This is a genomic window from Deinococcus sp. (assembly GCF_018260405.1).
In the GTDB taxonomy this organism is placed as follows: Bacteria; Deinococcota; Deinococci; order Deinococcales; family Deinococcaceae; genus Deinococcus.
The window spans coordinates 1-85193 of sequence record NZ_JAGLBG010000003.1; the positions used below are offsets into that span (position 1 = coordinate 1).

73 protein-coding genes, 1 pseudogene and 1 riboswitch are annotated in these 85193 nt (G+C 62.5%); of the genes and pseudogenes, 53 read left to right on the top strand and 21 right to left on the bottom strand.

Annotated elements, in window-relative coordinates; all coding sequences use genetic code 11:
* Positions 1 to 73 precede the first annotated feature (73 nt).
* On the bottom strand, positions 74 to 1291 hold the full coding sequence (locus QZ269_RS00825) for a hypothetical protein (RefSeq protein WP_291423275.1): 1218 nt from the start codon (positions 1289 to 1291) through the stop codon (positions 74 to 76).
* Between the two features lie 231 nt (positions 1292 to 1522).
* Positions 1523 to 1597, bottom strand: a riboswitch (cyclic di-GMP riboswitch).
* 370 nt (positions 1598 to 1967) lie between these two features.
* Between QZ269_RS00825 and QZ269_RS00830 the strand changes: the two genes are divergently transcribed.
* Genes QZ269_RS00830 through QZ269_RS00840 form a run of 3 tightly spaced genes read left to right on the top strand, consistent with a single transcriptional unit; the run spans position 1968 to position 3755 of the window.
* Entirely contained in the window at positions 1968 to 2753 is a 786-nt protein-coding gene (locus tag QZ269_RS00830; RefSeq protein WP_291423277.1) for an amino acid ABC transporter ATP-binding protein, read from the top strand.
* Between the two features lies 1 nt (position 2754).
* A complete protein-coding gene (locus QZ269_RS00835) occupies positions 2755 to 3444 on the top strand; it encodes an AzlC family ABC transporter permease (protein WP_291423278.1) in 690 nt (229 codons plus the stop codon).
* Entirely contained in the window at positions 3441 to 3755 is a 315-nt protein-coding gene (locus QZ269_RS00840) for an AzlD domain-containing protein (RefSeq protein WP_291423280.1), read from the top strand. Before QZ269_RS00835 ends, QZ269_RS00840 begins: the two co-directional genes overlap by 4 nt.
* Positions 3756 to 3904: 149 nt before the next feature.
* Here the strand turns inward: QZ269_RS00840 and QZ269_RS00845 are convergent, their stop codons facing one another.
* A complete protein-coding gene (locus tag QZ269_RS00845; RefSeq protein WP_291423282.1) occupies positions 3905 to 4717 on the bottom strand; it encodes an IS5 family transposase in 813 nt (270 codons plus the stop codon).
* Between the two features lie 313 nt (positions 4718 to 5030).
* Between QZ269_RS00845 and QZ269_RS00850 the strand changes: the two genes are divergently transcribed.
* The 9 genes from QZ269_RS00850 to QZ269_RS00890 all read left to right on the top strand — a co-directional run bounded on the left by QZ269_RS00850 (position 5031) and on the right by QZ269_RS00890 (position 16396).
* Positions 5031 to 5204 carry a hypothetical protein gene (locus QZ269_RS00850; protein WP_291423284.1) on the top strand — a complete coding sequence of 58 codons (174 nt, stop codon included), beginning with the start codon at positions 5031 to 5033 and terminating at the stop codon, positions 5202 to 5204.
* Between the two features lie 4 nt (positions 5205 to 5208).
* A complete protein-coding gene (locus QZ269_RS00855) occupies positions 5209 to 5751 on the top strand; it encodes a helix-turn-helix domain-containing protein (RefSeq protein WP_291423286.1) in 543 nt (180 codons plus the stop codon).
* A 309-nt stretch (positions 5752 to 6060) separates the two neighbouring features.
* Entirely contained in the window at positions 6061 to 6837 is a 777-nt protein-coding gene (locus tag QZ269_RS00860) for a glycosyltransferase (protein WP_291423288.1), read from the top strand.
* The gene (locus QZ269_RS00865) at positions 6834 to 7970 is read left to right on the top strand and encodes a glycosyltransferase family 4 protein (protein ID WP_291423290.1); all 1137 of its coding nucleotides are present in this window, start codon (positions 6834 to 6836) and stop codon (positions 7968 to 7970) included. Before QZ269_RS00860 ends, QZ269_RS00865 begins: the two co-directional genes overlap by 4 nt.
* Positions 7960 to 9387 carry an oligosaccharide flippase family protein gene (locus tag QZ269_RS00870; RefSeq protein ID WP_291423292.1) on the top strand — a complete coding sequence of 476 codons (1428 nt, stop codon included), beginning with the start codon at positions 7960 to 7962 and terminating at the stop codon, positions 9385 to 9387. Before QZ269_RS00865 ends, QZ269_RS00870 begins: the two co-directional genes overlap by 11 nt.
* Before the next feature lie 37 nt (positions 9388 to 9424).
* A complete protein-coding gene (locus QZ269_RS00875; RefSeq protein ID WP_291423294.1) occupies positions 9425 to 10549 on the top strand; it encodes a glycosyltransferase family 4 protein in 1125 nt (374 codons plus the stop codon).
* Positions 10546 to 13788, top strand: a complete 3243-nt coding sequence (locus tag QZ269_RS00880) for a glycosyltransferase family 39 protein (RefSeq protein ID WP_291423296.1) — start codon at positions 10546 to 10548, stop codon at positions 13786 to 13788. Before QZ269_RS00875 ends, QZ269_RS00880 begins: the two co-directional genes overlap by 4 nt.
* 291 nt (positions 13789 to 14079) lie before the next feature.
* Entirely contained in the window at positions 14080 to 16077 is a 1998-nt protein-coding gene (locus QZ269_RS00885) for an acetoacetate--CoA ligase (RefSeq protein WP_291423298.1), read from the top strand.
* 16 nt (positions 16078 to 16093) lie between these two features.
* Entirely contained in the window at positions 16094 to 16396 is a 303-nt protein-coding gene (locus tag QZ269_RS00890; RefSeq protein WP_291423301.1) for a GNAT family N-acetyltransferase, read from the top strand.
* A gap of 141 nt (positions 16397 to 16537) precedes the next feature.
* Here QZ269_RS00890 and QZ269_RS00895 read toward each other — a convergent pair whose 3' ends face one another.
* Positions 16538 to 17326: an integrase gene (locus tag QZ269_RS00895; protein WP_291423303.1), complete on the bottom strand. Its 789-nt coding sequence runs from the start codon at positions 17324 to 17326 to the stop codon at positions 16538 to 16540.
* 244 nt (positions 17327 to 17570) lie between these two features.
* On the opposite strand from QZ269_RS00895, the pseudogene QZ269_RS00900 reads away from it, so the two are divergent.
* The 22 genes and pseudogenes from QZ269_RS00900 (at position 17571) to QZ269_RS01005 (ending at position 44319) form a co-directional block, all read left to right on the top strand.
* A pseudogene (locus tag QZ269_RS00900) lies at positions 17571 to 18459 on the top strand (IS5 family transposase).
* A gap of 209 nt (positions 18460 to 18668) precedes the next feature.
* Complete coding sequence (locus tag QZ269_RS00905; RefSeq protein WP_291423305.1) at positions 18669 to 18842, top strand: hypothetical protein; 174 nt, start codon at positions 18669 to 18671, stop codon at positions 18840 to 18842.
* The gene (locus tag QZ269_RS00910; protein ID WP_291423307.1) at positions 18835 to 19998 is read left to right on the top strand and encodes a lamin tail domain-containing protein; all 1164 of its coding nucleotides are present in this window, start codon (positions 18835 to 18837) and stop codon (positions 19996 to 19998) included. Before QZ269_RS00905 ends, QZ269_RS00910 begins: the two co-directional genes overlap by 8 nt.
* A gap of 90 nt (positions 19999 to 20088) precedes the next feature.
* On the top strand, positions 20089 to 23427 hold the full coding sequence (locus QZ269_RS00915) for an ExeM/NucH family extracellular endonuclease (protein ID WP_291423309.1): 3339 nt from the start codon (positions 20089 to 20091) through the stop codon (positions 23425 to 23427).
* Positions 23428 to 23988: 561 nt separating this feature from the next.
* On the top strand, positions 23989 to 26394 hold the full coding sequence (locus tag QZ269_RS00920; protein ID WP_291423311.1) for a bifunctional salicylyl-CoA 5-hydroxylase/oxidoreductase: 2406 nt from the start codon (positions 23989 to 23991) through the stop codon (positions 26392 to 26394).
* The gene (locus QZ269_RS00925; RefSeq protein ID WP_291423313.1) at positions 26391 to 27155 is read left to right on the top strand and encodes an SDR family NAD(P)-dependent oxidoreductase; all 765 of its coding nucleotides are present in this window, start codon (positions 26391 to 26393) and stop codon (positions 27153 to 27155) included. The genes QZ269_RS00920 and QZ269_RS00925 overlap by 4 nt, the downstream gene beginning before the upstream one ends.
* Before the next feature lie 8 nt (positions 27156 to 27163).
* Complete coding sequence (locus tag QZ269_RS00930) at positions 27164 to 27631, top strand: MarR family transcriptional regulator (RefSeq protein ID WP_291423315.1); 468 nt, start codon at positions 27164 to 27166, stop codon at positions 27629 to 27631.
* Between the two features lie 3 nt (positions 27632 to 27634).
* Positions 27635 to 28492 carry an enoyl-CoA hydratase family protein gene (locus QZ269_RS00935; RefSeq protein WP_291423317.1) on the top strand — a complete coding sequence of 286 codons (858 nt, stop codon included), beginning with the start codon at positions 27635 to 27637 and terminating at the stop codon, positions 28490 to 28492.
* A 1-nt stretch (position 28493) separates the two neighbouring features.
* Positions 28494 to 29672: an acyl-CoA dehydrogenase family protein gene (locus QZ269_RS00940; protein ID WP_291423319.1), complete on the top strand. Its 1179-nt coding sequence runs from the start codon at positions 28494 to 28496 to the stop codon at positions 29670 to 29672.
* Entirely contained in the window at positions 29669 to 31285 is a 1617-nt protein-coding gene (locus QZ269_RS00945) for an AMP-binding protein (protein WP_291423320.1), read from the top strand. Before QZ269_RS00940 ends, QZ269_RS00945 begins: the two co-directional genes overlap by 4 nt.
* 200 nt (positions 31286 to 31485) lie before the next feature.
* Complete coding sequence (locus QZ269_RS00950; protein ID WP_291423322.1) at positions 31486 to 32760, top strand: styrene monooxygenase/indole monooxygenase family protein; 1275 nt, start codon at positions 31486 to 31488, stop codon at positions 32758 to 32760.
* An 86-nt stretch (positions 32761 to 32846) separates the two neighbouring features.
* Positions 32847 to 33302, top strand: coding sequence for a cupin domain-containing protein (locus tag QZ269_RS00955; RefSeq protein ID WP_291423324.1), 456 nt, complete (start codon positions 32847 to 32849; stop codon positions 33300 to 33302).
* A gap of 140 nt (positions 33303 to 33442) precedes the next feature.
* Complete coding sequence (locus QZ269_RS00960) at positions 33443 to 33853, top strand: RidA family protein (RefSeq protein WP_291423326.1); 411 nt, start codon at positions 33443 to 33445, stop codon at positions 33851 to 33853.
* Positions 33854 to 33892: 39 nt separating this feature from the next.
* The gene (locus tag QZ269_RS00965; protein WP_291423328.1) at positions 33893 to 35056 is read left to right on the top strand and encodes an ABC transporter substrate-binding protein; all 1164 of its coding nucleotides are present in this window, start codon (positions 33893 to 33895) and stop codon (positions 35054 to 35056) included.
* Positions 35057 to 35276: 220 nt separating this feature from the next.
* A complete protein-coding gene (locus QZ269_RS00970) occupies positions 35277 to 36197 on the top strand; it encodes a branched-chain amino acid ABC transporter permease (RefSeq protein WP_291423330.1) in 921 nt (306 codons plus the stop codon).
* Positions 36198 to 36321: 124 nt separating this feature from the next.
* Complete coding sequence (locus QZ269_RS00975; RefSeq protein WP_291423332.1) at positions 36322 to 37263, top strand: branched-chain amino acid ABC transporter permease; 942 nt, start codon at positions 36322 to 36324, stop codon at positions 37261 to 37263.
* A 153-nt stretch (positions 37264 to 37416) separates the two neighbouring features.
* Entirely contained in the window at positions 37417 to 38154 is a 738-nt protein-coding gene (locus tag QZ269_RS00980) for an ABC transporter ATP-binding protein (RefSeq protein ID WP_291423334.1), read from the top strand.
* Positions 38144 to 38839: an ABC transporter ATP-binding protein gene (locus QZ269_RS00985; protein ID WP_291423336.1), complete on the top strand. Its 696-nt coding sequence runs from the start codon at positions 38144 to 38146 to the stop codon at positions 38837 to 38839. Before QZ269_RS00980 ends, QZ269_RS00985 begins: the two co-directional genes overlap by 11 nt.
* Entirely contained in the window at positions 38836 to 39624 is a 789-nt protein-coding gene (locus tag QZ269_RS00990) for an alpha/beta hydrolase (protein WP_291423338.1), read from the top strand. The genes QZ269_RS00985 and QZ269_RS00990 overlap by 4 nt, the downstream gene beginning before the upstream one ends.
* An 87-nt stretch (positions 39625 to 39711) precedes the next feature.
* Positions 39712 to 40953 carry a kynureninase gene (kynU, locus tag QZ269_RS00995; RefSeq protein ID WP_291423340.1) on the top strand — a complete coding sequence of 414 codons (1242 nt, stop codon included), beginning with the start codon at positions 39712 to 39714 and terminating at the stop codon, positions 40951 to 40953.
* Positions 40931 to 41782, top strand: a complete 852-nt coding sequence (locus QZ269_RS01000) for a tryptophan 2,3-dioxygenase family protein (protein WP_291423342.1) — start codon at positions 40931 to 40933, stop codon at positions 41780 to 41782. The genes kynU and QZ269_RS01000 overlap by 23 nt, the downstream gene beginning before the upstream one ends.
* A 104-nt stretch (positions 41783 to 41886) precedes the next feature.
* On the top strand, positions 41887 to 44319 hold the full coding sequence (locus QZ269_RS01005) for a phosphoketolase (protein WP_291423344.1): 2433 nt from the start codon (positions 41887 to 41889) through the stop codon (positions 44317 to 44319).
* Positions 44320 to 44420: 101 nt separating this feature from the next.
* Here QZ269_RS01005 and QZ269_RS01010 read toward each other — a convergent pair whose 3' ends face one another.
* Positions 44421 to 46079 carry an FAD-binding dehydrogenase gene (locus QZ269_RS01010; RefSeq protein ID WP_291423346.1) on the bottom strand — a complete coding sequence of 553 codons (1659 nt, stop codon included), beginning with the start codon at positions 46077 to 46079 and terminating at the stop codon, positions 44421 to 44423.
* Positions 46060 to 46290: an alpha-amylase family glycosyl hydrolase gene (locus tag QZ269_RS01015; RefSeq protein ID WP_367272178.1), complete on the bottom strand. Its 231-nt coding sequence runs from the start codon at positions 46288 to 46290 to the stop codon at positions 46060 to 46062. The genes QZ269_RS01010 and QZ269_RS01015 overlap by 20 nt, the downstream gene beginning before the upstream one ends.
* A gap of 444 nt (positions 46291 to 46734) precedes the next feature.
* Between QZ269_RS01015 and QZ269_RS01020 the strand changes: the two genes are divergently transcribed.
* Positions 46735 to 48348: a GMC family oxidoreductase gene (locus tag QZ269_RS01020; RefSeq protein WP_291423348.1), complete on the top strand. Its 1614-nt coding sequence runs from the start codon at positions 46735 to 46737 to the stop codon at positions 48346 to 48348.
* A gap of 205 nt (positions 48349 to 48553) precedes the next feature.
* Here QZ269_RS01020 and QZ269_RS01025 read toward each other — a convergent pair whose 3' ends face one another.
* The gene (locus tag QZ269_RS01025; protein ID WP_291423350.1) at positions 48554 to 50746 is read right to left on the bottom strand and encodes an APC family permease; all 2193 of its coding nucleotides are present in this window, start codon (positions 50744 to 50746) and stop codon (positions 48554 to 48556) included.
* 133 nt (positions 50747 to 50879) lie between these two features.
* Here QZ269_RS01025 and QZ269_RS01030 point away from each other — a divergent pair, with 133 nt between their 5' ends.
* The 6 genes from QZ269_RS01030 (at position 50880) to QZ269_RS01055 (ending at position 57278) form a co-directional block, all read left to right on the top strand.
* Positions 50880 to 51830, top strand: coding sequence for a site-specific integrase (locus tag QZ269_RS01030; RefSeq protein WP_291423352.1), 951 nt, complete (start codon positions 50880 to 50882; stop codon positions 51828 to 51830).
* A 186-nt stretch (positions 51831 to 52016) separates the two neighbouring features.
* Positions 52017 to 53183, top strand: a complete 1167-nt coding sequence (locus tag QZ269_RS01035) for an acetyl-CoA acetyltransferase (RefSeq protein ID WP_291423354.1) — start codon at positions 52017 to 52019, stop codon at positions 53181 to 53183.
* Between the two features lie 139 nt (positions 53184 to 53322).
* Positions 53323 to 54117, top strand: a complete 795-nt coding sequence (locus QZ269_RS01040; protein ID WP_291423356.1) for a 3-hydroxybutyrate dehydrogenase — start codon at positions 53323 to 53325, stop codon at positions 54115 to 54117.
* Positions 54118 to 54317: 200 nt separating this feature from the next.
* Positions 54318 to 54767: an Ohr family peroxiredoxin gene (locus tag QZ269_RS01045; RefSeq protein ID WP_291423358.1), complete on the top strand. Its 450-nt coding sequence runs from the start codon at positions 54318 to 54320 to the stop codon at positions 54765 to 54767.
* A gap of 91 nt (positions 54768 to 54858) precedes the next feature.
* Positions 54859 to 56463, top strand: coding sequence for a carboxylesterase/lipase family protein (locus QZ269_RS01050; protein ID WP_291423360.1), 1605 nt, complete (start codon positions 54859 to 54861; stop codon positions 56461 to 56463).
* The gene (locus QZ269_RS01055) at positions 56460 to 57278 is read left to right on the top strand and encodes an MBL fold metallo-hydrolase (protein WP_291423362.1); all 819 of its coding nucleotides are present in this window, start codon (positions 56460 to 56462) and stop codon (positions 57276 to 57278) included. Before QZ269_RS01050 ends, QZ269_RS01055 begins: the two co-directional genes overlap by 4 nt.
* Positions 57279 to 57329: 51 nt before the next feature.
* Here the strand turns inward: QZ269_RS01055 and QZ269_RS01060 are convergent, their stop codons facing one another.
* From QZ269_RS01060 to QZ269_RS01100, 9 genes are all read right to left on the bottom strand, one after another.
* Positions 57330 to 58418 (bottom strand): glycosyltransferase, encoded by a 1089-nt coding sequence (locus tag QZ269_RS01060; protein WP_291423364.1) that lies wholly within the window; start codon positions 58416 to 58418, stop codon positions 57330 to 57332.
* A gap of 112 nt (positions 58419 to 58530) precedes the next feature.
* Positions 58531 to 58893: a hypothetical protein gene (locus QZ269_RS01065; RefSeq protein ID WP_291423366.1), complete on the bottom strand. Its 363-nt coding sequence runs from the start codon at positions 58891 to 58893 to the stop codon at positions 58531 to 58533.
* Between the two features lie 26 nt (positions 58894 to 58919).
* Positions 58920 to 59600: a 1-acyl-sn-glycerol-3-phosphate acyltransferase gene (locus QZ269_RS01070; protein WP_291423368.1), complete on the bottom strand. Its 681-nt coding sequence runs from the start codon at positions 59598 to 59600 to the stop codon at positions 58920 to 58922.
* On the bottom strand, positions 59597 to 61069 hold the full coding sequence (locus QZ269_RS01075; RefSeq protein WP_291423370.1) for a carotenoid biosynthesis protein: 1473 nt from the start codon (positions 61067 to 61069) through the stop codon (positions 59597 to 59599). The genes QZ269_RS01070 and QZ269_RS01075 overlap by 4 nt, the downstream gene beginning before the upstream one ends.
* 7 nt (positions 61070 to 61076) lie before the next feature.
* Entirely contained in the window at positions 61077 to 62642 is a 1566-nt protein-coding gene (locus tag QZ269_RS01080; RefSeq protein ID WP_291423372.1) for an NAD(P)/FAD-dependent oxidoreductase, read from the bottom strand.
* A 160-nt stretch (positions 62643 to 62802) separates the two neighbouring features.
* Positions 62803 to 63927 carry a cytochrome P450 gene (locus QZ269_RS01085; RefSeq protein WP_291423374.1) on the bottom strand — a complete coding sequence of 375 codons (1125 nt, stop codon included), beginning with the start codon at positions 63925 to 63927 and terminating at the stop codon, positions 62803 to 62805.
* Positions 63924 to 64421, bottom strand: a complete 498-nt coding sequence (locus QZ269_RS01090) for a DUF4385 domain-containing protein (protein ID WP_291423376.1) — start codon at positions 64419 to 64421, stop codon at positions 63924 to 63926. The genes QZ269_RS01085 and QZ269_RS01090 overlap by 4 nt, the downstream gene beginning before the upstream one ends.
* Entirely contained in the window at positions 64402 to 65037 is a 636-nt protein-coding gene (locus tag QZ269_RS01095) for a class I SAM-dependent methyltransferase (RefSeq protein WP_291423378.1), read from the bottom strand. Before QZ269_RS01095 ends, QZ269_RS01090 begins: the two co-directional genes overlap by 20 nt.
* Positions 65034 to 65597, bottom strand: coding sequence for a PadR family transcriptional regulator (locus QZ269_RS01100; protein ID WP_291423380.1), 564 nt, complete (start codon positions 65595 to 65597; stop codon positions 65034 to 65036). Before QZ269_RS01100 ends, QZ269_RS01095 begins: the two co-directional genes overlap by 4 nt.
* 61 nt (positions 65598 to 65658) lie before the next feature.
* Here QZ269_RS01100 and QZ269_RS01105 point away from each other — a divergent pair, with 61 nt between their 5' ends.
* Entirely contained in the window at positions 65659 to 66618 is a 960-nt protein-coding gene (locus QZ269_RS01105; protein ID WP_291423381.1) for an alpha/beta hydrolase, read from the top strand.
* A 55-nt stretch (positions 66619 to 66673) separates the two neighbouring features.
* On the top strand, positions 66674 to 67627 hold the full coding sequence (locus tag QZ269_RS01110; RefSeq protein WP_291423383.1) for a phytoene/squalene synthase family protein: 954 nt from the start codon (positions 66674 to 66676) through the stop codon (positions 67625 to 67627).
* Positions 67628 to 67745: 118 nt separating this feature from the next.
* On the opposite strand, the gene QZ269_RS01115 is transcribed toward QZ269_RS01110, so the two are convergent.
* Both QZ269_RS01115 and QZ269_RS01120 read right to left on the bottom strand, forming a co-directional pair.
* Complete coding sequence (locus tag QZ269_RS01115; RefSeq protein ID WP_291423385.1) at positions 67746 to 67904, bottom strand: hypothetical protein; 159 nt, start codon at positions 67902 to 67904, stop codon at positions 67746 to 67748.
* Between the two features lie 43 nt (positions 67905 to 67947).
* A complete protein-coding gene (locus QZ269_RS01120; RefSeq protein ID WP_291423386.1) occupies positions 67948 to 71364 on the bottom strand; it encodes a DUF3616 domain-containing protein in 3417 nt (1138 codons plus the stop codon).
* A gap of 225 nt (positions 71365 to 71589) precedes the next feature.
* Here QZ269_RS01120 and QZ269_RS01125 point away from each other — a divergent pair, with 225 nt between their 5' ends.
* Positions 71590 to 72924, top strand: a complete 1335-nt coding sequence (locus QZ269_RS01125; protein ID WP_291423388.1) for a lasso peptide biosynthesis B2 protein — start codon at positions 71590 to 71592, stop codon at positions 72922 to 72924.
* Positions 72925 to 73213: 289 nt separating this feature from the next.
* On the opposite strand, the gene QZ269_RS01130 is transcribed toward QZ269_RS01125, so the two are convergent.
* Positions 73214 to 74122 (bottom strand): hypothetical protein, encoded by a 909-nt coding sequence (locus QZ269_RS01130; RefSeq protein WP_291423390.1) that lies wholly within the window; start codon positions 74120 to 74122, stop codon positions 73214 to 73216.
* A complete protein-coding gene (locus QZ269_RS01135) occupies positions 74119 to 74370 on the bottom strand; it encodes a PqqD family protein (protein ID WP_291423392.1) in 252 nt (83 codons plus the stop codon). The genes QZ269_RS01130 and QZ269_RS01135 overlap by 4 nt, the downstream gene beginning before the upstream one ends.
* A gap of 547 nt (positions 74371 to 74917) precedes the next feature.
* On the opposite strand from QZ269_RS01135, the gene QZ269_RS01140 reads away from it, so the two are divergent.
* From QZ269_RS01140 to QZ269_RS01180, 9 genes are all read left to right on the top strand, one after another.
* Positions 74918 to 75688, top strand: coding sequence for an ABC transporter ATP-binding protein (locus tag QZ269_RS01140; protein WP_291423395.1), 771 nt, complete (start codon positions 74918 to 74920; stop codon positions 75686 to 75688).
* Complete coding sequence (locus QZ269_RS01145; RefSeq protein ID WP_291423397.1) at positions 75685 to 76404, top strand: ABC transporter ATP-binding protein; 720 nt, start codon at positions 75685 to 75687, stop codon at positions 76402 to 76404. Before QZ269_RS01140 ends, QZ269_RS01145 begins: the two co-directional genes overlap by 4 nt.
* A 64-nt stretch (positions 76405 to 76468) precedes the next feature.
* Positions 76469 to 77683 (top strand): ABC transporter substrate-binding protein, encoded by a 1215-nt coding sequence (locus QZ269_RS01150; RefSeq protein WP_291423399.1) that lies wholly within the window; start codon positions 76469 to 76471, stop codon positions 77681 to 77683.
* Between the two features lie 58 nt (positions 77684 to 77741).
* Complete coding sequence (locus QZ269_RS01155) at positions 77742 to 78632, top strand: branched-chain amino acid ABC transporter permease (protein WP_291423401.1); 891 nt, start codon at positions 77742 to 77744, stop codon at positions 78630 to 78632.
* On the top strand, positions 78629 to 79585 hold the full coding sequence (locus QZ269_RS01160) for a branched-chain amino acid ABC transporter permease (RefSeq protein ID WP_291423403.1): 957 nt from the start codon (positions 78629 to 78631) through the stop codon (positions 79583 to 79585). The genes QZ269_RS01155 and QZ269_RS01160 overlap by 4 nt, the downstream gene beginning before the upstream one ends.
* 266 nt (positions 79586 to 79851) lie before the next feature.
* Positions 79852 to 80763 carry a glycine betaine ABC transporter substrate-binding protein gene (locus QZ269_RS01165; protein ID WP_291423405.1) on the top strand — a complete coding sequence of 304 codons (912 nt, stop codon included), beginning with the start codon at positions 79852 to 79854 and terminating at the stop codon, positions 80761 to 80763.
* Positions 80764 to 80844: 81 nt separating this feature from the next.
* A complete protein-coding gene (locus QZ269_RS01170; protein ID WP_291423407.1) occupies positions 80845 to 82029 on the top strand; it encodes an ABC transporter permease in 1185 nt (394 codons plus the stop codon).
* Positions 82030 to 82060: 31 nt separating this feature from the next.
* Complete coding sequence (locus QZ269_RS01175; RefSeq protein WP_291423409.1) at positions 82061 to 83005, top strand: ABC transporter ATP-binding protein; 945 nt, start codon at positions 82061 to 82063, stop codon at positions 83003 to 83005.
* A complete protein-coding gene (locus QZ269_RS01180) occupies positions 83002 to 83742 on the top strand; it encodes an ABC transporter permease (protein ID WP_291423411.1) in 741 nt (246 codons plus the stop codon). Before QZ269_RS01175 ends, QZ269_RS01180 begins: the two co-directional genes overlap by 4 nt.
* A gap of 23 nt (positions 83743 to 83765) precedes the next feature.
* Here QZ269_RS01180 and QZ269_RS01185 read toward each other — a convergent pair whose 3' ends face one another.
* Both QZ269_RS01185 and QZ269_RS01190 read right to left on the bottom strand, forming a co-directional pair.
* Entirely contained in the window at positions 83766 to 84593 is an 828-nt protein-coding gene (locus QZ269_RS01185; protein ID WP_291423413.1) for an SDR family oxidoreductase, read from the bottom strand.
* A gap of 225 nt (positions 84594 to 84818) precedes the next feature.
* Positions 84819 to 85193, bottom strand: a 375-nt coding sequence (locus tag QZ269_RS01190; protein ID WP_291423415.1) for a hypothetical protein, incomplete at its 5' end; no start/stop codon positions are given.

Sequence of the window (85193 nt, forward strand, 5' to 3'; positions counted from 1 at the left end):
TCTGCTCCAGCGATTGTGCGCCTGATGAAGAGGGCAGCATGGATACTCCGACGATATGGGCCTCAGACAGCCTCTAATATGCGACCACCTGGCTGACATCATCAATCGAGGCGTGCCGACCGTCGTACAGCTGTTCGTTGAAGGCCCAGAACATTCCGCCCAGATGGTACTGCTTGGCGCGCTGAGCGCAGCGTTCCAGATCGGCCCTACTGTTGGCTCCGGTGTTCTCGCCCCAGACCTGCAAGTTGAGGGGATGCTGGGCAGACAGGTAGGCGAGGTAATGAACCGGGCTCCACATGCTTATGTTGCTGCTGCTGTCATCGACAAAAGTGCCGTCGGCATCCAGCCAGGTGGTATACGGGCTGACTTTGGGGTCCTGAAGACGGTTGACCAGACCCGCGAAATCGAAGCCGCGCTGGAGTTCGCCGTTGATCTCGGGCGAAGTTCTGCCGCGTAGACCGTCTTGAATGGCCTGCTCGGCCTGCCCAGGACGCATCCCGAATGAGGGGTAGAGCATCAACAGTCGCCCGGCGAAATCACGGCGCACCGTCTGAATCTGCCAGTCCTGATAATTCCCCAAGGCGCCGAGATACCAGGTGGCGAGCTGCCTGGCCCGCAGCTGTTCATCCGGGGTTACCGCGCTCTCGCCAGTCACGGCCTGCCAGTTGGGGACAGGATTGGGCGTCAGGCCATGAGCCAGGCCGGGGCGTTGACCAGTCGCGACCGCGTCGAAGCCCCAGTAGCTGTTGGCTCCCGGCGCTACGGGCGGATAGCCGATTTCGCCGTAGTAGCCGAAGCCCAGGCGAACAGAGGCAAAGTTGCTGCCCAGGGCTTCAAAGACATGGTGAATGTAGGCGGCCTGCTGGTTGCGCACGGCCTGGCTGAACACAGGGTTCAGGGGATTGGTTCCAGGCTGGGTGTTGTTGTAGACCGTGCCGTGCTGGTCGACAAAGTGCGTGTCGGGCTGTGCCAGCAGCCATTGCGGCGGATACTGGATGCCCAGGTTGAGATCGACCTTGTACCCAGCCGCGATGTCGGCAGCGAGTTCAGCTTTCTTGGTCGCGAAGTACTCGGTATTCCACTGGTCGTCACCCGTCTCGGCTGCGTCCCAGGCCAGTTCGAGACTGCGAATCCGGATTCCGGCGGCGTAGTCCGTCTTGAGTCTGGAAAGTTGAGAGCCGACCACGCCATACATCTTGGTATTTTGCACGCTCACCGGCGGAGTGGTAACGGGGGTCGTCACGGGCGACGTGGGCGCGGGTGTAGAAACTGCCGGGGTCGTGGTGCTCACGTTAGGGGCTTCCGAGGCTGGGCGGGAGACGGGCTTTGCAGCCGCCGCTCCAGTGGTGCCTGTAGCCGCTAGGGTGTCTGTCTGACTACCACATCCGACGAGCAACAGCGCGGTAGACATGGTCACGGCAAGAAGTTGTAATTTACGGCTGGGTTTGGCGGAGTTCTGGTGGATGACAGCGACTCCGGAAGGAGACACGGCAGTGTTGAATTTCAGCACAGTAATTTTCCTTTCGGCTGCCCGGCGGACCCTGGGGGTTCCGTGGCTTTGCGTCACCGCCTCACGACGGTTTTGCCTTTTCGTTGGTGTATGTCCTGCTCGCTTCTGTCGAGGACGCTGTCCCCGCCTGCCTACAGAGACAGATTAGCCCGCCCGGTATGACATTCCTCTTACGCCCACGCTAAAACAGACTAAGACATGGTGTTACGCTTCCACGAGACACAAACCAGGCGTTTTTTGCTGTGTTTACCCTGCTGGGCAGTTACAGCGCCTTAAAGATGGCTGCCGGGCCAGCGAGGTATGGCTGACGCGGAATGGTGCGCCATCCTAATCTCGGCGGGAAACAAGCTGCGCTGACCGGGCGCAAAAAACGGTGTGCCAGCAGGTCTAGAGCGGACGCGACGTCTTTTTGGTGGGTGCTCTGGAGCCTGCCGCTCCCGGCGAGTATGATCTGATGATGACTGCGCCGCTTTCCTCTGCACCGCTCCAGGTCGCTCCTGTCACTTCTGATGCCTCGATCATTCAGGCACAGGGCGTCCAGAAGCACTTCGGCGCATTTCAGGCGCTTAAGGGGGTCAACCTGAGTGTGCGCCAGGGTGAGGTGGTCGTTATTATCGGGCCGTCGGGAAGTGGCAAAAGTACTTTTATCCGGACCATCAACGCCCTCGACCCGCACGACGCGGGCAGCATCATCGTGGACGGAATTCCGCTTGATGGCAAAGGCAACCTCGACGCCATCCGGCGCGAAGTAGGCATGGTGTTTCAGTCGTTCAACCTCTTTCCGCACCTGACTGTGCTGGAAAACATTACGCTGGCTCCCATTCAGGTTCGCAAGACCAGCAAGGCCGCTGCCAATCAGCGCGGCCTAGAACTGCTGCGGCGCGTGGGGATCGAGGAGCAGGCGCACAAGTACCCGGCCCAGCTGTCGGGCGGGCAACAGCAGCGGGTGGCCATTGCCCGCGCCCTGGCTATGGATCCCAAAATCATGCTGTTCGACGAGCCGACCAGTGCCCTTGACCCCGAAATGATCAAAGAAGTGCTGGACGTGATGAAGGAACTGGCCCGCAGCGGCATGACCATGCTGGTGGTCACGCACGAGATGGGCTTTGCGCGGGAAGTGGCCGACCGGATTCTGTTCTTCGATCAGGGCAACATCGTCGAGGACACCACCCCCGAGGCGTTCTACCAGAACCCCAAACACGAACGCGCTCAGCAGTTCCTCAGCAAGATTCTGGATCACTAAAGTGGGCCGCTCCCTCTCGCCCGCGTTCTGGCGCGGGTTTCGCGACTTCGCCCCCCTGATTCCGGGCGTGATTCCGTTTAGCATGGTCGCGGGCATCGCTGCCGTAAAGGTCGGGTTCACGCCGGGACAGTCCATCGCCTTTTCCCTGATCGGGTACGCGGGTTCGGCGCAGCTGGTCGCCTCGCAGATGTTCGCTAGCCACGCGCCGACGCTGCTGATCGTGCTTAGTACCTTGATCGTCAACTTGCGCTTTGCGATGTACTCGGCCTCGATTTTGCCACTGTTCGGCGGCGTTTCGCTGGCCCGGCGCTGGCCGCTGGCGTACGGTCTGACCGATCAATCCTACGCGGTCACAATGGGACGGCCTGAAAGCGAGACTGACCCCGTGAGCTACTACGCCGGGTCCTCGGCGCTGATGTGGCTGGTCTGGCAAAGTGGCACCGCAATCGGGGCGCTGCTGGGGGCCAGTATTCCGGCCAGCTGGCCGCTGGATTTTGCCGTGCCGCTCAGTTTTGTGGCGCTGCTGCTGCCCGTGCTCAGAACCCGCCCGCAACTGTTCGTAGCTGCGGTTTCGGCGCTGGTGGCGATCCTGGCGCACGGTCTCCCCTTCCGGCTCAACCTGATCGTGGGGGCGGCCTGCGGCATCGTGGCCGGGCTGCTCGTGCAGCGGCAACAGGAGAAGAAAACATGAAAATCTGGCTGGTGATCGTGGGCGTGGGCCTCGTCAGTCTGTTTTTGCGCTCGTCGTCGCTGGTGCTGCTACGTAATCGCAAGTTGCCTGAAAGCGTGACCTCCTCGCTCGGACTGGTGCCCGCCGCAGTGCTGTCGGCCCTGGTCGCCCCGGAACTGCTGTTTCATAACGGACTATTCCAGCCGTTCGGCCCGCGCCTGGTCGCCGGAATTGTGGCCGGGTTGGTCGCGTGGAAAACCAGAAACGTGTTCTGGACGCTGGTGGTAGGGCTGGGACTGCTGTTCGTGGCGCAGGCCATAGACTGGAACTGATACGGTAGCCGCAGAGTCACCCAATAGCCAGAAATTTGCTTCGTTAATGGTTTGGACGGCGAAAGGAGCTGCTGGCTACAGTTCCGCGCTCAAACACGCTGGCTGTGGTGGCTGGTGCTGCAACTGGCAGCCAACAGGGCTAGAGGCTGTCAGGCTAAAGAGCCAAGAATTGGCTTTAATTTGTTTAGGAGCGTAACGGATACAACGAGCCAGTGGAAGCCCAGGAGAGTGCTTTGCAGCCTCTCCAAATCACGTGACAGACGGCAAAAACGCGCTGTCCAGGCGAATGTCCGTTCGACCACCCATCGCAACGGAAGCAGCACAAAGCCCGTCGCTCCAGTCGGACGCTCCACTACAACAAGCTCCACATCGTTCAGGGCGGCATCAATCTGCGCTTGCTCTCCGGTATAGCCCTGGTCCGCGATAACAACGTCAATGTAGTCACCAGTGAGTTGTTGCACCTCTCGGCACAGGTCTACGACCTGTGCTCGGTCTTGCTCATTGCTAGAGGTGACGAGCAACGTGATGACATTGCCCATCGTGTCCACCGCCGCATGAATTTTGCTGCCCTTACGACGTTTTCCACCATCGTATCCGGCACGTCCGCCACTCTCGGGCGTACTTTGCAGCGTGCGGCTATCCACGATTGCCACGGTAGGAACGCCCTCTTTGAGGGCGTCCTCGCGAACCAGTGAACGCAGGTCGTGAGCGAGGTTTTCGAAGCAACCTCGTTCAAACCACCGCATCAGTTGCTGATGGACAATTTTGTATGGGGGAAAGTCGTGTGGAAGGTACTCCCACTGGCTTCCTGTACGGCCAATCCAGAGGGCGGCATTGAGAACCTCGCGTATCGGGTAGACGCGCTGGTGAGCGTCTTCTGGAGCGAGCAGAAAGTAAGGCAGGATGAAGAGGTAAGGTTCGTCGTCCAGGTCGCTCTTGTAGGGTTTTCGCTCTGACAGCATGTCCCAGTTCTACACCCATCCGTGATACCTTTACTATGCTATTTACATATTTTTCGTAAAAAGTCAGATTGCTATACTGACAGGCTCTAGGATTAAAATTGCATGTTTGACTGCCGCAGCAGCAAACAGAATCTGATTCGCGTCCTGCTGGAAGCCCTGATTCTGACCAGTTAGGCCGACGGCCCGGTGCGGCCTGTGGTCCCGGCTACCGCCTCGCTGGTGCGTCTGGTGGGGGGGATCTGAGCGCATGACTCCTCTTGCCACGGCAATCAAATCATCCCCCTAACCCCCGAGTTCCTCCCCAGGAGGCCCCATGCTCACATTGTCCCCCCTCACGGCCACCCTATGTGCGCGGCCAAGGCGAACCGAAAAAAGCTGTACCCGCCGTACTTCGTGGCCCCCGGCGGAGGTGCTGGCCAATGGAGCTATGCCCGCCGAGCGCGTGCTGGACGAGGCGGCACGGGTAGAACCGCTGGCCCCGGACTGAACTGGTGTCCCCGCTGATTCCGAATTTGCCGCAGGTGCTGATAGCCCGGCGGCTCTCCCTGGGACTGACCCAGGCGGCCCTGGCGCGGCAGGTGGGCTGTACCCGGCAATACGTGGCGCAGCTGGAACGCGGTGAGCGCACGCGGCCCTCGGCGGCGTTGAGTCTGGAGCTGGCGCACGCGCTGATGCTGCGCGGCCCCGAAAAACAGGACTTCCTGGCGCTCTGCGGACACGCGGCAGGCGAATCGTCTCCCAGTGAGCCCGGCGAAGTGGACGCTGTCGCCGTGCAATTGCTCTCTCTGCTGCCTCCCCCCGCCGTGCTGCACGATGGCACCTGGCACATGCGGGCACTGAATTCGGCAGCGGTCGCCATGTTGAGCGGACTGGGTTTTGATGCGCGGACTGGGGTTTCACTGCTCTCGCTGGTCTTTGACCCACGCCACCGCGTTCATTTTCCGGGCTGGGAGCCGTGGGCCAGGTATGTGCTGGCGCAGTTTAAGCGCGACAGCCTGCGCCGAACTGCTACGAACCCTGCGCCCTCTGCCTGACTTTACCCGGCTGTGGCAGCACGTCACCCCGGCCGACGACGCGGCCCCGCTGATGCCGATTCGCTACGTGCCCCCCGGTGCACCCGAACTGGTGTTCACGCTAGTCAGGATGCAGTTTGTGGGTACCCCGGAGTTGTGGGGCATCGTGTTTTTGCCGGTGGAATGAGGCAGAGAACTCATAAAAATGTTAAGTTTTCGGCATTATTACTGGCTATGCTGTAGGGTGGATCACGGGTGCGGAAATGCTTGCCCTCTTTTCCCTTTCTTTTTTACCCTCTTAGCCGCTGTTTGGCTTTGCGTGAGGTCGGTATGAATTTTCCACGCTACCCTTCTGCCATCGCGGCCACCTTGATCATTCCGGCCTATAATGAGGCGCAGCGCTTTTTGCCTGCGTTGGAAGCTTACACCGAGGCTTTTACGGCGCGGTACGGACGGCACTATCAGCTGCTGATCGTGTGTAATGGCTGCCGTGACAATACGGTGGAACTGGCGCAGGCGTTTGCGGCCCGGCACTCGCAGGTACAGGTGCTGGTCATCGAGGCTGCCATTGGCAAGGGTGGGGCCGTACTGGAGGGCTTTCGCCACGCCACGGGCGCACGGGTAGGCTTTGCGGACGCTGACGGAGCGACCGCGCCGCAGTCCCTCTTGTCCCTCTATGACCGCCTGCCTGGACATGACGGGGTCATCGGTTCGCGCCACCTGCGTAGCAGCGTCATTACTAACCCTCAGCCCCTAACGCGCCGTGCCTACAGCTGGGGCTTTGGCCTGCTGGTGCGCGGGCTGTTTCAGCTGCCCTACGCCGATACCCAGTGCGGGGCAAAGGTCTTTACGCAGGCGGCGGCCCGTGAGCTGGCTCAAGTGGTCGGTGAACGGCGCTGGGCCTTCGATGTCGATCTGCTTTTGCGGGCTCAGCAGCGCAGCTTCGATATTCTGGAAGCGCCGGTGGTCTGGGCCGACAAGGAAGGCTCGAAGCTCAAAGTGTTCTCGACTATACGCGAAGTCGCCGTTTCACTCGCCCGTCTCAAGCTATGTGGTCAGGAGCGCCCAGCGACCGGTGTTCAGGGTTCGCGTACTGTAGAGGCGTGAGCGGTCTACGTATCCTGGCCCTGAACTGGCGGTCGCTGGAACATCCCCAGGCGGGGGGCGGCGAAATCAACCTGTTTGAACAGGCGCAGCGCTGGGCCAGAGATGGGCATCAGGTCACAGTGCTGTGCGGAGATTCGGGCCGGACCCTGGCCCCGCGCCAGGTTTCGGTCGAACATGGTGTCATCATTCGGCGCATGGGTGGCAAGTTCAGTGTGTACGCCTGCGCCGCGCTTTTTTTGCTGCGGTATGGCCGTCAGTTCGACCGCATTCTGGACATCTCCAATGGCGTTCCCTTCTTCTCGCCGCTGTTTACCCGCACGCCCTCGGCGCTGCTGATTCACCATGTGCACGGAGAACAGTGGTTCAGTGAGTTCCCGGCTCCGGTCGCCCGATTCGGGCAACTGCTGGAAAGCAAGGTGGTGCCCAGGCTGTACCGCGACCGCCCGGTTATCACCGTCTCTCCGAGTACCGAGGAAGGGCTGCTGCGCCTGGGCTACCGCCAGCAGCAGATCAGCGTGATCTATAACGGTGTGCAATTGCCGCCGCAGACAGCATTGCGGCCCCCGGCGGCCCAGCGAGTTCTGTACCTGGGACGGGTCAAGAAATACAAGCGGGTTGACCTGCTGGTGCGGGCGGTGGCCTCCTTGCGCGGGCGGTTTCCGCAGATTTTCCTTGACATCGCCGGTGACGGAGACGCCCGGCCTGAGCTTGAAGACCTGGTGCGCGAACTCGGCTTACAGGAAAACGTCAAGATTCATGGGTTTGTCGATGACGCTCAGAAGGAAGCCTTGCTGGCGGTGGCGACTGTGTTCGCTCAGCCGTCTATGCATGAGGGCTGGGGCATTTCGGTCATCGAGGCCAATGCCTACGGGTGTCCCGCCGTGGCCTATGACGTGCCGGGGCTGCGGGTCGCCGTTCAGGACGGCGTTACGGGCATTCTGGCCCAGAACGATCAGGACTTTGCCGAAGGGATTGGCCGCCTGCTGGGAGACGCTCGGCTGCGTGCCCGTTATTCGGCGGCGGCGCTGGAGTGGGCCAGGCGTTTTGACTGGGACGCCTCGGCGCAGGCCAGTCTGGACGTGCTGAAACACGCTGGGGCCACGCCCGGTCAGCGCCCTGGGTATGGCCGGTAACTTTGGCCCGGACCAGTCGGGTGGGCGCGTGGCGATGGTGGCGGCGTTCGGAGCCAGCAGTGTGGCCAACTACGCCTTTAGCCTCCTGATGGGCCGCCTGCTGCTGCCGGGTGATTTTGGTCAGCTCGCCTTTGTGCAGACCCTGCTGCTCATCGCGGGGCTGGTGCTCGAATCTGGGGTGCCGTGGGCGCTGGCGCGGGTGCTGGTCGATGCCGGGCCAGCGCAGCGGCGGCGGCTGATCCGGGGCGCGGCGGTCAGCAACCTGGGCATAGGCCTGCTGATGGCGCTGGCGCTGGTGGGTTTATTCCTGCTGGGGCCACTGGCGCGGGGCCTGGAAAGCTGGAACGTGACCCTGCTGGCCGCGCTGTCGCTGCCACTTATTGCGGTGGTGGGCGTGCTGCGGGGGGCGGCTCAGGGCAGTGAAGCTTTTACGGCCCTGGCTCTTATCTCGGCGTCGGAGGTGGTCGGCAAGGCGGTGGTGGGAACCCTGCTGGTGGTGCTGGGTCTGGGCATCGCCGGGGCGGTGGGCGGTTTTGTGGCCGGGGCGCTGCTGTCGGTGGGTCTGGGCGCACTGACCCTCGGGCGGCGCGGGCTGCTGAGCTGGCGCGGCAAGGTCGAGCACCTGCCGCGCCGGAGCACCGCCCCCATGTTCGGTGCCCTGCTGGGCGGCGCCTTGCTGCTGAATCTCGACCTGATGCTGCTCAAGGTCTTGCCCGGCGGGGGCCGCACTGTAACGGGCCAGTATCAGGCGGCCAGTGTGCTGGCGAACGCTCCCTATTTTCTGGCCTCCTCGGTGGTGGTACCGCTCGCCTTCACGCAGTTTTCGCGGGCGGGCCGCCTGGCCAACACCCGGGAGGCACTGCGCGGCGTGATTCGGCAGGCAGCGCTGTTCGTGGTGCCGCTGCTGCTTTTGCTTATCGTGGTGGCCCGCCCGCTGCTGCGCCTGCTGTTTCCTGCTTCCTACGGCAACGCGGTAGAGCTGCTTCAGGTGCGCTCGGTGGGCATAGGGCTGCTGGTGCTGGCGACGCTCCTCTCCAGTGCGTTTCAGGCCACAGGCGCGGCGGGGCGGGCGTCTTACCTCCTGTTCTGGGCCGTGGCGACCGAGGCGGTGCTGCTGGTGCTGCTGGTGCCCCGTCTGGGGGCGTTAGGTGCGGCCCTCGCCTTCGCCGTGGCGGCCCTGACCGCGTGTGTGCTGCTTGGGCGGCAGTATGTGCGGGCCGGGGGCAGGGCGCTTCACCGGCCCGAGCTGGCATGGTGGGCGGGGTATTTCATTACCCTGCTCCTCAGCGGGGCGTTTTGTATCCTGACCCTCGATTTCGGGGTTATCGTTTCGGTGCTGGCCGCACTGACGGTCTACGCCTTTTTGTTGGTGCTGTTCGAACTGCGCCGCGCCCCAGAAGTGAGCCGGGCCGCCTAGCTTACCTGAACGTTCATTTCCAGGAGTGACTTGTCTTATGCGAATTTTGCACCTTGCCTACGAAGACCCGCGCCAGCCCGGTGCCGGGGGCGGCTCTGTCCGCACGCTTGAAATCAACCGCAGGCTGGCCCAGCGCCATCAGGTGACGGCGGTGGTTGCTGGGTATCCGGGGGCGCGGCCCCGCCTGGAAGCGGGAGTACGCTGGCTGCCGGTCGGCACTCAAGTAGGGAATAAGCTCGACCAGCTCAGCTATTTCGCGGCGCTGGCCCCGGTGATTCTCTCGACGCCGCACGACCTGCTGATCGAGGATTTCGGCGCCCCCTTCAGCGTGGGCCTCGCGCCGCTGTACACTCGCCGCCCGTTGATCGCCTCGGTGCAGTGGCTCTTTGCCTCGGAAATGCGTGAAAAATACAAGTTTCCTTTCGATCTGGTCGAGCGGCGCGGCCTCACGCTCTACGACAACTTTATTGCCGTGTCCGACTGGTTGGGCCGGGAAATCAGCGCCCGGCGGCCTGGCAGCGCGGTGCAGGTCATCCCCAACGGGATTCCCCCGGAAGCCTTCGAGGTGCCCGCGCAGCCCCCGGAACATTTTCTGTTCGTGGGCCGCCTTGACCTGCGCCACAAGGGCGGCGACCTGCTGATTGAAAGTTTTGCGCGGGTGCGCGAGCAACTGGGCCCGGCGACGCCGCCGCTGCTTATTGTCGGGGACGGGGCAGACCGGGGCGCGATGGAGCAGCTTGCGCGCCAGCGCGGTCTGGAAGAACACGTGCAGTTCCGGGGCCGGGTCGAGGGCGCGGCCAAGTTTGACCTGATGGCCCGCGCCCACGCCGTTTTGATGCCCTCACGTTTCGAGACCTTCGGTATGGTGGCTGTCGAGGCGCAGGCCGCCGGGGTGCCGCTGGTGACTTTCGATGTCGGGCCGCTGCGCGAGGTCGCCGGGCCGGGCGGCGCTCTGCTGATTGCGCCTTTTGATCCCCAGGCTTTTGCCCAGGCCGCCGCTGGAGTGGTTTGTAACCCGGCCCGGCGCGAGTGGCTGGCCGCCCAGGGCCGCCTCTGGGCACGCCACTATGACTGGGACTTGCTGGCGCAGCAACAGGAAGCGGCTTACGTGGCTGCTCTGGCCCGGCCCAGACGCACGCGCCGGATTGGAGCCTATCGGTGACCCCTCTACCGCAAGACGAATCCCCGGCAGCTTCTCGGCCATCAGACCTACAGGCAGCAGACCTACCGCCGGTCAACTTCCAGGCGCAGGCGCTTCCCGGCGCGACGGCCATGACGCCCCGTCTCTGGCTGGCGCTGCTGGGTGTCATGGGCTTGACCTTTCTCCTGCGGGCCTTTCACGTCGGCCCGAGCTGGGATATTCACGTTGACGAACTGACTTATCTCAATATCTCGCGCTATGTCGAGCAGCGTTTGCAGGTCAGGCTGTACGGTGAGCCGTTTTATCTACACCCCCCGGCCTACTTTTTTCTGGAAGCGGCCTGGCTTAAACTGTTTCACCCAACGGGTGACCTGATTCAGCAGGTCTACGCCGCACGCTACCTCAATGTCTTGCTGGGAACGCTGACTTCCGGCCTGCTCTTTTTATTGGGGCGCCGGATCGCGGGCTGGCAGGCGGGCCTGATCGCGGCGCTGCTGTTTGCCCTAGACCCCTTTATGGTCCGCAGCAACAGCCAGACTCTGCTGGAAACCTCGGCAATGTTCTGGACCCTGCTGGGCTGGACTGTTCTGTTCGGGGCCGCTGGGCGCGGCGTGTTCCGGTGGCGCGACGTTCTACTCACCGGGGTGGCCTTCGGACTGGCCCTGCTGACCAAGGAAATGCTGGTCTTCCTGACCCTGCTCCCGCTTGGCCTGCTGTTCCTGGTTAACTGGTCGGTGCCGCGCAGGGTCGCGGCGGCCCTGGTCAGCGTCAGCCTCCTGTCTTATCTGCCTTACCCGCTGATCGTTTTTCTGGTCGGTGACTGGCGGCTGTTTATGGAAGCCAAGTTCTCGGGGGTCAGCCGCTTTCTGGGGGCCACCAAAGTGACCGGCTTTAAGCGGGCGGGCGGCCCTTCGCTGGCCGACGCCGTGGTCGCCAACCTACAGACGTTTGCTACGACCTATCTGCTGGTGCTGACGGGGCTGGTGGCCCTGGCTATCTTGCTGCGGCGCGGCGACCGCCTGATGCGGATGCTGGCGGCCCTGCTGGGCAGCGCTTATCTGATGCTGGGGTTCTCGGTGGTGATCGGGACGCTCGAAGAGCAGTTCTTCTACTACCTGGTGGTGCCTTCAATGCTGGCGACGGGAGTGGCCCTCTGGCTGCTGATGGAACAGCCCTCGCGTTTGCGGCGCAGCTACGTGTCCACTGGCCGCGTGGTGGGCGGGCTGTTTGTGCTCTGGACCCTGTTCGTCTGGAATCATTTTCACGGTTCGCCCAGCAATAGTTATGAACAGCTGCGAAATTACCTCGGGCGCACTGTGCCTGCTGGCCGCCGTATTTCGACCCTGACCGAGGAGTCCATGTTCTTGCTGGGCGGCTACAATACAGCTGTCTGGAACGATGTCACAGCCTTACGTGGGGGACAGGCGCAGTACGCCGTGCTCAGTACCCAGCAGGTCGCCAAGGGCTACGGCTACGCCACACCGCAGTTCAAGGCCTGGCTGGATCAAAACGCCAGGCTGGTCGCAGCTTTTCCGTCGCGCACCTATGGGCAGCTGAACCTGTACCAGCTTCCTGCCTTTGTCGCCAGTGGCCGCCTGGGGAATCCGGTCACGATTGGCAAAGATGGGTGGCTCTTTTTACCCAGCGAATATCAGGCGGACGCCTCCGTCGCTGCAAATCCGCGGCAGGTTGGGCATGACGCTGCTGTGACCATCGAGCGTCTGTCGCGCCTGCTGCGGAGCCGGGGCCAGACGCTGGAAGTGGCGCTGGTGCCGACCAAAGCGCGGGTCTATTCCAGCTATCTGCCCAGTGGCACGGACGTTTCGGCAGCCGTGCAGGGGCGTTACGGGCGCACCATTCGCAGCCTGCAAGACGGCGGAGTGCTGGCCCCCGATCTCGCCGCAGCCTTTGCCCGCGAGGCAGCGAAGCCAGATGCGGCGCTGCTGTATTTCAAGCAAGACCACCACTGGACCCCGCAGGGAGCGCAGCTGACCGCCCAGGCGCTTGAGAAAACGCTGCGGGGCCGTGTTGATCTATCGGGACTGCCTCTATTTGAAGGTCAGGTTCAGGTATTGGCCCCCACTACGGCTCCCCTGCACTCATTGACCAATCTCCTCTCGCCGTCTCAGCGGGCCGAGTTCAAGCCAGAAATGTACCGGCCCCTGCGCGTTCAAACTAAAGCGGCAGCAGACACCGGCCTCCTTGACGAGGTGACGCCCAGCGTAACCCTGGTTGGGTCCAGCTTTTCTGCCTATTCTTCACTAGAATTTGGCCCGCTGCTCTCCACGGCGCTTGCTAGAACCGTCCTGAATGTGGCTGCTCCCAATGGTGGACCGTTTAAGTCAATGACCAAGTACCTGGCTAGTGACGCTTTTCACCAGACTCCACCCAAATTGATCGTCTGGGAACTAAGGGAGGACTTTCTCAATAACGAGGGTGCTGGCCATATCTCGATTGACTTTCTGCTTAATGCGGGCGCTAATGTTCTTAATAAATGTTCTGAGTCACGGGTTCATCTGCCTGCACCGAGCTGGAATGCGGCTGATGGAACTTACCGTTACGCGGTGAACAAAGGGGTCAATCCGCTGGGCGATTATCTGCACTTTAGCTGGAAAGCGCCGGGGCAAAACAGGGTACGTGTCGCGCTAGTGACGGCGACGGGGGAGACTCACGACCAGTGGCTCGATCTGCCGGACGACGGTCGGCCCCGTAATCTGAATGTTCCTATCTATACGCTGGCCTCAAAGGCTGTTACTCAGATCAGGGTCTATGGCAAGCCCGGTGCTCCTGCGCCGCAGCTTCAGGATTCGCGGCTGTGCCAGCTGCCCGACTATTTGATTGACGCCAGCTCTCTGTTTCCCGGCGCTACCGATTTGCTGAGTGACCGTGCTCCCAGCCGACTTTCGGTCGAGGGGCTGGGTCAAATCGAAACAACGGGCCACCGCTGGGGAGTCGGCCCCGAAACCAGCTTTTCTTTTTTCTCTCCAGACAGTCGTGTGGTCACCATGCATGTCAAGTTCCGCTCACCGATTGACGCTCAGGCGGTGGGTGTCTTTATGAATGGCCAGCGTCTGGTCAACCGTACCGGTCTGTACCGTGACGACGTGAGCGATCTGCTGCTGAAGCTACAGGTGCGTCCGGGGCTGAACACCTTGAGCTTCAAGCCGCGCCTTCTGAACATTGGGGCCACCAGGTTTGCGCCCGATGATGCCCGCGCTATCTCCGTCGAATTCACGAAATTCGAGTTGATCAACGAGTAGAGGACAACTTGCTATGTGATTTACGGGCGGAAAATGTTCCGTAGATGTTCAGTCCAGCTCGCTGTGAGGCGCAGCCCAAGATTTTGGGGTGGCCTTTCCCGCTCCAGACCCCTCCGCCCGCCCTTTCCCCTTGGAGAGGGCTTTTGTGCCGCTGTGCTTTGGCAACTCCGCTTTGGCAAATGCTGAGGCGGGGTAAATCAGGGTAAACTCTTGACACGACTCTCCACATCCTGTTTCCGGCCCCGCTGAACTGAGGCCAGCCTCTTTCATGTCAAGGTAAAAGGACGTTTCATGACCCAACCCGCGCCTAGCCCCCAGCTGCTCTGGCAACCTTCCGAAGCATTCATGGCTGGTACCAATCTGCGCCACTACATGGACTGGCTGGCCCGGATCCGTGGCCTGCATTTCAGTGATTACCACGCGCTTCAGCAGTGGTCGGCCCAGGACCTCGGGGCCTTCTGGGGGTCGCTCTGGGACTATTTCGCCGTTATGGCCCACCAGCCTTACGCAGAGGTGCTCGGGTCACGGCAGATGCCGGGGGCGCAGTGGTTTACCGGCTCTACTCTGAACTATGCTGAGCACGTCTTTCGCAATAAGACCGCCGAGTTCCCGGCGCTGCTGTATCAGTCTGAACTGGGGCCGCTCCACAGCCTGAGCTGGGCCGAACTGGAACGTCAGGTGGCCAGCGTCGCGCAGGCCCTCCGGGAACAGGGCGTTGGCGTGGGGGACCGGGTGGCGGCGTATATGCCGAACATCCCCGAAACACTGGTGGCCTTTTTGGCGGCGGCCAGCCTGGGGGCGGTGTGGTCGAGCTGCTCACCCGATTTCGGCACGCAGAGTGCCCTGGACCGCTTCCGCCAGATCGCGCCGAAAGTGTTGTTCGCGGTCGACGGCTACCGCTACGGCGGCAAGGAAATCTCACGCCTCAGCGAGGTTGCGGAACTGGTCGCCGGATTGCCTGACCTCGGCCAGCTGGTGCTGGTGCCGCAGCTCGATCCGGCAGCCTGGGTAACTGGACAGGCAGTCTGGAGCGACTGGCTTGGTCACGACGCCCCGCTGACCTTTACGCCCGTGCCCTTTGAGCATCCCCTGTGGATTCTGTATTCCAGCGGCACCACCGGGCTGCCCAAAGGAATCGTACACAGTCAGGGCGGCATTGTGCTTGAACACCTTAAGTCGCTGACCTTGCAGGCCAATGTCAAGCGGGGTGACCGCATGTTCTGGTTTACCACGACGGGCTGGATGATGTGGAACCTGCTGGCTGGTGGCTTGCTGGTCGGCGCGACCGTGGTGTTGTTTGATGGCAACCCGAACTACCCCACTCCCGCGACCCTCTGGCAGTTCGCAGAGAAGGCCAGACTGACCAGCTTTGGCACCAGCCCGGCGTTTCTGGCTGGAACGCGCAAGGCCGGAATTGAGCCTGGCGAACAGTTCGACCTCAGCACACTGCAAAATGTGGGTGTGACGGGCAGCCCTTTGCCGTCCGACACTGCCAAGTGGGTCTACGAACACGTCAAAAGAGACCTCTGGCTCACTTCTTCGAGCGGCGGCACCGATGTCTGCACTGGATTCGTTGGTGGCTCGGCTCTGCTTCCCGTCTATGCCGGAGAGATTCAGGCCCCGTACCTAGGCGTATCGGTCAAGGCCCTGAGCGACGACGGGCAACCGCTTGATCAGGAGGTCGGGGAACTGGTGGTCACGCAGCCGATGCCCTCTATGCCGATCTATTTCTGGAACGATCCCACTGGCGAGCGCTACCGCAACAGCTATTTCGGTACCTTTCCCGGTCAGTGGCGACAGGGAGATTTCATCCGCTTTACCGAGCGGGGGAGCTGCGAGATTCAGGGGCGCTCGGACTCGACCCTCAACCGCTTCGGCGTTCGCATGGGAACGGCAGAAATCTACCGCTTGGTCGAAAGCCTCCCCGAAATTCACGAGAGTCTGATGATCGGCGCGGAGCTGGGTGGGGGAGAGTATTACATGCCGCTGTTCGTTGTCCTGAATCCCGGCGCAGTCCTCAATGATGCCCTGAAGGAACGCGTCCGCGACCGCATCCGTACTGGCCTCAGTGCCCGGCAGCTGCCCGATGACATTTTTGCTGTCCATGATATTCCTCACACCCTAAATGGCAAGAAGCTCGAAGTGCCGATCAAGAAACTGTATATGGGTGTCCCCTTGGAAAAAGCGGTTAACCCCGATGCCACGGCCAACCGGGCGGCCCTGCACGATTTTGTCGCGTTGGCGCAGGCTTACCGTCGGGGGCGCGGCCCAGGGCCATCCCGGAGCTAAGCAGCTAAACTAAAGTATGTTGAATATTCGTAAAAATGAGATCCAGAGCCGCTACGAGCTTGTGCAAGATGGACAGGTGGTCGGTTTTGCCGAGTACCTTGTGCATGGTGACAGCGTGATCCTGCCCCACACCGTGGTCGATGACAGTCACGAGGGTGAGGGTCTAGGTGGGCAGCTGGCAAAATTTGCTCTGGAGGACGTGAAGGCCGAGGGCAAAGCCGTGCTTCCGGCCTGCCCTTTTATTGCCGCATATATTCGCCATCATCCCGAATACCGCGCTCTGGTACCGCAAGACCAATGGGCCAGATTCGGCCTGTAACGCTGCTAGGAGGCCGGAGAACATCAATCTGCTGGTTCTCCTCTTTCTATTTTGTCAATATATACACGTAACTGTTTGTTACCTCCTGCTTCGCCGTAAATATATACGCAACAAGAAACTCTTACCACTCCATCCCCCGACTCACTTCTCCTCAGACCTGCGTTTTTTAACCAGTCTCGTTGTAGGGTGCAGGGCCGCTCTTCCGCCTAGGCCTAGCTGACGCTCAGTGCTTCTGGCTCCTTTCTGAGACAGCATCTGTATGCCTGCGGCGTTGCGTAAGGCGTACCAGCCCCGGTAGTCTACATTCGCTTGCTGACACAGTTTCCAGATCCTGGCACGTAATTCCTGATCGTCCCTAAACTTAAACATCTTTCCTTCCAGCTTAGGCGTCAGCAGAGGCCGTTCACCCTGTTGATGTCTCCATTTTGCGAAAGTTTCTTTTAACTGCGTAGACTGCTCAATTATTCTCTGGCTGACTTGAATACTCTGGGAGTCACAATCCTCGTATTGAAGCTGAACTATTTCTGGACCGGTTAATCCCGCGTGCGCTCCGAGCAGAAGCAAGACTTGATGTTCTAAGTCGGCGTGGGCGAGGAGGCGTTCGATCTCCTCAGGTAAGTAATAAGGCCGCCGCTCATCGGCAGGGTTAATTATCCCGTGCAGATCTTCAAAGGGGTTGACTGTACTCAGTCCCAAGTGTTGGAGCAACCGGTACAGTTTTCTGTTCTGGGCTAGCCGGTTATTGATTGTGGCGGGCGCAGCATAGGTGTGCTGGAGCCACGCGGCATAAGCCTGAGCCTGAGCTGGGTCAGCTTGGAGCAATGTGCCGCCTTCTTGCTCGAGCCACTTGATGTAAAGCCGCCAGCCACTTAGGATATTGCGTTTTGAGGTTGCAGCAACGGGCAGAGAAACGATGAGCTGATCCAGCAAGGCAGGGTAATTTTCCTGATTGAGGAGGAGCTGTAGATGTGTAGAGCGGGAAGGAGGTAGCGGCATACTATATATTAACATATTCGAATAAGGGTGTTTTAAGCAGGGCAAAAGGGCAGAACCGGTGGATTCCATGGCGGTCTGTCCTCTTGCTCTGCACCGGCCTTTTTTATCCTGCCGCCTGCCGTTGTGCTCTAAGAGACTGTTTGAAGCGCCTGAGATAGAGAATTGGTAGGCTGAAGAGATGGAACGCGAGGCTTACCCCAGCGACCTCACCGACGCCCAATGGCAACTCATTGAACCACTTTTGCCACCACTTGGCGAGAGTACCTTCTGTGAAACCGTTCCCAGACGAGAAATTGTCAATGGAATCCGCTATGTAACGCGGAGCGGGTGTCAGTGGCGCATGATGCCCCATGACCTCCCGCACTGGAACACCGTGTACACCTGCCACCGTCAATGGTGCAAGGATGGTGTCTGGAAGCGCATCAACGATGCGCTTGTGGCTTTGGAGCGAGAACGGAACGGCAGGAAAGCCAAACCAAGTGCCGCTGTCGGTGACTCGCAGAGCGTCAAAACGACGCAAAAAGGGGGGAGCGCGGCTACGACGGGGCCAAGAAGGTCAAAGGCCGGAAACGCCACATCGCCACGGATACCGACGGCAACTTGCTGACTTGCGTAGTTACGCCTGCCCACGTGGGTGAACGCGAGGGCATGAAACTGGTGGTCAACATTCTGAAGAAAGACGTACCAGGGCTAAAAAAGTTGTTTCTGGACGGTGGCTATGATGGTGAGCCGTTTTCGCTGTGGGCGAAAACGACACATCAGCTTGAGATTGAGATAAAACGCCGTCCAGATGAAGGCATTACCGTGAAAGATGGCATCGCCCAGGTGCCGACGAATCATCCGAGCGAGGAACAAATCCGGCTGGCTTTCGAGATCACCCGTAACGGAAAGAAAGCTTTCGTGGTGGTGTCAAAGCGGTGGGTGGTGGAGCGTACCTTTGCCTGGCTGTTGCCTGGCTGTCTACCTTCAGGCGTCTGAAGGTGGATTACGAGGAGAAAACAGGCGTGTCAGAAGGGTTTATCTATGCGGCGAGTACTTGTATATTGCTGAACAGGCTGTGTGCCTGATGATCAGGCAGCATAGATGAAAACGGTGTTATCGGCTTCAAACAGCCTCTAACAGCGCAGTACACCCATGTCGACTTTCAGTCGTTCTCTTAACCCCACCATCCTTAAGCGGTGTTTGCTTACTGCGCTCCGGTCTGACAAAACTCTGATGGCCCCCTGACACGCACATTTTATAGTCAAGGCGGTTTTCAAGCACTAAAGGAGTTCTCATGAAGATGACCGCTGAACGTCCCCAGGCTCACCAGCCTCCCCTGACCTCTGCCCCCGCCTATCAGGCCCCCCGCGTGAATGACCTGGGCCAGTGGCAGGCTGTCACGCTAATCTACTCTGTACCCATTAATCCGGGTACAATGTTCAATCCGGGTGTGAACCCCAATGGTTAGTCGGCGCTTTTCCCTGCTGGCCCTGATGGGCACGTTGCTGCTGGGGGCCTGTGGACAGCAGGCGGTGACGGGGACGCAGGCGCAGCCCGTTGTGGCGGCTCCTGTAGGCCAGGTGGCAGCCCATGGTCTGTACAACCTGCATATCAGTCCGGTGAGTGGTCGAGTGCAGGCCAACGTGAGCGGCGACCACCTGAGCGCCCAGGAGCTCGGCGGCCTGAGCTTTAGCGCCGCTGCGGCGGCGACCACCACCGACGCGACCAGCAAGCACTACGCGGTAGCTATTACCGTAACCAACAACAGCGGCAAGGATATTAGCCAGCCGCTGTACGTGCCGGTGGCTGTCAGCGGGTACACCCAGAACAACACTTACTTCAGCAACGCCCAGAACAGCAGTGGGGGACCGACCGACCCCACGGGCGTGACTTTGGAGCAGGCCACCGGGGGCACCCCTCTGGTCAGCACCAACGTCTCGAGCAGCCTGATTAGTGCCCCCGGCCCCGCCACGGTCAGCCCCCAGGCGTGGCAGGCTCCGACCTTGCCTAGTGGCGGCACTCAGACCGTGACCTTCGGCTTCAGCATTCCTCTGAGCAATGTCACCAACAGCTTTAATGTGGTGTTCAGCGTGTTCGCTACGCCTAAAGTTGATCATCTGGTGATTAGCCAGGTTTATGGCGGCGGCGGGAATACCAGTGCCCAGTATAGGAATGACTTTATTGAGATTTTCAACCCTACTAACGGTGACGTTGAACTGTCGAGCTACACGGTTGAAGGCTTCAGCGCGACTGGATTGACCAAAGGCACGCAAGCCCTTTCCGGCAGCCTCAAGCCGGGCGGCTACTTTCTGTTAGCGGCCAACTCTAACAGCACGACTGGGTCTGCTTTGCCCACACCAGATGCGACTAACCTTCAACTCGCCCTGTCCAGCACGGACGCGTCGGTTACTCTGTCGAACGCCAGCGGCGTAGTCGATACGCTGGGGTACGGCGCCGTCAAGACAAACAAATTCGAGGGTACGCTTCTCAAAGCCCTGAGCAACACCACTGCTGCGCTGCGTAACTCTAGCGGCTGCACCGACAGTAACAACAACAGCACCGACTTCACCGTAGCCGCACCCGCTCCGCGCAACAGCGCCAGCGCCGCCAACCTCTGTCAGTGATTCTGTTTTTCTAACCCTGGTGGCCGCGCTTCCCTAACCGGGGGGTGCGGCTGCGTAGGCTCAACCCCACCTGACTTTTCTGGAGACCCCATGAACATTAAACCCACCCGTTTTGTCCTGCTGCTGGCGGGCGCCCTAGCCCTCGCCTCCTGCGGCCAGCAAAAGCCCCTGGCCACCACTACGTCCACTCCTGCTTCTAAGCCCGCGCCGGTCGTGACCAACCCCGCCAAGAGCCTGGGCCTGTTCGAGCTGAACATCAACGGCGTCGGGAGCCAGCAGCTGCAGGCCTCGGTTAGCCGCCCTGGTCTGAGTGCCCAGGCCGCCGAAGTGCAGGGCCTCAACTTTGCCCTGCTAAGCAACAGCACCGTGACCGACAACGTCAATAAGGTGTTGCACCTCACCACCTCGTTTACCGTGACCAACACCTCCGGCGCACCGATTAGCCTGCCCACCTATATTCCGGTAGACACCAGCGGCGCGTATGCCACCGACGATGAAACCCCCTTCCGCAACGTGGTCAGCCGCAAGGGCGTGCCGATGTCGGGCGTGAACATGACCCCTGAGCAGTCCAACCGCCTCAGCGGCGGCGCGGTGGGCCTTGATCCCAGCGCCACGCCTCTGGTGGGCAACCTGGACACCGGAGCGCTGCAAATCAGCCTGCCTTCTGGTACCACGGCCCCCGGCATCAGCCACACCGGCTGGCAGACCACCACGCTGGCCCCCGGCGCTTCGCAGGTGGTTAACTTTGCCGTGCGCGTGCCCCTCCAGGGTGTAGATGTGGGTGACAATGACCCCTTCCGCTTTACGCTGGTGTTTACCGTCGCCGACAACCCCGGAACCGTCAACCTGACCAGAATCGGCAGCGTCCAGGGCAGCACTCCTGCTGGCGACGTGGGCAGCCCCATGAACGCGCAGGCCGTGACGGTCGAGGGCGTGGTGACCAGCGCCCTGCCGGGCCTCATCGGTTTCTTTATGCAGGAAGCCGGAATTGACAAGGACAGCGACGGCACTACCTCCGACGGCATTTTCGTGTACTGCGTGAGCAATTGCCCCAGCACGGGTAGCCGCGTGCGAGTCGCCGGAACCGTGACGGAATACAAAGGCGCGAAGGGCACTGACACCCAGGGCGTGACCGAAATAACGTCTCCAACAGTCACGGTTCTTGCCAGCAGCGTGCCCGCTCCCGCTCCCGTATCGCTGACCCTGCCCCTTAACGATGCTCAGTTGGAGCGCTACGAAGGGATGCGCGTGACTTTTCCCGAGACGCTGACCGTCACCAACAACTACACCTACGGGCGCTACGGCGAACTGGACCTGTCGAACAATGGGCGCATGTTCGTGCCAAGCAACGGCAACGCCAAAACTGGCCAGAGCGCCATCACGCTCGACGACGGTATCAGCGCCCAGAACCCGCTGAATCTGAACTACCTCAGCAGCGAAAACACCCGCCGCACCGGCGATACCGTGACTGGACTGACCGGCATCTGGCACACCATCGCCAGCCTACCCATGCTGGAACCGGAAGGCGCCGTGAACTTCGTCTCGGCCAACAGCCGCGCCGCGAACGCCACGCCGGCCAGTGTCGGCGGCTCCTTGCGGGTGGTGGGGGCCAACATGCTCAACTTCTTCACGACCTTTACCAATGGCGCGACTTTCGACGGCAAAACCGGGCAGGGCTGCCTGGTCGGCACCAGCACCACCGCGGCCAATTGCCGTGGAGCCAACAACCTGGCCGAGTTCCAGCGCCAGCGGGCCAAGATGGTGCAAACCATCACCGCCCTGAACCCCGACGTGCTGTCGGTTATGGAAACCCAGAACGACGATAACGTGACCATGAACGAAATCGTGCGGGCGCTGAACGAGAAAGCCGGGGCCGGAACCTACGCCGCTGTGCAGACTGGCCGGGTGGGCACCGACGCCATCCGCGTGGGCCTTATCTACAAGCCCGGCAAGGTCGCGCCTATCGGTCAGCCGATGATCGATACCAACAGTATTTACTCGCGTCCGCCCGTCGCACAGACCTTCCGCGACCTGGGCACGAACGGCGTCTTTAGCGTGGTTTCTAACCACCTCAAGAGCAAGGGAAGCTGCCCCACCAGCGGCGACACCGACCAGGGCCAGGGCTGCTGGAACCAGTTGCGCGTGCAACAGGCCAGCCAGTTGCTGAACTTTGTGAGCACCATCAAGCAGACCAGCGGCGACCAGGACGTGCTGCTGCTGGGCGACTTCAACGCTTACGGCGCGGAAGACCCGGTCAAAACCATTCAGAATGGCGGTTTCGAGAGCCTTAACCTGCGGATTCCCGCCGAAGACCGCTACAGCTACCAGTTCGGCGGCCTGTTCGGTTACCTCGATCACGCTTTTTCCAGCACCAACCTGAGCACTCAGGTGACGGGCATCACCGAGTGGCACGTCAACAGCGATGAGCCGGTCATTGCCGATTACAACGCCGAGTACAAGGCTATTCCCGAATGTGGCACCGCCACCACCTGTATCGGGAAAGACCTGTACAGTGCCACCAATCCCTTCCGTGCCAGCGACCACGACCCCGTGCTGGTGGGCCTTAGCCTGACTGCCGACGCCGGAAGCACCCCTGCGCCTTCCACCCCGGCGACCAGCCTCAGCGCCAGCCCCACCGCCCTGAGCGTCACGGCTGGTGGCGCGGCGACCAGCAGCACCCTCACCACCAGCACCCAGAACTACAGCGGCGCCGACCTGAGCATCAGCACCAGCAACAGTGCGGGACTGACGGTCATGCCATCAGCCACCACTGTCAGTCCCAATGGCACCTTTAGCGTCAACATAACTGTGCCTGCCACTACCCCCAGCGGCACCTACCCCGTGACTGTGACCACCACCGGGCAAAGCGGCCTGAGTGCCAACACTACCATCAACGTGACGGTCACTGGCGGCGCTCTGCCCCCGGCGACCAGCCTGAACCACCTCGTGATCAGTCAGGTGTATGGGGGCGGCGGCAACACCGGCGCGACCTACACCAACGACTTTATCGAGATTTTCAACCCCACCAGCAGCGCCATTAACCTGGCAGGCTACTCGGTGCAGTACGCCAGCGCGACCGGCACCAGCTGGCAGGTCACCCCGCTGAGCAGCTATAGCTTGGCCCCCGGTCAGTTTTATCTGGTGCAGGAAGCCAAGGGAGCGGGCGGAACCGTTGCGCTGACGCCCAATACCACCGATACCATCGCTATGAGCGGGTCCGCCGGGCAGGTCGTGCTGGCCCAGAAGACCACCGCCGTGACCGGCACCACTGACGCTGCCGTGAACGACTACGTCGCCTACAGCGGCCTGTCTAGCACCACCAGTGCCAGCCGCACCAACGTCTGTGCCGATACCAACGCCAGCAGCGACTTTGCCAGCGGCGCGGTTAATCCTCGCAACACAGCTACCGCGCTGAACGTCTGTCCGTAAGCCTTAAGCCTGACCGCCCCGGCTACGTGTAGGCCGGGGCGGTCTACTCTACGAAAGCGCTGGGTTAGAGCCATGCACTTTAGTGCAAGCGTCGGTTAGAGCAGACTTGGCGACTCAACAAGCCGAAAACCCCCCTTTGACTCAGGCCCGGAAATTTTTGTTTAAAGCTTCCTGCGCCCCAGGTGACTGGGATGCGGAGGGCTGCGATCATTCCCACCCAATGAAAGAGGCACCGGACGTAAGGCGAGACCGACTTCAAACCGACTCCAAGTAACAGCTCTGGGCCCCAGCATAGAGGGTGCCAAAAGCCAGCGAAAATTTCCCCAAGCCAGACAGACGGGTAAAGACTACCAGGGCGCCACCGTGAAGGGACAACGTTGGGCAATCGGGCAGCATGCCCTTGCACAATCCAATCCGAGCCTGTAAACTATTTATAAGTAAACAGTTTAGGAAACTACTCAGAGCGTAAATTTCGGCATAGAGCTGGTCGGCACTAGTTTTTTGTCTTGTTTATCGTGCTGGGTAGTTAAAGTTTAGAACTCAAGCTTTCTGGGGGATGGTATGCCTGCATTAGCTCGACCCTTACGCACCCTGATTCTAGGCGGTGGTCCCGCTGGCCTTTATTTTGCCCTGCTGCTTAAGCTACGCGAGCCGGAAGCCGAAGTTATTCTGCTGGAGCGCAACCGACCTGGCGACACCTTCGGGTGGGGCGTGGTATTCAGTGACCAGACCCTGGGCAACCTGATGGACGCCGACCCGGTGAGCGCGCATACCATCAACGCGGCGTTCAACCACTGGGACGATATCGAAATCCATTTCAGAGGTAGCACCATCCGCAGCGGTGGGCACGGCTTTATCGGAATCGGGCGCAAGAAATTGCTGAATATCTTGCAAGACCGCTGCCGCGAATTGGGCGTACAGCTGGTCTTTGAAACCCAGGTGCAGGACATCGAAGCGACCATTACGCACTATCAGCCCGACCTGGTCGTCGCGGCCGACGGCCTCAACAGTCAGGTGCGCAAATTGTATGAACAGACTTACCAGCCTGATATCGATGTAAGGAACAACCGCTTCGTGTGGCTGGGCACTCAGGCCGAGTACGACGCCTTTACTTTCGACTTTCAGCAGACCGAGCACGGCTGGTTTCAGGCGCACATCTATCAGTTCGACGACCAAACCAGCACCTTTATCGTCGAGACGCCCGAGCAGGTCTGGCAGGCCGCTGGCCTAGACACCATGTCGCAAGCAGAAGGCATCGCTTACTGCGAACATCTCTTCAGGGACGTGCTGCGAGGCCATAAACTAATTTCCAACGCCGCACACCTTCGGGGCAGCGCCATCTGGATTCAGTTTCCCCGCGTGATGACCAAGCAATGGGTACACTGGGGCGAGTACGGGGGCAAACGCATTCCCGTGGTACTGATGGGCGACGCCGCGCACACCGCCCACTTTTCCATCGGCAGCGGCACCAAGCTTGCGCTGGAAGATGCTATCGCCCTTAACCGCTTTTTGCGGGAAAACGGCGACGCCTTAACTCCCGCATTAGGCGATTATACCGCCGAACGCAGCGTGGAAGTCCTGAAAATCCAGAACGCCGCCCGCAACAGCACCGAATGGTTCGAGAACGTGGCGCGGTATGCCTCCCTTCCCCCGGAGCAGTTTGCCTACAGTCTGCTGACGCGCTCGCAGCGCATTTCGCATGAGAACTTGCGCCAGCGTGACCCCGAGTATCTGGGCAGCGTGGAAAGCTGGCTGGCCAGGCAATCCGGACTGGAGGCCACACCCCTTCCACCGATGCTGACGCCCTACAGTCTGCGCGGCGTGACACTGCCCAACCGCGTCGTGATGAGTCCGATGGCGGTTTATTCCGCGCATGACGGCCTGCCCAATGACTTTCACCTCGTTCATCTGGGGGCGCGGGCGCTAGGCGGTGCGGGACTGATTTTTACCGAGATGACCTGTGTCACGCCGCAGGGCCGTATCACACCCGGTTGCCCCGGACTGTGGAACAACGAGCAGCGCGACGCCTGGAGGCGCGTCGTGGACTTTGTACACGGGCAGTCGGGGGCAAAAATCGCTATTCAGCTCGGCCACGCCGGGGCCAAAGGCAGTACCCGCCGCGCCTGGGACGGCACCGACCTGCCGCTGGAGGACCCACAGGAGCCCAACTGGCCGCTACTCTCGGCCAGCGAGCAGCAGTACCTGCCAGGAGTCAGCCAGACCTCGGGCGCCATGACCCACGAGGACATGCAGGCAGTCAAGCAGGCTTTCGTGGACGCCACGCGCCGCGCCGCCGAGGCGGGCTTCGATTGGCTGGAACTGCACTGTGCCCACGGGTACTTGCTAAGCAGCTTTATTTCGCCGCTCACCAACCGACGCACTGACGAGTACGGCGGCACACTGGAAAATCGCCTGCGCTATCCACTGGAAGTCTTTGAAGCCGTCCGGGCAGTCTGGCCCGGCGAAAAACCGCTCAGTGTGCGCATCTCGGCCCACGACTGGGTCGAGGGGGGTATCACTCCCGACGACGCCGTCGAGATCGCCCGGGCCTTCAAGGCTGCTGGGGCCGACATGATCGACACGTCCAGCGGACAGGTGAGCAAGCAGGAAAAACCCGTCTACGGGCGGATGTACCAGACGCCATTCGCCGACCGTGTCCGCAATGAGGCTGGAATACCGACCATTGCTGTGGGCAACATCTTCGAAGCCGACCACGTCAACAGCATCATCACCTCGGGCCGCGCCGACCTGTGCGCCATCGCCCGTCCGCACCTGGCCGACCCCTTCTGGACGCTGCACGAAACCGCGAAGCTGGGCTATACCGGCCTGAACTGGCCCAAGCCCTATTACGCAGGCAAGGTGCAATTTGAGCGCAACCTGGAGCGCGAAAAGCAGATGGCCGCCGCGCAGGCCAGCAGCGAGGCGAGCCTGGCCCGCATGAAAGCGGAACTGGAGGGCGGCGCATGACACTTGCAGGACAGCACGCCGTGGTGACCGGCGGCGGTTCGGGCATCGGCGCGGCCATTGCCGGGTCACTGCACAGCGCGGGCGCCACCGTGACTCTGCTGGGGCGCAACGCCGGGCGGCTGGCGGCGCAGGCCCAACGCCTGCCTGGCAGTCATTATCAAACGGTGGACGTGATCTCGGAAGAAAGCGTTCGGCGGGCGTTTGAGGCGGCCAGGGCCAGCAGCGGCCCCATCTCTGTGCTAGTCAACAATGCCGGGCAGGCGGCCAGCGCCCCGGCCCTCGCGACCGATCTGAAGCTGTGGCAACAGATGCTGGACGTGAACCTGACCGGCACGTGGCTGTGTACGCACGCCGCGCTCCCCGATCTGCTGGAGTACGGCGGACGCATCGTGAATATAGCGAGTACGGCAGGGCTGGTCGGCTACAGTTATGTCAGCGCGTACGTGGCTGCCAAGCATGGCGTGATCGGCCTAACCCGCGCCCTAGCGCTGGAACTGGCCACCAGAAACATTACCGTGAACGCCGTTTGCCCTGGCTACACCGAGACCGACCTGCTAGCGGGGGCCATCCAGAACATCACCCGGAAAACAGGGCGCAGTGAGGAAGAAGCCAGAGCAGAACTGGCAAAAAGCAATCCCCAACGCAGGCTGGTGCAGCCGCAGGAGGTCGCTGACGCCGTGCTGTGGCTGTGCAACCCGTCGGCGGGCAGCGTGACCGGGCAGGCGATTGCCATAGCAGGCGGGGAGGTGATGGTCGGGTGATAACGGACGTGCTGGATTTTGAAACGCGCCTGGCCCACGGCGACCATCAGGCCATCAAACTGTGGCTGCGCTTGCTAACCACCACAACCCTAGTCGAGTCCGAACTTCGCACCCGGCTCAGCGCGACGTCCGACATCAGCCTGCCGCGTTTCGACCTGCTCTCGCAGCTAGAACGCGAACCGGCGGGCCTGCGGATGAGCGAACTGAGCGCCCGCCTGATGGTCACCCGGGGCAATGTCACCGGGCTGGCCGACCAACTGGAAAGCGAAGGACTGGTCGAGCGAACCAGTGGCCCCGATCGGCGCAGCGTGACCCTGAAACTGACCCCGCTGGGCCACGAACGCTTCGGCGAAATTGCCGAGCAGCACGAGGGATGGGTCATCATGCTGCTCGGGGCACTGAGCCAGCCCGAGCAGGAACAACTCTCGGCGCTGCTGGGCAAACTGAAAGCACACCTGAAGGCACGGAGGGCATAGGGCATGATGAATCCCCGCGAACTGAACAGACTCGAATTACCCGCCCACGGACAGTCCTTTGCCGCCTATGCCCCGCAACATTTTCTGTGGGAGGTGCAGGGCGGGGTCGGCACCGTGACCCTGAACCGCCCCGAGCGCAAAAACCCGCTGACTTTTGAAAGTTACGCTGAGCTGCGCGACCTGTTCCGCGCCCTGACCTACGCCAGCGACGTGAAAGTGGTGGTGATGCGCGGTGCGGGCGGCAATTTCTGCTCGGGCGGCGACGTCTTCGAGATTATCGGCCCCCTGGTGCAGGCGGATATGCCCAGCCTGCTGAACTTTACCCGCATGACCGGCGACCTTGTGAAGGCCATGCGGCAATGTCCGCAGCCGATTGTCGCCGCTGTGGATGGGGTATGCGCCGGAGCAGGGGCGATTCTGGCCATGGCTGCGGACCTGCGGCTGGGCACGCCCGGCACCAGAACAGCCTTTTTGTTTAACCGCGTGGGGCTGGCGGGCTGCGACATGGGGGCCTGCGCCATCCTGCCGCGCCTCATCGGACAGGGGCGGGCCAGCGAACTGCTGTTCCGGGGACGCAGCATGACCGCCGAGGAGGGCCTGAACTGGGGATTTTTCAACAAACTGCATGCCTCCGAGCAGCTATGCCAAGAAGCCCAGGCATTGGCCGCCGAAATCGCTTCTGGCCCGACCTTCGCGCACGCCATGACCAAAAAGATGCTGTGGCAGGAGTGGAATATGAGTCTCGACGAAGCCATCGAAGCCGAAGCCCAGGCGCAGGCAATCTGCATGATGACGGGCGACTATACGCGGGCCTATGAGGCTTTCGCTGCCAAACAGCGGCCTGTTTTCGAAGGAGACTGAAATGATGACCTATCTGTCCTGGCCCTTTTTCGACGACGCTCACCGCGCCTTGGCCGCTGAGTTGCGCGGGTGGTGCGGCGCAAATCTGAACCATGTCGACCACCATGACACTGACAACGCCTGCCGCGCGCTGGTCAGGGCCATAGGCGGCGCGGGCCTGCTGCGCTACTCGGTGGGGGGCACAGCCTACGGCGGCGAGTACGATGTGATCGACACCCGCTCGATCTGTCTAGTGCGCGAGACGATGGCAGAATTCGACGGGCTGGCCGACTTCGTGTGCGCCATGCAGGGCCTTGGCAGCGGTGCGATCACCCTGGCAGGTACCCCTGCACAGCAGGAAAAGTACCTGAAGGGTGTGGCGCGGGGCGAGAAGATCGCTGCCTTTGCGCTGACTGAACCGGACAGCGGCTCGGATGTGGCCGCCATGCGGCTTGAGGCGCGGCGCGAGAGCGACGATTACGTGCTGAACGGGCAGAAGACCTGGATCAGCAACGGCGGAATCGCAGACTTCTACGTGGTGTTTGCCCGCACGGGCGAGGGGACTGGATCGCGCGGCATCAGCGCTTTTGTGGTGGACTCAGGTACCCCCGGTCTGGACGACAGCAAGCGGCTGGAAGTCATCGCGCCGCATCCGCTCGCTACGTTGACCTTTAAGGACTGCCGGATTCCGGCCTCGGCTCTGCTGGGCGACCCCGCAGAGGGGTTTAAGCTGGCGATGAGAACGCTGGACATCTTCCGCACTTCGGTGGCCGCCGCTGCCCTGGGCATGGCCCGCCGCGCCCTGCGTGAAGCCGTAGAGCGTACCCAGAGCCGCCAGATGTTCGGCACCACGCTCTCGGCGCAGCCACTGGCGCAGGCGATGCTGGCCGACATGGCGACGATGGTCGACCGCAGCGCCCTGCTAACCTACCGCGCCGCGTGGCAAAGAGATCAGGGAGAAAACGTGACCTGTGAGGCCGCCATGGCCAAAATGACGGCCACCGAGGACGCCCAACAGGTGATCGACATGGCGGTGCAGCTGTTCGGCGGGGCAGGCGTGCAGGTCGGCGGGATCACCGAGAGCCTGTACCGCGAAATCCGGGCGCTGCGAATCTATGAGGGAGCCACCGAGGTCCAGAAACTGATTATCGCCCGTGAGGTTCTTAAAGATGGAAGGCCCAGGGAAGCCTTGCCCCTATGAAGCTGCATCCGAGCGCCCACACCGACACGTTTTGCCGGGAACACCTGCCGCCCGCAGAACAGTGGCCGGAACTGATCTTCGAGTTGCCTGAACTTCAGTTTCCGCCTGTGCTGAACGCCGCCGCCGAGCTGCTGAAGCTGGCGCAGACGCACCCCGATAAACCCGCGCTGCTGGCCGACGGACAGTGCTGGACCTACCGCGAACTGGACGTGCGCTCTAACCAGCTGGCCCACGTCCTGCGCGACGAGATGGACTTGCAACCCGGCAACCGCGTGCTGCTGCATGGCCCCAATACGCCGATGCTGGCCGCGCTGTGGTTCGCCGTTCTCAAGGCGGGGGGCGTGGTGGTCTCGACTATGCCGCTGCTACGGGGACCCGAGCTGGCGAAGGTCATCAGCAAGGCCAGAATCTCACACGCCCTCAGCGACGTGAGCTGCCGCGCCGCTGTCCACGACGCGATGGACAGCACCAATACCCTGCGTCACATCTACGGCTTCAAACGTGACGGGGGCCTGCTTCTGGAACTGGCCCGCACCAGGCCGGAAACCTTCGAGTTCGTCCCCACCGCTTCCGATGACGTGGCGCTGATCGCCTTCACGTCGGGCACCACCGGGCAGCCTAAGGGGTGCCTGCACTTTCACCGCGACCTTCTGGCGATATGCGACACCTTTGCTAAATATGTCCTGAAAGCTATGCCAGACGATATTTTTATCGGCAGCCCGCCGTTCGCGTTCACCTTCGGCCTAGGGGTGTCGCTGCTGTTTCCGCTGCGTATCGGGGCAACCACTGTGCTGCTGGAAAACGGTTCACCGCCTGGGCTGGCGGCCTCCATTTCGGCTTTCGGCGCCACCGTCTGTGCCACCGCGCCCACCAGTTACCGCATGATGGCGGCCCTGGACGATCTGGAAGGTCTTAAGACCCTGCGTAAATGTATCTCGGCAGGCGAGGCATTGCCCGCGGCCACACGGGAACTCTGGCGCGAGAAGACTGGAATCGAACTGATCGACGGCATTGGCTCGACCGAGATGCTGCACGTGTTTATCAGCGCCGACGAACATGAGGCAAGGCCCGGATGCACGGGCAAGGCTGTTCCCGGTATCCGCGCCTGCGTGATGGACGAGCAGGGGAGGGCGCTGCCCCCTGGTCAGGCCGGTCGGCTCGCCGTGAAAGGGCCGGTAGGCTGCCGTTACCTAGACGATGAGCGCCAACAGGTCTATGTGCAGCACGGCTGGAATATCACGGGTGATATCTACAGCATGACCGCAGACGGCTATTTCGAGTACCAGGCCCGCGGCGACGATATGATCGTATCGAGTGGATACAACATCGCCGCGCCGGAAGTCGAGGGAGCGCTGCTGTGTCATCCCGCTGTGGCCGAGTGCGCCGTAGTGGGTCTACCAGACGAACTACGTGGGCAACTGGTGAGCGCCTTCGTAGTGCTGGCCCCCGACTATTCCCCCAGCGATCTGTTGAAAAAAGAATTGCAGTCCTTTATCAAGGACGAGATCGCGCCCTACAAGTATCCGCGCCGCATCGAATTTCTGGACGCTCTGCCCAAAACGGCGACGGGCAAATTACAAAGGTTTCAGTTGCGGCAGGAGGGGATGGAATGATGAACTGCCTTCAAATTCCACTTAGCGGCGTAAGACCTCTCAGTCAGCGAAGGTGACAGCTCCCCTTAAAAGGAAGCTATGCAGCGAACGAAACGCGAAAAACGACACCCAACAAATCTTCCCTTCTAAGGGGAGTAGCCCCGGAGAGGCGAAGGGGTCAAACGGGTAAAAGCAAGCCACTCAACAGAAAGGAGAGCGGTATGCGAAAAATAGCAATCGTTGGTGCTGGACAGGCGGGGTTACAACTCGCGCATGGGCTGTTGCAACACGGGTACGCGGTGACACTCGTATCCGACCGCTCAGCAGAGGAGTACGAAAACGGGCGCGTGATGAGTACGCAGTGCATCTTTCATGACGGGCTGGAGACCGAGCGCAAGTTGAGCCTGAATTACTGGGATGGCAAGGGCGCTTCGGTGGAGGCGTTTTATGTGAATGTGGCGCATCCCGGCATTCCGGGTGAGCGGATGATTCAGTTTTCTGCCCTGCTGGAAGCTCCGGCACACGCGGTAGACCAGCGTATGAAGTTTGCCGAGTGGCTGCGGGCCTTCACGAAAGCGGGCGGCACAGTGCTTCAGCAGTCCGCCACACTGGATACGCTAGAGGAATTAGCCGACACGCACGATTTAACGCTACTGTCCGCAGGCAAGGGCAAACTGGCCCACTTGTTCCAGAAAAACCCGGAGCGCACCCCTTATGACGCGCCGCAGCGTCAATGTAGCCTCGTTTACATCAAGGGCGCAGCCAAGCGCGACGGTCAACCGGGCGTGTCGGCCAATTTGGTGCCGGGGGCGGGCGAAATCTTCATCATTCCCGGCCTGACGCGGGACGCCAACGGTGAACCCTTGCCCTACGAGTCTGTGCTGTTTGAAGCCGTTCCTGGCGGCCCACTAGACCGTTTCCGCAACGTGAAAGACCCCGAGGAACTCAAGCAAAATTTGATGGACGCCGTGCGTGAATTCATTCCTTGGGAAGCAGACCGCCTGAAGGACGCCAAACTGGTGGACCCGCAAGCGTGGCTGCAAGGCGGCGTGACACCCGAAGTGCGCCACCCCGTCGCCACGCTCGCCAACGGACGCGAAATTATGGGGCTGGGCGACACCGTCATCCTGAATGACCCGATCACTGGTCAAGGCTCTGGTACGGCAGCGAAGGCCGCAGACCACTACCTGACGCGCATTCTGGAACGCGGCGAACAACCTTTTGACCGCGCTTGGATGGAACAAACCTTCGAGGACTTCTATCAGGATTACGCGCAATTTACCTGCATGTGGACGAATGCCATGCTCGCCCCACCGCCCGAACACGTCTTGAACTTCCTAGGTGCAGCGCAAAGCGTCCCCAGCCTTGCTGCTCTCTTCGCTAACTCGTTTAACCGCCCTAAGAACCTGTTCCCTTGGTTAGGCGATCCCAACGCCGCCAAGGAACTGATTGCCCAGCACACGGCGAAAGTGGCGGCAACGGCGCAAAAGCTGTAAGCCATGAGGAACAACCAAGCTCACGCTTATGCTTAGGCCCCCCAGACCTCATAGCCCATGTTTCATAGCCAAAAAAGGAGACCAACATGACAGATTTACCCGCAGGCATTACCAAGGCAGGCACCAGCACTACGGGCAGCGAGTGGCGCATTCTGGGCCACACCTACCACCTGAAATCCGAGTGCGACAGCAGTTTCAGCTTTGAAACCTATGACCCCGCCGGAACCTTCGTGCCGCCCCACATTCACACCACCCAAGACGAGTTTATTTATGTGCTAGAAGGCCGTTTTGACCTGTACCTAGATGGGAACTGGGCGCACGCCGAACCCGGTGATCTTGTGCGTATGCCCAGAGGATTGGCGCACGGCTACTACAACAAGACCGATAAACCTGCCCGCGCCCTGTTCTGGGTTAGCCCCGCTGGAAACCTCAAGGCCCTATTCGACCAGTTGCACGACCTGGCCGACCCTGACGAAGTAGCGAAGCGAAGCGCCGCCCACGACGTTAATTTCTTGCCTCCCGGCGCAGTAGAAGGCGCATAAGGATTTAGCTGTGAGCCATAAGAAAGGGTGAAAGTCGTGTGGCCAGCCTCGAAAGACATTCCCCCACCTCTTGCAGCCCATAGCTCACAGCCCCAAAACGAGATGAAAGTATTTCCCCCCACCACATTTAAGGAGTTGGCATGACTGCTGTTTCTTCGTTTCAGGTTCTTCATCCGCCCGACTGGGCTAGAGCTAGAGGGTTCGCTAATGGAATTGCCGCGAAGGGCACGTTGGTTTTTACGGCGGGAATGATCGGTTGGAATGCCCAACAGCAGTTTGAAACTGATGATTTTGTATTACAAACGCGCCAAGCCCTACAAAACGTGTTGGACGTGGTGAGGGAAGCGGGCGGCGACGCCAGCCACATCGTGCGCCTGACGTGGTTCATCACAGATCGGGAAGCGTATTTGAGCCACCAGAAGGAAATCGGGGCCGCTTACCGCGAGGTAATGGGACGCAATTTTCCCACCATGAGCGTGATTGCCGTGTCGGCACTGATGGAAGGCCGCGCCAAGATCGAGATTGAAGGTACCGCCGTCATCCCCGATTAAACAGCCTGACTAAGTACCCCACTCCAAAGGAGAATCCAGATGCATAATTTCATGAAATTAGCCGCCCTGACCGTCCTTCTTTCGGCTTCGGCCCTCGCGCAAAATGCCGTGAAAGTCGGCTTTGTCAGCACCCTCTCCGGCCCCGGCTCTGGCTTAGGCGTGGATGCCCGCGACGGGTTTAACCTCGCGCTTAAGCACCTTGGGAACAAACTTGGCGGCTTGCCCGTGGAAATCAGCTTCAGCGACGACAAGCAGGATGCCGACACCGCCCGCCAAGCGGTAGATAAGGCCATTAAGCGCGACAAGGTGGACTTCCTGACCGGGATCATCTTCAGTAACTTGCTGCTGGCCGTTGGAGACACAGTTTTTGACAGCAAAACGCCGTACATCAGCCTGAACGCTGGCCCCAGCCAGTACGCGGGAAGCGGGTGCAATGCGTACTTTTACAACGTAGCGTGGCAAAACGACAACTTGCACGAAGCGATGGGTAAATATGTCAACAGCCGCAAATTTAGCGACGTGTACATCCTCGCACCGAATTATCCCGCTGGGAAAGACGCCCTGACTGGCTTTAAGCGCTTCTTCAAGGGCAAAATTACGGCCGAAGTGTACACCAAAGTCAACCAACTGGACTTTGCCGCCGAAATCGCGCAGATTCGCGCCGCTCGTCCCAAGGCCGTGTACACCTTCCAACCCGGCGGGAGCGGCATCAACTTTATTAAGCAGTACGCCGAAGCGGGGCTACTCAAGGAAATCCCCCTCTTCCTACCCGGTTTCAGCGCCGACGCGGACGTGATTAAAGCCGTTGGCCCCAACATGGTCGGCATTTTCAACACGAGCCAGTGGGCTATGGAGCTGAGCAACCCCACCAACGCCAAATTTGTGGCCGACTTCAAAGCCACTTACGGGCGCAATCCCAGCCTGTACGCCGCGCAAGGCTACGACGCCGCGCTGCTCATGAGCGAAGCCGTCAAGGATGTGAAAGGCAACCTGAGCGACGGCGCGGCCCTGCGAAAAGCGCTAGAGAACACCAGTTTTATCAGCACGCACGGCGCGTTTAAGTTCAACAAAAACCACTACCCGGTTCAGGACATTTACCTGCGCCAAGTCGCCAAAGTCGGCGGCAGCATTCAAAACCGCCTCGTCGGCAAGGTGTTTAGTAACCACGAAGACGCCTACGCCAAGGACCGCAAGATGAAGTAGGCCGCTGGGGCGGCGTCTAACGGCTAGGTACCACCAAGTTTGCGTAAAGACCAACCGAGCGAAGCCAGTATGGGAAAAGGTGCGGCCCAGTGTGAGTGTAGGGCCAGTGTGAGTGTAGGGATAGGCTGGTGTTTGGGTTATCCCTACACGGTCACTTAGCCGCACTTAGAGCCGCCCATCACTCAATCCAGCCCTCTCAGCGCAGGAGAAATCATCCTTCATGCCTCTTGACCTTATTCTTGAACAACTTCTGAACGGCGTGCAGTTCAGCTTGATGCTGTTTTTGTTGGCGGCGGGCCTGACGCTCATTTTCGGCGTGATGGACTTGATTAACCTGGCGCACGGTTCGCTTTATATGATCGGCGCGTACCTGACCGCCACGTTTGCGCCGCACGTCGGGTTTTTTCCAGCGGTGGTGCTGGCCATTTTAGGCACTATGCTGATTGGCGGACTGCTGGAAGTCACGATTATTCGCCGCCTGTACGCCCGCACTCACTTAACGCAAGTGCTGTCCACCTTTGCGCTGATGCTGATTGCCAATGAGGTCGTGCGCATGATCTGGGGGGCGCAGCCCATTGCGCTGAGTGCGCCCGAAAGCCTGTCGCAGCCTGTGCAATTGCCGGGGTTTAAGTACAGTGCCTACCGCCTATTTATCATCGCGGCGGGGCTAGGCGTGGGGGCGGGCCTGTACTACTTGGTCAACAAAACCCGCGTGGGCATGTGGCTGCGCGCCGGAGCCAGCAACCGCGAGATGACCCGCGCTATGGGCGTGAAAATTGGCCCGCTGTACACCTTGATTTTTGCCCTCGGCGCTGGCCTGTGCGCCCTCGCTGGGGCTTTGCTGGGGCCGCTGCTGTCGGTACAAGTCGGCATGGGCGAAAACATCCTGATTCTGGCCTTCGTGGTGGTTGTCATCGGCGGGATCGGCAGCATCAAAGGCGCGTTTATCGGCTCGCTGCTGGTGGGCATTCTCGACACCGCTGGACGCGCTTTTCTGCCCACTTGGCTCACCGCTCTGTTTAACCCGCAACTTGCCGGAAGCTTCGGCCCAGCGCTGGCGAGCATTGCCATTTATGTGCTGATGGCCGCCGTGCTGTTCTTTAAGCCACGCGGGCTATTCCCAGCGCGGGGGACGGGATGAAAGGGGCTATGGTCTATGGTCTATGGTGTGTAAGGATAGGGAGAAATTGCGGTAAGGATGGTCACACGCTCCCTCACCCCTCAGCCGCTGGCGCGGCGCCTCCCCTCTCCCAGTGGCGCGCTCCATGAAGCGCCTTCTTCCCTTCCTTCTCCTTGCGCTCGGCCTCGCGCTGCCATTCATTCTCACCGCAATGGGGCAGGAGTATTACATCTCGTTTGCGTCGCGGGTGCTGGTGGTGGCGCTAGCAGCCAGTGCGCTGAATCTTATTTTGGGGTACGGCGGGTTGGTCAGTTTCGGCCACGCGGCGTACTTTGGGGCGGGGGCGTATACGGCGGCTTTGCTGGCCGGAAAGGGTGCGGGGCTGCCCGCGCAACTGCTGGTTGGAACAGGCGTGGCGGCGCTACTGGCCTTCGTGTTCGGCTGGGCCGCACTTCGCACGCGGGGGGTGTACTTCATCATGATTACGCTGGCGCTGGCGCAGATGTTGTACTACTTGGCGGTATCGTCCGATTCGCTAGGCGGGGAAGATGGCCTTCGCATCAGCCGCGCCGCGCTGTGGGGTGACTTGACGCTGGGCGATGACCGGGCCATGTACTACACGGCACTGACCGCGCTCACACTGGGCTTGTTCGTCATCTGGCGCGTGGTGCACAGCCGTTTTGGCGAGGTAGTACAGGCTGCCCGCGACAACGAGACGCGCACGGCGGCGCTGGGGTATCCGGTGCGGCGGTATCAACTGGTCAATTTTGTGATTGGCGGCGCACTGGCGGGCCTCGCGGGCGTGCTAATGACGCAAATCAGCGGCTTCACGAATCCCAGTTTGCTGTCGTGGCAACAGTCGGGCCAGTTCATGATGATGGTCATTCTAGGCGGCGTCGGCACCTTCTGGGCGGGCTTGCTCGGCACGGCGGTACTCCTTGGCCTAGAAGAATACTTGGGCGAAGTCACAGAACGCTGGCCGCTGTTCGTGGGCCTGATTCTGCTGGGCGTCATGCTGTTCGCACCCAAAGGATTGGGAAGTCTGGGAACCCTGTTCGGGCGCAAGAAAAAAGAGGTGGTAGAGTGAGTTACTGCGAGTTTTATAGGCCTCTGGCGCGATTTAGCTGGTCACACGCCTCTGCACCTCCCCGGCCCTGCGGGATTTTTTCCTTCTCCGCGTGGAGAGAGAGCAAAAAGGAAAGTGTTTAAGGTGGCGGGCATTCAATCTCAATCCGCACTTGTGGCTGAGAATCTCTGTAAGAACTTCGGCGCTTTGGCCGCCACCCAGAACGTGAATCTGCGCGTCGAGGGGAAGGGCGTTCACGCGCTGATCGGCCCCAACGGGGCAGGAAAGACCACCCTGGTCAACCTACTATCTGGGGCGTTGCCGCCGTCGTCTGGGCGGGTGCTATTGAGCGGGCAGGATGTGAGCCGCGTGGACATGCCGGGGCGGGTGGCGCGGGGGTTATCGCGCACTTACCAAATCACAAGTATTTACCCGGAGTGGACGGTGTGGCGCAACCTGGCCCTGAGCGTTCAAGGGCGCAGTGGAACGTCCATGCGATTCTGGCAACCTGTCACGGGTGAAAGGGCTTTATACCGTCAAGCCGCTGAAATTGCTGAGGAAGTGGGCCTGACCTCGCGCCTAAACGCGCCTGCCTCTGATTTGTCGCACGGGGAACGCAAGCAATTGGATGTGGCTTTGGCCCTTGCGAGTAACCCAAAGTTTCTGTTGATGGACGAACCGATGGCGGGGCTCGGGCACGAGGAAAGTGTCCGCATGGTAGACTTGATTCGCCGCATTGCCGGAATCCGCGCCGTGCTGCTGATCGAGCATGACATGGACGCAGTGTTCTCGCTGGCAAATGAAGTCAGTGTGCTGGTATACGGGCAAATTATCGCCAGTGGGACGCCCGAAGCCATTAAAAACGACCCCGAAGTGCAGCGGGCCTACTTGGGTGACGATCATGCTGCTTGAAGTTACTGACCTGCACGGCGGTTACGGCAGCGCCAAAGTGCTTCACGGCGTCACACTCAGCGTCGGCGCGGGGCAAACACATGCGCTCCTTGGTCGCAACGGCATGGGCAAAACCACTACTGTCCGGACGCTCATAGGCCTCAACACCGCCACAGGGGGGCGCATCCTGTTTGAAGGGCAGGACATCACCAAGCTCTCGCCCGAAGCGGTAGTGGCGCGGGGGATTGCTGTCGTCCCAGAAGGGCGGCAAGTCTTTCCAAACCTCAGTGTGGAAGAACACCTCATCGCTTTTCACCTGAAACGGCACGGCAACGCTTGGACGCCGGGGCGCGTGTACGAGCTGTTTCCGCGCCTGCTAGAGCGCCGACACCACGGCGGGCAACAACTTTCTGGCGGTGAGCAGCAGATGCTTGCCATTGGCCGGGCACTGGTCACCAACCCTAAACTCCTTATTCTGGACGAAGCCACCGAGGGCCTAGCTCCTCTCATGCGCGAGGAAGTCTGGCGCTGCCTGACTCTCCTTCGTGAAAATGGGCAGAGCATCCTTGTTATTGACAAATATGTGCGCCGCCTGATGACTTTGGCCGACGGACACACCATCTTGGAACGCGGGCGCGTCGTCTGGGAAGGAAAGAGCGGGCAACTCGAAGCCGACAAAGCAGCGTGGGAGTATCTGAGTGTATGACTGACCTCTTTGATTCCGCCATCAACACCGAATACATGCCTTCTCAGCGCGTGCCGAACGCCAGTGACTTCTTCGGCAGCTGGGGAACGCGCAGCGCCGCCGTGCGTGAGCAGTACCCGCCACAGGAGCTGGCGTACGGCCCCGGCGAACATGAGCGGCTAGACGTGTTTGAGCCGTTAGGCACGCCGCTGGGCACTGTACTCTGGATTCACGGCGGGTACTGGATGGCGTTTTACAAGGATTCGTTTTCATATCTGGCCCCGCCAGTCGTGGAGGCGGGCTACCGCGTGGCCGTCATGAGTTACGACCTCGTGCCCAGCGTGAGTCTAAAGCAGATTGTGCGCCAGGCGCGGCAGGCGGCGTCGTTTGTCTCTCAGAGGTACGGCGCCCTGGTGGTGGCCGGTCACTCGGCGGGCGGCCACCTCACGGCCATGATTCACTGCGCCGACTGGCCCGCCGAGGGCCTGCCTGCCCCTGAAATCGTGCGCGGCATCGGCATCAGCGGCCTGTACGACCTGCGGCCCCTGCGGCTGACCGAACTGCAACCCAACCTGCGCCTCACCGAAAGCCAGGCCCTGGAGCTGAGTCCGGTGGGGCACCAGCCGACGACCTCCGCGCCCTTTGTGGTGGCGGTCGGGGCGCTGGAATCCGACGCTTTTCATACCCAGAGTGCTCACCTTACGCAGGTCTGGGCGGGTGTGGCGACCAGCATTCAGCCGTTGCTGGAGCGTCACCATTTCGATGGCCCCGACGAGTTGCTCTGGCTGACTCAGCTGTCTCTATGATTAGGCTACTCGTATAATTGAAAGGCGCTTTCCCCAGTGACTTTTGCCTCCAGTGCTCAGCCCTCTAACCCCCCCCGAGGTATTCCCATGACCATTCCCGATTTAAGCCAACTTGATGCCGCCGACCCTCTGGCGCACAAGCGTGAAGCTTTTGAACTGCCCGCCGATACCATCTATCTGGATGGCAACAGCCTGGGCGCGATGCCTAAAGCGGTCCCCGCTCGCCTGCACGAAGTGGTGACCGGAGAGTGGGCGCAGCACCTGATTCGTTCGTGGACGCGCAATGCTGAGGCCGCGCAGGACTGGATGGCCCTGCCTGACCGCGTGTCCGTCAAAATTGCCCGCCTGATTGGAGCGCGGCCCGATGAGGTAGCGGTAGGCGACAGCACCAGCGTCAACACTTTCAAGGTGCTGGCGGCGGCGGTCAGGATGAACGCCCAGCGCCCTGTTTTGCTGACCGACGCCGAAAACTTCCCCACCGACCTGTACGTGACCCAGGGTCTTAATGCCCTGCTGGGCGGCACGCTAGAGATTCGCCGCGTCCCAGCCGACGAAATTGCGGCCCATCCCGAACAACACCTGACACCCGAAGTGGGGGTGCTGCTGCTCACTGAGGTGGACTACCGCACCGGGCGCAAGCTGGATATGGGCCAAATAACGGCGCAGGCGCAGGCGCAGGGCATCCTGACAGTCTGGGATCTGGCACACTCGGCGGGAGCTTTCGCGGTTGACCTGAACGGCTGTCACGCCGACTTTGCCATTGGCTGCGGCTATAAGTTCCTGAACGGTGGCCCCGGTGCGCCCGCTTTTTTGTTTGTGGCGCAGCGGCATCATGACGCGGCCCCCTCCTTTTTGAGCGGCTGGATGGGCCACGCCGACCCCTTTGAAATGGCCCGCGAGTATGTCCCGGCCCCCGGTGCGCGGCGCTATGTGGTAGGCACGCCGCAAGTGGTGGGCCTCAGTGCGCTGGATACGGCGCTCGACGTGTTCGCCGATGTGGATATGGGGCAACTCCGCGCCAAATCGCTGTCGTTGACCGACACTTTTATCGCTCTGATGGAACCACTGACCGGCCAGTATCCGCTTGAACTGGTGACGCCCCGGGAGCCCGAGCAGCGCGGCTCACAGGTCAGCTACCGCCACCCGCAGGCGCAAGAGGTGATGAAAACCCTTATCGAACGCGGCATTGTCGGAGATTTCCGCACACCGGACATCCTGCGCTTCGGATTTACGCCGCTGTACCACTCGCACGCCGACGTAGGCCGGGCCGTAGAGGGCATCCGCGCCGTACTGGAGGCGGGGCCACATGAGCAGACAACCCGGGCCTGAAAAGCGGGCCGATTCTGCGCAGGAGGCTTACGGCGACTTTCGTCAGAGCCTCAGCTACGGCGACTACCTGCATCTGGATGAACTCAAAGGGGCCCACCAGCCTCTGACCGAGGCCCACGATGAACATCTGTTTATTGCCGTCCACCACGTCTCGGAGGTGTGGCTGGGGCTGATTGTGCGTGAGTTGCAGGCGGCCATGTCGCTGCTGGAGCAGGGCATCACTGACGCGCCCCTCAAGCTGCTGACGCGGGTGGTGCGGGCGCAAGAACAGATGACCGACGCCTGGGAAGTCTTAAAAACCATGACTCCCACCGACTATCTTCAGTTCCGCTGGGCTTTCGGGCACGCCTCGGGGTTTCAGTCACAGGGCTACCGGATGGTGGAGTTTTTGCTCGGCAACCGTAACCCTGTGCTGTTACACCCCCATGAGCACCGGCCCGACTTGCACGGCCCGCTCGACGACGCCATGCACGCCCCCAGTGTCTACGACCTGACGCTGCGCCTCCTTGCGGCGCGTGGCCTGGCTGTGCCGCCTGAAGTGCTTAACCGTGACTTCTCACACAACTATGAGGTGAACGAGGCGGTTTTGGCGGCCTGGCTACAGGTTTACGGCGACCCGGCGACCTACTGGGACCTGTACGAACTGGCCGAGAAACTGGTGGATGTGGAAGATAATTTTCGGCGCTGGCGCTTCAATCACCTGACCACTGTGGAGCGCGTCATCGGGTTCAAGCGTGGCTCGGGGGGCACCAGTGGGGCGAACTATCTGCGCCAGGTGCTGAGCACCGTACTGTTTCCCGAACTGTGGGAGGTGCGCACGCGCCTATAGAGACTACGGCAGCTCGGGCCTCTGGGCAGGTCGGGCCTTTGGGGCGGGCTGACCATACGGAGCTGACTATCGCCTTTTACAGTCGGGGCCAGAGGTGAGACCCAGTGACCCAGACTCCGGTGACCCACAGCCCAGCACCCCAGACTCCAGTAAGCCAGACTCCAGCCAGAGCACTTTCGCCCATCTCCTTCCCGCCCGAGGAGCAACGCCTGCTGGACGCCTACTGGCGTGCGGCAAACTACCTGTCGGTAGGTCAGATTTACCTGCTGGACAACCCCCTGCTGCGCCGCCCGCTGACGCTGAGTGACGTCAAACCGCGCCTGCTAGGGCACTGGGGCACCACACCGGGGCTGAATTTCATCTACGCTCACCTGAACCGGCTGATCAGGGGGCACGACCTGAGCGCCCTGTTTATCACGGGGCCAGGACACGGCGGCCCCGGTATCGTGGCGAACACCTACCTGGAAGGCACCTACTCGGAACTGTACCCCGAGGTCAGCCAGGACGAAACCGGGATGCAGCGGCTCTTTAAGCAGTTTAGCTTTCCCGGCGGGATTCCCAGCCACGTGGCCCCCGAGGTGCCCGGCTCCATTCACGAGGGCGGCGAACTGGGCTACAGCCTCGCGCACGCGTTCGGGGCGGCGTTTGATCATCCTGAGTTGCTGGTGGCCTGTGTCATCGGTGACGGTGAGGCCGAAACCGGCACCCTGGCGGCCAGCTGGCACAGCAACAAGTTCCTGAACCCGCGGCGCGACGGCGCGGTGCTGCCGATTTTGCATCTCAACGGGTACAAGATTGCCAATCCAGCAGTCCTGGCGCGGCTGCCGCACGCTGAATTAGAAAGCCTGCTGCGCGGCTACGGGTATCAGCCGTACTTCGTGGAGGGCGACGATCCCGCGCAGCTTCACCCGCTGATGGCGCAGACGTTAGAGCAGGTGCTGGCCGACATCCAGGCGATTCAGAAAGCGGCGCGGGAAGACGGCCAGACCACCCGCCCAGTGTGGCCCATGATTGTGCTGCGAACCCCCAAAGGCTGGACAGGGCCGAAAGTGGTGGACGGCAAGCCTGTCGAGAACACCTGGCGGGCGCATCAGGTTCCGCTGGACGGGCTGCGTGACCACCCCGAGCACCTGAAGATGCTGGAAGACTGGCTGCGCGGCTATCATCCCGAGGAACTGTTCGACACATCGGGCCGCCTGAAGCCCGAGTTGGCGGCCCTGGCGCCGCAAGGCACAAAGCGGATGTCGGCCAATCCAGTCGCCAACGGCGGGGCCGTGCTGCAAGACCTTAACCTGCCTGACTTTCGCAGCTACGCGGTCGACGTGGCGGCCCCCGGCGAGAAGATGGCTGAGGCCACCCGGGTGCTGGGGCAGTTTCTGCGCGACATCATCAAAGACAACCCCGAGAACTTCCGGCTGTTTGGCCCCGATGAAACCGAATCCAACCGGCTGGGGGCGGTGTACGACGTAACTGGCAAGGTCTGGCTGGACGAGGAAAAACCCACCGACGAGCACCTCACGCCTGATGGCCGGGTCATGGAAGTGCTCAGCGAACAGATGCTCGAAGGCTGGCTCGAAGGCTACCTGCTGACCGGGCGGCATGGCCTGCTCTCGTGCTACGAGGCGTTTATTCACATCATCGATTCGATGTTTAACCAGCACGCCAAGTGGCTCAAGACCACCAACCGGATTGCGTGGCGTCAGCCTATCGCCTCTTTGACGTATCTGCTGACCTCGCATGTGTGGCGCCAAGATCACAACGGGTTTTCTCATCAAGATCCCGGTTTTATTGACCATGTGGTGAACAAGAAGGCCGAAGTGGTGCGAGTCTACCTGCCACCCGACGCCAACACGCTGCTCTCGGTGGTCGACCACTGCCTGCGCAGCCGCCAATACGTGAATGTGATTGTGGCGGGCAAGCAACCCGCGCCGCAGTGGCTTACGGTAGATGAGGCTGCTGAGCACTGCGCCCGAGGCGCAAGCATCTGGAAGTTTGCCAGTTGTGAAGGCGAGCCGGACGTGGTTATGGCCTGCGCCGGAGACGTGCCGACCATGGAAACCATCGCCGCCTGCGACCTGCTGCGCGGGAGCTTCCCGGAACTGAATATCCGAGTGGTGAACGTGGTTGACCTGATGACGTTGCAAAGCCCCGGCGAGCACCCCCACGCCCTGAGCGACGAGGACTACGCGGCGCTGTTTACCGCCGACAAGCCGATTATCTTTGCCTATCACGGCTACCCGTGGCTGATTCACCGCCTGGCCTACCGCCGCCCGAACCACGACAATCTGCATGTGCGCGGCTACAAGGAAGAAGGCACCACGACCACGCCGTTTGACATGACGGTGTGCAACGAGATTGACCGCTATCACCTGGCCCTGGACGCGGTACGCCGCCTGCCACAATTGCAGGAACGTGCAAACGACTTCACCGAGCGCCTCACCCAGAAACTGAGCGAACACCACCGCTACATCCGTGAGCACGGCGACGACCTGCCCGAGGTCAAGGACTGGGTGTGGCACACCAAGGAAATTGACTGAGGGGTAAACACGTAGGCCGTAGTGGAGGGCTATACGGACTGCCGAATTGAATCTGGTGGTTTCAGATTCAATCCGAGCGTGGCCTGTCTATGCAAAGTGCTCTAAAGCGCCGCTGCGATAGCTTGCCCCACCGTGCGCCCCCCGAACAGGCAGCCACCCAGGAAAGTGCCTTCCAGGGCGCGGTAGCCGTGGTACCCGCCGCCGCCGAAGCCCGCCACTTCTCCGGCGGCGTACAGGCCGGGGATGGGTTGCCCACTTTCACCCAGCACGCGCCCCTGAAGGTCGGTCTCCAGGCCACCCAGCGACTTGCGCGTCATGATATTCATGCGCACCGCGATGAGCGGGCCGTTTTGTGGGTCGAGGATTGGAGCGGGTTTAGCGACGCGGGTTAGGCGTTCACTAAGCAGTTGCCGTGCGCCGCGCACGATAGCCAGCTGCGGGTCCTTGCCTGCGGCGTTCGCCAGCTGTAAATCCCGGTCGCGCACCTCGCGTTCGACCACGGCGTACTCCAGGAGGTCGCTGCCCACTAGCTCATTCATCCCCCGGACCAGTTCGGCTAGCGTGCCGCGCACCACGAAGTCCTGGCCCCGGTCCATAAACGCCTGCACCGGGGCCTGCACGTTTTTGCCGCCGCGCTTGAGTGTGAGGCCGATGTCCCGCCCCGTGATATCCGGATTTTGCTCGCTTCCAGAGAGGCTGAATTCTTTTTTGATGATGGAACGGTTAAGCAAAAACCAGGTGTAGGGGTACCCGTTGGTGGTGATGTGCCCCAGCGTGTCGTAGCTGCTAGCACCCGGAATGTGCGGAAAAGGCAGCCGCCTGCCGCTCGGATCCAGCCACAGGCTGCTGGGGCCAGGCAGCACCCGAATGGCGTGGCCTGGCCAGATGGGGTTCCAGTTGTGTAGGCCCTCGGTGTAGTGCCACATGCGGTCGGGGTTGATCAGGCTCGCACCCTGCGCGACCAGTTGCTGCTGCAACAGCCCGTCGACATGTTTGGGCACTCCGCTCAGCAGATGCCTGGGCGCGGGGCCGAGGCGCTCGGTCGGCCAGTAACGCCGCACCAGTTCATGGTTGCCGCCGATTCCGCCGGAAGTCACCAGCACGGCCTGGGCGCTCAGGTCGAAGTCGCCCACGACCACCCGCGAACTGCTTTCTCCCCGCTCGACCGCCGAGGGTTCCAGCCTATCGCCGTACACACCCGTTACTGCGCCGCCCACCACTTGCAGCCCGCGTACCCGGTGGCGAAACAGTAAGCCGATTCGCCCGGCCTGCTTATGCTCGCGCACCCGCCGCACGAACGGCTCCAGGACGCCAGGCCCAGTGCCCCAGGTGAGGTGAAACCTCGGGACGCTGTTGCCCGCCAGACTGGCCCCGGCCCCGCCGCGCTCGGCCCAGCCCACCGCCGGAAACCAGCGCATCCCTTGTTGGCGCAGCCACTCGCGTTTCTCGCCCGCCGCGAATTCCAGATAGGCTTCGGCCCACTTTCGGGGCCAGTAGTCCTCGGGGCGGTCAAAGGCCGCCGCCGTCATCCAGTCACGCCAGGCCAGTTCCAGCGAGTCTGTTATCTGGAGGCGGCGCTGCTCCGGGCTATCCACAAAAAACAGTCCGCCCAGCGACCAGAAGGCTTGCCCACCCAGATTCTGTTCGCCTTCCTGGTCGAGGATCAGCACCCGTTTTCCGGCGTCGGCCAGTTCAGCGGCGGCCACCAGCCCGGCCAGTCCTGCACCCACCACGATTACGTCAGTCTGAAGCTCGGTCATAGTGTGCTCCTTGCGCTTGAAAAGAAAGTGGTTCCCGGCAATCGGGGAGTGTCCGGGGTAGTGTCCAGGATGGCCCATCCCGTCCGGAAAGTCGAGTTTTAACCAGATCGTCGCTGATGTCGTAAGTATCGTCGTTGGGCGACTGATAGACCGGGGAGAGCCGCAGCACGTCTACGCCCAGTGCGCCGAGATAATCGAACTTGGCCGTCACGACGCGCAGGGTCGCCTACACCGTTTGGCAGGTAGACTTGATAGACGACGCTCTTTTCCCACCATTCCATGTCGTTTTCTATCCTATGCCCGAGGAGCGAAAGAGTGGCATTCTTAGAGCATTTTGCAAAAAGATGGTGCTCTTTTGACCCTCTTTTTGCCGAGTGGAACGAGTGAAAAAGAAAGAGTAGGACGTAGAATGAAGGGGGCGGCGGTGTTGTTCCGACGTGCCCGTAATTTGGAGAACTGCTCTTTCTCTGCGATTTGCCTCAGCCCTTTTGGCGTCACACAGACGGTCAACCTTACCGTTACTCCGGGAGCACCTCTTTATAGTGAACCGGCACAGCATGGTGAACCGGACGCCGCCAGGTGGTCTTCGCCGGTCAACCAGTGAAAAGAAGGTAAGTACTGATGGTATCTCATCGGGTCGTTCTCTGGGGAAAATATGGATCAGCACAATTTCGACTACATCATCGCTGGCGGGGGCACAGCAGGCTGCGTCCTGGCCAACCGCCTGACGGTAGAGCGCGATGTGCGGGTGCTGCTGCTGGAAGCCGGGCCGCCGGACTCCAACCCTATGATCCATCTGCCGCCCGGCTACGGCTTTTTGCTGGGACGCTACGATTGGCGCTTTGCCACGACCCCGCAGCGGCACTGTTATGGGCGCCGGATTCCACTGGCGCAGGGGCGGGTCATCGGGGGCGGGGGATCGGTCAATGCCCAGGTATTCACGCGTGGGCAGCCCGGCGACTACGACGAGTGGGCCAGCGAATACGGCTGTGTCGGCTGGAGCTTCAAAGACGTGCAGCCGTATTTTCTTCGTTCGGAGGGCAATGCACGGCTCGGCCCGCCGTGGCATGGGCAAACTGGTCCACTCAAAGTTTCGGATCCGGCGACGCTCAATCCCCTGAGTGCCGCCTGGATCGAGGCGGCGCAGCAGCACGGCCTGCCCTACAGTGACGACTTTAACGGGGCTACGCAGTACGGGGTCGGCCCCTATCAGACGACGACTTACCGGGGCAAGCGCTGGAGTACCGCCTCGGGCTACCTGCGCCCGGCGCTTCAGCGGCCTAACCTGACGCTCAGAACGGGCCGCCGACTGACCCGGTTGCTGCTGGCGGGCGATCAGGTCTACGGGGTCGAGGTTCTGAACGCGGGCGGACAGCGCGAGCAGTTCTTTGCCAGCCGCGAGGTGCTGGTGACGGCGGGGGGCCTCGGTTCTCCCCGCCTGCTGATGCTTTCGGGCATCGGCGACCCAGCCGACCTTCGGGCGCACGGAGTCGTGCCAAAAGTAGACTTGCCGGGCGTCGGTCAGAATCTGCATGACCATTACGCGGTTCATGTGGTGTGTCAGGTGGGGCAGCGCCTGGGCATCGATCAATACAGGCGGCTCCGGCGCGACACGCTGCGGGTGGGCCTCGACTACCTGCTGCGGCATTCTGGCCCGGCGTCTTCTACCGGGGTGGAAGTCGGCGGCTTTTCCTACTCTGGGCGCCGACCCACGCAGCCTGACCTGCAACACCACTTTCTACCAGCCCTCGACGGCCAGAGCGCCGGTTCCCTGGTGCCGCCGGGCTACGGTTGCAAGTTCGACACCAACTTTTCGCGCCCGCGCAGCCGTGGACGGCTCAGCCTGATTTCTGCCGACCCGCTAGATTCGCTCCAGGTTGATCCCAACTATCTGGCCGACCCGCTGGATCTGGAAATGAATGTGCAGGCCCTCGAACAGTGTCTCGATATCGTTTCGCAGCCTGCCCTGGCGCGGTACGGCACCAGGGTGCTCAGTGAAGGGCACGACCTGAGCCTGCGCTCGGGGCGGGAAAACTATGTGCGCGGGCTGGGGCGCTCGGCCAGCCATCTGGTCGGCACCTGTGCCATGGGCGCGGGCCAGATGGCCGTGGTCGATCCGCAACTGCGGGTTCACGGCCTGCGCGGCCTGCGAATCTGCGACTCCTCGGTGATGCCCCGGCTGATCAGTTCCAACACCCAGGCCCCGACAGTCATGATTGCCGAAAAAGCCGCCGATCTGGTACTGGGAAAAGTCGCCCCTCCGGACTGATCCGGACGTTAGAAGGGTGAGCAGTTCGCAAAGAGGGGAGGGCGTGACCTGCGCGGATGGACAGCGGATGAACCTTGAGCGCCAACCCGCAGCGTCCCAGTTAAACAGGCGGGGACACTCCGTTCAAATGGAATGTCCCCGCCGTCTAGTGTCTGCATGGTTCAAGTGTCTGCGTGATTCAGTTGTCTGCTTGCGCCCCAGGAATTTAGCCGCCGACGTGAACGATAGGGCGACGGGCCCGGTCCGGCTCGGCTCGGCGCAGAATCTCGCGGGTAATCGGCGGCACGTCTCCGCGCCCGCCAATCAGGAAGTCCATCAGCAGATGAATGGGGTCTTCTTCGGTCCAGCGCATGTAGACCTGCGGGGGCACACCGTCGCCGCGCAAATTGAGCATCACGGCGGCGATGGTGTTGGGAATGCTGGAACCACGCGCCTTGAGAATACTGTACGGGCCGACCATCAAGCCGGAAACTTCGACCACGTCGGTAAATTCACTGGCGTCGTCCAGTTCGATTTCCAGGAAGATAAAGGGTTCGTCGGCGGGCAGGTGAACCATCTGGCGCACGCCCATTTCCTGCTTGCTGTACTCATCAATGGTGGTGCGGCCCGGGTGATGCGACACCAGACGAATAGGCCGCACCGGAAAATGACGCAGGAGGGTTTTGGCCGATTCGTCGAACTCTACGCTGCTGACGCGCAACTCGAACGAGCGCGAGGCCCGCGAAGTCACCCCGACGCTCAGCACCAGAGCAATAAACACCAGAGCGATATAGAGGCCCTTGGGATCGCTAAGAACCGTGACGGCGCTGGTGTAAATAAAGATGGCGCTGATGATGCCGAACATGATGGCCTCGGCCCGGTGCTTGCGCCGCAGTGAAATCAGGGTCACGGCGACAGCGGCGCTGGTCATCATGGCGAGCACGCCCGTGGCGTAGGCGGCGGCCTGCGCGTCTACATTGGCCTTAAAGACCAGCGTGACCGTAAAGGCGATCACCACATACAGCAGCACCAGCGGGCGGTGGGCGCGGCTCCAGTCGGGGGCCATGCCGTAACGCGGCAAAAAGCGCGGCACGATATTAAGCAGTCCGGCCATGGCCGAGGCCCCCGCGAACCAGAGAATCAAGATGGTCGAGATGTCATACGCCGTGCCGAACGCCCCGCCCAGCCGCTCGTGCGCCAGGTAAGCCAGGGCGCGTCCGTTGGCTTTGCCTGCCGGGGTCTCCACATAAACTTTGGTGGTCGGGCCTTGCGGCGTCACCGTGACGTTAATCGGCATCTGGCCGCCCACCGTATCCGCCTGCAAGGTGTAAGTTCCCCTCTGAGCCGCTGGAATGTGCAGGGTATAGACGTCGCGTGGGGTGTTCGGATTGTCCAGTGGCACGTTCACGGTGGCCCGGCCAGCTTGCAAGTCCGACGAATTGACCTCATGCGTCACGCTGGTTCCGGCCCAGAATTCGTGGCGGGGAATAAGCAGTGTGGTGACCAGCGACGAAGTGACCAGGAGCACGCTCATGATGCTGGCGGCCGTGGTCAGCAGTTTCTGGCCGTTGCGAATGCGCCCAGCAGGATTGGCCTCGGTATCGGTGGCGTCGCCCTGAACCAGAGGCATGACCACCACGCCCGTCTCGAAGCCCGAAAGCCCCAGGGCCAGTTTGGGAAAGACCAGCAGCGCCGCGCCGATCAGGGCCAGGGGAGAGCGAAAGCCGGTGCTCAGCATGTCGCGCCAGTGGCTGATCACCTCAGGGTGCGCGTTGATCTCGGCCAGACCTTTAAGAATAACGACCACGCTAAGGCCCAGGTAAACGCCGACCAGCACCACGGCAATCCCAACCGCTTCCTTAAAGCCTTTGAGAAAGACCGCGCCGAGCAGCGCCAGCATAACGAGCGTGACCGCCACCTGTTTACCGCTCAGTACGCCGCTCACCAGCGGGTTTTCGACCAAGTGCGCCGCCGCGTCGGCACCCGAGAGGGTGATGGTGATGATAAATCCAGTCGCCACGAAGCCGATCAGAATCAGAACCAGAATCTTGCTCGGCCAGTACGACAGCAGCCGCTCGAGCATACTGATCGAGCCGTCGCCGTGCGGGCTTTCGACGGCCACGCGGCGGTACATGGGCAGCGCCCCGAACAGCGTGACCAGCACCAGCACCAGCGTGGCGATAGGGGCTAAAATCCCCGCAGCCAGCGCCGCAATGCCGGGCTGATACCCCAGCGTCGAGAAGTAATCCACCCCCGTCAGGCACATGACCTTCCACCAGGGTTCGGTGTGAGCGTGGGCCTTGACCTCACTCTCATTTTCGTAAAATCCCTCGGGCTGTGGCGGGGTTTCTTCTTCCTGTAAAAGCCACTTACTGAGGCGGGCTTTCAGGGAACTTGGTGGGGGATACGGATCAGGCATGATGGCCAGAGTATTCCCCGGTGAGCAGGGAAAAGAAAGGGGGCCAGTTATGAATGGCGATTTAAGTCAAGGTGAACGGAGGTTTACTCTTGAGGGTTTTCATACTAATCAGACTTAGTTCTAAAATAAGCGTATGTCTGGTGAACTCGTTCCTGTCCAAACTGCCCTAAGCTTTGCCGACCTCACCGACCAGAGCTTAAGAGTTCGGGCCGTCGAGGCGGCGGCCACTTACGACACCGGAGCGCTGGTGCTGGTGCTGCTGGCTTACATGTCCACGTCGTCTCGCAAAAGCGCACGCACCAGCCGCAAGACTCTGGACGCCTATTCGCTGGCCGTGCGGGATTTCGTTCCCTGGGCTAGCGAGAACGGCATGTCGCTGCTGCGCCCAGGCAAGCGGGATGGTGGGCGCTACCTGGCTCACCTGCAACGGAGGCCTACGGCGGGCAAAGGCAAGCAGGGAGTGCTGTCGGCGGCCACTATCGCCCAGTACACGGCGGGCGTGCGGGCACTGTACCGCGCCCTCCGCTGGGCGGGGGCCACTGAAGCGCAGCCCTTTGAAGATGTGTACGTTCCCAGTGACCCCACGCCTGGCATCGTCAAGAACCCGCCTTATATGGAAGAAATAGACCCTGTGCTGCTTCAGGCCGGGCCACGTCTGGAGGCCCTGATTGTGCTGTGTTCCCACGCTGGCCTACGCGCAAGTGAAGCGCTGGCTGTCCGGCAGGGCGATGTTCAGGGCCGCACCCTGGTGGTTCAGGGCAAAGGTGGAAAGGTCAGAAGGGTGCCACTGGGAGCGCGGGTCAGGAAGGTGCTGGAAAGCCTTAGCCCAGTGGATACGGATGGTCACTATTTTGACTGGGATTACGGGCAGGCCGCCTACCGCGCCACAAAAGCCTTCAAGGCTGCTGGGTTCGAGTGGCGCGGCTTCCACGCCGCCAGAAAGCACTCAGGCACGCGGCTCTATCAGGCGACACGGGACTTTACACGGGTGGGGCTCTTTCTGGGGCATTCCTCGGTCGATACCACGCGCCGCTACGTTGCAGTGCAGGATAACGATGTCGCGGGTGAGGTCGAGGACTGGTAAGCGGCTGGCAGCCAGGGGCGCAGACAGGACGGGAGCGCGGCGGTATAGCCCTGGTACACTTATGCCCTACATCAGTACACAGGAAGCCGGGACAGCAGGCGGCCCCGAAACCCCAGCGTCCCTGAACCCACAGGCAAAATGCTCTAGAGTAAATTCACCCCAATTGCGGCGCACAGGAGGACGTTTATGAAGCCTTACATGGTTGGCTGGTCACATCTGCCTTTCGGCAAACACCCCGAACTGGACCTTGAAGCCCTGATTACGCACTCGGCACGCGGCGCACTGCAAGACGCGGGGCTGGCCGCCGGGCAGGTGGACGGCATCTGGCTGGGCCAGCTTAACGGCGGTTTTGTGCCTGACAATTTCTGTGCCTCGCTGGTGCTTCAGGCCGACGACGAATTGCGCTGGACGCCTGCTACGCGTGTCGAGAATGCCTGCGCTTCCGGGGCCGCAGCCATTGACGCCGCTTGCAACGCTATTGAGGCGGGCCGCGCAAAGGTCGCCCTGGTTGTGGGAGCGGAGAAGATGACCGGCATTTCCGGCCCCGAGGTGACGCGCGTGCTGGGCAACGCCTCTTACGTGCGCGAAGAAGCCGCCATCGGACTGACCTTTCCCGGCATCTTTGGCATGATCGCGCAGCAGTACTTTGAGCGCTACGGCGACCACTCCGCGACCATGGCCCGCATCGCCGCCAAGAACCACGCCAATGGGGTTCGCAACCCCTATGCCCAGATGCGTAAGGATCTGGGATTTGACTTTTGCAACACCGTGTCCGACAAGAACCCCATGATTGCCGCGCCGCTGCGGATGACCGACTGCTCTCTGGTTTCCGACGGAGCCGCCGCGCTGGTGCTGGTCGACGAGTCGCTGGCCGACCAGTTTCCGCGTGCGGTGGGGTTCCGGGCCAGGGCGCAGGTCAACGACTATCTGCCGATGTCGCGCCGGGACGCCGCCTCGTTCGAGGGGCCCCGCCGGGCCTGGGAGCAGGCACTGAATCAGGCGGGTTGCAACGTGCATGACCTGTCGTTCGCCGAAATCCACGACTGCTTTACCATTGCCGAACTGCTCACCTACGAGGCGATGGGGCTGGCCGGGCCGGGCCAGGGCGAGCGCCCGCTGCTTGACGGCACGGTGTACCCTGGCGGCGCACTGCCCGTGAACCCGTCGGGCGGCCTGAAAGCCAAGGGCCACCCCATCGGCGCAACCGGCGTGTCGATGCACGTGCTGTCGGCCATGCAGCTGTGCGGTGAGGCCGGAGATCTTCAGGTGCCGGGGGCCAAACTGGCCGGGGTGTTCAACATGGGCGGCTTGGCGGTCGCCAACTACGTCAGCATTCTGGAGCGCCGCCACTGAATCTGGCCCCTGCCTGCTTGACGCAGTTCGACTTTCCAGACTCGCCGCCCAGGGACAACTGCTGTGCGGTGCTCAAGGCCCGACTCCGCGCCCGTTTTCGCCCAGTATCCAGCCTCATGCTCTCCCCTACCCCTAAGAGGTGAACGAAGTGAATCTGAAAGGCAAAACCGCGCTAGTGACCGGCTCAACCCAGGGCATCGGTCTAGCGGTCGCCCAGGCCCTGGCCCGCCAGGGAGCCGACCTTGCCCTGCACGGCCTGTGTACGGTGCAAGAAGGCGAGGAGCAGGCGGCGTTGCTCAGTCAGGACTGGCAGGTACGGGTACGCTTCATGCCCGCCGACCTGAGCAACGCCGCCGAGGCGAGGGCGCTGGTCGGACAGGTGAGCGCTCACCTTGGCGGTCTGGATATTCTGGTTAACAACGCGGGCATCCAGCACACCGCGCCCGTCGAGTCGTTCCCACTGGAACAATGGGACGCGGTTCAGGCGATCAACCTGCGTGCCCCGTTCCTGCTGACCCAGGCCGCCGTGCCGGAACTGCGGCGGCGCGGCTGGGGCCGCATCGTGAACGTCGCCTCGGTACACGGACTGGTCGGCTCGGTGCACAAGGCGGCTTATGTGGCGGCCAAGCACGGGCTGGTCGGGCTGACCAAGGTGGTGGCGCTGGAAACGGCGACCGACCGCATCACCGTCAACGCCATTTGCCCGGGCTGGACCGAAACGCCACTGATCGAGCCACAGATTCAGGAACGCGCCGCCAGGCACGGCGGCGACCGCGACGCCGGAGTACGCGACCTTCTGGCGGCCAAGCAGCCGAACCTGACCCTGCTGCCCACTGCGCTGATCGGTGAAGTGGTGGCCTTTTTGTGCAGCGAGGCCGCTAGCGGCATCACAGGAGCCGCGCTGCCGGTAGACGGTGGCTGGACCGCCCAGTAGAGGCGGCTCTGTGTGGTAGAGGCAGCTCTGTGTGAGGGCGGCTGACGCGCTGGCATCGCATGTCAGGAAATCACGGTGCGGGCACAAGCCACTGCTGTACAAGTCGTGGGCTTAATTCTTTGTTGGGACATGACCCGCTTTCTCGGCGCCCTGGGTTTTGCGCCTATAATTGCAAATTGCAATCAATAAGGAGAATCCAGATGACCCAGACCGAGCAACCCCAGACCGAAATGAAGAAACTGTTCACCACGTCCTCTATTGCCACCGGTGGCCGCAACGGCGACGTGTACCTGGGTGAGCAGCGCCTGCACCTACAGACCCGCCCCGCCCACAGCGAGCGTGAAGGCACCGACCCCGAGGAGATGTTCGGAGCGGGCTACGCGGCCTGTTTCCTCTCGGCCCTGGGTGAGGTGGGCCGCCGCCAGAGCGTGAACACCAGCGCGGCGCAGGCCAAAGCGTTTGTCAGCCTGTACGCCAAAACCGAAACCCAGTACGTGCTGGGCGTGGAACTGCACGTCTATATTCCCGAGCAGACCGCAGAAAAGACCCACGAACTGCTGGAAATCGCCCATCAGGTCTGCCCGTATTCCAACGCCACTCGCGGCAACATTGAAGTCAAGCTGGTCGCCGAAACCGCGCCGCTGCTCTAAGCTGAGTCTGAACCTGGGCCCCTAACCTTGCGGGCCGTGAGCCACCAACACACTCTGGTGCTTACGGCTCTATCCCATTTCTGGAGATGTCATGGTGATTCATAAACTGACTGCCGTTTCTATTGCAGGTCTGCTGGGCAGCGCTTGTGCGCAGCTCTCGCTCACGCCGCTGCCTGCCGCTGCGCCTGACCCGGCCACCCGGATAACGGCCCCTGCTGGCCCGCTGGTGGGGTCAATGGCCAATGGTCTGAGCGTCTGGGAAGGAATTCCCTACGCTCAGCCGCCGGTCGGGGCGCTGCGCTGGCGCTCGCCTCAGGCGCTGCCTGCCTGGACTCAGGAGCGCCCGGCCCTGCAACCCGGCGCGGCCTGCCCGCAGTACCTGAGCTTGCCTGGACAGACGCAGGGCATAGTGCGCGGCGCAGAAGACTGCCTGTTCCTGAATATATACGCCCCGGCCAACGCCAAAAACCTACCCGTGATGGTCTGGATTCACGGCGGCAGCTTTACCACTGGCGCGGGCAGTGATTACAACCCCCGGACTCTGGCCCGCGAGCAGAACGTGGTCGTGGTGACGCTGAACTACCGCCTGGGAGCGCTAGGCTTTATGGCCTTGCCTGGGCTGGAAGAAAACGGGTCGGTCGGGAACTATGGCCTGCTTGACCAGCAACTGGCCCTAAAATGGGTGCGCCAGAACATCGCTGCATTCGGTGGCGACGCGGCTAACGTGACTGCTTTCGGCGAGTCGGCAGGCGGCATGAGCCTGTGCCAGCACCTGCTGATGCCGGGTGCCCGTGGCCTCTTTGACAAGGCCATTATTCAAAGCGGCCCCTGCCTGGACGCGCAACTGACCGCGCCGCGCAACGTGGCGGTGGAAAAGAGCATCAGCGCGGCTGAGGCCCTGGGCTGTACGCCTGCCGACGCCGCCTGTTTACGTGCGATCCCGCTGGAAAAAGTGGTGCAGGCTCAGCCCAAGGGATTGCCCGCCAATGTCGCTTTCCCGCCGCTGTACGGCGACCCCACGCTGCCCGCGTCGCCTAACGCTGTGTTCCGCCAGGGGGGCAGTCCAGCAGCGGTGGCTCCCGTGCCGCTGCTGATAGGCAGCAACCAGGACGAGGGCACTATCTTCGCGGCCTTCGCCAGTCAACCGGGGCGCGATCTCAACCTGGCGGAATATCTGGGCGCCAACTATGTCTTTGGGGGCATCAGCGCCGTCTTCAAGGGGCTGAAATACTACCCGCCGCATAACTACCCTACCCGTGCGCTGGCTGCCGCTACGCAGGCCACTGACAGTCTCTTTGCCTGCCCTACCAGCGATCTGGCCCGTGGCCGCAGCGCACAGGTGCCGGTCTACGCCTACGAGTTTCGTGACCCTAGCGTGCCATACAACCAGTACCTGCAACCCAGCGTCGCCGTGCCAAGCTTTGGGGCCTACCACTCGGCAGAGGTCGCGGGCATCATGGGCGCTTCGGCGGCCCTGGGCGACTATTCGCGCTTCTCGGCGGCGCAACTGGCCCTCAGCCGAACCATGCGGACCTACTGGGCCAACTTCGCCCGCACGGGAAATCCTAACGGCGCAGGTCTCACCGAGTGGCCCCGGCTGAACGCGGCAGGCAGCAACGTGATGGCTTTCCACCCCGAGAAGGTCGGCGTGGTGGGCGATTTCCGCACCTCTCATCAATGCGAGGTCTGGCAATGACCCTCTCCCCTGCGGCCTACCCCTCCCTGCTGGGCGGCACCACGTTCCTGCGGCCCGATGTGGTGCAAGTCCGCCTACCCATCGTCAATGCCTATTTCCTGGGACAGCCGGGCGGCGAGTGGGTGCTGGTGGATTCCGGCACGCCGCTGGACGCTGGCTTTATCGGGCGGGCGGCCCAGCAGATTCACGGCTCACGTCCGCCCAGCGCCATCATCCTGACCCATGGCCACGTTGACCACGTGGGAAGCGTCAAACGGCTGCGGGAGGCGTGGCCCGTGCCGGTGTACGCCCACGCCACCGAACTTCCCTTTCTGACTGGGCAGGCTAAATATCAGCTGGGTGGGCGCAGCAGCGCGGCCCCTGACCTGCGGCCCCACGTTCACGCCCTTCCTGGCGACGGCAGCGTGCCCCACCTGCCGGGCTGGCGCTGGGTGCCCACGCCGGGACACACTCCGGGGCATCTGTCGCTGTGGCGTGAGGCCGACCAGACCATCATCGTGGGCGACGCCGTCAGCACCGCGAATGCACGCAACCCGGTCAACCTGTTCACGGGCGAACCGGCCCGCATCTCGCACGCTTTTCTGTACCAGTCACGCAGCGACGGGCGTGCATCGGTAGGCCGCCTGGCCGACTTGACTCCCGAATTGCTGGCGGTTGGGCACGGCAAGGCGTTGAGCGGCCATGATCTGGGCGCGGCACTGCGGGAGCATCAGGCGCATTTTGACGACCCCGCCCCGCACTCCTCGGCGTTGCCTCTGTTGGCGCTGGCTGCGGGTACCCTGGGCCTGCTGTACTGGCTGTCCCGCGAGCGCTGAGTCGGTACGGACTGCCGAGAGCGGAATAGAGCGCAGTCCGTAGGGCCTGTCTTACACCTCATACTCACGGCCCTTCCAGCGCGTGCGTTTTCTGATGGCCGTCCAGACGACGGGCACGTAAAACAGCGGCTGTAGGGGCGTCATGCCGACCTCGGCCAGTTCGGAGGTGCGGTTGCGGCCCGTCAGCCAGCGCACCGCCAGCGATTCCAGCAGGCCCAGGGCGACCAGACCACGCTGCCGACGCAGCAGGGGCAGGGTGTAGAAAACGGCTTGCAGGACGGTATTAACGACCAGCAGTTCACGACGCCCGCCATGCAGGGGCAAGGCGCTCCGGGCCAGGCCGCGCACCGATTGCGGGTAGGACTGATACATCCGCACGCCGATAAATTCGCGGCCCAGGGCCAGACTCAGCCGTTCTCCCGCCCCCTTGACCCGCCGGGCAAAGGTCACGTCTTCGAGCAGCTCGGCCTGAACGCAGGCGTGCCCACCAAGCTTCTCGTAAGTCGCCCGCCGGAAGGCCATCACCTGCCCGTTGGCGGCGGCGGCGGCATAGGGCAACCGCAGCAGGGGCGCGGGAAACAGGCTCAGGATGGTCGTGTCCACCTGCGGCGTCAGCAGCCGCTCGCCCAGGGTGCGGTTGTCCTGCCTGGGAAAGATACTCAGCAGCCCGGCCTGGGTGCGTTCTAACTCGGCCACGACAGCCCTCAGTGCGCCCGGATGCCAGTGAACGTCCGCGTCGGTAAAAATCAGCAGCTCACCGTGCGCGGCCTGTCCCAGTTGCTGACAGGCCCAGGTTTTGCCGACCCAACCTGCCGCAAGCGGCTGCCCGCTGATGACCCGTGCTCCCAGCTCCCGCGCCACCTCAACGGTTTTGTCGGTGCTGCTGTCGTCCAGCACAATGACTTCCAGCGCTCCCTGAGCCAGCAGCGGCGGCAGGGTTTCGCGCAGGTTGTGCGCCTCATCGCGGGCCGGAATCAGAATAGAAGCGCGGCTGGGCCGGGCCGGGTCAGTGGCCGCCTTCAGCCGGGGAAAGGTAAAGGCATTGACCAGCAGCGTGCCGAGCTTGACGGCAAAAAAGCCCAGGGTCAGGCCGTTGATCAGTCTGTCGGCAAAGGGCGGCCCGTCATCACGCCGTTGCATACGGACTCCGGTTAAGCGGACGCCTAGAGCTGAGCAGGGCAAAGAGAACTGTCAGGCGTGCAGTGAGCACCCCCGTCCCTGGGAGAGTTGTTAACGAAGCCGTCTGAATCATTTAGCGGCCAGCCCGGTACACCGCCCACATCAGGAGCGGTTGCAGCGGCAGGCGGGCCCAGGTGACCCAGCGCGGCACACCAAATTTTTCGGGGTACTGCGCCATGTAGATGTTGGCCGGATAGACCGCCAGCAGCAGCGCCAGCAGGCCCCAGCGGGCCGCCGGGCGGGTGGCGGGCAAGAGCAGCCCGATTCCGCCCGCAATTTCGGCCACGCCGCTGAGGGCAGTGGCCTGACGCGGCGTCAGGGGCGTGGACGGCGGCACAATCTGGTCGAAGGCGGCGGGGCGCACAAAATGCAGCAGCCCCAGGCCGACAAACGAGGCCGCCAGGACTTTTTCACGGGGCTTGAGGTCACGGGTCATACGTTATTCTGCCCTACAGCAGACATTTACCCTCTACTTCTCGTACCGCCTAGCCACGCCAGCATTCTCGACGGCCAGTCCACCCGGTTATGACGGCTCGCCCGCCCGCGTAGCAGGCACAGATAGCCGGGCGGCGGCTGGTCGGCAGGGACTGTTTTCAAATCCTCTTCAAGTTGCGCCAGCACAGCCGCCAGGGCGCTTTCCAGCTCGTTGGGGGCGCACGGCTCACCCAGGCGCAGAAACGCTTCCGGCCACTGCGACCCGCGCAGCACTACCCGCACCGCGACGGGAAACAGCGCGACATGCTCACGCCCGGCCAGCCACGCGGCGCCCGGGTGCAGCGGCAACAGGGCCGCCGGGTGCCGGATTTCGCCCGCCGGAAACACCACCGCCCACTCACCAGCACGTAAGCCACGCCGCAGCGAACGAACTTCACGCTGCCCGCGCGCGCCAATCAGGCGCAGGAAGGGAAAGCGGGCCAGTTGCGCGTCGGTCATCATGATTTGAAAGGGGTGAAGGCAAGCCCAGCCCAGTTCGGCCAGCAGGTAACCGTCCCACCAGGAAGCGTGATTGGGGGCCAGCAGCGCCGCGCCGCGTGGCACCCTACCGTACAGCCACACCCCCGCGAGGCTCCTGCGCAGGTTTTGCCGGATAGAGCGGCGCACCAGCAGAGTGATCCACCAGTGATTCAGTCGGCCCCAGTTCATGCCCGCCACCGTGCCAGCGCCAGCACCAGCCCTAGCGCCCCCAGCATCACCAGCAGCGTGACTGCTGCCGCGCCCGGCATCCCCAGCAGCCACAGGCCAGCAGGCAAAAACAGCGCCTCTACTGGCAGATAATGCCCGAAATCCAGCCCCGAAACAGGTCGCCGCAAGGCCGGGGCCAGCCGGACAAAAGCCCAGCTGAGGGCGCTGCCGACCACCCACCAGCCCAGAAAATTCTGGAGCGGTGCCCCGGCCCACAGCGGGCGCGGGTCATGCCACGTCCAGAAGTGCTGGGAGGTCATCAGCGGTTCCAGGCCCACATCCCAGGCGACCAGCAGCAGGCCCGCCAGCAGGGGCCGCCCGCCCGCGAACCGGGTCGCCAGGAGGCTCAGCGCGAACCAGCCTAGCAGCACCAGCAGCGGCACGCCCAGCAGCGTGGGGCCGGGTGCGCCCGCGTAACTGTAGCGGCCAAACGGAACTCCGGTCTGAGACCCCAGGTATTCCACCGCCCAGCCAGCGCCCAGGCCCAGAGCGGCCATTCCCAGTGCCCTTGTCCAGCCCGCCCGCGCTTCCCCGCTCAGGCCAGCGGCGTAACTTAGGGCCGCGCCGCACAGGGCCAGCATACTCGCCGTCGCCAGCAGCGGAAATCCGGCGGGCCACAGGGGAACCGGCACTTTCAGCAGCAGCGAGAGGGCGCTCAGGATCAGCCAGGGCTTGAGAAGGGGAAGTGAGCGCTCCAGCCGCCGCCTAGATTCGGGGTGCAAGAAGAGCAGCAGCCCGGTCGACACCAGCAGGTTGGTCGTCAGAAAAAACAGGGCTTCTTCAAAAGGCAGCGGCCCGGCGTACAGCCCAAGCGTATACCGCTGCGCGATGTGCCAGATGCCTTCGTGAATGGCGAAAGCGTCGGTCAGCCACAGGTAAAGCGTGGGCAGCAGCGTGGCTGTCCAGAACAGGCGCGGACGGCTGAAGACCAAATCCCCGCTGAAAGCCCATTGCCCCGCCAGCACCGGGTAAGCCCAGCCCAGAATGAGGCCCAGGTAAAAGGACTGGGGCTGGCGCAGACAAAACGCCCCTAGCAGCGCCAGCCCCAGCAGCAGCGCCGCGCCACCCCAGCGCACCCAGGGGGCAGCGGGCGGCGCACTCTCGCGCTCACGCCGCAGCAGCCACAGGGTAAACAGGCCCGTCATAAGCGTCTGGAGAACGAAGAAGGCATATTCTTCGTAAGGCACGTACCCGATGCGCCCCAGCACCCGCTCCGGCGGATAGCTCCAGACACGCTTGAACACCAGGTAGTTGTCCCAGGGCGTGGTGTACACGAATGCCACCGCCACCAGCCCCAGCAGCCAGCCGCGCGTCCAACGGTCATCCGCGTTCAGAAGGCCCGCTAGCGGCCCGGCCCGGCGCCGCGTGAGGTACAGCAGCAGCGCTAGCACGGGAACGATAAAGGTGAGGTGGTACTGGAGGTAGGTCATACTACACTCACTTCCACCCCCGCCGCGTGAGGTCGCTGATAATCACCCGCGCCGCCGTGCGCCCGCTCGCGCCCATGATGCCGCCGCCGGGGTGGGTGCTCGCGCCGGTCAGGTATAAACCCCTAACTCCCGGCCAGCGGTACTGACTGGCCTCCAGCCAGGGCCGGAAGGCAAACATCTGGTCAATGGTCATTTCCAGGTGCATCACGTTGCCCCGGTGCAGGCCCAGATTCTGCTCTAGCCACAGCGGGGTCTGCACCAGTTCGCCCACGATGTTCTCGCGGGTGCCGGGCGCGTAGTGCTCGAAGGCACTCAGCACGTTCTCGCGGGCCTCGGCGGTGCGCGTCTCCCAGTTGCCGGACGCCAGTTCATAGGGGTAATACTGCGCCCAGAGCCACAGCACCTCGCCACCAGGCGGCGCTAGCGAGTCGTCCACGGCGCTGAAAGTCATGGCAATCAGCGGCGGGTCGGTGGTCGGCTCACCAGCCAGATATTCGCCGTAGCCTTTCATCAACTGGCGCTCGTTTTTGATGAGCAGGCCCAGCCCGACGCGACTGTTCTTATGAAAATGAGCGGGTTCATGCTCCGCGCGGTACTTGACCTGCTGACTCAGGGCGAGACGCAGAATCAGGCCGAAGCCGTTGCCCACGCGTACCTCACGCGCCGCCGCTGGCACATATTCGTCTGGCAGTGCCGCCGCCGTGGTCAGAATGTGTGTGCCAGACACCACGGCGCGGGCGGTATAGAGTTCACCGCTCTCCAGCCGGATGCCCTGCGCCCGGCCACCCGTAACCAGAATGTCCTTCACGGGGGCACTGGTAAAAATCTGCCCGCCGTGTGCCTCAATAGCCCGCGCCAGCGCCCGTGTTAGTCCGCCGCTGCCGCCTTTGGGCCGGGCCACGCCACCTTTGTGGTACAGCGAATGCCACAGCAAAAAGGGCGCACTGATGGGGTCTGTGGGCGGGGGACCACTCTGGGCCGCCATCCAGTTGAGCGGCGCACGCACGCGCTCCTCGCTGAAATACTCCTTCGCCACCTCGCCGTAAGGCCGCAGAATACGGCGCAGGCGTGCGCCCGCGTCGCCGCCTTTACCGCTGCTGACGGCCATTTTCCCCATTTCCAGCGGCCCCGGTGCCGACATGAACAGCTCGGCCACCGACTCGGCAAAGGGTGTCCAGTCGTTCAGAAAGCGGGTGTAGGCCGCGCCCTGACCCGGAAAGAGATTGTCCAGTTCGTCGGCGGTGCGGCCCGCGTCGCGCCACATGAACCAGGGCGTTTCGCCGCCGGAAGCGTGAAACATCGGGTCAAGTTCCAGGTAATGGAGGCCGTAGCGCGTCAGCTCCAGCTCCTGCACCACCGGGGTCAGCCGAATCAGGATGTGGGCGCTGCCGCCGTAGTCAAAGCGGTAGCCGGGCACCAGTTCCTCGGTGCTGACCGCGCCGCCGACGATGTGCCGCCGCTCGAAGACCGCGACTTTCAGGCCCGCTTTGGCAGCGTAGGCGGCGGTAATCAGCGCGTTGTGGCCCGCGCCCACCACGATGAGGTCAAAATCTGGTCGGAAAGCGGCAGGCATAAGCCCAGCATACAGAGCTGTCCCAGACTGCGGCGGTGTGCCGTTGCATTCTGCTGTTCGTGCTGGCCGGACTTGCCAAGAGTGGTGGGCGGCTCCCTGGCGCGGCTGTGGCTGCTTCAAGCGCGGCACTGCCTGACACCGGTACTGACCCCGCGCTAGTTTAGCGGTGTTCCAGCCACAGTGGGCCACGCGGCCCCAGCGTCAGGCCCGGCTGCGGCGTGGGCCGGCCCCAGCGTACCCGCAGCGGCGGAGTCTGCGCCAGCACGGTCAGAATCAAACTTTGCGCCAGGTGCATTCCCAGGCAGGTGCGCTCGCCGCCGCCGAAGGGCAGGTAAGCCCAGGCGGGCGGCTTGGATGCCCAGCGTTCGGGCTGAAAGTCCCGTGGAGCGTCCCACAGCACCGGGTCACGCCCCGACAGATACGGCGCATACAGCGCCAGCGTGCCTTTGGGGATGTGAATGCCCTCCCACACCAAATCCCGGCTCACCCGGCGGCTGCCCATCCAGCCGGGCGGGTACAGCCGCAGCACTTCCTTGAGCAGCGCGGGATGCTGCTGGGGGGTGGGCCACCGCGCACAGCAGGCCGCGTACCACAGGCAGTAGGCCAGCGCGTGAGTCACGGTATCGTGCGCCGCCGCCAGCGAAATCCGGGCTTCCGTCAGGCCGTCTGGAACGCCCAGCAAAAAAGTCAGCAGGTCGGGACGCGGCGCACTCCGGCGCCGCTGGGCCAGTCGGCGCAACTCGGCGTCCACCCGGCAGCGGGTCAGCGGTTGCGGCAGTATCGGCACCGGAAAGGCGCGGCGCAGCGGGGCCAGAAAGGTGTGCAGCAGACCTTCGTCAAACTCGCCGCTAAAGTACGCAGCATTCAGCATTTTCAGGGCGGCGAGGTCGGCCCAGGCCAGGGCGTCATATTGCCGGGGCATGGGCGGCATGGCCACTCGCATGGCGTCCACTAGGTTTCCTACCTCTGGGCGCGAAAAACCGGGGTTCAGTTCACGCCGCCGCCCAGCATGTTCCGGCGCGTCGGTCAGGATGATACCGCCCGCCAGGTGGGGCACCAGCCGCGAGAAACTGCCCACGCTGCGGAAGGTCTCCAGGTCACCTAGCAGCTTTCTGTTCCACTCGGGCGAGAAGCCCACCACTGCACGCAGCCCTAGTTGTAGCCCGAAAAGTCCCCGGCGCCCCGCCAGCGCCGCACCTTCTTCCAGCAGTGGCAGAGGCTCCGCGCCCCAGCGTGGCAGGTGGCCCAGTCGGCCCTCGGCGCGCGGCACCGGTAATGTGTTCAACCGTAACGCCCTTTCCACTCTTTTTTCTGCGTGGCGTACTCGGGGTTGGCCTCGGCCTCGTCCCATTTCGCCTTAAAAATCCGGGCGGCCTCGGCCTTGACCGGGTCTTCGGGGGCGCGGGGTAACTCGGCGCGGCCATGCGCTCCCGACTGACCTTTCTTGTCGTCAGGGACGGGGCCATCATACTTTTTGCCGCCTTTGTGGTTGGCGTAGCGCCGGGCGCGGGTGTAGCCCATCTGGAGAAACTTGCGGGCCATGTCCGCGCCCACAAAGTCCCCGGCAGCCAGGTACTCCAGAAAGAGGCCGTAGATTTTTTCACTGCTCTCGCGGGCCTTTTCAGGGGTGGCGAACTTCCAGTAGGGCAAAATCTCGCCCTTGTAGGGTTGCACCAGCAGCACGCCCTGTTCCCCGATGCCCACGCGGTAAAGCTCCGGCTGCTGGCGCAAATTCAGTTCGGCGTAGTTGAGGGTGTAGTCAAATTTGGGGCGTGGCACGCTTCTCCTTTTGTAGCAGCGCAAATTCTACCTGCCCGAAGTGGGCCGCGTGGGTCAGCCGCAGCTCCGGCACCTGGCGCTCAATCCAGCTCAGGTCGGGGAAGGTCAGGCCGCCCAGTCTGGCCAGAATCTGCTGACCCAGGCCGCCGCCACTCGCCGCGTACATCAGCCACAGCCGCCCGCCCGGTTTGAGCAATCGCGCCGCCTCGCGCAGCAAAGCCGCCGGGTCAGCCGTCTCGTTGAGGGTCGCGCCGATGGTCAGACCGTCGTAGTTTCCCGCCTCCAGGCCAGTCTTTTCGGCATTCAGACACAGCCAGTTCACCGCGCCCCGCTCCCGCCGCCGCGCCGCTTGCAACATGGCCGGGCTGATGTCCAGCGCGTCTACTCGGCACCCGGCCCGCGCCAGTACGCCAGCGTAAAAGCCGGTGCTGGTGCCGACATCCAGCCAGTGTTCGCCCGGCAAAGGCTGCGCCAGACCCAGAAAGAGCCGCCTCTCGCGCTCCAGACTGAACTTTTCGCCGCTGAGCAGCATCAGCGAACGCGCTCGCCACCAGCGGTAGCCCCAGGCGGTAAGTGGCACAAAATTGCTGCGCTGGGCGCGGGTCAGGCGGTTCACGGGGCCACCTCCCCGCGTTCCAGTTCGCCGACCCAGCCGCGCAGCCACTCCAGGTCGGCGCGGGTCAGGGCCAGGAGGCGGGTTTTGGGCCGTTTCATGCTCTGCGGGAGGCCAGGCAGCTCCAGCAGGCGTTCTTGCATCGCCACGCGGGCTTCAAGTTGCGCCAGCCGCTCCTGCGCGGCCATCAATCGCTCGGCGGCGGGCAGGTGCTCGCAGAATATGAGGGACACGCTGCCCGGCAGAATCAGGACTTCCTCGTGTGCCAGCCGGGCCTTGAGCAGTTCGAGGAAATGCGCGTGCCCCGCCTCGGTCAGCCGGTACACCTTGCGGGTGGGCCGCGCTCCGTGCTGCGCGGGGTGGCTGGCAATCAGGGCGTGCTGCTCCAGCCGGTCCAGCAGCTGGTAGGCCGTCGCCTTTTTAAGGTCAATCACGCAGCCCAGTTGCCGACTGATAAAGTCGTTGATTTCGTAGCCGTGCCGCTCCTGCGCGCTCAGCAGCCCCAGCAGTAGCAGCACCCGCTCATCGTCAGGAAGGGCAGGAAGAGAAATGAGGTCAGCCACAGTTCCTTAACTCTAATTGGTCAATCTTGACTATTCAATACCCGACTCATAGATTGAGGGCATGAGAAAGCGTCAACTCCTGTTGCCCCTCGCCCTTATGGTTGCGGGCGGCCTCCTCTTGAGCAGCTGTGCGCCTGCTCAGACCGCCCGGCCTGGTGCCGATGGTTATCTCTTGCGCCCTGCCCTAAGTGGCGAGCGCCGCAGTCTGAATCTGCCCGGCTTCGGCAAGATCGTGTATTACGCCGACTCGCGTGGCACGGGTCGCCCACTGGTGCTGGCGCACTCCATTAACGCCGCAGGCAGCGCCTACGAGATGAAACCCCTGTGGGACACCTACGTCGGCACCCGCCCGGTCTACGCGCTGGAATTTCCCGGCTTCGGCAGCAGTGAGCGCCGCGACGTGCAGTACACCCCAGAGCTGATGACCTCGGCCCTCCGCGCCCTGGTGGCCGAACTGGGAACCGATGTGGATATGGTCAGCCTAAGCCTGGGCAGCGAGTTTGCTGCTCGCGCCGCCCTGAGTGAGCCGCGTATCAAATCGCTGGCCCTGCTCTCGCCCAGCGGCTTTAGCCAGCCAAGAGGGTCCAGCCAGAGCGCGAACAGCAGCGAGCGGTATAACCGCCTCAGCGCCATTGGCAGTCCGCTGTACGCCGCCTTGCGCACCCGGCCCAGCATCCACTATTTCCTGAGCCGCAGCTTCCGGGGGCCGGTGCCCGGCGACCTGATTGACTACGCCATGGAGACCACCCGCCAGCCCGGAGCCAAGTACGCGCCGCTGCACTTCGTGAGTGGCCGCCTGTTCACGCCCGACGCTTACGGAGACCTGTACAGCAAACTGACCACGCCAACGCTGGTGCTGTATGACCAAGACGGCTTTGTGTCCTTTGAGCGCCTGCCGCAGTTCGCGCAGCAGCCCAACGCCACGGTGGTCAGGATTCCAGATACCGACGGGCTGGCCCACTGGGAAAAGATGAGTGAGACGAAGGCCGCACTGGACGCTTTCTGGGCTAAAATCAGGTAGTTCTGGCCTCGCCCCTACTGCCCCTTTTTCCGTTCCTGCCCCCTGCGGAGACTTTATGCCCTCACAGCCGCCTGCGCCGCCCACCGTCAGCCCGCCAAATTCCGCCCTGGCCTGGTGCCGCGAGGTCACGCGCATCCACAGCCACACTTTTTACCGTGGTTCGCTGCTCTATCCGCGCGGCCAGCGTGAGGCGGTCTGGGCGGTGTACGCGGCTTGCCGGGTCGGGGACGACATCGCCGACTCCGGCAAACCTCTCAGTCAGGCGCAGACCGAGCTGGACGGCTGGTGGGCGCAGGTGCAGGCGGCTCACGCTGGCAAGCCGGGCCAGAACGACATGGAGCTGGCGCTGGCCTGGGCTTTCGCCCGCTACCCGGTGCCGCTCTCGGCCTTTGCGGAGCTGTATGCGGGCTTTTGCATGGATTTGGCTGGGCAACAGTACGCCACTCTGGCCGACCTGGAACTGTACTGCCGCCGGGTCGCGGGCGTGGTGGGCTTCATGATCGCGCCTATCGGGGGCTACCGGGGGGGCGATGACACCCTGCGCTCGGCACTGGCACTGGGCAAGGCCATGCAACTGACCAACATCCTGCGCGACGTAGGCGAGGATTTGCGACTGGGGCGGCTGTATCTGCCCGCCGAGTTACTGGCCGAATACGGAGTGAACGTGGGTGACCTGAAGGCGGGCCGCGTGACCTCGCAGTACCAGGCACTGGTGGAGCACCTGACCTTACTGGCCCATGAGTGGTACGCGCAGGGCTGGCAGGGCGTCGCGCAACTTGAAGGCCGGGCCAGGTACGGGGTGGCGGTGGCCGCCCGCCTCTACGCCGGGATTCTGGAGGAGGTGAGAGCGAACGACTACGACAACCTGACGCAGCGAGCGCATGTGTCAGGACGGCGCAAGCTGTGGCTCACGGTGCACGAACTGCACAAGCACCACCCCCGGCCTGGGCTTTGCCCACTCAACTGGGTGGCCGGGGGCTACGCCCGCCTGCGCTCGGTGCGCCCATAGAGGCACAATTGGTTGCGCCGGAATTGAGCGGAGTCGCCCAAAAACGGTCTGCGCCACTGATAAAGGGAGCCTAGGGAAAGATAACTCTTCCCGTAGGCTCCCTTTGCGCGTCAGGTCTTCAGTAGGTGATTGTAGGCGTGGGCACCAGACCCGAGGTGCCGGGGCCGATCGGCAGGCTGTAAATCAGGGTCACGGCCTGCCAGCGGCCCAGGTTCTGTACTTTGGGAGGCGTATACGTGGGCTGCGGCGTGGGCTGTGCAGTGCTGGTTTTCATCATGTCATTTACTCCAAAAAGGGTCTGTTGGGTTTAAACACAAAGCTCAGGGGGTGGGGGCCAGGGCCACGCCACGCAGGGCGGTGTTAGTCTTGGCGGTGGTTAGCACGGTGGGCGCGCCGCTGAGGCTGCCCAGGTAGCCGCTGGCGTCGGTCAGTTTGACCAGCTGAGTGCCCGCCGCGTTGGTGGCGAACAGAGTCACGCTGTTGCCCTGCTGCGCTCCGGTCAGGCCCACATACTTACCACTGGCTGCGCCGGAGGTGACCCAGCTGCCGCTTTGAAGGCTGAATTTTTCGAGGCCGTTGGCCGCCGTGCCGTCAGCGACATACAGCGTGTCCAGGCCGGGCGTGCCGTCTAGGTCAGCCAAGTAGTAGCTGTAGCTGTCAGCGCTCAGGGTATCGCTCAGACCGGGCAGGCGGGCAGCGGTCTGGCCGGGGGTGCTTGGCAGGCCGCTACCGATGCTCAGCACGCCCTTGGTGCCGGTGACCGAACTGGAGGCGTAGAGCTGGCCGCCGTAGATGTTGAGCTGGCGCAGGTTGGCCGGGGTCGCCAGGATGTTCGTGGAGGTGGTGGCCCCCAGCGGCGCGTAGTTGACGCCGCCCGCCCCGCCCGCAATATAGAAGCTGCTGCCGTTGGCGCTGGCAACGCTGCGCGGATTGTTGCCGCTCACGGCGTCGGTCAGCGAGGTCGTGGTGTCCACGTTGCCCTGCGCATCGATGCGCCCGATGGTACGTGGCACAGCACTGGACTTGGTTCCTGACAGGCTGGCGCTGTAGGGCGCCGTGGTGCCGTAGCCGGTCAGTACCAGAAAGTGACCGTCAGCCGAGCGCGAGAGCAGGCCCTCACTGGTCGCCGTGCCGCTGGCGATAAGCGGCTTGTTGCTGCCGCTGGCGGCGGTGGGGAGGGCCACGCTGCTCACCAGGCTGCCATCGTTGCCGTTGTAGGTCTCTACGAAGACGGCGTTCCCAGTGTTAGCCAGCGCCGCGCCGCCGTCGCCCACGCGGTAGACCGACACGTTGGGCAGGCTGGTCACTGGGCTGGTAGGGGCATTGACCGTCGCGGTGGTCGTGGCGCTGACCGGCGCGCCGCTGCCAGGGGTCACTCCCGCAGTGATGGTCGCGCTGCCTGCGGCGACGGCGGTGGCCTGCCCCGCACTGGTCAGACTTAGGACGCTGCTGTTGCTGCTGCTCCAGGTAACAGAGACGGTGCAGTTGCTGGGCGTGGTGGTGTAGCTGGCCGTAAAGGTCTGGGTACTGCCCACAGTAAGCGTGGGGCTGGCCGGGGTAATGGTCAGGTTACTGACCGTGCAGCTCTGGGCGGGCAAAGCGCCAACGGTCACAGTCTCGGCGCGGAACTTCTGCCAGTCCTGGGCGGGGCCTACCAGATCCTTAGCCACGATGCCGTCACCGTAGAACACGCTGTCGCCGTTGTCGGTCAGCAGTTGCAGGGTCTGCCCAGTCAGCGCCTCGCTGTCAGGGTTCACGGCGGGCATATTCACGATGCTTTCCAGGCTGCCGTCCATGCTGGTCGCCAGACTCTGGAGGTCGTTGCGGAGGTGGGGCGCGTCGCCCGCCTTGCCCGACCACGAGTACAGCGCGAAGTTGCTGCCGCTCGTGGCTGGCCCGGCCAGAATCAGGCAGCCCTGGCCGTTGCACTTGAGTTCGCGGATGGCCCGCCCACCCAGGTCGAGCTGAATGGGCGGGTCAAAAGTGGCGCTGCTGGCCGCGCCCGTCACCAGGTCGACAAAGTTGGTCACCGGCACAATCAAGGCCAGGTTGCGGCTGCTGGTCGTTTCCAGCGGCGCACGGAAGCTGATATACGCGGTAGTGGTGCCCGGCTTAAAGGCCAGCCCCTCGATGTTGTAGCCCACGCCATCCAGTTCGGGAATCACGCCCGGCGCGGCGCTGGTGTTCAGCCCCAGCGCCGCGCCGTTGGCATGGTCCCAAGCCAGCAGGTCTTCACGCAGGCGGTCATAACGGCCCACGTAGCTCAGGGTGGTGGCCGCGCCGCTGCCGCTCACGTCGGTGGCGAACACGCGGTTGCGGTTGGTACGGACCGCGCCCTTCTTGCTGTTGCTCTCGGATCCCAGCCAGAAAATCCGGTTGCCCAGGCGGGCGCTGGCTTCCAGGTCAATCTCCGGGTTGGCCGTGTCGGTCAGGTTGAGGCTGGAGGTGAAATCGAACTTCGCCAGCGGCGCACTGGAGGTCGTGGTGGGGTACAGGTTAAGGGTATTGAACTCGTCGTCGGCGACCAACATGTAGCCGCCCAAATCCTGGGCACTGGAAGCATTGCTCTCATTGCTAAAAAAGCGCGTGCTGGCTGTGGCTCCCGCTGCCTGACTGGCCGCGTATTTGACAGTGTAGCTGGCGCTGGCGCGGGTGCCGTCGGCCACCGTGACGGTGATGTCGGCGTAACCTGCTTTCTGGGGGGCAATCTTGAGGGTGCGGTTCGCGCCGCTGCCGCTGAGGCTGACCGTTGCCACGCTGGAATCACTGCTGGTCGCGGTGACATTCAGGCCCGCCGCATCGGTGTCGCTGGCAGCCACCGTGAAGTTCAGGCCCTGCACCGAGGCCGGGTCAGTAGGGTCGCCGATGGTGCCAGTCACGTAGGCGGGGCCACTGGCAGGCAGCTTCACGTTGGGGTTGGCTCCGGCCTGCGGGGCAATCGCCACGGGCACGTCTATGTTGCTCACCGCCGTAAAGACTACAGTATAGAAAAACGGGTCGGTGGTGCCGGACACGGCAGGCATCTGGGTGGCAAAAGTTACGTCGCTGCTGGCTCCGGGGGCCAGGGTGCTGCCCGTCTGCCAGCCGCTCCCCGAGAGGCCGCCCGTCCCCAGAACCAGACCCGTGGGCAGGTTGACGCCCAGGCCACTGGTGTTAATTGGCACATAGGGCGTGGCCGCGCTGTCCACTGCGCCGCTGGCGTCACGCGCCTGAATCGCAACCAGCGAAGCCGCCTGGCCAGAGGCGTCCGAGCCGTCGAAATGCTTAAGGTCCTTGAAGTAGGTTGCGCCCACGGTCGGGGTGGTGGCGGGCGTAGCACTGGGGGCAGCGTCGGTGTCCAGCGGCACGAAGCCCAGGTTGCTGATAGGCTGTCCCGAATGGTTGGTGACGTGGTAGGTCACGCGCACATACCACTGCCCGTTCATGTTCAGCGTGCCCGACGATACGTAGCTGAACGCCAGCGGCGCGTCAGTCATGCGGGTGGCCTGAGCACCAAGTTGGCCCGGCGTAATGACCGACGACACCAGTTTGCCCTGACCGTCACGCTTGAACTGGAGTTCGTAGGTGCGGCCCGCCGTGAGCACGGGTTTAGCAGGCTGGGCCGTGGTGCTGGGCGTGGTCGGCGCGTGAGCAGCCGGTGTTGGCGCGGGGGCGGCGCTGTGCTGGGCACACCCGGCCAGCAGCAGGGCAGTTAGGAGCGACCAGGTGAGCGGGGTCGTTTTCAGGCGGTTAGTCATTTTCGGCCTTCCTTGGTCAAGTGGCTGAGTTCAAGCAGTTGAGGTCAAGTGGCTGGCGTTAGGCCAGCCGGAGTCTGACTTTCCTCTTACTAGGGGTTGAAAGTAGGCTACGGGTGTCAGGGCAAGGTCTGGTCTCACCAGACATCGGCACCTGTGCGCTGGCTTGTGGTCCTCAGCCCCTTCCGGGGGACTGTGCGCCTGACAGAACTTCAATAGATTGGTGGGATGCCTACTCAGGACCGCAGTCAAACCCTCGTGCGTGTATTGACCTCACCCGGCACCCTTCAGCCCACCGACCTGAGCGCTGTCCTGGGCGCCGGACTGGGTGGAGCTGTCCGTGCCCAGTTGCCTGAAGACCACCTGCTGCGGGGGCCACTGCGCCAGCAGGCGCTGGATCTGTCGCTGCGCCACGCGCATATTCGCGCCGAACTGCGCCCGTTGCTGGCCGCGTGGGCCGCTGAGGGCATAGAAGCGCTGCTGTTCAAGGGCTTTGCCCTCGCCGAATTTGAGTACGCCACGCCGGGAGAACGTTTTTATGGTGACGTGGACCTCCTTTTGCCTGAAGACTTGGCCACTGTCATGCGGGCCGCGCACATCGCCCTGGCGCACGGCTGGCGCAGCGACGGCCAGCACGCCGACCCGGAGCTGTGGACCCACGAAACCATGCACCTGTACAGCCCAGACAGGAATGTGCGCCTCGACGTTCACCGCTGGGTCATCGCGGAAAATACCGGCGCGGGAGCCGCACGCCTGCGGGCGCTCACGCACGGCTTCCGCGCCAGGGCGCGGCGCTGTGACTGGCAGGGACTGCCCGTGTGGCTTCCCGATCCCCGCGACGCTGCCGTGCTGAATATCGCCCTGGCCCGCAGCTGGGGCGGCGACACGGGCGGCGTGAAACCCGCCGATTACCTCGATCTGCACCTGCTGGCGTGTAACCATGCCCTAAGTGCCGACACCCTGCGCCAGCACGCTGAGCAGCTGGGCGGCGCGGCCACCTGGGCAGCTTTTACGCAAATCTGCGACCCGGCCCGGCAGCGGCTGGTGCTGGATATCCAGCAGACCCGGCCCATCATTCACGCGGCCCTGGCGGCAGACGGCCTGAACGCGCGGCGGGGACTCTGGCAAAGCCGCGCCCTGGTGCTGAGGCGGGTTATTCATCATCTGCCGGGGGCGCTGCTGGACGTTGCAGCGGCCTGGTGGGCGCTTCGCCGCAGCGGCGATCCGCGCAGGCCGCTGGCCCGCTGGACCCCACTGGCCCCGCCGCACCGCCTCGACGCCCGGTCGGTCGATGACCGCGTCGTGGCGGTGTCATGGTGGACCCGGCTCTTTTATCCCAGGCAGCGCCGCCTGGGCGTCTGTGTGCCGCGTGCCTACGCCACGTACCGTTCGCTGCGCCGCGCCGGACATCCCGCTGTTTTTGTCAGTGGGGTGACGCGGGCAGGCGGCGGTATCACCGGGCACGCCTGGGTCGAGGATGACCAGGGCAATCTGGAAAAGTACAACGAACCTGAAAACCGTCAGCGCTTCAAGGCGGTCTTCACCTTTCCCCCAAGCGCCTGATACAGCCTTGAACTAAGGTAACTACTCAGCACGATGAACACGGCGAAAAACTGCCTCCAGTTAAATTTTTACCGAAATCCAGGCTAAGAATATGTCGGGAACATCGCCCTCCCAGGACACCGCCTATAAACTTACTGCGATTTACTATCTAATTCCCCCAATTTACGCGCTGAGCAGTTACGAACTAAGAGCATTTTCAAAAAGATGCTGCTCTTTTGACCATCTTTTTGCCGAGTGGAAGACGCCGTTTCTTTCCTGCTCGCTCTGGGGCGCAACCCAGCCGCTCCGATCAGCTCTCTAGCAGCTCCTGAACGGCGCCAAGTACAGTCTGGCGGGTAACAGTCTGCGCCCGCAGCAGCGGCAACAAACGGCCCACACCGTGTTGCGCCGCGTCGCGGGCTGGGCGGGTCAGGGGATAGCCCGTGGTTTCCCACAGCAGTTTGACCCGCCCGGCGTTGTTCATCACGTTGCCGTCACCTAGGGCCAGAATCTCTATCAGTTGGGCGGCCCCGGCGTCCGGCGTCAAGGGCACAAGCAGTTTCCCCTTGATATCGCGCTGCGCCAGTGCCTGAGCGCGCAGCTGTGGCGCGAAGGTGTCCACGCTGTCATCGAAGGCACGCAGCCAGCGGTCCAGACCCCGCACCTCGCCACTGGCGGCGTGCCAGAAAGCCCGGTCCTCGCAGATGACCCGCAAGCCCAGCCCGAGCAGACGCAGGGTCGCTGTACTCTTGCCTGCGCCGCTGACCCCGGTAATAGCCACGGCCTTTTCCCCACGAGCGACCACGGCGGCGTGCAGGGGCAGCCAGCCCCCAGCCCGCTGAACCTCGGTCAGCGCGAGCGCCCACGCCGCCGCTGAGGCCCCGCCTTTGCCCACAAGCAGCCGCGAACTGTGCTGGCCCACCTCGGTATAAAGGTCATCAAGCCATAGCCGCGACTCGTTCCAGGCCGCCTCTACACGAGAGTCCATCAGGGTCAGCGAAGCGCAAGAGGCTCCGGCAGGCAGCGGCGGGACGCCTCCGCGCAACTCGATAGAGCGTCTGCCTGAGTGGAGGCCAACTGCCGCCTGTGCTGAAGGCGCTAGCGACTCTGAACCTTGCGAGTGCAACACCGGATTTTCCCACAGCGCACGCAGCTCACTGTCTTGCGCTGGCGTCAATTCGCTCTGAACCTGCGCGTCGAGGCTATTCCAGCTGTTCAAACGCAGTTCACCAGATCGCGGGTTCTGAGCTGCTCTAGCACGACTTCGGCGTCACTCCGGGCCTGGGAAGGCGTCAGGCCATAAGTGTGCTCCAGGCTGTGGCTCAGGCTGTCCAGCGTGGCAGGCAGCTGCTGCCAGATGAGTTTACCGGCGGCGTTGAGGCTGAACATTTCACTGCGTTCGGGATGCATCAGCACTAGTTCGTCGCCCAGGTCGGTGATGAGAACGGCGGAGTTGGCTTGCCACATACCCTTAAGGCTATCAGGCACAGGGAGGCGGGGACGGGGCAAACTTCATGAGCTTTTAAGCCATGCACGTCTGTAATGAGCGGGGGAAGCTAAACAAGTTCCCAGAACTGCTATTTGACGTTCTGGCGACAAGATAGCTGGGGCGAGTCGAAGACAGTAGTTCGGAACCTTTTCACCGCTACAAAACTGTGAAGCTAAATTAACTCGTCTGGGACGCCATTCGCGTTATCCCCCCCCGCTCCGCGCCTTGCGAGTCCTAACCTCTCGCGGTGCGAGCTGTACCAGTCCCCTGCAAGGGTAGACGGGCTGAAACCTCGTGTGTATAGGCACTGTCTTGGTTTATGGGCACTGTCTTGGCAGAAACACAGAAGGTTCCGGACTACTGCTGCAAAAGGCGTGTCTAAAGGTGGTGGCTTCAAGCCTGCGTTCAGAGGGTGAAGGGAAGACCCTGTGCCAAGTAGTTGCAAGACGCACTGCCTTTGTGCTTAAAATCGGACATCGAAAATCTTAACAGGAGAAAGATGCATCTGGCATTCCTCATTAGCCTATGACCATAGCGACCACCCGAACAACGGCGCTCCAGACGGTCAAGCTCGTCAAGGAGTTTCACGGCTTTCGCGCCACCAACGATGTCACGCTCGACATCATGGAGGGCGAGATTCACGCCATCATCGGCCCCAACGGAGCGGGCAAGACTACCCTCTTCAACTTGCTCTCGGGCTTTCTCAAACCCACCAGCGGCGAGGTGCGCCTCTTCGGAGAGCGCATCGAGACACTGCAACCCTTTCAGATTGTGCGGCGCGGGCTGTCGCGCTCCTTCCAGATCAGCAGCGTCTTTCCAACCATGACCGTCCGCGAGAACGTGTTGGTGGCGCTGCAAAGTCCCTCCGGGCTGCCCTTTCAGTTCTGGACGCCGCTGCACAAACTCGAAGCCCTCGGGCCGCAGGCCGACGCGATTCTGGCCGATGTGGGGCTGGCCGACTCGTACTCGCGCCTGGCCGCCGACCTTTCGCACGGCGAAAAGCGCCAGCTAGAAATCGGCATTTCGCTGACCCAGAACCCCAAGGTGCTGCTGCTCGATGAACCGACTTCCGGCATGGGTTCCGAAGGGATCGCCCGCGTGATTGAACTGGTGCGGCAGGTCGCCCGGGGACGCACGGTCGTCCTGGTCGAACATAATATGAGCGTGGTGTCGGAACTGACCGACCGGATCACGGTCTTGCAGTACGGCGCCGTGATCGCCAGCGGCAAGTACGACGACGTGCGGCGCGACCCACAGGTCATCGAAGCCTACCTGGGCGACGAGGCCCACGCATGACCGCCGTGTCTCCCCCTGTCCAGCCGCTGCTTGAAGTGCGCGATCTCAATGCCTTTTATGGGCAGAGTCATGTGCTGCACGGCATCAACCTGCACGTCAACCCCGGCGAAATCGTTAGCCTGATCGGGCGCAACGGCGCAGGCAAGTCGACCACCCTCAAGAGCATCATGGGCGTGCTGCGCAGCCGCACCGGAAGCCTCAAATTTAACGGCCAGGACATCCTGAAGATGCCTAGCAACCGCATCGCGGCGCGGGGCCTGGCCTGGGTGCCTGAGGAACGTGCCATCATGAGTACCCTCAGCGTCAAGGAAAATCTGGAATTGCCCCCGGCCCGGCCCGGCGGCTGGACCATGGAGCGCGTCTACGAGGCGTTCCCCATTTTAAAGGCGCGGGGGCACCACCCCGGCAGCAAGCTCTCGGGCGGCGAGCAGCAGATGCTGGCGATGGTCCGGGTACTGCGCAGCGGTCCCAAACTGCTGCTGCTCGACGAACCCAGCGAGGGCCTCGCGCCGGTCATCGTGCAGCATATCGGTCAGATTATCGCCGAGCTGCAAAAGGAAGGTCTGGCCGTGCTGCTCGTCGAACAGAACCTCAAATTTGCCACCCGCCTCGCCGACCGGCATTACGTCTATGTCGACGGCCAGATCGTCGAAGAAGTCCAGCGCCATGAGGTCGAGGCCCGGCGTGAAGACCTCCTGAAGTATCTCAGCGTGTGAGGCGCCGCTCCGCACTCCCAATTTCACTGCCATTCCACTGCTGTTTCCTATGGAGGAACTGAACATGAAAAAAGTCAACCTGCTGCTCGCTACCCTTTCGCTTTGTGGCGCTACCCTCGCCGGAGCACAGTCCCTGAGCCTCGCCGACGACGGCGTCAAGCTCGGTGTGCTGACCGACATGTCGGGCGTGTACTCGGAAATGACCGGCCCCGGCAGCGTCAAGGCCGCCCAGATGGCCGCCGACGACTTCATGAAGTCCCACAAGGAATTTACAGGCAAGGTCAGCGTGGTCGGTGTGGACCACAACAACAAGGCCGACGTGGCCTCTAACAAGGCCGCCGAGATGATCGACCGCCAGCACGTTGATGTGCTGCTTGACATTCCGACCAGCAGCGCGGCGCTGGCGGCCTCTGAGGTCGGCAAGAATAAAAAGATTCCGGTCATCATCGTCAGTGGGGGCACCACCGCTCTGACCAACGAGAAGTGCAACAAATACACCTTTCACTACGCCTACGACAACTACATGCTTGCCAACGGCACCGGCACCACCGTGACCAAAAAGGGCGGCAACAGCTGGTATATCATCTATCCCAACTACGCCTTCGGTCAGGATCTTAACCGGCAGATGACGGCGGCCATCACCGAGAACGGCGGCAAGATCGTGGGCAGTGACGCCACTCCCTTTCCCAACACGGACTTTTCCTCTTACCTGCTGAAGGTGCAGGCAGCCAAGCCCAAAATCTTCGGAACTATGCAGGCCGGAAACGACCTCGTGAACGTGGTCAAGCAGTACAACGAATTTGGTCTGAAAAAGCAGGGCATCGGCCTGAGCACCGGTCTGCTGGGTGAGCAAGAAATCTCCTCGCTAGGTCAGGACGCCTTTGCCGGAGCCATCGCTACGGTGCCGTGGTTCTGGAACCTGGATGCCCGCAGCCGCGTCTGGGCGCTGCAGTACAAGAAGCTGTACGGCAAGCTCCCCACCTACATGCAGGCCGGGGTCTACAGCGCTTCCATGACCTACCTGAACGCCGTATCACGCGCCAGGAGCGACAGCGGCGAAGCGGTGGTCAAGGCGCTTGAAGGCTACAAGTTTAGCGACTTCTTTGCCCGCAACGCCATGGTCCGCCCACAGGACCACCGCGTGATCCTCGACGTGTACACCGTGCAGGTCAAGCCCAAGTCGGCGGCCAAAGAAGAGCAGGACTACTTCCAGCGCCTCCAGACTATCCCAGCCGCCAAGGCTTTCACGCCTCTGACCGAGAGCAAGTGCAAGATGTAAAAAGGGCCTTGGTGGCCTGGCCTCGCCGTATAGACCGGGCAGCTCCTTTTAAACTGATATGACGATCCAATTCCTGCTTATTCAAGTCTTCAACGGACTGGTAAACGGCGCGTTCTATGCGCTGCTCAGCCTGGGACTCGCCGTGATCTTTGGGATGCTAAGGATCGTCAATTTCGCGCACGGGGCGCTGTACATGCTGGGAGCCTTCACGGCCTTCGCGCTGGGGCAGCTGCTGCACCTGGGGTTCTGGCCTTCGCTGATTATCGCCCCGGTCATCGTAGGTGTGGTCGGCATGCTTATCGAGCGCGGGCTGCTCAAGCGCCTTTACGGGCTGGACGCCAGCTACAACCTGCTGCTGACCTTCGGGCTGACGTTGCTCACCCAGGACCTCGTGAAGCAGGTCATGCTGAGCAAGTTCGCCGTGTCAAGTGCGCCCTACACGCCGCCCGACTCGCTAAGCGGGGTGGTTAACCTGGGCTTCACCATGTTTCCCAAGTACCGCCTTTTCGTGATTGGGCTGGCGCTGGTCATCTGCCTGATCACCTGGTTCGTGATCGAAAAGACCCGTGTGGGAGCCATTATCCGCGCCAGTACCGAAAATCCGGGAGTCACCCGCGCTTTCGGCATCGACGTGAGCAAGTGGGTCACGGGCGTGTTCGGGGTCGGGGTGGGGCTGGCTGGGTTGGCCGGGGTCATGGCGGCCCCGATCTACTCGGTTGATCCCTACATGGGCGCCGAACTGATTATTACGACCTTCGCCGTGGTGGTTATCGGCGGGCTGGGCAGCATCATGGGCAGCATCATCACCGGGTTTGCTGTAGGTGTGCTGGCCGCTATCGGGGCGGCGCTCTATCCGCCCATCGCCAACACGCTGGTCTTTATTCTCATGGCAATTGTGCTGCTGGTGCGTCCGTCGGGCCTGTTCGGGCTGCCGGAGGGGACACGGTGACGGCCCCTACCGATGCCCTGAGCCAGAGCCGGGCGGCCCGCCACAACCGCGCAGCGTGGCTGGTCGGCCTGGGCCTGCTGCTGCTGATTTTGCCGCGCCTGATCTACCCGGTGCTGGCGCTCGATGTCCTGGCCTGGGGGCTGTTCGCAGTTGCTTTTGACCTGCTGTTCGGCTTCGCGGGGCTGCTCAGCTTCGGCCACGCGGCCTTCTGGGGCACCTCCGCATACGTGACCGGCTACCTGCTGGGCCACGGCCAGAGCGTGCCGGTGGCGATGCTGGCCGGGACACTCTCGGCGGGGCTGCTGGCAGTGCCCATCGCCTTTCTGTCGGTTCGCAGCGCAGGCATCTATTTTTCGATGATCACGCTGGCTTTCGGGCAGATGCTCTCGTTCCTGGCCCTGCAATGGACCGACTTTACTGGTGGGGAAAACGGCCTCCAGGGCTTCGCGCGGCCCAATTTTATGGGACTGGATTTCTCGAACGCGACGGTAAGGTACTACTTCTGCCTGGCTCTGTTTGGCGTGGGATTTTACATCGCTTACCGCGCTATCCGCAGTCCTTTCGGCGAAACGCTCAAGGCTGTGCGCGACAACGAGCAGCGGGCCCAGAGCATCGGTTACAACCCTAACCGCTTCAAGTTCACCGCCTTTGTCATCAGCGCTACGCTGGCGGGGCTGGCCGGAAGCATGAACGTTTTCGGACACGGCGTGGTCAGTCTCGACGCCGTGAACTGGAAGACCTCTGGTGAAGTCGTGATGATGACGCTGCTGGGCGGAACCACCACACTGTTCGGGCCAGTCGTGGGCGCGGGGATTGTCTCGCTGCTTCAAGACCGGGTCACGTCGTCCAACCTGCCCACCGGAATCGTGACCGGGCTGGTCTTTGTGCTTGTGGTTCTCTTCTTCCGGCGCGGCGTGGTCGGAACCTTGCAGCACTGGATGCGGCGCAAGTAAATAAAGTTCAGGTAGTACCGATTCCGGTTGAATCCCCAATTTGGGAGATGAAATCCGTATAAAGCGGGGCGGGGTCTGGTCATCAGGGATCAGGCCCCACCTCTTTTGTGCCGGACTCTATAGATGAATGAAGCCATAAGTGGATGCTGGCCCAACTCGCAGTTAGGCCGGGTCTATCTTGTTTACTTTGAGGCCAGACGCGCCGGGTCAATGACCGTTCTCTGGCAGCGCTCCCTTTTTACCCTGGCTCACTTGGAGGAACATCCATGAAACGCATCATCCGTACTGGCCTGATTCTCAGCCTCGCCCTGGCTCCGGTGGCCTCGGCCAAGAACATCGTGGTGGGCAGCAAGCTGGATCCCGAAGCGCAGATTCTGGGGCAGATGATCCTGCTGACCCTTAAAAACGCTGGCCTGAGCGTGACCGACAAGACCTCGCTGGGCGACACCGGCGTGCTTCGTAAAGCCATTACATCGGGCGAGGTGGACGTGTATCCCGAGTACACCGGAAACGCGGTCTACCTTTTTCCTGCGGCCAAAATCACCCCCAAGCAGGCGGGCAACCCCGGCACGATCTACGGCCTGGCCCGGCAACTGGACAGCAAAAACGGGATCACCTGGCTCAAGCCCGCTCACGTTAACAACACCTGGGTCATCGCGGTGCCTGAAGCGTTAGCCAAAGCCAACAAGCTGAGCAGTGTCGCCAACCTTGCCACGTTCCTGAAGGGCGGCGGCAAGTTCAAGATTGCGGGAAGCCCGGAGTTCTTTAATCGCCCCGACACTATGCCCGCCTTCGAGAGCGTTTACGGCTTCAAACTCAGCGGCGACCAGAAGCTGGTGCTAGCGGGCGCGACCCCGACCCTGACCCAGCAGGCGGCTTCGGCAGGCACCAACGGTGTGAACGCTGCTATGGCCTACGGCACCGACGCCACCCTGGACGCGCTGAAGCTGGTTGCGCTAGCCGACCCCAAAGGCGCACAGGCGGTCTATCAGCCCGCGCCGATTATCCGCAGCGCGACCCTCAAGGACAATCCGCAGGTGGCCGGGTTGCTCAATACTGTTTTTGGCACGCTGGACGCCAAGACGCTGCAAAAGCTGAACGGTCAGGTGGCGCTGGAGGGCAAGACTCCGGCAGATGTGGCGGCGACCTACCTCAAGAGTAGAAAGCTGATCAAGTAAGCTAGGCACGCCAGGTGGTGAGTGAGCCGACCTGTTCCACTCACCACTTTTTTTATCTCGCCGTCTCAAGGAGGTTCCTGTTTGTCCGCCCTCTCCTCTGCCCCAGCAGCACGCGACCGGAAAATCGCGGTGGCGGGCGATCTTCAGGCGGTGTTCTGGCTAGGTGCTCTGCCCATGCTGGCGGCCTGTTTTTTGCCCTGGGTGCTGCTGCGCCCCAACCGAATCGCGCAGGGGGAGTATTTGCATCTGCCCGCCTCATATCTGGCGCTGGGTCTCGTGCTGGCGCTGGCTGTGCCCGTATCGGCGCGGGTGTGGCCCAGGCTGACGGGCGTGCTGGCGAGCGTGGCCCTGGCGCTGGGGTTCTGGTGGTTGGGCACACGCACCGGGGCCGCGCTCCAGGGTCAGAGTGACCTAGCGCGGGCCAGTGCCAGCAGCGGCGTGTGGTTGTGGCTGCTGGGAGCAGGAATAGCGGTGTACGGCGCGGGCGTACTGGCCGCCAGATTGGGCGCAGTACAGAAATGGCTGCCCTGGCTCTGGCTGCCGCTGCTGCTAGCCACCGTGCTCAGCGGCCAGCTGAGCCACTGGTCGGTGATCCGTGAACTGGGCGTTCAGCAAAGCCGCTTCGTGCAGGAGCTGGCGCAACATCTGCGGCTGGTGCTCTCGGCGCTGGGGCTGGCGGTGGTTATCGGTGCGCCGCTGGCGGTCTGGGCTTCACGCCGTGAACGCGTGGCGGGCACTGTGCTGGGCCTGGCAAACGGCATTCAGACCGTGCCAAGTCTGGCATTGCTGGGCCTATTGATTGCGCCGCTGGCGGCACTGTCCAGCGCTTTTCCGGCGCTGCGGGCCATGGGGATCAGCGGTATCGGCACGGCTCCGGCGCTTACCGCCATGACGTTGTACGCCCTGCTCCCCATTCTCAGAAACGGGGTGGTTGCGCTGCGCGGCGTGTCGCCCGGCGTGCTGGACGCGGCGCGGGGTATGGGCATGACCGACAACCAGCGCTTTTGGCGCGTGCAGTTGCCGCTGGCCCTCCCGGTGTGGCTTAGTGGCCTCCGGCAGGCCGCCGCCGTGCTGGTGGGCGTGGCGAGCGTGGCCCAGCTGATCGGGGCGGGCGGGCTGGGCTACTTCATTTTCAGCGGGATGCAAAGCGGGGCAGGTGACCTAATTTTGCTGGGGGCGGTTCCGGCAGCCTTACTCGCCATTGTGCTTAGTACGCTGCTGCGCGGCCTGGAAAGCGTTCTGGCCCGGCGACTGGGCCGCGCATGACGCTTCTTTTACCGCCCCTCCGGAGCTGACCATGATTGAACTCCAGCACCTTGAAAAACGCTATACCAATCCGCAGACGGGAGCCGAGTTCTACGCCGTCAAAGACCTCAGCCTAAGCTTTCCGAGCGGCGAAATCACGGCCCTGCTGGGGCCTTCAGGCTGCGGTAAGACGACCACGCTGCGGATGATTAACCGCCTGATCGAGCCGACGGGCGGGCATATCCTGATTGACGGTCAGGATACCCGTCGGGAGCGTCCTGAGCAGCTGCGCCGCCGCATCGGGTACGTGATTCAGCAGATTGGACTGTTTCCGCACCTGACCGTCGCGCAGAACGTCGCCACGGTGCCCGACCTGCTGGGCCAGCCGAAGGCGCAGACGCAACAGCGTGTGCTGGAGCTGCTGGAACTCGTGGGCCTGGAACCGGGCCGCTTTGCCCAGAGAAGGCCCGCCGAGCTGTCGGGCGGGCAACAGCAGCGCGTGGGGGTGGCCCGCGCCCTGGCCGCCGACCCGCCGGTACTCCTGATGGACGAACCCTTCGGTGCTCTTGATCCGCTGGCCCGCGACATGGTGCAAGACGCCTTTTTGGAGATTCAGCGGCGGTTAAAAAAAACCATTGTGATGGTTACGCACGACATCGACGAGGCGCTGCGTATGGCCGACCGGATTGCGCTGATGAACGCCGGAGCACTGGCGCAGTTTGGCACCCCCGACGATCTGGTGCGCCGCCCGGCCAGTGACTTCGTGAGGCAGTTTCTGGGTGAGGACGCCCGGCTGCGCCAGCTGGCAGGCTTGAAAGCTGCTGACCTGATGCAGCCGGGCGACGCCACTGGCTTGCCGCAAATAGACGGTCGCCTCAATGCCCGCAGCGCCCTGAGCATCATGCTGCGCGAACGGGCCGGAGCCGTGGCGGTGCTGGGCGAGGACGGTCAGGTCAAAGGTGTCCTCAGTTGGCAGGCGTTGGAGCAGGCCGGATGACCACGCTGGTCGCCCGGTCCCGGCGCAGTCTGGGCCGCGTGCTCCCCGCCCTGCTTTGGCCCGCGCTGCTGCTGGCCGGAGTAGTTCCGGGGCTGCTGCCCAGGCTGCTGGCCCCGCTGGCAGGCGGCGAGGTGCCCGACACCGGGAGCACACCGCTGTGGCAACTGGCGCTGGTTCACCTGGGCTTTGTGCTGTCCGCCGAGGCCGCCGTAGTGCTGCTCGGCGTACCGTTGGCGGTGGCCGTAACCCGTCCGGGCCGAGAGGCGCTGATGCGGTTGGCCGAGGCGCTTACCGGCCTCGGGCAGACGGTGCCTACCCTAGCTATTCTGGCACTGGCTGTGCCGACGCTGGGGCTAGGGGTCAAACCCACCATGCTGGGGTTGGTGCTGTACGCACTTGTGCCGGTGGTATCGAACGGCGTTGCGGGGCTGCTGGCCGTTGACCCGGCCCTTAAAGACGCCGCTGAGGGCATGGGCATGACTGGGCGGCAGCGGCTGTGGCGCGTGGAACTGCCGCTGAGCCTGCCGGTACTGTTGGCTGGCCTCCGCATCAGTACGGTGTACAACGTGGGTACGGCGACCATCGGGGCGGCGCTGGGCGCGGGCGGTCTGGGCCTGCTTATTATCAACGGTCTTTCGCAGCAAAACACTGCCCTGGTCATGGTAGGGGCCATTCTCAGTGCGCTGCTGGCGCTCAGTCTGGACGCCGTGCTGGGGCTGTTCACGCCTCCAGAGTGAGAAAGACCTCTCCGAGTAAAAGCTTACTTCTCGCCTGTGGGGTCACCCAAAAAAGCCTGCTGAATGCCTTTGCGAAACGCTTCTACGCCGACCTGCTGGCGCTGGGCGTACAGGTCTTGCGCGTCGCGGCCTGCCACGTAGCGTAACTGCTGCTGGCCGTCTGTCACAGCTTCCCAGACCACTTTGGCAATCTGCTCGGCGGTGGAGGCCTGCTGGGTTCGCTGGGGGTCGGAAAACCGTGACATGGCTTTTTGCAGCTCGGTGGCGTAGGCCGCGTGCTGGGTCAGAACCAGTGAACGCCCGGCGAAATCGGTCTTAATCCCCCCCGGTGATACCGTCTTGACGCCAATGCCGAAAGGGGCCAGCTCGAAGGCCAGACTTTCACTCCAGCCTTCCAGCGCCCACTTGGTCGCGTGATAGACCGAGTTGAACGGGAACGCGACCAGGCCGCCGATAGAAGTCGTGGTGACGATCAGCCCCGACTGGCGCATCCGGAAATGAGGCAAGAAAGCCTGCGTTACCCGCATGACGCCCAGCAGGTTGGTGTCGAGCTGCCGCACCAGTTGCTCGTCGGTGGCGCCCTCGAAGGGGCCAGCCAGACCGTAGCCCGCGTTGTTGAACAGTACGTCTACGTCGGCCAGTTCCAGCGCTTTGGCCACGGTACTGCTGATCTGCTCCGGGTCGGTGACATCCAGCGGCAACACGCTGACGCCTCCGAGCTGACTCAGTTCGCCCGCATCTTCAGGCTTACGCATGGTGGCTATAACCTTCCAGCCTTTTTGTGCGAAAAGAACGGCTGTGGCCTTCCCCAGGCCCGTTGAGGCTCCGGTAATAAAAATTGTTTTTGACATGGTGACTCCTTTGATTCGTATTTTGACCTTAGCAGCCTGATACGGACTGCCACCTGTTTTGTTAGCCGCTCTCTCAGGCACCCGGCAACTCTACGCCCGACAGTCCTCTTTGTTGCTGTGAGGCAGCTCATGCATAAAGCGTGATGAACCCAGGAGGCGGCATGCCCTGGGTTCATCACGCTCTGGTTCAGGACAGCCTAGGCCCTGTCTCCCGAGATTTACGGTTTAGAATTCACTGAATTCGAACTTGTCGGTGGCCTGACCAGCCAGCACCGAATCGGTCTGCTCGGCCAGGTAGGTTTTCCCCGTGATTTCCTCGAGAGCGCCCTGAACGGCGCCCAGCGTAAAGGTGCAGCGGCGGCTGCTGCCCTGCTCTTCTCCGGCACTACACACCGTTTCATTGGTTTCGATGATGACTTTGTCGCCTTCTTGGTAGGACTTTAGAACGGCGCACAGGCGGGTGCCATTGGCTCCGAGGGCCACGTTCAACAAAGGGGCCAGTTCTTCAACAGACATCACCTTGTTGCTGACGCCCAGTTCTTTGGCGAGGCTGTGACCACGGACGCGGCCAGCACGGGTAAAGACGACGGCGGCACCATC

Excerpts from the sequence above, each read along its gene's own strand:
- QZ269_RS01065 (WP_291423366.1), bottom strand. The coding sequence starts at position 58,893 with ATGACCCGTGACCTCAAGCCCCGTGAAAAAGTCCTGGCGGCCTCGTTT.
- QZ269_RS00940 (WP_291423319.1), top strand. The coding sequence starts at position 28,494 with ATGATGACCTATCTGTCCTGGCCCTTTTTCGACGACGCTCACCGCGCC.
- QZ269_RS00850 (WP_291423284.1), top strand. The coding sequence starts at position 5,031 with ATGCTCACATTGTCCCCCCTCACGGCCACCCTATGTGCGCGGCCAAGG.
- QZ269_RS00870 (WP_291423292.1), top strand. The coding sequence starts at position 7,960 with ATGGCCGGTAACTTTGGCCCGGACCAGTCGGGTGGGCGCGTGGCGATG.
- QZ269_RS01025 (WP_291423350.1), bottom strand. The coding sequence starts at position 50,746 with ATGCCTGATCCGTATCCCCCACCAAGTTCCCTGAAAGCCCGCCTCAGT.
- QZ269_RS01020 (WP_291423348.1), top strand. The coding sequence starts at position 46,735 with ATGGATCAGCACAATTTCGACTACATCATCGCTGGCGGGGGCACAGCA.
- QZ269_RS01180 (WP_291423411.1), top strand. The coding sequence starts at position 83,002 with ATGACCACGCTGGTCGCCCGGTCCCGGCGCAGTCTGGGCCGCGTGCTC.
- QZ269_RS01165 (WP_291423405.1), top strand. The coding sequence starts at position 79,852 with ATGAAACGCATCATCCGTACTGGCCTGATTCTCAGCCTCGCCCTGGCT.
- QZ269_RS00985 (WP_291423336.1), top strand. The coding sequence starts at position 38,144 with ATGCTGCTTGAAGTTACTGACCTGCACGGCGGTTACGGCAGCGCCAAA.
- QZ269_RS00840 (WP_291423280.1), top strand. The coding sequence starts at position 3,441 with ATGAAAATCTGGCTGGTGATCGTGGGCGTGGGCCTCGTCAGTCTGTTT.
- QZ269_RS01080 (WP_291423372.1), bottom strand. The coding sequence starts at position 62,642 with ATGCCTGCCGCTTTCCGACCAGATTTTGACCTCATCGTGGTGGGCGCG.
- QZ269_RS01175 (WP_291423409.1), top strand. The coding sequence starts at position 82,061 with ATGATTGAACTCCAGCACCTTGAAAAACGCTATACCAATCCGCAGACG.
- QZ269_RS01055 (WP_291423362.1), top strand. The coding sequence starts at position 56,460 with ATGACCCTCTCCCCTGCGGCCTACCCCTCCCTGCTGGGCGGCACCACG.
- QZ269_RS00915 (WP_291423309.1), top strand. The coding sequence starts at position 20,089 with ATGAACATTAAACCCACCCGTTTTGTCCTGCTGCTGGCGGGCGCCCTA.
- QZ269_RS00920 (WP_291423311.1), top strand. The coding sequence starts at position 23,989 with ATGCCTGCATTAGCTCGACCCTTACGCACCCTGATTCTAGGCGGTGGT.
- QZ269_RS01070 (WP_291423368.1), bottom strand. The coding sequence starts at position 59,600 with ATGAACTGGGGCCGACTGAATCACTGGTGGATCACTCTGCTGGTGCGC.
- QZ269_RS01050 (WP_291423360.1), top strand. The coding sequence starts at position 54,859 with ATGGTGATTCATAAACTGACTGCCGTTTCTATTGCAGGTCTGCTGGGC.
- QZ269_RS00970 (WP_291423330.1), top strand. The coding sequence starts at position 35,277 with ATGCCTCTTGACCTTATTCTTGAACAACTTCTGAACGGCGTGCAGTTC.
- QZ269_RS01105 (WP_291423381.1), top strand. The coding sequence starts at position 65,659 with ATGAGAAAGCGTCAACTCCTGTTGCCCCTCGCCCTTATGGTTGCGGGC.
- QZ269_RS00910 (WP_291423307.1), top strand. The coding sequence starts at position 18,835 with ATGGTTAGTCGGCGCTTTTCCCTGCTGGCCCTGATGGGCACGTTGCTG.
- kynU (WP_291423340.1), top strand. The coding sequence starts at position 39,712 with ATGACCATTCCCGATTTAAGCCAACTTGATGCCGCCGACCCTCTGGCG.
- QZ269_RS00875 (WP_291423294.1), top strand. The coding sequence starts at position 9,425 with ATGCGAATTTTGCACCTTGCCTACGAAGACCCGCGCCAGCCCGGTGCC.
- QZ269_RS01125 (WP_291423388.1), top strand. The coding sequence starts at position 71,590 with ATGCCTACTCAGGACCGCAGTCAAACCCTCGTGCGTGTATTGACCTCA.
- QZ269_RS01060 (WP_291423364.1), bottom strand. The coding sequence starts at position 58,418 with ATGCAACGGCGTGATGACGGGCCGCCCTTTGCCGACAGACTGATCAAC.
- QZ269_RS00905 (WP_291423305.1), top strand. The coding sequence starts at position 18,669 with ATGAAGATGACCGCTGAACGTCCCCAGGCTCACCAGCCTCCCCTGACC.
- QZ269_RS01010 (WP_291423346.1), bottom strand. The coding sequence starts at position 46,079 with ATGACCGAGCTTCAGACTGACGTAATCGTGGTGGGTGCAGGACTGGCC.
- QZ269_RS00950 (WP_291423322.1), top strand. The coding sequence starts at position 31,486 with ATGCGAAAAATAGCAATCGTTGGTGCTGGACAGGCGGGGTTACAACTC.
- QZ269_RS00990 (WP_291423338.1), top strand. The coding sequence starts at position 38,836 with ATGACTGACCTCTTTGATTCCGCCATCAACACCGAATACATGCCTTCT.
- QZ269_RS01110 (WP_291423383.1), top strand. The coding sequence starts at position 66,674 with ATGCCCTCACAGCCGCCTGCGCCGCCCACCGTCAGCCCGCCAAATTCC.
- QZ269_RS00860 (WP_291423288.1), top strand. The coding sequence starts at position 6,061 with ATGAATTTTCCACGCTACCCTTCTGCCATCGCGGCCACCTTGATCATT.
- QZ269_RS00925 (WP_291423313.1), top strand. The coding sequence starts at position 26,391 with ATGACACTTGCAGGACAGCACGCCGTGGTGACCGGCGGCGGTTCGGGC.
- QZ269_RS01155 (WP_291423401.1), top strand. The coding sequence starts at position 77,742 with ATGACGATCCAATTCCTGCTTATTCAAGTCTTCAACGGACTGGTAAAC.
- QZ269_RS00965 (WP_291423328.1), top strand. The coding sequence starts at position 33,893 with ATGCATAATTTCATGAAATTAGCCGCCCTGACCGTCCTTCTTTCGGCT.
- QZ269_RS00935 (WP_291423317.1), top strand. The coding sequence starts at position 27,635 with ATGATGAATCCCCGCGAACTGAACAGACTCGAATTACCCGCCCACGGA.
- QZ269_RS01150 (WP_291423399.1), top strand. The coding sequence starts at position 76,469 with ATGAAAAAAGTCAACCTGCTGCTCGCTACCCTTTCGCTTTGTGGCGCT.
- QZ269_RS01115 (WP_291423385.1), bottom strand. The coding sequence starts at position 67,904 with ATGATGAAAACCAGCACTGCACAGCCCACGCCGCAGCCCACGTATACG.
- QZ269_RS00890 (WP_291423301.1), top strand. The coding sequence starts at position 16,094 with ATGTTGAATATTCGTAAAAATGAGATCCAGAGCCGCTACGAGCTTGTG.
- QZ269_RS01035 (WP_291423354.1), top strand. The coding sequence starts at position 52,017 with ATGAAGCCTTACATGGTTGGCTGGTCACATCTGCCTTTCGGCAAACAC.
- QZ269_RS01140 (WP_291423395.1), top strand. The coding sequence starts at position 74,918 with ATGACCATAGCGACCACCCGAACAACGGCGCTCCAGACGGTCAAGCTC.
- QZ269_RS01185 (WP_291423413.1), bottom strand. The coding sequence starts at position 84,593 with ATGTCAAAAACAATTTTTATTACCGGAGCCTCAACGGGCCTGGGGAAG.
- QZ269_RS01135 (WP_291423392.1), bottom strand. The coding sequence starts at position 74,370 with ATGTGGCAAGCCAACTCCGCCGTTCTCATCACCGACCTGGGCGACGAA.
- QZ269_RS01120 (WP_291423386.1), bottom strand. The coding sequence starts at position 71,364 with ATGACTAACCGCCTGAAAACGACCCCGCTCACCTGGTCGCTCCTAACT.
- QZ269_RS00945 (WP_291423320.1), top strand. The coding sequence starts at position 29,669 with ATGAAGCTGCATCCGAGCGCCCACACCGACACGTTTTGCCGGGAACAC.
- QZ269_RS01145 (WP_291423397.1), top strand. The coding sequence starts at position 75,685 with ATGACCGCCGTGTCTCCCCCTGTCCAGCCGCTGCTTGAAGTGCGCGAT.
- QZ269_RS00830 (WP_291423277.1), top strand. The coding sequence starts at position 1,968 with ATGACTGCGCCGCTTTCCTCTGCACCGCTCCAGGTCGCTCCTGTCACT.
- QZ269_RS00845 (WP_291423282.1), bottom strand. The coding sequence starts at position 4,717 with ATGCTGTCAGAGCGAAAACCCTACAAGAGCGACCTGGACGACGAACCT.
- QZ269_RS01000 (WP_291423342.1), top strand. The coding sequence starts at position 40,931 with ATGAGCAGACAACCCGGGCCTGAAAAGCGGGCCGATTCTGCGCAGGAG.
- QZ269_RS01045 (WP_291423358.1), top strand. The coding sequence starts at position 54,318 with ATGACCCAGACCGAGCAACCCCAGACCGAAATGAAGAAACTGTTCACC.
- QZ269_RS00955 (WP_291423324.1), top strand. The coding sequence starts at position 32,847 with ATGACAGATTTACCCGCAGGCATTACCAAGGCAGGCACCAGCACTACG.
- QZ269_RS00885 (WP_291423298.1), top strand. The coding sequence starts at position 14,080 with ATGACCCAACCCGCGCCTAGCCCCCAGCTGCTCTGGCAACCTTCCGAA.
- QZ269_RS00960 (WP_291423326.1), top strand. The coding sequence starts at position 33,443 with ATGACTGCTGTTTCTTCGTTTCAGGTTCTTCATCCGCCCGACTGGGCT.
- QZ269_RS00975 (WP_291423332.1), top strand. The coding sequence starts at position 36,322 with ATGAAGCGCCTTCTTCCCTTCCTTCTCCTTGCGCTCGGCCTCGCGCTG.
- QZ269_RS01030 (WP_291423352.1), top strand. The coding sequence starts at position 50,880 with ATGTCTGGTGAACTCGTTCCTGTCCAAACTGCCCTAAGCTTTGCCGAC.
- QZ269_RS01075 (WP_291423370.1), bottom strand. The coding sequence starts at position 61,069 with ATGACCTACCTCCAGTACCACCTCACCTTTATCGTTCCCGTGCTAGCG.